This window comes from Pararoseomonas sp. SCSIO 73927, from assembly GCF_037040815.1.
Taxonomy (GTDB): Bacteria; Pseudomonadota; Alphaproteobacteria; order Acetobacterales; family Acetobacteraceae; genus Roseomonas.
This window is the reverse complement of record NZ_CP146232.1, coordinates 2,031,271-2,143,215: the sequence shown is the minus strand read 5'-3', so window position 1 is coordinate 2,143,215 and position 111,945 is coordinate 2,031,271. Positions and strand designations below refer to the sequence as shown.

At 72.8% G+C, this 111,945-nt stretch carries 101 protein-coding genes (2 of these 101 cut by a window edge); 49 read left to right on the top strand and 52 right to left on the bottom strand.

Going from position 1 to position 111,945, the window contains the following annotated elements; all coding sequences use genetic code 11:
- Positions 1-1,263, bottom strand: partial view of a hydantoinase/oxoprolinase family protein gene (locus tag VQH23_RS10140; RefSeq protein ID WP_338665520.1) — the 5' portion only. It extends 738 nt beyond the left edge of the window; only the first 1,263 of its 2,001 coding nucleotides appear in the window; the start codon lies at positions 1,261-1,263; its stop codon lies beyond the left edge, outside the window.
- Between the two features lie 91 nt (positions 1,264-1,354).
- On the opposite strand from VQH23_RS10140, the gene VQH23_RS10135 reads away from it, so the two are divergent.
- The gene (locus VQH23_RS10135) at positions 1,355-2,689 is read left to right on the top strand and encodes an FAD-binding oxidoreductase (RefSeq protein ID WP_338665519.1); all 1,335 of its coding nucleotides are present in this window, start codon (positions 1,355-1,357) and stop codon (positions 2,687-2,689) included.
- A gap of 249 nt (positions 2,690-2,938) precedes the next feature.
- On the opposite strand, the gene VQH23_RS10130 is transcribed toward VQH23_RS10135, so the two are convergent.
- A complete protein-coding gene (locus tag VQH23_RS10130; RefSeq protein WP_338665518.1) occupies positions 2,939-3,406 on the bottom strand; it encodes an Lrp/AsnC family transcriptional regulator in 468 nt (155 codons plus the stop codon).
- Between the two features lie 125 nt (positions 3,407-3,531).
- Here VQH23_RS10130 and VQH23_RS10125 point away from each other — a divergent pair, with 125 nt between their 5' ends.
- Entirely contained in the window at positions 3,532-3,774 is a 243-nt protein-coding gene (locus tag VQH23_RS10125) for a DUF6356 family protein (protein ID WP_338665517.1), read from the top strand.
- Between the two features lie 6 nt (positions 3,775-3,780).
- On the opposite strand, the gene VQH23_RS10120 is transcribed toward VQH23_RS10125, so the two are convergent.
- From VQH23_RS10120 to VQH23_RS10110, 3 genes are read right to left on the bottom strand one after another with little or no spacing between them, the layout of a single operon-like run.
- Positions 3,781-4,197 (bottom strand): nuclear transport factor 2 family protein, encoded by a 417-nt coding sequence (locus VQH23_RS10120; protein ID WP_338665516.1) that lies wholly within the window; start codon positions 4,195-4,197, stop codon positions 3,781-3,783.
- Between the two features lie 51 nt (positions 4,198-4,248).
- Positions 4,249-4,842, bottom strand: a complete 594-nt coding sequence (locus VQH23_RS10115) for a DinB family protein (protein ID WP_338665515.1) — start codon at positions 4,840-4,842, stop codon at positions 4,249-4,251.
- A 22-nt stretch (positions 4,843-4,864) separates the two neighbouring features.
- Complete coding sequence (locus tag VQH23_RS10110) at positions 4,865-6,748, bottom strand: ABC-F family ATP-binding cassette domain-containing protein (RefSeq protein WP_338665514.1); 1,884 nt, start codon at positions 6,746-6,748, stop codon at positions 4,865-4,867.
- A gap of 138 nt (positions 6,749-6,886) precedes the next feature.
- On the opposite strand from VQH23_RS10110, the gene nhaA reads away from it, so the two are divergent.
- Both nhaA and ndk read left to right on the top strand, forming a co-directional pair.
- Complete coding sequence (gene nhaA / locus VQH23_RS10105) at positions 6,887-8,080, top strand: Na+/H+ antiporter NhaA (protein ID WP_338665513.1); 1,194 nt, start codon at positions 6,887-6,889, stop codon at positions 8,078-8,080.
- 101 nt (positions 8,081-8,181) lie between these two features.
- A complete protein-coding gene (ndk, locus tag VQH23_RS10100; RefSeq protein WP_338665512.1) occupies positions 8,182-8,604 on the top strand; it encodes a nucleoside-diphosphate kinase in 423 nt (140 codons plus the stop codon).
- Positions 8,605-8,855: 251 nt separating this feature from the next.
- On the opposite strand, the gene VQH23_RS10095 is transcribed toward ndk, so the two are convergent.
- The 4 genes from VQH23_RS10095 to VQH23_RS10080 all read right to left on the bottom strand — a co-directional run bounded on the left by VQH23_RS10095 (position 8,856) and on the right by VQH23_RS10080 (position 14,686).
- Positions 8,856-9,818 carry a response regulator gene (locus tag VQH23_RS10095; RefSeq protein ID WP_338666084.1) on the bottom strand — a complete coding sequence of 321 codons (963 nt, stop codon included), beginning with the start codon at positions 9,816-9,818 and terminating at the stop codon, positions 8,856-8,858.
- Between the two features lie 9 nt (positions 9,819-9,827).
- Positions 9,828-12,278, bottom strand: a complete 2,451-nt coding sequence (locus tag VQH23_RS10090) for a PAS domain-containing protein (protein WP_338665511.1) — start codon at positions 12,276-12,278, stop codon at positions 9,828-9,830.
- A 393-nt stretch (positions 12,279-12,671) separates the two neighbouring features.
- Positions 12,672-14,171 carry a tripartite tricarboxylate transporter permease gene (locus VQH23_RS10085; protein ID WP_338665510.1) on the bottom strand — a complete coding sequence of 500 codons (1,500 nt, stop codon included), beginning with the start codon at positions 14,169-14,171 and terminating at the stop codon, positions 12,672-12,674.
- The gene (locus VQH23_RS10080; protein ID WP_338665509.1) at positions 14,171-14,686 is read right to left on the bottom strand and encodes a tripartite tricarboxylate transporter TctB family protein; all 516 of its coding nucleotides are present in this window, start codon (positions 14,684-14,686) and stop codon (positions 14,171-14,173) included. Before VQH23_RS10080 ends, VQH23_RS10085 begins: the two co-directional genes overlap by 1 nt.
- 207 nt (positions 14,687-14,893) lie before the next feature.
- Between VQH23_RS10080 and VQH23_RS10075 the strand changes: the two genes are divergently transcribed.
- Positions 14,894-15,760 carry a calcium-binding protein gene (locus VQH23_RS10075; RefSeq protein ID WP_338665508.1) on the top strand — a complete coding sequence of 289 codons (867 nt, stop codon included), beginning with the start codon at positions 14,894-14,896 and terminating at the stop codon, positions 15,758-15,760.
- Between the two features lie 114 nt (positions 15,761-15,874).
- On the opposite strand, the gene VQH23_RS10070 is transcribed toward VQH23_RS10075, so the two are convergent.
- Positions 15,875-16,861: a tripartite tricarboxylate transporter substrate-binding protein gene (locus tag VQH23_RS10070; protein WP_338665507.1), complete on the bottom strand. Its 987-nt coding sequence runs from the start codon at positions 16,859-16,861 to the stop codon at positions 15,875-15,877.
- 245 nt (positions 16,862-17,106) lie between these two features.
- Here VQH23_RS10070 and VQH23_RS10065 point away from each other — a divergent pair, with 245 nt between their 5' ends.
- Together VQH23_RS10065 and VQH23_RS10060 are read left to right on the top strand one after the other, a co-directional pair.
- Positions 17,107-18,594 carry a hypothetical protein gene (locus VQH23_RS10065; protein WP_338665506.1) on the top strand — a complete coding sequence of 496 codons (1,488 nt, stop codon included), beginning with the start codon at positions 17,107-17,109 and terminating at the stop codon, positions 18,592-18,594.
- Complete coding sequence (locus tag VQH23_RS10060) at positions 18,591-19,469, top strand: hypothetical protein (RefSeq protein WP_338665505.1); 879 nt, start codon at positions 18,591-18,593, stop codon at positions 19,467-19,469. Before VQH23_RS10065 ends, VQH23_RS10060 begins: the two co-directional genes overlap by 4 nt.
- A gap of 219 nt (positions 19,470-19,688) precedes the next feature.
- Here the strand turns inward: VQH23_RS10060 and VQH23_RS10055 are convergent, their stop codons facing one another.
- Positions 19,689-20,258 carry a GtrA family protein gene (locus VQH23_RS10055; protein ID WP_338665504.1) on the bottom strand — a complete coding sequence of 190 codons (570 nt, stop codon included), beginning with the start codon at positions 20,256-20,258 and terminating at the stop codon, positions 19,689-19,691.
- Here VQH23_RS10055 and VQH23_RS10050 point away from each other — a divergent pair.
- Positions 20,139-21,029: a glycosyltransferase family 2 protein gene (locus VQH23_RS10050; RefSeq protein WP_338665503.1), complete on the top strand. Its 891-nt coding sequence runs from the start codon at positions 20,139-20,141 to the stop codon at positions 21,027-21,029. The genes VQH23_RS10055 and VQH23_RS10050 overlap by 120 nt on opposite strands.
- A gap of 79 nt (positions 21,030-21,108) precedes the next feature.
- Here the strand turns inward: VQH23_RS10050 and VQH23_RS10045 are convergent, their stop codons facing one another.
- Positions 21,109-23,256 carry a DUF6311 domain-containing protein gene (locus tag VQH23_RS10045; RefSeq protein ID WP_338665502.1) on the bottom strand — a complete coding sequence of 716 codons (2,148 nt, stop codon included), beginning with the start codon at positions 23,254-23,256 and terminating at the stop codon, positions 21,109-21,111.
- A gap of 95 nt (positions 23,257-23,351) precedes the next feature.
- Positions 23,352-24,371, bottom strand: coding sequence for a tripartite tricarboxylate transporter substrate binding protein (locus VQH23_RS10040; RefSeq protein ID WP_338665501.1), 1,020 nt, complete (start codon positions 24,369-24,371; stop codon positions 23,352-23,354).
- Between the two features lie 119 nt (positions 24,372-24,490).
- Between VQH23_RS10040 and VQH23_RS10035 the strand changes: the two genes are divergently transcribed.
- From VQH23_RS10035 to VQH23_RS10025, 3 genes are read left to right on the top strand one after another with little or no spacing between them, the layout of a single operon-like run.
- Entirely contained in the window at positions 24,491-24,961 is a 471-nt protein-coding gene (locus VQH23_RS10035) for an Lrp/AsnC family transcriptional regulator (protein WP_338665500.1), read from the top strand.
- Positions 24,962-25,010: 49 nt separating this feature from the next.
- The gene (rpe, locus tag VQH23_RS10030) at positions 25,011-25,730 is read left to right on the top strand and encodes a ribulose-phosphate 3-epimerase (protein WP_338665499.1); all 720 of its coding nucleotides are present in this window, start codon (positions 25,011-25,013) and stop codon (positions 25,728-25,730) included.
- Positions 25,727-27,346: a heparinase II/III family protein gene (locus VQH23_RS10025; RefSeq protein WP_338665498.1), complete on the top strand. Its 1,620-nt coding sequence runs from the start codon at positions 25,727-25,729 to the stop codon at positions 27,344-27,346. Before rpe ends, VQH23_RS10025 begins: the two co-directional genes overlap by 4 nt.
- Before the next feature lie 55 nt (positions 27,347-27,401).
- Here the strand turns inward: VQH23_RS10025 and VQH23_RS10020 are convergent, their stop codons facing one another.
- Positions 27,402-27,809 carry a DUF1801 domain-containing protein gene (locus VQH23_RS10020; protein WP_338665497.1) on the bottom strand — a complete coding sequence of 136 codons (408 nt, stop codon included), beginning with the start codon at positions 27,807-27,809 and terminating at the stop codon, positions 27,402-27,404.
- 224 nt (positions 27,810-28,033) lie between these two features.
- Here VQH23_RS10020 and VQH23_RS10015 point away from each other — a divergent pair, with 224 nt between their 5' ends.
- From VQH23_RS10015 to VQH23_RS09995, 5 genes are all read left to right on the top strand, one after another.
- On the top strand, positions 28,034-28,270 hold the full coding sequence (locus VQH23_RS10015) for a CsbD family protein (RefSeq protein ID WP_338665496.1): 237 nt from the start codon (positions 28,034-28,036) through the stop codon (positions 28,268-28,270).
- A gap of 156 nt (positions 28,271-28,426) precedes the next feature.
- The gene (locus tag VQH23_RS10010) at positions 28,427-29,452 is read left to right on the top strand and encodes a serine hydrolase (protein WP_338665495.1); all 1,026 of its coding nucleotides are present in this window, start codon (positions 28,427-28,429) and stop codon (positions 29,450-29,452) included.
- A gap of 60 nt (positions 29,453-29,512) precedes the next feature.
- The gene (locus VQH23_RS10005; RefSeq protein ID WP_338665494.1) at positions 29,513-30,178 is read left to right on the top strand and encodes a glutathione S-transferase; all 666 of its coding nucleotides are present in this window, start codon (positions 29,513-29,515) and stop codon (positions 30,176-30,178) included.
- 85 nt (positions 30,179-30,263) lie between these two features.
- Positions 30,264-31,613, top strand: coding sequence for a diaminopimelate decarboxylase (gene lysA / locus VQH23_RS10000; RefSeq protein WP_338665493.1), 1,350 nt, complete (start codon positions 30,264-30,266; stop codon positions 31,611-31,613).
- Positions 31,614-31,678: 65 nt separating this feature from the next.
- A complete protein-coding gene (locus VQH23_RS09995; RefSeq protein WP_338665492.1) occupies positions 31,679-34,447 on the top strand; it encodes a DUF4175 family protein in 2,769 nt (922 codons plus the stop codon).
- 263 nt (positions 34,448-34,710) lie between these two features.
- Here the strand turns inward: VQH23_RS09995 and VQH23_RS09990 are convergent, their stop codons facing one another.
- Positions 34,711-35,406, bottom strand: coding sequence for a helix-turn-helix domain-containing protein (locus VQH23_RS09990; protein WP_338665491.1), 696 nt, complete (start codon positions 35,404-35,406; stop codon positions 34,711-34,713).
- 132 nt (positions 35,407-35,538) lie between these two features.
- Between VQH23_RS09990 and VQH23_RS09985 the strand changes: the two genes are divergently transcribed.
- The 3 genes from VQH23_RS09985 (at position 35,539) to ppk2 (ending at position 39,755) form a co-directional block, all read left to right on the top strand.
- Complete coding sequence (locus VQH23_RS09985; RefSeq protein ID WP_338665490.1) at positions 35,539-37,866, top strand: molybdopterin guanine dinucleotide-containing S/N-oxide reductase; 2,328 nt, start codon at positions 35,539-35,541, stop codon at positions 37,864-37,866.
- Entirely contained in the window at positions 37,863-38,717 is an 855-nt protein-coding gene (locus VQH23_RS09980; protein WP_338665489.1) for an alpha/beta hydrolase, read from the top strand. The genes VQH23_RS09985 and VQH23_RS09980 overlap by 4 nt, the downstream gene beginning before the upstream one ends.
- A 120-nt stretch (positions 38,718-38,837) precedes the next feature.
- Complete coding sequence (gene ppk2, locus VQH23_RS09975; protein ID WP_338665488.1) at positions 38,838-39,755, top strand: polyphosphate kinase 2; 918 nt, start codon at positions 38,838-38,840, stop codon at positions 39,753-39,755.
- A 329-nt stretch (positions 39,756-40,084) separates the two neighbouring features.
- Here ppk2 and VQH23_RS09970 read toward each other — a convergent pair whose 3' ends face one another.
- On the bottom strand, positions 40,085-41,470 hold the full coding sequence (locus VQH23_RS09970) for a carbohydrate porin (protein WP_338665487.1): 1,386 nt from the start codon (positions 41,468-41,470) through the stop codon (positions 40,085-40,087).
- Positions 41,471-41,724: 254 nt separating this feature from the next.
- Here VQH23_RS09970 and VQH23_RS09965 point away from each other — a divergent pair, with 254 nt between their 5' ends.
- Positions 41,725-41,994 (top strand): hypothetical protein, encoded by a 270-nt coding sequence (locus VQH23_RS09965; protein ID WP_338665486.1) that lies wholly within the window; start codon positions 41,725-41,727, stop codon positions 41,992-41,994.
- A 17-nt stretch (positions 41,995-42,011) separates the two neighbouring features.
- Here VQH23_RS09965 and VQH23_RS09960 read toward each other — a convergent pair whose 3' ends face one another.
- Entirely contained in the window at positions 42,012-42,359 is a 348-nt protein-coding gene (locus VQH23_RS09960) for a hypothetical protein (protein ID WP_338665485.1), read from the bottom strand.
- Positions 42,360-42,727: 368 nt separating this feature from the next.
- On the opposite strand from VQH23_RS09960, the gene VQH23_RS09955 reads away from it, so the two are divergent.
- Both VQH23_RS09955 and otnK read left to right on the top strand, forming a co-directional pair.
- Positions 42,728-43,849, top strand: a complete 1,122-nt coding sequence (locus VQH23_RS09955; protein WP_338665484.1) for a hypothetical protein — start codon at positions 42,728-42,730, stop codon at positions 43,847-43,849.
- A gap of 383 nt (positions 43,850-44,232) precedes the next feature.
- Positions 44,233-45,465 (top strand): 3-oxo-tetronate kinase, encoded by a 1,233-nt coding sequence (otnK, locus tag VQH23_RS09950; RefSeq protein ID WP_338665483.1) that lies wholly within the window; start codon positions 44,233-44,235, stop codon positions 45,463-45,465.
- 313 nt (positions 45,466-45,778) lie between these two features.
- Here the strand turns inward: otnK and corA are convergent, their stop codons facing one another.
- Positions 45,779-46,747, bottom strand: coding sequence for a magnesium/cobalt transporter CorA (gene corA, locus VQH23_RS09945; RefSeq protein WP_338665482.1), 969 nt, complete (start codon positions 46,745-46,747; stop codon positions 45,779-45,781).
- 74 nt (positions 46,748-46,821) lie between these two features.
- Positions 46,822-48,234, bottom strand: a complete 1,413-nt coding sequence (locus VQH23_RS09940) for a carbohydrate porin (protein WP_338665481.1) — start codon at positions 48,232-48,234, stop codon at positions 46,822-46,824.
- A 196-nt stretch (positions 48,235-48,430) separates the two neighbouring features.
- On the opposite strand from VQH23_RS09940, the gene VQH23_RS09935 reads away from it, so the two are divergent.
- From VQH23_RS09935 to VQH23_RS09925, 3 genes are all read left to right on the top strand, one after another.
- The gene (locus VQH23_RS09935) at positions 48,431-49,534 is read left to right on the top strand and encodes a trypsin-like peptidase domain-containing protein (RefSeq protein ID WP_338665480.1); all 1,104 of its coding nucleotides are present in this window, start codon (positions 48,431-48,433) and stop codon (positions 49,532-49,534) included.
- Positions 49,535-49,577: 43 nt separating this feature from the next.
- Positions 49,578-50,600, top strand: a complete 1,023-nt coding sequence (locus VQH23_RS09930; protein ID WP_338665479.1) for a trypsin-like peptidase domain-containing protein — start codon at positions 49,578-49,580, stop codon at positions 50,598-50,600.
- Between the two features lie 366 nt (positions 50,601-50,966).
- Positions 50,967-51,176 (top strand): hypothetical protein, encoded by a 210-nt coding sequence (locus VQH23_RS09925; protein WP_338665478.1) that lies wholly within the window; start codon positions 50,967-50,969, stop codon positions 51,174-51,176.
- A gap of 8 nt (positions 51,177-51,184) precedes the next feature.
- Here the strand turns inward: VQH23_RS09925 and polA are convergent, their stop codons facing one another.
- Entirely contained in the window at positions 51,185-53,953 is a 2,769-nt protein-coding gene (gene polA, locus VQH23_RS09920; protein WP_408904331.1) for a DNA polymerase I, read from the bottom strand.
- A 168-nt stretch (positions 53,954-54,121) separates the two neighbouring features.
- Positions 54,122-54,346, bottom strand: coding sequence for a zinc-finger domain-containing protein (locus VQH23_RS09915; RefSeq protein ID WP_338665476.1), 225 nt, complete (start codon positions 54,344-54,346; stop codon positions 54,122-54,124).
- Between the two features lie 145 nt (positions 54,347-54,491).
- Here VQH23_RS09915 and VQH23_RS09910 point away from each other — a divergent pair, with 145 nt between their 5' ends.
- From VQH23_RS09910 to VQH23_RS09875, 8 genes are all read left to right on the top strand, one after another.
- Positions 54,492-56,387, top strand: coding sequence for an AI-2E family transporter (locus VQH23_RS09910; protein WP_338665475.1), 1,896 nt, complete (start codon positions 54,492-54,494; stop codon positions 56,385-56,387).
- 65 nt (positions 56,388-56,452) lie between these two features.
- Positions 56,453-57,346, top strand: a complete 894-nt coding sequence (locus tag VQH23_RS09905) for an SMP-30/gluconolactonase/LRE family protein (protein WP_338665474.1) — start codon at positions 56,453-56,455, stop codon at positions 57,344-57,346.
- A gap of 659 nt (positions 57,347-58,005) precedes the next feature.
- Entirely contained in the window at positions 58,006-59,007 is a 1,002-nt protein-coding gene (locus VQH23_RS09900) for a hypothetical protein (RefSeq protein WP_338665473.1), read from the top strand.
- A gap of 25 nt (positions 59,008-59,032) precedes the next feature.
- Entirely contained in the window at positions 59,033-59,809 is a 777-nt protein-coding gene (gene rfbF / locus VQH23_RS09895; protein WP_338665472.1) for a glucose-1-phosphate cytidylyltransferase, read from the top strand.
- 29 nt (positions 59,810-59,838) lie between these two features.
- Positions 59,839-60,939 (top strand): CDP-glucose 4,6-dehydratase, encoded by a 1,101-nt coding sequence (gene rfbG / locus VQH23_RS09890; protein ID WP_338665471.1) that lies wholly within the window; start codon positions 59,839-59,841, stop codon positions 60,937-60,939.
- Positions 60,936-61,364: a dTDP-4-dehydrorhamnose 3,5-epimerase gene (locus tag VQH23_RS09885; RefSeq protein WP_338665470.1), complete on the top strand. Its 429-nt coding sequence runs from the start codon at positions 60,936-60,938 to the stop codon at positions 61,362-61,364. Before rfbG ends, VQH23_RS09885 begins: the two co-directional genes overlap by 4 nt.
- A gap of 2 nt (positions 61,365-61,366) precedes the next feature.
- Positions 61,367-62,218: an NAD(P)-dependent oxidoreductase gene (locus tag VQH23_RS09880; RefSeq protein WP_338665469.1), complete on the top strand. Its 852-nt coding sequence runs from the start codon at positions 61,367-61,369 to the stop codon at positions 62,216-62,218.
- Positions 62,215-63,504, top strand: a complete 1,290-nt coding sequence (locus VQH23_RS09875) for an FAD-dependent oxidoreductase (RefSeq protein ID WP_338665468.1) — start codon at positions 62,215-62,217, stop codon at positions 63,502-63,504. Before VQH23_RS09880 ends, VQH23_RS09875 begins: the two co-directional genes overlap by 4 nt.
- A 58-nt stretch (positions 63,505-63,562) precedes the next feature.
- On the opposite strand, the gene VQH23_RS09870 is transcribed toward VQH23_RS09875, so the two are convergent.
- From VQH23_RS09870 to purB, 5 genes are all read right to left on the bottom strand, one after another.
- Positions 63,563-64,996 (bottom strand): FAD-binding oxidoreductase, encoded by a 1,434-nt coding sequence (locus VQH23_RS09870; protein WP_338665467.1) that lies wholly within the window; start codon positions 64,994-64,996, stop codon positions 63,563-63,565.
- Positions 64,993-66,405 carry an MmgE/PrpD family protein gene (locus tag VQH23_RS09865; protein ID WP_338665466.1) on the bottom strand — a complete coding sequence of 471 codons (1,413 nt, stop codon included), beginning with the start codon at positions 66,403-66,405 and terminating at the stop codon, positions 64,993-64,995. The genes VQH23_RS09870 and VQH23_RS09865 overlap by 4 nt, the downstream gene beginning before the upstream one ends.
- Entirely contained in the window at positions 66,402-67,298 is an 897-nt protein-coding gene (locus tag VQH23_RS09860) for an MBL fold metallo-hydrolase (protein ID WP_338665465.1), read from the bottom strand. The genes VQH23_RS09865 and VQH23_RS09860 overlap by 4 nt, the downstream gene beginning before the upstream one ends.
- Positions 67,299-67,356: 58 nt before the next feature.
- A complete protein-coding gene (locus VQH23_RS09855) occupies positions 67,357-68,367 on the bottom strand; it encodes a tripartite tricarboxylate transporter substrate-binding protein (RefSeq protein ID WP_338665464.1) in 1,011 nt (336 codons plus the stop codon).
- Positions 68,368-68,494: 127 nt separating this feature from the next.
- Complete coding sequence (gene purB, locus VQH23_RS09850) at positions 68,495-69,856, bottom strand: adenylosuccinate lyase (protein WP_338665463.1); 1,362 nt, start codon at positions 69,854-69,856, stop codon at positions 68,495-68,497.
- Positions 69,857-70,223: 367 nt separating this feature from the next.
- On the opposite strand from purB, the gene VQH23_RS09845 reads away from it, so the two are divergent.
- The gene (locus VQH23_RS09845) at positions 70,224-70,544 is read left to right on the top strand and encodes a hypothetical protein (RefSeq protein WP_338665462.1); all 321 of its coding nucleotides are present in this window, start codon (positions 70,224-70,226) and stop codon (positions 70,542-70,544) included.
- Here VQH23_RS09845 and VQH23_RS09840 read toward each other — a convergent pair.
- Both VQH23_RS09840 and accD read right to left on the bottom strand, forming a co-directional pair.
- Positions 70,496-71,794: a folylpolyglutamate synthase/dihydrofolate synthase family protein gene (locus VQH23_RS09840; protein WP_338666083.1), complete on the bottom strand. Its 1,299-nt coding sequence runs from the start codon at positions 71,792-71,794 to the stop codon at positions 70,496-70,498. The genes VQH23_RS09845 and VQH23_RS09840 overlap by 49 nt on opposite strands.
- 87 nt (positions 71,795-71,881) lie before the next feature.
- Positions 71,882-72,781, bottom strand: coding sequence for an acetyl-CoA carboxylase, carboxyltransferase subunit beta (gene accD, locus VQH23_RS09835; protein WP_338665461.1), 900 nt, complete (start codon positions 72,779-72,781; stop codon positions 71,882-71,884).
- 236 nt (positions 72,782-73,017) lie between these two features.
- Here accD and VQH23_RS09830 point away from each other — a divergent pair, with 236 nt between their 5' ends.
- The 8 genes from VQH23_RS09830 to VQH23_RS09795 all read left to right on the top strand — a co-directional run bounded on the left by VQH23_RS09830 (position 73,018) and on the right by VQH23_RS09795 (position 80,359).
- Positions 73,018-74,007, top strand: a complete 990-nt coding sequence (locus VQH23_RS09830; protein ID WP_338665460.1) for a DnaJ C-terminal domain-containing protein — start codon at positions 73,018-73,020, stop codon at positions 74,005-74,007.
- Positions 74,004-74,324, top strand: a complete 321-nt coding sequence (locus tag VQH23_RS09825; RefSeq protein ID WP_338665459.1) for a chaperone modulator CbpM — start codon at positions 74,004-74,006, stop codon at positions 74,322-74,324. Before VQH23_RS09830 ends, VQH23_RS09825 begins: the two co-directional genes overlap by 4 nt.
- A 40-nt stretch (positions 74,325-74,364) precedes the next feature.
- The gene (locus VQH23_RS09820; protein ID WP_338665458.1) at positions 74,365-75,300 is read left to right on the top strand and encodes a PAS domain-containing protein; all 936 of its coding nucleotides are present in this window, start codon (positions 74,365-74,367) and stop codon (positions 75,298-75,300) included.
- 384 nt (positions 75,301-75,684) lie between these two features.
- The gene (locus VQH23_RS09815; RefSeq protein ID WP_338665457.1) at positions 75,685-76,872 is read left to right on the top strand and encodes an ABC transporter substrate-binding protein; all 1,188 of its coding nucleotides are present in this window, start codon (positions 75,685-75,687) and stop codon (positions 76,870-76,872) included.
- Positions 76,873-76,914: 42 nt separating this feature from the next.
- Positions 76,915-77,829: a branched-chain amino acid ABC transporter permease gene (locus tag VQH23_RS09810; protein WP_338665456.1), complete on the top strand. Its 915-nt coding sequence runs from the start codon at positions 76,915-76,917 to the stop codon at positions 77,827-77,829.
- Between the two features lie 16 nt (positions 77,830-77,845).
- A complete protein-coding gene (locus VQH23_RS09805; protein ID WP_338665455.1) occupies positions 77,846-78,904 on the top strand; it encodes a branched-chain amino acid ABC transporter permease in 1,059 nt (352 codons plus the stop codon).
- Positions 78,897-79,658, top strand: a complete 762-nt coding sequence (locus VQH23_RS09800; RefSeq protein WP_338665454.1) for an ABC transporter ATP-binding protein — start codon at positions 78,897-78,899, stop codon at positions 79,656-79,658. Before VQH23_RS09805 ends, VQH23_RS09800 begins: the two co-directional genes overlap by 8 nt.
- A complete protein-coding gene (locus VQH23_RS09795) occupies positions 79,658-80,359 on the top strand; it encodes an ABC transporter ATP-binding protein (protein WP_338665453.1) in 702 nt (233 codons plus the stop codon). Before VQH23_RS09800 ends, VQH23_RS09795 begins: the two co-directional genes overlap by 1 nt.
- A 5-nt stretch (positions 80,360-80,364) precedes the next feature.
- Here the strand turns inward: VQH23_RS09795 and VQH23_RS09790 are convergent, their stop codons facing one another.
- Genes VQH23_RS09790 through sppA form a run of 3 tightly spaced genes read right to left on the bottom strand, consistent with a single transcriptional unit; the run spans position 80,365 to position 82,222 of the window.
- Positions 80,365-80,724, bottom strand: coding sequence for a lipopolysaccharide assembly protein LapA domain-containing protein (locus tag VQH23_RS09790; protein WP_338665452.1), 360 nt, complete (start codon positions 80,722-80,724; stop codon positions 80,365-80,367).
- 19 nt (positions 80,725-80,743) lie between these two features.
- Positions 80,744-81,112: an integration host factor subunit beta gene (gene ihfB, locus VQH23_RS09785; RefSeq protein WP_338665450.1), complete on the bottom strand. Its 369-nt coding sequence runs from the start codon at positions 81,110-81,112 to the stop codon at positions 80,744-80,746.
- A 45-nt stretch (positions 81,113-81,157) separates the two neighbouring features.
- On the bottom strand, positions 81,158-82,222 hold the full coding sequence (gene sppA, locus VQH23_RS09780) for a signal peptide peptidase SppA (RefSeq protein WP_338665449.1): 1,065 nt from the start codon (positions 82,220-82,222) through the stop codon (positions 81,158-81,160).
- A gap of 202 nt (positions 82,223-82,424) precedes the next feature.
- Between sppA and VQH23_RS09775 the strand changes: the two genes are divergently transcribed.
- Complete coding sequence (locus VQH23_RS09775; protein ID WP_338665448.1) at positions 82,425-82,856, top strand: hypothetical protein; 432 nt, start codon at positions 82,425-82,427, stop codon at positions 82,854-82,856.
- A 267-nt stretch (positions 82,857-83,123) separates the two neighbouring features.
- On the opposite strand, the gene VQH23_RS09770 is transcribed toward VQH23_RS09775, so the two are convergent.
- The 8 genes from VQH23_RS09770 to aroA all read right to left on the bottom strand — a co-directional run bounded on the left by VQH23_RS09770 (position 83,124) and on the right by aroA (position 92,729).
- A complete protein-coding gene (locus tag VQH23_RS09770; RefSeq protein WP_338665447.1) occupies positions 83,124-83,657 on the bottom strand; it encodes a Smr/MutS family protein in 534 nt (177 codons plus the stop codon).
- Positions 83,657-84,475, bottom strand: coding sequence for a lactate utilization protein (locus VQH23_RS09765; RefSeq protein ID WP_338665446.1), 819 nt, complete (start codon positions 84,473-84,475; stop codon positions 83,657-83,659). The genes VQH23_RS09770 and VQH23_RS09765 overlap by 1 nt, the downstream gene beginning before the upstream one ends.
- A 107-nt stretch (positions 84,476-84,582) precedes the next feature.
- Positions 84,583-86,418 carry a translational GTPase TypA gene (gene typA, locus VQH23_RS09760; protein ID WP_338665445.1) on the bottom strand — a complete coding sequence of 612 codons (1,836 nt, stop codon included), beginning with the start codon at positions 86,416-86,418 and terminating at the stop codon, positions 84,583-84,585.
- A 548-nt stretch (positions 86,419-86,966) separates the two neighbouring features.
- The gene (locus VQH23_RS09755) at positions 86,967-87,581 is read right to left on the bottom strand and encodes a hypothetical protein (RefSeq protein ID WP_338665444.1); all 615 of its coding nucleotides are present in this window, start codon (positions 87,579-87,581) and stop codon (positions 86,967-86,969) included.
- 80 nt (positions 87,582-87,661) lie between these two features.
- Positions 87,662-90,001 (bottom strand): MMPL family transporter, encoded by a 2,340-nt coding sequence (locus VQH23_RS09750; RefSeq protein ID WP_338665443.1) that lies wholly within the window; start codon positions 89,999-90,001, stop codon positions 87,662-87,664.
- 123 nt (positions 90,002-90,124) lie between these two features.
- On the bottom strand, positions 90,125-90,517 hold the full coding sequence (locus VQH23_RS09745; RefSeq protein WP_338665442.1) for a DUF3592 domain-containing protein: 393 nt from the start codon (positions 90,515-90,517) through the stop codon (positions 90,125-90,127).
- Between the two features lie 158 nt (positions 90,518-90,675).
- Positions 90,676-91,311, bottom strand: coding sequence for a d(CMP) kinase (locus VQH23_RS09740; protein ID WP_338666082.1), 636 nt, complete (start codon positions 91,309-91,311; stop codon positions 90,676-90,678).
- Positions 91,312-91,346: 35 nt separating this feature from the next.
- On the bottom strand, positions 91,347-92,729 hold the full coding sequence (gene aroA / locus VQH23_RS09735; RefSeq protein WP_408904313.1) for a 3-phosphoshikimate 1-carboxyvinyltransferase: 1,383 nt from the start codon (positions 92,727-92,729) through the stop codon (positions 91,347-91,349).
- Between the two features lie 165 nt (positions 92,730-92,894).
- On the opposite strand from aroA, the gene VQH23_RS09730 reads away from it, so the two are divergent.
- Positions 92,895-93,215, top strand: coding sequence for a TIGR02300 family protein (locus VQH23_RS09730; protein ID WP_338665441.1), 321 nt, complete (start codon positions 92,895-92,897; stop codon positions 93,213-93,215).
- A gap of 30 nt (positions 93,216-93,245) precedes the next feature.
- Here VQH23_RS09730 and VQH23_RS09725 read toward each other — a convergent pair whose 3' ends face one another.
- The gene (locus tag VQH23_RS09725) at positions 93,246-93,845 is read right to left on the bottom strand and encodes a DUF2161 family putative PD-(D/E)XK-type phosphodiesterase (RefSeq protein ID WP_338665440.1); all 600 of its coding nucleotides are present in this window, start codon (positions 93,843-93,845) and stop codon (positions 93,246-93,248) included.
- A gap of 119 nt (positions 93,846-93,964) precedes the next feature.
- Complete coding sequence (locus VQH23_RS09720; RefSeq protein ID WP_209374176.1) at positions 93,965-94,285, bottom strand: HU family DNA-binding protein; 321 nt, start codon at positions 94,283-94,285, stop codon at positions 93,965-93,967.
- 197 nt (positions 94,286-94,482) lie between these two features.
- Here VQH23_RS09720 and VQH23_RS09715 point away from each other — a divergent pair, with 197 nt between their 5' ends.
- On the top strand, positions 94,483-95,439 hold the full coding sequence (locus VQH23_RS09715) for a L,D-transpeptidase family protein (protein ID WP_338665439.1): 957 nt from the start codon (positions 94,483-94,485) through the stop codon (positions 95,437-95,439).
- Positions 95,440-95,640: 201 nt separating this feature from the next.
- The gene (locus VQH23_RS09710) at positions 95,641-97,617 is read left to right on the top strand and encodes a hypothetical protein (RefSeq protein WP_338665438.1); all 1,977 of its coding nucleotides are present in this window, start codon (positions 95,641-95,643) and stop codon (positions 97,615-97,617) included.
- A gap of 93 nt (positions 97,618-97,710) precedes the next feature.
- Here VQH23_RS09710 and VQH23_RS09705 read toward each other — a convergent pair whose 3' ends face one another.
- Positions 97,711-99,111 (bottom strand): nitronate monooxygenase, encoded by a 1,401-nt coding sequence (locus VQH23_RS09705; protein ID WP_338665437.1) that lies wholly within the window; start codon positions 99,109-99,111, stop codon positions 97,711-97,713.
- A 137-nt stretch (positions 99,112-99,248) separates the two neighbouring features.
- Entirely contained in the window at positions 99,249-101,483 is a 2,235-nt protein-coding gene (pnp, locus tag VQH23_RS09700) for a polyribonucleotide nucleotidyltransferase (RefSeq protein ID WP_338665436.1), read from the bottom strand.
- A gap of 580 nt (positions 101,484-102,063) precedes the next feature.
- On the opposite strand from pnp, the gene VQH23_RS09695 reads away from it, so the two are divergent.
- A complete protein-coding gene (locus VQH23_RS09695; RefSeq protein WP_338665435.1) occupies positions 102,064-102,270 on the top strand; it encodes a cold-shock protein in 207 nt (68 codons plus the stop codon).
- Between the two features lie 270 nt (positions 102,271-102,540).
- A complete protein-coding gene (locus tag VQH23_RS09690) occupies positions 102,541-102,678 on the top strand; it encodes a hypothetical protein (RefSeq protein WP_338665434.1) in 138 nt (45 codons plus the stop codon).
- Positions 102,679-102,712: 34 nt separating this feature from the next.
- Here the strand turns inward: VQH23_RS09690 and VQH23_RS09685 are convergent, their stop codons facing one another.
- Positions 102,713-103,303 carry a YbhB/YbcL family Raf kinase inhibitor-like protein gene (locus VQH23_RS09685; protein ID WP_338665433.1) on the bottom strand — a complete coding sequence of 197 codons (591 nt, stop codon included), beginning with the start codon at positions 103,301-103,303 and terminating at the stop codon, positions 102,713-102,715.
- Positions 103,304-103,700: 397 nt separating this feature from the next.
- Between VQH23_RS09685 and VQH23_RS09680 the strand changes: the two genes are divergently transcribed.
- On the top strand, positions 103,701-104,576 hold the full coding sequence (locus VQH23_RS09680; protein ID WP_338665432.1) for an aldose 1-epimerase family protein: 876 nt from the start codon (positions 103,701-103,703) through the stop codon (positions 104,574-104,576).
- On the opposite strand, the gene VQH23_RS09675 is transcribed toward VQH23_RS09680, so the two are convergent.
- The 8 genes from VQH23_RS09675 to VQH23_RS09640 form a co-directional block, all read right to left on the bottom strand.
- Complete coding sequence (locus VQH23_RS09675; RefSeq protein WP_338665431.1) at positions 104,573-105,073, bottom strand: H-NS histone family protein; 501 nt, start codon at positions 105,071-105,073, stop codon at positions 104,573-104,575. The genes VQH23_RS09680 and VQH23_RS09675 overlap by 4 nt on opposite strands.
- A gap of 194 nt (positions 105,074-105,267) precedes the next feature.
- Complete coding sequence (locus VQH23_RS09670) at positions 105,268-106,116, bottom strand: DUF2272 domain-containing protein (protein ID WP_338665430.1); 849 nt, start codon at positions 106,114-106,116, stop codon at positions 105,268-105,270.
- Entirely contained in the window at positions 106,113-107,981 is a 1,869-nt protein-coding gene (locus VQH23_RS09665) for a hypothetical protein (protein ID WP_338665429.1), read from the bottom strand. Before VQH23_RS09665 ends, VQH23_RS09670 begins: the two co-directional genes overlap by 4 nt.
- Positions 107,982-108,381: 400 nt before the next feature.
- Positions 108,382-109,419 carry an SH3 domain-containing protein gene (locus VQH23_RS09660; protein ID WP_338665428.1) on the bottom strand — a complete coding sequence of 346 codons (1,038 nt, stop codon included), beginning with the start codon at positions 109,417-109,419 and terminating at the stop codon, positions 108,382-108,384.
- A gap of 66 nt (positions 109,420-109,485) precedes the next feature.
- On the bottom strand, positions 109,486-109,857 hold the full coding sequence (locus VQH23_RS09655; RefSeq protein WP_338665427.1) for a DsrE family protein: 372 nt from the start codon (positions 109,855-109,857) through the stop codon (positions 109,486-109,488).
- Positions 109,854-110,633, bottom strand: coding sequence for a molybdopterin-synthase adenylyltransferase MoeB (locus VQH23_RS09650; RefSeq protein WP_338665426.1), 780 nt, complete (start codon positions 110,631-110,633; stop codon positions 109,854-109,856). The genes VQH23_RS09655 and VQH23_RS09650 overlap by 4 nt, the downstream gene beginning before the upstream one ends.
- 42 nt (positions 110,634-110,675) lie before the next feature.
- A complete protein-coding gene (gene dut / locus VQH23_RS09645) occupies positions 110,676-111,140 on the bottom strand; it encodes a dUTP diphosphatase (RefSeq protein ID WP_338665425.1) in 465 nt (154 codons plus the stop codon).
- Positions 111,137-111,945 carry the 3' portion of a bifunctional phosphopantothenoylcysteine decarboxylase/phosphopantothenate synthase gene (locus VQH23_RS09640; RefSeq protein WP_338665424.1) on the bottom strand. The gene runs 658 nt beyond the window's last position, so 809 of the gene's 1,467 nt are visible here — the last part of the coding sequence; the start codon falls outside the window, past its right edge; its stop codon occupies positions 111,137-111,139. The genes dut and VQH23_RS09640 overlap by 4 nt, the downstream gene beginning before the upstream one ends.

The window sequence follows — 111,945 nt, the reverse complement described above, 5'->3', positions numbered from 1 at the left end:
CAGCGCCCGCGCCATGGCGGCGTTCGCCACGCGCAGGATGCCCAGCGCCGCCTGCTCCACGCCCATCCCCAGCGCCTCGCCGACCGGCGCCACAACCCGCCGCGCCGCCCCTATGTCGAGCTGGATCGTGTCGCCCAGCCGCGCCTCCGGATCGAGGTAGCCGAGCACCGCGTTGGCGTCCGTGATCGTCGCCTTCGTGCCCCCCCGCCCGTAGCAGGCCGGGCCGGGTTCCGATCCCGCGCTCTCCGGCCCCACGGAGAGCCCGCCCGGCCCGAGCCTCACGATGGAGCCGCCGCCCGCGCCGATGGAGTGCACCGCCAGCATCGGCTGCCGCATCGGCCGCCCGCCGATCATGCGCGTATCCGTCATCTCCGCCTGCCCGTCGACGACAAGGCAGACATCCGTGGTGGTGCCGCCCATGTCGAAGGTCAGCACGCGGTCCCGCCCCAGTTCCCGCGCCAGCCGCGCGGAGGCCGAGACGCCCGCCGCCGGGCCGGAGGCCGCCATGACCAGCGGCCGCCGCTTCGCCGCCGGCACCGGCACCATGGCGCCTGCCGAGTGGAACACCTGCAGACCCGCCCCGATCGGCAGCCGCCCCTCCAGCTCCGTCAGGTACTCCACCGCGATCGGCATCGCCGCCGCGTTGAAGGCGGTGGAGGAGGCGCGCTCATACTCCCGCGCCTCCGGATTCACCTCGTGCGAGACGCAGAGATGCGGCACCACCTCCCGCAGCCGCTCCGCCACCATCCGCTCGTGCACGGGATTGGCGTAGGCGTGCAGGAGCGAGACCGCCACGCTCTCCACGCCACTGCCCTTCAGCCAGGCCGCCAGCCGGTCCAGCTCCGCCCCGTCCAGCGGCCGCAGCACCTTGCCCGTGTGGTCCAGCCGCTCCCGCAGCCCGAAGCACAGGATCGCCGGCACCAGCGGCGGCGCCTTCGGCGGCACGTCCAGCCGGTACAGCTCCCGCCGCCGATAGCGCCCGATCTCCAGCACGTCCTCGAAGCCCTCGGTGGCCACCAGCGCCACCTTCGGCAGGCGCTCCTCCACCAGCGCGTTCGTCACGCGCGTGGTGCCGTGCACGAAGCGCCGCACATCGGCGGCGGAGAGCCCCACCGCCGCCAGCGCCTCCAGCATCGCCCGCACCGGCTCCGCGGGGCGGGACGGCACCTTGGCGATCCGCGTCTCCCCGCCATCCGGCCGAACCGCGATGATGTCGGTGAAGGTTCCGCCGATGTCGGTGCCGATGTCCCACCTGCCCCGCAATGCCCATCCCCCGGTTGCCGCAACGCAGCACGAAGCCTAGACCCGGGGAAACGGCAGGCACACCCCCGCCTAGAAGCCACAGGACGTCCCCATGCCCCCCATCGCCCGCGTGCAGAGCGACGCCGCCCTTCCGTCCCAGGTGGACGTGGCCGTGATCGGCGGCGGCATCGCCGGCACCATGGCGGCCTACTACCTTGCCGCCGCTGGCCGCTCCGTCGCGCTGATCGAGAAGGGCGTCGTCGCCGGGGAGCAGTCCAGCCGCAACTGGGGCTGGTGCCGCGTGCAGAACCGGGATGAGCGCGAGATCCCGCTGATGCAGCGCAGCCTCGAGCTCTGGGCCGACCTGCCCGCCAGGACCGGCGCCGATCTCGGCTTCCGCCGCGACGGCCTGACCTACGTCACCCGCAGCGAGGCGGAGCTGGCCAAGTGGGATCGCTGGGTGACGATGGCCCGCGGCTACCAGCAGCACAGCACGATGCTCTCCGCCGCCGAGGCCCGCGCCGCGACGCCCGGCAACGAAGGCGCCTGGATCGGTGGCGTCTCCTCCCCGCGCGACGGCATGGCTGAGCCCTTCGTCGCCGTCCCTCGCCTCGCTGAAGCTGCCCGCGCCCTCGGTGCCACCCTGCACCAGCGCTGCGCCGTGCGCGGGCTGGACATCACCGCCGGCCGCGTGGCCGGCGTGGTCACGGAGCATGGCCGCGTGAAGGCCGATGCCGTGCTGGTGGCTGGCGGCGCCTGGTCCGCCATGATGCTGCGGCGTCACGGGGTCTTCCTGCCCCAGGCCAGCGTCCTCTCCACCGTCTTCCTGACGAAGGCGGCGCCCGAGGTGACGAAGGGCGGTATCTACACGCCGGACATCACCATCAGCCGCCGCAGCAACGGCGGCTACATCGTGGCCGCCAACAACCGCGGCCGGATCGAGTTGACCCCGGCCGGCATCCGCCAGGCCCGCCTGTTCTGGCCCACCCTCCGCAGCCGCTGGAACAGCGTGGCCTTCGGCATCGGCTCCTCCTTCCTGCGCGGCCCGGACGCCTGGCACGGCAAGTGGTCCCTCGACCGCCCCTCCCCCTTCGAGGCGGAGGACATGCGCACCCTGGACCCCGCCCCCGCCAACGGCGTGGCCGAGCCCGCCCTCGCCCAGCTCGCGAAGTCCTGGCCCGCCCTCGCCGGCACGCAGGCCGACTCCACCTGGGCCGGCTGGATCGATTCCACCCCGGACGCGGTGCCGGTGATCGCTCCCATCGACGCCATCCCCGGCCTCTTCGTCTCCACCGGCTACAGCGGCCACGGCTTCGGCATCGGCCCTGGGGCGGGGCACCTGGCGGCCGACCTCATCCTCGGCCGCACGCCGCTCGTGGACCCCGCGCCCTTCCGGCTGGACCGGCTGGTGGACGGCTCGCCGATCCGCGAGCCCGGGATGATCTGAAGGCGGTCTGTCCCGAAGAGGGCTCTGCCCTCTCCGGACCTCTCCCGCCAAGGGCCTGAGGCCCTTGGAACCCCGTCTGGCTGCCGCTGCTCTTTTGCTGCCCTTGCAATCGCCTCGGCTCATGGAGCCGAGGTGCACCGTCGGCCGGACGACTTGAAGCCTAGAAGAAGATGATGGTGAGGGGTTCGGGGAGAGGAAGAATTCCTTCTTCCTCTCCCCGGGACAGACCGGAAGCGCAGAACCCGTCCGTTAGCCCGCGTATCCCGTCGGCAGGGCTGTTGTGTACTTGATCTGCTCCATCGAGAAGCTGGAGGACACGTCGAACAGGTCCGCCATCTCGATCAGCCGCTTGTACACGCCATCATAGGCCGCGATGTCCGGCACCACCACGCGCAGCAGGTAGTCCACGCTGCCGCTCATGCGGTGGAATTCCAGCACCTCCGGGATCTCGCTCACCGCGCGGCAGAAGCGCTCCGCCCAGTCCATGGAGTGGCGGTTGGTGCGGATGGTGACGAAGACCGTGACCCCCACCCGCATCTTCGCCGCGTCCAGCAGCGCCACGCGGCGGCGGATCACCCCTTCCTCCTCCAGCCGCCGGATGCGCCGCCAGCAGGGGGAGGGCGACAGCCCCACCCGCTCCGCGATCTCGGCGACGGGGAGGGTCGAATCCGCCTGGAGGAGGTCGAGGATCTTACGGTCGAAGCTGTCCAGGGGCATGGTATTCCAGAACTGGCCCGATCCCGGGCATGGCGTGCCGCTATCCTGGGAAACGGAGCACACGAACGCAAGAACTTACCCCGTTCGCGCCACTACGATGCCGCCGTCATTGCAGGGGATTGGACATGGCGCTGCCCTCCTTCACGGAACACCCGGCCGCCGTTGGCGAGAGCTACGGGGAGCACATGCACACGGCGGCCTGGTTCGGCTGGCGGATGCTGCTGGGGTCCATGGCCTGCTTCGTCCATGCCCTGCTGCCCTTCCTCTTCACGCGCACGGGTTCCGCCACGGTCACGCAGCTGCACGACCGGATGGTGGTGAACCGCGTGAGGGCGGAGAAGCTTGCCGGGTTGCGACAGGGCGCCTGAGCGCCCTCAGCCCAGGCGGAAGTCACGGCAGACCCGACCGGTGTCGTAGAATTCGCGGAAGTCCACCACACGGCCATCCACGATCCGCATGAAGTCGGCCTTGGCATAATCCCCGATCGTCCCGGTCGCGTGCGCGCGGCGACGGACCCTGGCGAGAATGGCGATCCACTCGCCCTGGGCGATCACCTGCTCCACCTCGTAGCCCACCGCCTCCGACTCCCTGTCGAGGCGCGCGAAATAGTCCCGGACGCCGTCATGGCCATGGCGGGTTCCGGCCCAGGGCACCGTCTCGTCGCCGGCCGAGGTCCAGTGGACCTCCGGCGAGAGGGCGTCGTAGAGCGCCTGCCGGTCGCCCCTGGCAAAGCGCTCGTACACGCCCTGCACCATCGCCACGTTGCGTGCGCCCGTCTCGTCCTCGGTCATGGCCCTACCCTCCCGGGAAGGACAGTGCCGCGGCGGCGCGTCAGGCCGCAATCATTCCGGAAGGGTGTCGGATCGGTCCCAGACGGTCCTCTCCGTCCAGCCCAGCGCCGAGAACTCGGCGGCGCGCAGGGGCGCCTCCTCGGCGGCGTAGAACTCGTCCAGCTGCGGCGGTGCCACGCGCGTGCCGCTGAGCATGGCGTGTGCCTGGCCGCGATGGTGGATGTCGTGCTGGAACAGGTGCAGCAGCAGCCGGTCCATCCGCTCGTGCTGGACCCGGCTGCCGCGGTGCACGGCCACGATCCGTGCCAGCCCCGCCGCGTCCAGCGCCTCGGCGATCGCGATCAGCCGCGCATCCACCGCCGCCTGCGCCGCCTTCAGCGCGGCCACGGTGGCGCAGGGCTCCGGGTCCGCCCAGGCGGCCGGCCCCAGCGTGCCGCCCTCCATCGCGTCCACGTAGAAGCGGTCGATGACCAGGATGTGGTTCAGCGTCGCCCGCAGGCTCGGGAAGAAGCCGGTTCGCGGCGCCACGAACTCCGCCTGCGACAGTCCCTCGCAGGCCGTCAGCAGGCGGTGGTTGGCCCAGGCGTTGTTTCGGGCCATGGCGCGATAGGGCAGGGCAGCATGGTGCAGAGACGGGGCGTCCATGCGCCCAGCCTGCCATGCCGGGTCAGGCGGCTTCCAGCTTCTCGCTCAACTCCAGCCACTCCTCCTCCAGCTTCGCCACCGTGGCGGCGATGGCGGCGCGGCGGGTATTGGCCCAGGCGATGTCGGAGGGCTTGAAGCGGGCATAGGTCCCGGTGTCGGAGAGCTTCCTCTCCAGCAGCCCGTCCTCCAGGCGCAGCTTCTCCATTCGCGCCTCGATCTCCTTCACCCGCTCCCGGATCGGGGCCAGGGCGGCGCGTGCCGCCGCCCGGCTCGCGGCGGTGGGCTTGGCCGGCGCGGCGGGGTCGCCCTTGGCGGCCCGCGCCTCGCGCCGGTCGTCCCGCGCGCGGTTCGCCAGCCAGGCCCGGTAGTCGTTCAGGTCTCCGTCGAAGGGCGAGACCTTGCCGTCTGCCACCAGCCAGAGCCGGTCGGCCGCCAGCTCCACCATGTGCGGGTCGTGGGTGATCAGCACCACGGCGCCCTTGTAGTCCGCCAGGGCCCGGACCATCGCCTCGCGCGCGTCGATGTCCAGGTGGTTCGTCGGCTCGTCCAGGATCAGCAGCTGCGGTGCGTCCCGCGTGGTGATGGCCAGCATTAGCCGCGCCTTCTCCCCGCCCGAGCAGTTGCGGATGAGGGTGGTGGCCCGGTCCTCGTCCAGCCCGAAGCGCGCCAGCTGGGACCGCGCCTGCGTCACCGTCGCCTGCGGTGGCATCGCCGCCTGCATGTGGGACAGCGGCGTGCCCTCCGGGTCCAGCGCCTCCGCCTGGTGCTGGTCGAAGTAGCCGATCTTCAGCCGCTGGGTGCGCTTCACCTCGCCGGAGCGCGCCTCCAGCTTCCCGGCGATGAGCTTCGCGAGAGTGGACTTGCCGTTGCCGTTGGCGCCGAGCAGCGCGATCCGGTCATCCTGGTCCAGCCGCAGCCCAAGGCCGGAGAGGATGGTGCGGTTCCCGTAGCCCACGCTCGCGTCGTACATCGTCAGGATCGGCGGCGGCACCTCCGGCGGGTCCGGGAACTCGAACCGCGTGGACCCGTCCTCCGCCACCTCGATCACCGGCGGCAGCTTCTCGATCGCCTTCAGACGGGACTGAGCCTGCCGCGCCTTCGTCGCCTTGGCGCGGAACCGGTCCACGAAGGCCTGCATGTGCGCGCGCTGGGCCAGCACCTTCTCGTTCAGCGCGGCCTGCTGCGCCATCCGCTCCCCGCGGATCCGCACGAACTCCGAGTACCCGCCGGGGTAGGTGGTGATCTTGCCCCGGTCCAGGTGCGCGATGCTGTCCACGCACTCGTCCAGCACCTCCCGGTCGTGGGAGATGATGATGGCCGCACCCGGGAAGCGGCGGAGCCACCCCTCCAGCCAGATCGTGGCCTCCAGGTCCAGGTGGTTCGTCGGCTCGTCCAGCAGCAGCAGGTCCGGCTCCAGGGACAGCGCGCAGGCCAGCGCCACGCGCATCCGCCAGCCGCCGGAGAACTCGCGCACGGTGCGCTGCTGCGCCTCCGCGTCGAACCCCAGCCCCGCGAGAACGGTGGCCGCCCGCGCCGGCGCCGCATCGGCCCCGATCGCGATCAACCGCTCCTGCACCTCCGCCAGCCGGGTGGGATCGCCGTTCTCCATCTCGTGCAGCAGTTCGGACCGCTCCGTGTCCGCCGCCAGCACCGTCTCCAGCAGCGACACCTCCGTCCCCGGCTGCTCCTGCGCCACATGCGCCATGCGGGCGCGGGCGGCGATCCGCACCTCACCGCCATCGGGCTGCAAGGTGCCGGTCACCACCCGGAACAGGGTGGATTTCCCCGTCCCGTTCCGCCCCACCAGCCCCAGCTTGCGCCCGGGGTCCAGCTGCAGGTTCGCGCCGTCGAGAAGGGTGCGCCCGGCCATGCGGATGGTCAGGTCGCGAAGGGCAAGCACCGTCATGCCCGGCTTCTACCGCGCCGCCCCCGGCAACGGAACGCTGATGATGCGCCGCATCATTTCAGGAGGAACCCTGGAATGTTCCTTCCCCCCGCCGCCGCCCGTGCTAGGGGCCATCCCCCGCCACGAAACGGAGTCCCGATGGTCCAGGCCGCCCACCACGATACCCGGCCCAGCGCCCTGCGCCGCTTCCTCGAAGGGCAGTCCTCCGCCGGGCTGGTGCTGATGGGGGCCGCCGCCCTCGCCCTGGTCATCGCGAACACCCCGCTCAACACCGCCTACCAGGGCGTGCTGCACGCCTATCTCGGCCCCCTCTCGGTCGAGCACTGGATCAATGATGGCCTGATGGCGGTCTTCTTCCTGCTCGTCGGCCTGGAGATCAAACGCGAAGCCCTGGACGGCCAGCTCTCCACCTGGCCCCGCCGCGCCCTGCCCGGCATCGCCGCGGCCGGCGGCATGGCCGTGCCCGCCCTGGTCTTCCTCGCCTTCAACCCCGGGGAATCCGCCCATGGCTGGGCCATCCCGGCCGCCACGGACATCGCCTTCGCGCTCGGCGTCATCTCGCTCCTCGGCAAGCGCGTCCCGGCGTCGCTCCGCGTCTTCCTCGCGGCGCTCGCCATCATCGACGACCTCGGCGCCGTGGTGATCATCGCGCTGTTCTACACCTCCGGCCTCTCCCTGCCGGACCTGGCCGGGGCGGCCTTGGTGCTCGCCCTGCTCTTCGGCCTCAACCGCATGGGCGTCCTGCGCCTGTGGCCCTACCTCCTCCTCGGCCTCGTCCTCTGGGTCCTCGTGCTCCGCTCCGGCGTCCACGCCACCCTCGCCGGCGTCTTCCTGGCGCTGGCCATCCCGCTGCGGGCCACCCCGGCCGCCCCCGACCACGAAGCCGCCAGCCCCCTCCACCAGGTGGAGCACGCCCTCCATCTCCCCGTCGGGTTCCTCATCGTGCCGATCTTCGGCCTGGCGAACGCCGGCGTGCCCTTCCTGGGTCTGCCCGCCGAGGCCTTCGCCGCCCCCGTCACCCTCGGCGTCGGCCTCGGCCTCCTCGTCGGGAAGGCCGTCGGCGTCTTCGGCGCCGCCATGCTCACCATCCGGCTCGGCCTCGCCGACCTCCCCGCCTATGCCAGCCGCACCCAGCTCTTCGGCACCGCCCTGCTCTGCGGCATCGGCTTCACCATGAGCCTCTTCATCACCCTTCTCGCCTTCCCGGGGGATCCGCTCCTCCAGTCAGAGGCGAAGATCGGCATCCTCGCCGGGTCCCTCGTCTCCGGCCTGCTGGGCTACGCCCTGCTCCGCGTGGCCCCGGGCGACTGGCCGGGCAGCCCCTCCCGCTAGGGCCGCCCGGTTACGTTTTGGCGCCCCCGCCGCCGTCCCCCTTGCCGAACGGCCCCGGCACGGCTACCCGGCCCCCGACTCGAAACAAGGAATCCGCCGCCATGGCCACCGAGCGCACCTTCTCCATCCTCAAGCCCGACGCGACCCGCCGGAACCTCACCGGCAAGATCAACGCCGTGTTCGAGGAGAAGGGCCTCCGCATCGTCGCCCAGAAGCGCATCCTGATGAGCCAGCACATGGCCGAGACCTTCTACGGCGTCCACAAGGAGCGCCCCTTCTTCAAGGACCTCGTCTCCTTCATGACCTCCGGCCCCGTGGTCGTGCAGGTGCTCGAGGGTGAGAACGCCGTGCTCGCCCACCGCGAGATCATGGGCGCCACCAACCCCGCCAACGCGGCCGAGGGCACGATCCGCAAGCTCTTCGCCGAGAGCATCGAGGCGAACTCCGTCCACGGCTCCGACAGCGCCGAGAACGCAGCGACCGAGATCGCCTTCTTCTTCGCCGGCTCCGAGATCGTCGGCTGAGACGGAACCAGGGGGCTCCGCCCCCTGGCCCCCCGCCAAGGGCCTGAGGCCCTTGGATCCCCATCGGGCTGCCGCCGAGCCTTCCTGACACGAGGTTTCTGCTCAGCGGGACTAGTCCTGCCCTTACAGTCGCCTCGGGTCGTGGACCCGAGGCGCACTATCAGCCGGGTAATTCCGAAGCCTAGAAAAAGATGATGGTGAGGGGTCCGGGGAGAGGCAGAATTACTTCTTCCTCTCCCCGGGACATCCCGTCAGCCGGCGCCCATCCCAGCCCGCCGCACCGCCTCCAGAAGCCCCGCCGCATCGTAGGGCTTCCGCAGCAGCAGCGCGTCGTCCGGCGCGTTCTCCGGCGCCCCGTCCTGCCCCGTGGCAAAGACGATCCCGACTCCTGGCCGCAGGGCGCGCGCCTGTCGGGCAAAGGCGTCACCTAACGTGCCGGGCAGGCCAAGGTCGGTGACGATCACCCCCACCTCCGCCTCGCGCAGCCGGGCCAGGGCCTCCTCCGCGCTCCCGGCCTCCGCCACCTCGTGCCCGGCGGTGCGCAGCATCTCCGCCGTGCTGGCGCGGATCAGCGGGTCGTCCTCCACCAGCAGCACGCGCGCCGGGGCGGCGGGCCCGGATGCGGCTCCCCGCACGGCGCCCGCCAGCACCTGGCGCAGCTTCCGCGCCATCGCTTCCCGCGTGTAGGGCTTGGAGAGAAGTTCCACTCCCTCGTCCAACCGGCCGCCATGGACAATGGAGTTCTCCGTGTAGCCGGAGGTGAAGAGCACCGCGAGGCCGGGCAGGCGTTCCCGCGCGCGCCGGGCGAGCTCCGTGCTCTTCATCGGCCCGGGCATCACCACATCGGTGAAGAGGAGATCGATGGGAACGCCGCTCTCCACCACGCTCAGCGCGCTGGCGGCGTCCCGCGCCTTCAGCACGCGGTAGCCGAGCTCGGTCAGCAGCTCCACCACGGTGGCGCGCACGGCGTCGTCGTCCTCGGCCACCAGCACCGTCTCGGTGCCGCCCGTCACGGGGCCGCCCTCGACGGAGACGACCACGTCCTCCGCCTTCCGCGCGCGGGGCAGGTAGAGCTTGACCGTCGTGCCCTGCCCGACCTCGGAGTAGATCTTCACGTGGCCGCCGGACTGCTTGACGAAGCCGTAGACCATGGAGAGGCCGAGGCCGGAGCCCTTCCCCTCCGCCTTGGTGGAGAAGAAGGGCTCGAAGACCATCTCCTGCACCTAGGGCGGCATGCCGCAGCCCGTGTCCGTCACGGCCAGCATGACGTACTGGCCGGGGTTCACCTCCGGGTGGGCGCGGGCATAGGCGTCGTCGATGAAGGCGTTGCCCACCTCGATCGTCAGCCGCCCCGTCCCGTCCATCGCGTCCCGCGCGTTGATGGCCAGGTTTAGCATGGCGTTCTCGATCTGCGCGGGATCGATCAGCGTGTTCCACAGCCCGCCGGAGACGACCGTCTCGATCTCCACCGCCTCTCCGATGGAGCGGCGCAGCAGGTCCTCCATCCCCGCCAGCAGGCGGCCGATGTTCACCACCTTCGGCTCCAGCGCCTGGCGCCGCCCGAAGGCCAGCAGCTGCGCCGCCAGCTTCGCCCCGCGCGTGACCCCCGCCATGGCGTTGGAGAGCCGCCGCTCCGCCTTCTCGTTCCCCGCCACGTCCCGCGTGAGGAGCTGGAGGTTGCCGGAGACGACCTGGAGCAGGTTGTTGAAGTCGTGCGCGACGCCGCCGGTGAGCTTGCCGATGGACTCCATCTTCTGGGCCTGGGCCAGCGCGGCCTCGGCCTGCCGCCGCTCCGCGATCTCGGTGACGACGCGGGCCTCCAGCGTCTCGTTCAGCTGGCGCAGCTGCTCCTCCGCGCGGCGGCGGTGGCGGATGTCGCGCTGGGCGGACTGGTAGAGGCGGGCGTTGTCGATCGCGATGGCGGCCTGGCCGGCGATGCCGCGCAGCAGCGCCTCGTGCTCCGGCTTGAAGCGCGCCGTCTCCGGGTGGCCGAAGAAGAGCCCGCCCAGCACCTCGCCGGAGCGCGAGGTGACGGGCACCGCCAGGTAGCTCCGCACGGGCAGGTGCCCCGGCGGCATTCCGCCATAGGGCACCGTTCTGCCATAGCGCGGGTCGGCCATGATGTCGTCCGAGCGGATGACACCCTCGCCCTTGAAGGTGGGCTGGAACACCGCCGTGGCCCGCGGCATGGGAAAGCTCTCGAAAGCCGAGCGCGGCACGCCGGAGAGGGCGTAGAGCATGTAGCTGCCGCCCTTGTCGTCCAGCACGTTGTAGAAGAACGCGCCGAACTTGGCGCCGGAGAGCTCCACCCCCGCATCCGTCACCATCTGCACCACGCGGTCCAGGTCCAGCTCGGCCGCGATGGCGGCGCCGGTGGCGTTCAGCACCTCCGGCACGCGCTTCTCCCGGCGCAGCGCGTCCTCCGCCTCCTGCATCTCGGTGATGTCCACGTTCACGCCGATCAGGCCGAGGAAGCCGCCATCGGGCGTGAAGCGCGGCTGCGCCTCCGTCCGGAGCGTGCGCCAGGCGCCATCATGCCGGCGGAAGCGGGTGATGGCCGTGAAGCCGGTCCGGTCGCGAAGCGAGAGGTCGTGCGCGGCGCGGAAGGCGGCGCGGTCCTCGGGGTGCACCATCTCGAACCAGTCGAACCCGGCCACCGCCTCCTCCGGCAGGCCCCAGAAGATGCGGTGCGCGCGGTTGAGATAGGCGAACGTCCCGTCCGGCCCGCTCATCCACAGCTTCACCGGCGCGCTGTCCGCCACCAGCCGGAAGCGGCCCTCGCTCTCGCGCAGCGCGTCCTCCGCGCGCTTCGTCTCCGTCACGTCGTGGCCCTGGACGAAGACGCCGGTCACGGCACCCTCCTCCAGAATCGGCTGGAAGATGAAGTCGATGAACCGCTCTTCCGGCTCCCCGCCTACGCTTTGCACCAGCCGCACGGGATACCCGCGGCCAACAAAGGGCTCCCGGCTCTCCCGCACCCGGTCCAGCAGCTCCACGAAGCCCTGCCCCACCACCTCCGGCAGCGCCTCGGCCACGGGCAGCCCCAGCACCTCGCGCCCGCCGACCAGCCCCTGATAGGCGGCGTTGGTCATGGCGAAGCGGTGCTCCGGCCCCTCCAGCACGGCCATGAAGCCCGGCGCCTGTTCGAACAGGCTCTCCAGCCAGCGCCGCTCCTCCTCCAGCGCGGAGTTCGCCTGCTGCACCGCCTCGGCCCGGCGGATCACGTCGCTCTCGATCCCGGCCGCCGGGCCCGCCACCCCGATCCGGCGCGCCATCTCCCGCAGCCGGTGCAGCTCGGTCACGTCCACCGTGTGCTGCAGGACGAAGGCAACCGCCCCATCCGGCCCGCGCAGCGGCGAGTGGGTAGCGCTCCAGAACCGCTGGTCCATCCCCCCGCCATCGGGCCGGGAGATGTCGTACCGGATCAGCGGCAGGTGGTCCCGCTCTCCCAGCCGCGTCGCCCGGTCCAGCGAGGCCCGCAGCAGGCGATGGCCCTCCGAGCCGGGATCGCTCGGGAAGGCCTCGAACATGTTCTGCCCGAGAAGCGACTCCCGGGTCCGCATGGTCACGCCGAGATAGGCCTCGTTCATGGCGACGATGACGAGACCCGGATCAAGCAGGACGTAAGGGTTGGGCGAGGCGCCGAACAGGGCCTCGAAATCAACCGGGATCAAGCGTCACCGCCGGGCCGACCGGCGCTCTCGGGAGGGAGTGAGGGCAAGGCAGCAACCAGGATGAGGACCGGGCCGATATAGGTCACCCCCCGCGCCTCCGCCACCAGCGGGCTCCATCGGATCTGTCCGGAACCAGGGGGCGCTGCCCCCTGGAACCCCCGCCAAGGGCCTGAGGCCCCTGGACCCCCGTCTGGCTGCCGCCACGCCGTCCTGCGACGGGGTCTCCGCGTGACGGGCCCCTTCCTGCCCTTGCAGTCGCCTCGGGTCATCGACCCGAGGCGCACCGTCAACCGAGAGAGACCAGCTACTAGAAGAAGAAGATGATGGTGAGGGGTCCGGGGAGAGGAAGAATTCCTTCTTCCTCTCCCTGGCCACGGACCGGACGCGGCAGGATCAGCCCGCCCGACGTGCCCGCCAAACGCCCCAGAGCCGCGGCCCGAGCAGCGCGAGCGCGGCGAGGACGAGGATGAAGAGGGAGATCGGCCGGGTGAGGAAGGTGGACCAGTCCCCCTGGCTGATCGTCAGCGCCTGCCGCAGGTTCTGCTCCGCCATCGGCCCGAGGATCATCCCGATCACCACCGGCGCGGTGGGGAAGTCGAAGCGCCGCATGAACATGGCGATGATCCCGATCCCGTAGAGCAGGACGAGGTCAATGACCGAGTTGCTGATCCCGTAGGTGCCGATCGTCGCGAAGACGAGGATGCCCGCGTAGAGCTGCGGCGTCGGGATCTTCAGGATGCGCGCCCAGAGGCCGACGAGCGGCAGGTTCAGCACCACCAGCATGACGTTGGCGATGTAGAGGCTGGCGATCAGCGTCCAGACCAGCGCGGCCTGCTGCGTGAACAGCATCGGCCCGGGCTGGATGCCGTAGGACTGGAAGGCGGAGAGCATGATCGCGGCCGTGGCCGATGTGGGCAGGCCCAGGGTCAGCATCGGCACCAGGATGCCGGCGGCCGCCGCGTTGTTCGCCGCCTCCGGCCCGGCCACGCCCTCGATGGCGCCGGTGGTGCCGAACTCCTCGCGGTGCTCCGGGCGGACCAGCTTGCGCTCGGCGTAGTAGCTCAGCATCGTCGGCATCTCCGTGCCGCCCGCCGGCAGCACGCCGAAGGGGAAGCCGAGGAAGGAGCCGCGGATCCAGGGCCCGATGCTGCGGCGCCAGTCGGACGCGCTCATCCAGAGCTTGCCGATGGGCCGCACCACCTGCCCGCCCTCCACGTGGCGCCAGGCCAGGTACATCGTCTCGCCCACCGCGAAGAGCGCGACGGCGACGAGCACGACGTTCACCCCGTCCAGCAGCTCCGGCACGCCGAAGGTCAGGCGCGGCTGCCCGGTCTGCAGGTCGATCCCCACCAGCCCGAGCATCAGCCCGAAGCCGAGCGAGGTCAGGCCGCGCAGCGCCGAACCGCCGAGCACGGCGGAGACGGTGACGAAGCAGAGCATCATCAGGGAGAAGTACTCGGCCGGCCCGAGCTTCAGGGCTACCTCCACCACCAGCGGCCCGACGAAGGAGATGCCGAGCGTGCCGACGGTGCCCGCCACGAAGGACCCCACGGCGGCGGTGACGAGGGCGGGCCCGGCGCGCCCGTTCCGCGCCATCTTCGCCCCTTCGAGCGCGGTGATGATCGACCCGCTCTCTCCCGGCGTGTTCAGCAGGATGGAGGTGGTCGATCCCCCGTACATCGCGCCGTAGAAGACGCCGCAGAACAGGATGAAGGCGCCCGTCGCCTCCACCTTGAAGGTCACGGGCAGCAGCAGCGCGATGGTCAGCGCCGGCCCGATCCCCGGCAGCACGCCGATGGCGGTGCCGAGAAAGCAGCCCAGCAGCGCCCAGGCCAGGTTGATCGGCGTCAGCGCATTGCCGAAGCCGGCGGCGAGGTTGGCGAAGGTTTCCATCAGAGAATTCCCTCCAGCACGCCCGCGCCGATGTTCACGCCCAGCAGCCGCGAGAAGCCGAGGAAGGCGCCGAGGGTGACGACGATGCCGATCGCCAGGTCCCGCAGCGGCTTTCGCGAACCGAAGGCGGCGCAGACCAGCACGTACTGGATGGTGGCCGCGATCACGAAGCCCAGCCAGTCGATGAGCGCGAGCTGGACCGCCAGCCCCGCCCCGAGCAGCCCGAGCGCCCGCCAGTTCGTCGGCGGGGCGGCCATCTCCTCCTCCAGCCCCCCGCTCCACCCGCCGCGCGAGGCGGAGACGCAGAGCGCGATCCCCAGCAGAACCAGCGCGGCGCCGACGAGGATGGGCACGGCCGTCGCGCCCACCTGCGCGTAGATCGGAGAGTCCGGAATGGCCCAGGCCGCGTAGAGCGTCAGCAGGCCGATCGCGACGACGAAGAGCCCGACGCCGAGATCGGCCCCCGGCGTGCCGGGGCGCGCGCGCAAGGGCTCCGCGGCCGGGGGTTCGATCATGGCCTTCCCACTCCCTCTTCCGCCGCGCCGTCCCACGGGGTACGACGCCCGGCGTTTCGCCGCCTGCATGGCATGGCCCCGCCGGAAGCGGAAGCGGCGCCCGCCCCTCTCCGGCCCGCGCGGTCCTTACCTTTCCTTCACCCGCCCCTGCCACCGTGCCGCTCGAAGGACCCGCACCCGGCGCCCGGGAAGACCGAGGAGCCGCGCGTGGCAGTCTACCTGAACCCGACCTCCGCGATCACCGGCACGCGCGGTACCGACCTCTTCCTGCTGCACGATGCGGCCGGCCTGGCCGCGGCCGGCGCCCTGGATGGCGGCCGCGGCCTGGACGCCGTGATCCTCCTCTCCGACGCCGCGCTGACGGACGCCCACTTCGCCGGGCTGCGGAACATGGAAGGCCTGATGCTCGGCGGCACGGGCGCGCAGAGCCTCGTCCTCGGCCCCCGCGCGGCGGCCGCCTTTACCGGGGGCACGATCGCCGTCCTCGCCGATGCCGCCCTCTCCGCCAGCATCGACGGGACGGCACTGGGCGCCGGCACCGCCCTCCTCGCCGCCACCGGCGCGGGCGCGGACACCCTCGCGGGCGGTGCCGGGAACGACATCCTTCACGCCGCCGGCGGGGAGGACAGGCTCCTCGGCGGTGCCGGAAACGACCGTCTCTGGGGCGGGGCGGGCGCGGATCTCCTCTACGGCGGCGCCGGAGACGACACCCTCTCCGGCGGCGAGGACGCGGACTGCATGACCGGCGGCGCGGGCGCCGACCGCTTCCGCTACGCCGCCCCCGCGGAGGGCGGCGACACGACCACCGATTTCGCGCCCGGCACCGACATCCTGGAGGTCTCGGCGGCGGGCTTCGGCGGCGGCCTCGTCGCAGGGGGCGACGCCACCGGCCACTTCACCGCCAACACCGCCGCGCGCGCCGATTCCTCCTCCGGCACCGGCCAGTTCATCTTCGAGACCGATGCGGCCCGGCTGTGGTGGGACGCGGATGGTGCCGGCGGCAGCGCGGCGGTCCTGATCGCCACCCTGCCCGGCGCCGCCCTCTCGGCCGGCGACATCCATATCCTGGGATGACGAGGTACGGGTGACCCTGCCCCGAGCCTCCCCCCTTGGCCGGATCGTTCCCGGGTCCGGAGGAGGACGGGTCCGGGGAGAGGACGAGCTCCCTCCCCTTCCCGGGGCGGACCGTCAGGCCAGGCCGATATCCTTCAGCACCGCCGTGGTGGCCTCCACGTCCCTCTTCAGGAACTCCTCGAAGGCCGGGCCATCCACATAGGCATCGGCCCAGTCGCGGGTCTTCAGCAACTCCTTCCAGGCCGGCAGGGCGTTCAGGTCGGCCGCGAAGCGCTGGTGCGTTTCCCGCACCTGCGCGCTGATGCCGGGCGGGGCGAAGAGGCCACGCCAGTTGCCCATCACCAGGTCGATCCCGCTCTCCTTCAGGGTCGGGATATTCGGGTCGATGCGCGCCTCGCTGCTGGTGGCCAGCGCGCGCATCCGCCCGGCCTTGATCTGCTCGGAGAACTCGGAGAGGCCGGAGATGCCCGCCCTCACCTGCCCGCCGAGGATGGCCGCCTGGGCCGGGCCGCCGCCGGCGAAGCCGACATAGGAGGCGTCGCGCGCGTTGCCGCCTACGGACTTGATCAGCAGCCCCAGCAGGATGTGGTCGATGCCGCCCGCCGAGCCGCCGCCTACGGAGACGGCCCGCGGGCCGGCCTTCAGCGCGTCCATCAGGCCCTTGATGTCGCGGATGTCCGAGCTGGCGGGCACCACGATCACGCTCGCCTCGTCCGTCAGCTTGGCGATCGGGGTCACGTCCCGCACGCCCACCGGGCTCTTGTTGGTGATGGTGGAGCCGACCATGACGGCCCCGGCCACCATCAGCGCGTCCGGCCGCCCGCGGCGCTGGCCGACGAAGCGCGGCAGGCCCACGGCGCCACCGGCGCCGCCCACGTTCTCGAACTGTATGGAGCCGACGAGGCCAGCGGCGCGCGCCACCTGCTCGATGGCGCGGCCCAGACCGTCCCAGCCGCCGCCGGGCGCGGCGGGGATGAACATGCTGAGGTTGCCGTAGCGCGGCGCGCCCTGGGCCCGCGCGCCCGCGGGCAGGGTTGCGGGCAGGGCCGCGAGGGCGGCGGCCCCGGCCAGAAGGCCGCGGCGGGTGGTCGTGTGGGTCATCGGTCGGTCCTCCCATGGACTCGTCCCCCCGATCCTAGCCCGACTTCGCGCCGCGCAGAATCCGCCTTGCCCGGGTATTCCGCCACGCGCCGCCCCGCTCGCGGCGGCTTGAAGCCAGGTTCCGCAGCACGGGCCAAGCGGCATGCCACCTGTGTCCTTCCTGCAATTGCGCCGTGGCTTTCCGGCGACGATCCTGGCGGCGCGGCGGAACGGGATCGGGGTTGCGGATGCGGGGGAACTTGGCGATGCCCGGGGTTCGGCTCGCGGCCGGGCTCTGGACGGGAGTGCTGACGGGGCTGGGAGTGGCGCCCTTCCTGCTCGCCTCGCCCGCCCTCGCCCAGACCCGCCCCGGAAGCGAGCGGGGGGGCGAACGGGAGGCGGTGGTTGCCAACGAGACCGGCCTCGCCGTGCGCGAGCTCTACCTGGCCCCGACGACGCAGACCGATCCCGGCCCGGACCGGCTGGGCGCGGACACGCTGCCCGCCGGCGGCAGCCTCCGCCTCCGCCTCGGCCGGAACCAGCCCTGCGCCTGGCAGCTCCGCGCCGTCCTTGCGGACGAGACAGTGGAGGAACGGCGCCTCGACCTCTGCCGCTCCTCGCGCGTCATGCTCGGCGACGCCTCCGCCCCGGCGCGGGAGATCACGGTCAACAACGACACCGACCTCGACCTGCGGGAGCTCTACGCCGCCCCGCCGGGCGCGGCCGCCCGCGGGCCGGACCGGCTGGGGGCGGAACTCGTCCCGGCCGGCCGCACCCACCGGCTGCGCCTGGGCCGGCGGCGGGACTGCGTCTTCGACGTCACGGCCGTGATGGCGGACGGCTCCACCGTCCTCCGCCCGCGCGTGGATGCCTGCCGCAACCCGCGCATCGCCCTCTCCGACCCCGGCCTGATCTGGCGCGACCTCACGGTGGCCAACCGCTCCGGCCGCGTGCTCCACGGGCTGCACGTCGTCCCCGCCGGGCGTGGCGGCGAGCTCGGGTCCGAGGAGGGCTGGGGCGTGGACCGCATGGGCACGGAGACGGCGCCGGACGGCAGCACCTTCCGCCTGCGCCTCCGCCTGCCGGGCTGCGAGGCCGACCTGCGCGCCACCTACGAGGACGGCGCGGCGGAGGCGAAGCGGGCCGCGAATATCTGCACGGGCCCCGTCACCTTCGATGGCAGCGGCATCCCCCGCCCGCCGGAGCGGCAGCTCACCCTGGTGAACCGCCACCTCGCCAAGATCGACGAGATCTACGTCTCCTCCTCCTCCGAGGGCGATTGGGGGCCGGAGCGCCTGCCGGACGGGCTGGACCGCGGGGATCGCCAGACCCTCTCCGTGCCCGTGGACTGCGTGGCGGACCTCCGCATGGTCTTCCCCACCGGCGGCGCGGAGGAGCGGCGCGAGGTGAACATCTGCGAGAACCCCACCGTCGTGGTCCGCCCGGGCTGGACGGTTGCGGCCCGGCTGGACGAGGGCGAGGACGAGGCGGACGCCGCCCCCCGCCCGGGCAGCGTGCGGCTGCGCAACACCGCCCGCCTGCCGATCGTGGAGCTCTACATCGACGCCCCCGGCGCCCCGCGCGGCGAGGACCGGCTGGGCGCCACCGTGCTCGGCGCCAACGAGACGCTGGACGTGGCCCCGCCCGAGGGCGAGGCCTGCCCCGCCCGCCTGACCGCCGTGTTCCGTGACGGGCGGGAGGTGACGCGCGACCCGCTGGACCTCTGCGCCGGGATCGAGGTGCCCCTGCCATGACCCCCCGCTCCCTTCTCTCCACCGGGTTCCTTGCCACCCTCCTGCTGCTGGGCGCTGCCATCCCGGCCGCGCGCGCGCAGGAGATTGCCCTGCCCGCCGCCCTGCGCGGCGCCTGGTTCCAGGGGGAGTGCGTCGCGCCAACGGCGATGCTCGCCCTCTCCGTCCGCGGCGCGGCCCGCATCCCGGCGGGCGGGGCCGGCCGGCTGCTGCGCTTCACGGAGACCCGTGCGCTGGAGTCCGGCTGGTCCGTGGCCACCGCCCGTGGCCCGGAGGCCCCGCGCCTGATGCTGCGGGCATCGGGTGGCGCGGCGGGCAACGGGCTGGAGACCGCCGAGCCCTCCAACAAGATCCGCGACGACCGCCTGCCCGGCGATGCCCCCGTCACCGCTTGGCGCCGCTGCCCCGGCACCCCCCTGGCCTTCGCGGCGCAGGGCGAGGGCCTGGCCTTCCTCGGTGCCATCGAGGTGCTGGAGGCCGCCTGCGGGCCCGGAACAGGGGGCGTGACGGATTGCGCCGCCGCCCTCGTCCGCGTCGGCGACGTCTCCGGCGACAGCCTCCTCGGCCCGGCGGAGCTGGCGCGGCTGTTCCGCGGCGCCTCCTGGCTCCTCTCCCTCCAGGCCGAGGTCTCGCCGGAGCTCTCGGGCCTCGCCGGCGCCGCGGGGACGCTCGGCGCCGTGGCCGGGGCGCGGCTGATGGTGGAGAGCCTGGACTATGACGGGGACGGCCGCCTCTCCGCCCGCGAGCTGGCGCAGGACCGCGCCGTGCTCGCGACCGGGGGCGAGGCGCGCGGCCGCCCGCTGGCGCTGGAACGCCTCTCCGAGGGCGTGGCGCTGCTGCGCGGGATCGTCGAGGGGCTGCTCGGAGGCGGGGAGTAGGCCCCGGCGGTTCCGGAGGCCCCGGCATCCGGTCGTCGGGCCCGGATCGGACCCGCGGCGCATCATCCGTCAGGGCCTGACGGTGTGCCCGGCACCTCTGTGGCGATGGTGACCGCGCTCACCGGCAGCAAGGGCGCCGTTCCGGGCGTTGCCTTCCACGCCTGCGAGTGCCGGTCAGGCGAAGGATCCGGCGGAACGGAGGCGCGGCGCATCGTCACCTCACCGGAAGGCCCAGAGGCGGAGGGCCACGAAGGAGACCATCGGCCACAGGACTGCGAAGGACAGGGCAATCACTTCGACCGGCAGGTCGGTCAGGTTGACGAGCATGGCCGCGTACACGGAATTGAGGACCAGACCCGCAACGACAACCGCCAGGAAGCGCCATGACGCGTCCGCGTGCGAGCGCTTCGTGTCGAACGACCAGTAGTAGTGCCCGAGGTAGTTGGCGACGGTTGCAACCGCGTAGCCAGCTGCATTAGCAAGCACCGGTTCGATGCTGAGGACACGATGCAGCAGACTCGAGACGGCCACGTAAAGGACCACGGAGGCGATGCCGACCACTCCGTAGCGGAGAGCCGTTCCGAGCCATTCCATTCGCCGGCGCATCGGACCATCGAGAAGATCACCGTCATCCTGCCTTTTCATAATGAGGCCGAGAACCTTCGCTTCGTGGTGGAGGAGCTCATTCGGGGACTGGCGTCCGAGGGGCTGCGGCCCGACGTTTTCCTCGTCAATGACGGCAGCACCGACAACTCGATGCAGGAGGTGCGGGCGCTTGTCGGCGATCATCCGGAGGTCCGCTACATATCCTTCTCCCGCAACTTCGGGAAGGAGACCGCCCTCATGGCGGGGCTCCTCGAGTGCGGCGACGATTTCGACGCGCTCGCCTACATGGACAGCGACGGACAGCACAGGTGCACCGACCTGGTGCGGATGATCGGGGTCGCACAGAGCCCCGAGGTGGACCTGGTCTGCGGCGTGCGCGACAGCCGGAACTACCAGACAGCGTCACAGCAGCGCATGGCGAGGCTCTTCTACGCCCTGTTCCGCAAGCTCAGCGATGCCCCCATCGACGAGGGAGCGGGCGACTTCAACGTGCTGAAGCCGCCCGTCGTGGCGGCGCTGCGCAGCCTGCGGGAGGAACACCCCTTCATGAAGGGGCTCGTCGGATGGGTGGGCTTCAGGAAGAGGCTGATTCCCATCAGCATCGCGGAACGGGCGGGCGGGCAGGCGAAATCCTCGACGCGGCGCATGCTGAAGCTCGCCTTCGGTGCCATCCTGTCCTTCAGCTCATGGCCGCTGCGGGCCTGGTCGGCCATCGGCATGGTCTCCGCGCTGCTCGCCGTCCTCTACCTCGCGCTCGTCGTCGTGCAGACGGCGGTGTTCGGCCGGAACATCCCGGGCTACGCCACGACCGTGGTGCTGCTGCTCGGCCTGGGCGGCCTGCAGCTGCTCTCGATCGGGATCGTCGGCGAGTACCTGGCGCGCGTCTACGACGCCTCCAAGCAGCGCCCGCGCTATCTCGTCGCCGAGCGGTCGGGGGCACTTCCCGGCCGCTGAACGCCGCGGGCCCGCGCGGCGCAGGGCCGGCTCTGGACCAGGGCCCGCCGCTCAGCGCGTGAACGAGATGAGGCCGGGTTCAGCGCGGCTCCGCCCGCAGGCCCCGCAGCCCCATCGCGTAGATGCGCGGATCCGCGCTCATGCCGATCTCGACGGGGGAGGACGGGCGCTCGAAGTGGAAGAGCAGGCGCAACGGCCCCGCGCCCGCCGGCACGTCCAGCACGGGCTGCGTGAAGGTCATGTGCGGCAGCTCCCACTCGCCCTGCACCGCCCCGTCCTCGGTCCGCACGGTGACGCGCTGACTGGCCCGCCCGGGCGGGGCGAAGCCGATCGCTTCGAACACGAGCCGGAGCGGCCCGGCGGCCCCGGCGTCCCGCCGCAGGAGCAGCGCGGCGTCCGAGCCGCCCGACCAGGTCCAGCCCTCTCCCAAGACGCGCCAGCCCGCCTCCATGGAGGAGGCGCCGTTGCCGTTCAGGCGGAAGTCCAGGCCGCCCGACAGCGGCGCGGACTCGACCCGGGGAAAGACCTCGTCGGGCCGGCGGCAGAAGACCACCCGCTCCACCTTCTCGCAGCGGTGCGGCCCCTCCGGGCGGAGCGTGATCCAGTCGCCGTCGCCGGGATTGGTGAAGATACGCACCTCGCCAGCCCTCAGCGGCGCGGTGGCCCTGGGGATGTCGTCGCTGCACGGCACGGGCCGCGGCAGGCGGGCGGGAAAGACGGTGTTCACCGGCAGCGCCCGTTCCGAGGCGAGGCCGAGGAACTCCATCATCATCGGGTGCGCCGTCGCGGTGACCTCCGAACTCCAGCAGAACCAGGAGGGGAGCATCGTGATCGCCGTGGCGGTGGGCAGGATCTGGCGCAACGCCCTCGTCTCCGGCGCCAGCGCGGGCACGTGCTCCACCGAGGCGATCAGGCGGTCGCGCACCGGGGCGACGTCCATCCACTGCACCGCCACCACGGCCGCCAGCGCCGCGGCCCGCAGCGCCACGGGCCGCAGCCGGGCGAGCAGGAGCACCCCGGCGAGGGCCAGCGCGTAGGCGACAGGCCAGAAGAGGCGCCCGCTGGCGCGGAAGCTCTCCAGCGCCTTCGGCGGATCGCCGAGGTCGAGCACCAGCCGGCTGCCCAGGCCGACCTTCGTGCTCACCGCCATGGCGGTGAGTCCGAGCAGGGCGAGGACAAGGCCGAGATGCCGCCGCATCCCCAGCGCCGCCGCCCTGGGATGCAGCAGCACCCCCAGGGGAACGGCCGCGATGACGCCGAGGCCCAGCCAATTGTAGCTCTCCCATCCCGCGGCGTTCGGAAGCTCCGCGAAGCTGCTGGGGTTCGGCAGCAGGCCCGACCAGAACGGCCAGACGGGCGAGAGCAGGTTCATGGCGTAGAGGCCGTATCCCCCACCGCCAATGGCCTGATCGTAGCCCAGCGCGCTGATCAGGAGCTGCGCCGCCACCACCGTGCCGATCCCGCCCGCGGCCGCCAGGAGGGCCGGCCGCCACGCCGCGAGGCGTCCGGCGGGGGCAGCAGCCCGCAAGGAGGAGAGGCCACGCCAGACCAGCGTGGCGGGCGCTGCCAGCACCAGCGCCATCGTCATCACCGCAAGATAGGGATGGGTGAGCAACGCCCCGAGGACGAGGGCCACCGCGCCCAGCCAGCGCCACAGCATGGTCCCGGCCGGGCGGGGCGACAGCAGGTGGAAGTAGGTGCCAAGGCCGAGCAGCAGGATGAAGTGCCCGCTCAGCGCCGCATGGCCGTAGCGCGCCCACCAGGCGGGCATGGCGACCGCCAGCATCATGAAGGCCAGGGCGGGGAGCAGCCGCTTCTCCCCTGCCGCACGAAGGCAGAACACGGCGGCCACGGGCTGCAGCACCCAGGCCAGGCCGTACCACAGCCCGACCCCGTGGAAGCCCTGCGGCAGGATGCCGCGCACCGCCTTCAACACCAGGGCGAGAATCGGGATGCCGTCCATGAAGCCCAGCGGCAGGCCATCGGGCGGGAGCAGCGTGCGGATCTGCAGCAGCGGCCAGCCCCACGGCTCCGCGATGAAGTAGCGCTGCCCCACGGCGTGCTGCGTGGCATCGCTCTCGTTCATCACGACTTCGCCGTGCGGGAAGAGGAAGGGCAACGGGAACACGTACAGCGCGAGGACCAAGCCGAGGGCCAGCGCGATGCCGTAGGTGAGGATGGCTGGCGCGCGAGACCCTGGCGCGTCGGTTTGGGCAGTGGTGTTCACGTCCGGCTCGGCTGTTTCGGCGGTCGCGACATATCAAATGCCGCGCGGCCGGGCCATGCGCCTTCCCCGCAACGCCCGCAAGCGTCGCCCGCCCGTCAGTCGATCCGCGCGCCGGACGCCCTCACGATGCCCGGCCAGCGGGCGGCCTCGGCCTTCACCAGCGCCGCGAACTCCGCCCGGCTGCCAGTGGCCAGGTCGAAGCCCTGGGCGCGCAGGTTGTCGGCGACCTCCGGGGTGGCCATAGCGCGGCGGGTCTCGGCGTGCAGCCGATCCAGCACCGGCTCCGGCGTGCCGGCGGGGGCGAGGAGGCCCTGCCAGGTCACCACCTCGAAGCCGGGAAAGCCGCTCTCGGCCACGGTCGGAACATCAGGAAGGGAGGCGGCGCGGGCGGAGCCGGTCACGGCCAGGGCCCGGATGCGGCCGCCGCGGATGTGCTCGATGGCGGCGGGAAGCGTGACGAGAAGGCTGTCGATGTGGCCGGCCACGAGGTCCACCACGGCGGGGCCGCCGCCGCGGTAGGGAACGTGGGTGGTGTTGAAGCCCAGGGTCTGGCCGAGGAGGATGCCGCCGAGGTGCCCGATGCTACCATTGCCCTGGCTGGCGAGGGTGAGCTTGCCCTCCGCCTCCTGCCCCAGGCGCCGGTAATCGGCGAGGGTCCTCGCCTCCAGCCCGTTCTTCACCACCAACACCTGGGGCGCGCGGACGAGCTCGGCGATCGGTGCGAAGTCGCGGACGGGGTCAAAGCTGATCCGGGGGTAGAGGGCGGGGTTGATCGCCAGCGGGTCGGAGCCGACGAGGATCGTCAGCCCGTCCGGCCTGGCGCGGGCCACGAGATCGAAGGCGATGTTGCTGCCGGCGCCGGTGTGGTTCTCCACCACCACGGGCTGGCCGAGCGGGCCGGTGAGGGCGCGGGCGACGCTGCGGCCGAGGATGTCCAGGCTGCCGCCGGGCGCGACGGGCACGACGATCCTCACGGGGCGGTCGGGCCAGGGCGCGGCCGGGGCCTCGCCGCCCTGGGCGAAGGCCGGGCGGGCGGCAGCGGGGCCGGAGAAGGCCAGAGGAGCAGGAATCGCCGCCGCCAGGGCGAGGAGGTTGCGGCGGGAGAGGTCACGCATCGGTCGTTGCACCAACAAGGTAGGGCATCAGAGATGGTTTTTCTCCGGTAAGGATGAAATACCGGCAACAAAAAGATTTCCTTGCTATCATAGCCCCGCTTTGAGAAAGGATTTGGCCTATGCCGTCTCCGCCGGAGTTGGACTCCACCGACCGCGCGATTCTCCGGCTGATCCAGCGGGACGCGGCACTCTCCCTCGCGGCCATCGCGGAGGCGGTGGGGCTCACCCCGACCCCGTGCTGGAAGCGCATCCGGCGGATGGAGGCGGCGGGAGTGATCACCGGCCGCGCCACCCTGCTGGACCCGGCCCGGGTGGGCCTGCCGCTCTCCGTCTTCGTCTCGCTGGAGATCGGGGACCATTCCGCCGGGTGGATCGAGGCCTTCGCGTGGAGGGTTTCCGCCATGCCGGAGGTGCTGGAGTGCTGGCGGATGGGCGGGGACGTGGACTACCTGCTGCGCGTGGCGGTGGCGGACATGGCGGCCTACGACGCCTTCTACCGCCGGCTGACGGCGGAGGTGCCGCAGCTGCGCAACGTCACCAGCCGCTTCGCCATGGAGCGGGTGAAATCCACCACCGCGCTGCCGGTGTAACGAAGCGTGCCGTGTTGATGCCCTGGGACGCCTGCCGCATAACGCCCCCGTGACACGCGCAGCCCCCCACCCCGTCCTGATCGCGCCCTCCCTCCTGGCCGCCGACTTCACGCGGCTCGCGGAGGAGGTGGCCGCCATCGAGGCCGCCGGCGCCGACTGGCTGCACCTGGACATCATGGACGGCCACTTCGTGCCGAACATCTCCTTCGGCCCCGCGGTCGTGAAGGCGCTCCGCCCCCTCACCCGCATGCCCTTCGACGTGCACCTGATGATCGCCCCGGCCGATCCCTACCTGGCCGCCTTCGCGGAGGCCGGGGCGGACCTGATCTCCCTCCACCCGGAGGCGGGGCCGCACCTGCACCGCTCCCTCCAGACCATCCGGGGGCTGGGGAAGAAGGCGGGGGTGGTGCTGAACCCCGGCACCCCGGTGGAGGCCGTGGCGCCGGTGCTGGACCTGCTGGACCTGATCCTCGTCATGTCCGTGAACCCCGGCTTCGGCGGGCAGTCCTTCATCGACAGTCAGCTGGCGAAGATCGCGGCGCTGCGGGCGACAATCGACCGCTCGGGCCGCGACATCCGGCTGCAGGTGGATGGCGGGGTGACGGCGAAGACCGCGTCGATGTGTATCGAGGCGGGGGCAGACGTGCTGGTGGCCGGCACCGCCGTGTTCGGGGCACCGGACCGCGCGGCCGCCATCGCCGCCCTTCGCGGCCCCGCCCGAAATATGTCTGCCGGCGCCGCCCGCAACATTGAGGACGCCCGGGCATGAGCGGCTGGCTGCGCGGCGCGCGCCGCACCCTCTCCGGCCTGAAGCCCATCCGCGTGCCGGAGGCTCCCTCCCGCGCCTTCCGCGACCTCTGGCCCGGCGACGTGGCCCGGGCGGGGAAGCTGATGGAGGGCGAGCTGGAGGTGGCGGGCACAGTACGGCCGCTGCCGGACGACCCCTCCGCCTTCGGGCCCGGCGCAGGCGGCCCGGCCTGGCGCGCGGCGCTGCACGGCTTTGCCTGGCTGCGCGACCTGCGGGCGCTGGGCACGGATGCGGCGCGGATGCACGCGCGGGACATCACCCGGCTCTGGCTGGAATCCGGCACCACGGACCCCGTGGCCATCGCGCCGGAGGTGGTGGGAGCGCGGCTCTCCGCCTGGCTCGGCCACTGGGACTTCCTGGCCGCCACGGCCGAGGACGGGCTGCGCCGGGCCCTGATGGCGCGGCTGGCCGCCGATGCGCGCGGGCTGGTGGCCGGGCTGCCGGCCGAGGCGCGGCACCGGGGGGCCCTCGTCGCTCTCAAGGGCGCCCTGGCGGCCGCGGTGGCGCTGGAGGAGGAGCCCTGGCTCACCCGCTGCCTGAAGCTTCTGCCCGCGGAGATCGATCGCCAGATCCTGCCCGACGGCGCCCAGGTGGAGCGCAGCCCGGGCATCCTGCTGCTGGCGCTGCAGGACCTGATCGAGATCCGCAACCTGCTGCACGGCGCGGGGATCGAGGCGCCGCCGCACCTCGCCCACGCCCTGGACCGCGCCGCCCCCGCGCTGCGGCTGTTCCGCCACGGCGACGGGGGACTGGCCGCCTTCAACGGCACGCGGGAGGAGGCGGCGAGCCTGCTGGACCTCGTCCTCACCCAGGCCCAGGCCCGCGGGCGGGCGCCGCTCATCCTCGGCGATGCCGGGTTCCAGCGCCTGCAGGCCGGGCGCACCCTGGTGATCGCGGATTGCGGCACGCCGCCCCCGCGCAACGGCGCCACGGCGCCGGGCGGCCTGCCGCGCGGGGCGGACCGGCTGCACCATGCCGGCACCCTCTCCTTCGAGATGTCGATCGGGCGGGACCGCCTGATCATCAACTGCGGCGCGGCGCCGGCGGCCGAGGGCGCCTGGCGCGACGCGCTGCGCGCCACCGCCGCCCACTCCACCCTCACCCTCGCCGACACCAACAGCAGCGAGCTGACGGAGGACGGGCTGGGACGCCGCCCCGAGCACGTGGAGGCCGAGCGCCACGAGGCGAGCGGCGCCCAGTGGCTGGAAGCCACCCATGACGGCTGGAAGAAGGGCTTCAACGCGATCCACCGCCGCCGCCTCTACCTCGCGGAGTCCGGGGACGACCTGCGCGGCGAGGACATCGTGGAGGCCGACGACCTGCCCGCCTTCACCGTGCGCTTCCACCTGCACCCCGCCGTGACGGCGACGCTCGCGGAGGATGGCGGCTCGGTGATGCTGCGCCTCCCCTCCGGCACGGCCTGGCGCCTGCGCGCGCGGGGCGGGAAAGTCTCCGTGGAGGACAGCGTGCAGGTCTTCGGCGAGGCGCGGGCGGCGACCCAGGTGGCGGTGGCCGCCGAGGCCGGGTCCGGGCAGGTGCAGTGGGCCATCGGGCGGGTGGCGGCGACGGAGGGGTGAGCGGCCGGGGGAAGGGCCTGGCCCCTTCCCCGCCCTGGTCCTCACACGGCCCGCCTCAGAGGCGCGCGCCCGGCAGGGCGCTGGCCTGCCGTACCCAGTCCGCGAGGCGGGCCTCGTCGACCCCGTCCTCCTCGCGGATGTCGAGGTAGCGGACCTCCGCCTGCTTCGACCGGCCGGGCGGCACCGGATCCAGCGAGGCTCCGCGGAAGAAGGTCACCTTCACCAAGCGGTCGAACCCGTGAAAGCCCAGGAACCAGGCCCCCTGCTCCATCCCGTAGAGCGGCGTGTTCCACTTGACGGCCTTGCGGACCCCCGGGACCGTGCGCCCGACCACCTCGTCGATCGCCGCACCGACCCGCCGCTTCCAGCCCGGCATGGCCGCGATATAGGCCTGGACCGGCGCGTCGCCCTCGCCTTTGGGGATCTGCGGGTTCCCGCCCGCGAGCAGCCTCGGCTCCGCCACCGTTCGAATCCTGTCCTGGGGTGCCCAGCCTCGGCCGGGTCCGTCCGCGAGGCCAGCGAAGGTTACAGGAAACAGCGGCCGGGGTGGGGTGCAGCGGCTTCTTTGCCGCCCGGGCGTCGTGCCCGCCTCTGCCGGGACAACCCGCGCCCCCTCGCCACGTTTCCACCCGCGCGGGCCGCTACGGGGCGCCGTGGCGGGTTCATCCCCGGATCGAGGAGAGAGACATGGACAGCGATCGGATCATCGGCGCCGGCAAGCAGGCGGCGGGCGAGGTGCAGGAAGGCGTGGGCAACCTGATCGGCGACAGCCGCACCCAGGCCCAGGGCCGGAAGAACCAGGCCCAGGGCGAGGCCCAGAACCAGATCGGGCAGCTGGAGGACTACATCCGCGACCAGCCGCTGACGGCCGCCGCCATCGCGGTGGGCTTCGGCTGGCTGCTGGGCCGCCTGCGCATCATCTGATCGCGGCGGGGCCTCGGCCTTCTGCGGCGCGCCGGTCCCCGTGGCCGGCGCGCCGTTTCGTCCTGCCATTTCGTTCTGCCGTTTCGATCTGGGTCCGGCACGTAACGGATCGTCGCTCCCCCTTCGGGCCTGGGCACGGGCCCCTATCTGCGGCGCATGATCCTTCTGCCGCGCCGGCCGCTGATCGGCCTCGCCCTGGGCGCCCTGGCGCACCCGGCCCTTGCCCAGTCCACCCTTGCCCAGTCGGCGGGGGACGCGCTCGGCGATGCGCTGCGGGAAGCGGCTTCGGGCCTGCCGCGCCTGCACAGCGTGACGGTGGCGCGGGAGGGGCGGCTGCTGGCCGAGATGCGGCTGCGCGGCCCGGCGCCGGACGCGCCGCAGAACATCAAGTCCGCCTCCAAGACCCTGCTCGCCGCGCTGGTGGGCATCGCGATCGACCGCGGCGTGCTGCGCGGGGTGGACCAGCCCGTGCTGCCGCTGCTCGGCCCGCGCCCGCCGGGGCTGGACCCGCGGGCGGAGGCGATCACGATCGGGCACCTGCTGACCATGCGGGCGGGGCTGGAGCGGACCTCCGGCGCGAATTACGGCGGCTGGGCTGCCGCGCGGGATCCCGTGGCCTACGCCCTGACCCGGCCCTTCGTGGACGAGCCGGGGGGTGGGATGCAGTACTCCACCGGCTCCACCCACATCCTCGGCGCGGCGCTGGCGCGCGCCGCGCGCCGGCCGCTGCTGGAGCTGGCGCGGGACTGGCTGGGGGAGCCGCTGGGCATTTCCGTGCCGCCCTGGCCGCGCGACCCGCAGGGCCGGTACTACGGCGGCAACGACATGCGGCTGACACCGCGCGCCCTGCTGCGCTTCGGGGAGTGCTGCCGCCTGGGCGGCGCCTGGAACGGGGCGCAGGTGATCCCCGCCGCCTGGCTGGCGGAGAGCTGGGTGCCCCGCACGCGGTCGGCCTGGAGCGGGCAGTCCTACGGCTACGGCTGGTGGATCGCGGCGGCGCGCGGGGTGCCCGTGTACTTCGCCTGGGGCTATGGCGGGCAGATGCTCTACCTCGTGCCCGCCCTGGGGCTGAGCGCGGTGATGCTGTCGGACCCGGCCGCGCCGCGGGACCCGGAGCACATGGCGGGGCTGCACGGGCTGCTGACGGAGACGATCATGCCGGCGCTGGGCGCCGCGGGCTGATGCCCTTGGCCGGTCCGGGCGGCTTGCCCCAGGATCGCGTGCCCCGGCCGGAGTCCGCGCATGATCACGATCCACCACCTGAACAATTCCCGCTCCCAGCGGGTGCTCTGGCTGCTGGAGGAGCTGGAAGTCCCCTACGAGATCCGGCGCTATCAGCGGGACCCGCAGACCATGCTGGCGCCGCCGGAGCTGCGGGCGGTGCACCCGCTGGGCAAGTCCCCGGTCCTGACGGAGGGCGGGCTGACGCTGGCCGAGACGGGCGCGATCGTGGAGTACGTGCTGGAGCGCCACGGCAACGGGCGCCTGGTGCCGGCGAAGGACGGGCCGCACCACTGGACCTACCGCCACTGGATGCACCACGCGGAGGGCTCGGCCATGCCGCCGCTGGTGATGGCGCTGCTGTTCAACGCCATGGGCCGGCGCGCCCCGCCGGAGGCGCAGCCGGTGGCGGAGAAGCTGGCCCAGGGCATGAAGGGCGCGATGGTGGAGCCGAACCTGGAGCGGCTGAAGGATTACTGGAACGCCGCCCTGGCGGGGACGGGCTGGTTCGCCGGGCCGGAGATGACGGCCGCCGACATCATGATGAGCTTCCCGCTGGAGGCCGCCTCCTCTCGCTCCCCCTTCGGAGACCGGCCGCACCCGGCGGCCTTCCTGGCGCGCATCCATGAGCGCCCGGCCTATCGGCGCGCGGTGGAGAAGGGCGGGGAGTACGCCTACGCCCGGTGACGCGCCGGGACGCGTGACCGGCTGCCTGACCGGGCAGGCGCAAGTAACGCTTCCCGCCCGGCCATGCCGACCCCAAAATAGGGGAATGGCCTCCCCTGTTCCCGTCCCGCACGACACGCCGGACCCCGATTTCGCCGACCTCCTCGCCCGGCGCCCGCAGCTGAAAGCGCACGCGCTGGACGGGCTGGTGATGGACGACGTGCCACTGGCGGAGATCGCGCGGCAGGTCGGCACGCCGACCTGGGTCTATTCCGCCGCCACGCTCCGACGCCGCCACGGCACCCTGCGGGACGCGCTGGCCGATGCCGGGCTGACGGCCTCCATCCACTTCGCGGCGAAGGCGAATGACAGCCTGGCCGTGCTGCGCGTGCTCGGCGCCGAGGGCGCGGGCGCGGACGTGGTGAGCGAGGGCGAGCTTCTCGCCGCCCGCGCCGCCGGCATCCCGGCGGGGCGCATCGTCTTCTCCGGCGTCGGCAAGACGGAGCGGGAGATTGCCCTCGCCCTGCGCGAGGGCATCCTGCAAATCAACGCGGAGAGCGCGGAGGAGATCGAGCGCATCTCCGCCGTCGCCGACGCGATGGGCGCCACCGCCCCGGTCTGCCTTCGCGTCAACCCGGACGTGGACGCGCGCACCCACGCGAAGATCTCCACGGGGCTGGCGGAGAACAAGTTCGGCATCCCCTACACGGACGCCCCCGCCCTCTACGCCCGCATGGCCGGGATGCCCGGCATCCGGCCGGTGGGGCTGGCCGTCCATATCGGCAGCCAGATCACCGAGGGCATGGCGGGCTTCCGCGCCGCCTATGCGCGCGTGGCGGAGATGGCGCAGGCGCTGATGGGCCGCGGCCTGCCGGTGGAGCGGCTGGATTGCGGCGGTGGCCTCGGCATCTCCTACCGCGACGAGGCGCCCCCTGCCCCCGCAGCGCTGGCAGGGGCCATCAGGGCCACCCTCGGCCCGCTCGGCCTGCCCGTGATGCTGGAGCCTGGGCGCTGGATCGCGGCACCGGCGGGCGTGCTGCTCGCCTCCGTCGTGCTGCAGAAGCGCGGGGCGAACCGGCGCTTCGTGATCCTGGACGCGGCGATGAACGACCTGGTGCGCCCGGCCATGTACGAGGCCTGGCACGGCATCCTGCCCGTGGCGCCCGATGCGCTGCACGCCCCCGCCTCCCCCGCCGACGTGGTGGGGCCGGTCTGCGAGACGGGGGACACCTTCGCGCGCGGCCGCGCCCTGCCGGACCTGCCGCCGGGGGCGCTGGTGGCCTTCCTCGACGCCGGGGCCTACGGCGCCACCATGTCCTCCACCTACAACGCCCGCCCCCTGGCGGCGGAGGTGCTGGTGGACGGGCACCGCTGGGCGGTGACGCGGCCGCGTCAGCCGCTGGAGGCGCTGCTGGCGCACCAGGTGGTGCCGGACTGGCTAGGGCCGACCGCTTGAGCGGGCCCGGACCCCGCCGGACCGAACCAACGGGCCCCGATCGCAAAGCAGGGGCGGGCAGCCCCGTGCTGCGCCGCCTCGGCCGCCTCCGCGCCAGGGCGCGGGCCGCCCTTCTCTGGGAATCCCTCTGGCCCCGCGCCTGGCCGGCGCTGGGCGTGGTGGGGGTGTTCCTCGTCCTCGCCCTCTCGGGCCTCTTCCTTTTCCTCTCGCCGCTGGCGCACCTCACCCTTCTCGCGGTGCTGATCGCGGCCCTGGTGCTGGCGCTGATTCGCGGGGCGCGCGGCTTCACCCGCCCCGGGAACGACGCGGCCGACCGTCGGCTGGAGCGCAGCTCCGGCCTTTCCCACCGTCCGCTCGCGACGCTGCTGGACCGCCCGGCCGGGGGCGACGCCGCGGCCCAGGCCCTCTGGCGCGCCCATCAGGCGCGGGAGGCGGCGCGGATCAAGGCCCTGCGCGTGGGAACCCCCCGCCCGGGGCTGGCCGCGCGCGATCCCCGCGCCCTTCGCACGGGGCTGGCCGTCGCTCTCGTCGCCGCGGGCGTCATGGCGGGCGGCGAGGCGCCGGAGCGGCTCCGCCGCGCCCTCTGGCCCGAGGGCCCCGCCGCCGTGCCGCCCCTGGCCGCGAAGCTGGAAGCCTGGGTGACCCCGCCCGCCTATACCGGTGCCCCGCCGGTCTTCCTCGACCCTGCCGGTGGGGGCGTGACGGTGCCGGCAGGCAGCCGGATGCGCGCCGTGCTCTCCGGCGGCCCCGCCGTGGGCACGGCGCCGGAGCTGCTGCGCGACGACGCGCCGCTGGCCGCCTTCCAGCCCCTCGGCTCCGGCAGCCACAGCGCGGAGGCGGTGCTGGATGCGGGCGGCCGCCTCCTCATCCGCCAGGGCGGGGCGGAGGTGGCGGGCTGGACGGTTACCGTACAGGCGGACGCCCCGCCGCGGATCGCCTTCGCCGAGCCCCCGGCCGGGGCGGCGCGCGGCCTCGCTACGCGCATTCCCTGGCGCGCCGAGGATGACTGGGGCGTGGCCTCCGCCCTCGCGGAGATCCGGTTGGCGGCCCGGCCCGAGGCGCCGGCCCTCTCCATCGACCTTCCCGTTCCGGCCGGCGCGCCGAAGGCGCCGCGCGGGGTGGCGCAGCCCGACCTCTCCGCCCATCCCTGGGCCGGGCTGCCCGTGCGGATGCGCCTGCTGGCGCGGGACGGCGCCGCGCAGGAGGGGCGGTCCGAGGAGGTGGCGCTCACCCTGCCGGAGCGGGGCTTCAACCACCCCGTGGCGCGCGGGCTGGTGCTGCTGCGGAAGGGCCTCTCACTCGATCCCGGCGCGCGCGGGCGGGCGATGGAGGGGCTGGACCGGCTCTCCGAGCAGCCCCAGGCCTTCGAGAACGACACGGCCACTGCCCTGGCCCTGCGCTCCGCCCGCGGGCGGCTGGAGGACCAGCGCCCCGAGGCGGTGGGCGAGGCGCAGCAGACCATGTGGGACACGGCGCTGGCCCTGGAGGAGGGCCGCGCCGACCGCACGGCCCGCGCCCTGGCCGAGACGCGCGAGCGCCTGCGCGAGGCCCTGCGCGAGCGGGAGCGGCAGGAGCGCGAGCGCGCCGAGGCCCAGCGGGAGAACCAGCGGGAGAGCCAGCGGCAGGAGGAGGCCCGGCGCGAGGCCGAGCGGCAGGAGACCCAGCGGCAGCAGGACGCCGCCCGCGACGAGAACCGCCAGCAGCCCCCGGGCGAGAACCGGGACAACGCGGCCCGCCAGCAGGAGAGGCAGCAGGCGCAACGCGAGGCCGAGCGCCGCGAGACCGAGCGCGATGCGCAGCGAGAGGAGACGGACCGCCGCATCCAGGAGCTGCGCGAGGCCGTGCGCCGCCACCTCGACGCCCTGGCCGAGCGACTGCAGCGCGAGAACGGCGAGGACCCCGCCGCCCCCCGCCCCCGCGCCCGCCAGCAGGAGCAGCGCGAGGCCGAGCGCCGCACCGACCGCATGCGCGAGCAGAACCGCCAGGACCGCCCCGAGGACGCCGAGCGCGAGTTGGCCGAGCTGGAGCGGATGCTGGAGGATCTGGAGAACGGCCGCATGGCCGAGAACCAGCGGGAGGAGCGCCGCCAGCGCCGCGAGCGCGGCCAGCAGCAGATGGGCGTGATCCAGGACATGGTGCGCCGCGAATCACGCCTGCTGGACGGCGCCCACCAGCGATCCGAATCCGACGCCACCCGGCGGGAGCAGGCGCGCCGCCCCAACTATCCCTGGAACCGCAACCCGCCGCCGCCCGAGCCCCCCTCCGCCGCACCGCCCCCCGCCGCCGACGCCCGCACCCAGCGCGCCCTGCGCCGTGCCCTGGGCGAGCTGATGCAGCAGCAGGGCGACCTGACCGGCGAGGTGCCCGCCCCGCTCGGCCGCGCCGACCAGGCCATGCGCGAGAGCGCCGAGGCCCTGGCCGGCGGCACCGATCCCCGCCCCCACCAGGAGCGCGCCATCCGCGAGCTCTCCGAGGGCGGCCGCCAAATGGCCCAGCGCATGCAGCGCCAGTTCGGCCGCCCCGACCAGGGCGAGCCCGGCGAGGGCCAGGAAGGCGAGGGCGAGGGCCAGGGCGACGCCATGGCCGAGGGCGGGGAGCAGGGTGGCCAGGGCCAGGACCAGATGGCCCAGAACGGCGAGGGCCGCGATCCCCTGGGCCGCCGCCTGCGCGAGGGCACGGGCACGGCCGAGGAGGGCGGCGACACCCGCGTGCCCGACGAGGCGGAAATCCTGCGCACCCGCCGCCTTCAGGAAGAGCTGCGCCGCCGGCTGGCGGAGCGGGAACGGCCGACGACCGAGCTGGACTACCTCGACCGCTTGCTGCGGCTGTTCTGATCGGTCCGGAACCAGGGGGCGCCGCCCCCTGGAACCCCCGCCAAGGGCCTGAGGCCCTTGGATTCCCATCGGGCTGCCGCCATGCCGTTCTACGATGGTGTCTCTGCGTATGGGGCCGATCCTGCCCTTGCAGTCGCCTCGGGTCATGGACCCGAGGCGCACCGTCAGCAGGGTTCTTCCCCAAAGCCGAGAAGAAGATGATGGTGAGGGGTCCGGGGAGAGGAAGAATTCCTTCTTCCTCTCCCTGGCCACGGACCGTCAGCTCAATCCCCGAATCCCTGTTCCCGCAGCAAGGCCGACGCGATCGCCCGCGCTTCGGCGAAGCCCTCCGCGCTCTGGCGGCTGATCGGGCCGCTGACGACGAGGGCGCCGAGGAAGGTGCCGTCGTTCTCCCGGACGGGGATGGCGATGGAGGCGAGGCCGGGGTCGCGCTCCCCGGCGGTGGAGAGCCAGCCCTGGTGTTGCAGTTCCCCGGCCAGGGGCGTGGCGCCTCCGGTCCCGGCGAGCAGCACGTGGGCGGCGGCGCCGCCGGCGGAGAGGGGCAGGCGCTCGCCGGTTTCGACCTGGTGGCGGAGCGAGCGGGGGGCGTTGACGCGGCAGAGGCAGAGGCGGTCGTCGCCGTCGCGCTCGTAGAAGGCGGCGCTCTCGCCGGTGCGCTCCATCACGGCCTGGAGGACGGGCATGAGGCGGGCGGTGATGTCGCGGGTGGCGGCGTAGAGCGCGGCCAGGCGCAGGGGGGCGGGGCCAGGGGCGTAGCGGCCGTCGGGTTCGCGCCGGAGATAGCCGTGGGCGATGTAGGTCCCGAGGATGCGGAGGAGCGTGGCCTTGTCCAGGCCGGTCAGGGCGGCGAGCTCGCGCAGGTGCAGGCGCGGCCGGTCGTTGGTGAGGCAGGCGAGGACGAGGAGGGCGCGGTCCAGCACGCCGGAAGGGGGCTTGGTGGCCGGTGCCGGGTTGGCCATGATGGCGGGGTTGTCCCTTTCGGTCTCCGCTTGACGTCGCGGAAGCGGTCCCGGAGAGTTCATTCAATAAAACGCATTTCATTCAATGAAGCAAGGCGGAGGGCTGCGCCCGTCGCCGGGAGAGGTAGCCCGATGAGCGAAGCGCCCGAGAGGACCGATCTGCGGAACCACAGCGCCCATTGGGGGGTGTTCCGCGCGGGCTGGGCGGATGGGCGGCTGGTGGTGCAGCCCCATCCTGGCGATCCCGACCCCTCCCCCATCCTCGGCAACTTCGCCGATGCGCTGCACCACCGGGCCCGGGTGGCGCGGCCGATGGTGCGGCGGGGCTGGCTGGAGAACGGGCCGGGGCCGGACCGCCGCCGCGGGCGCGATGAGTTCGTGGAGATGGGCTGGGACGAGGTGCTGGACCTGCTGGCCGGCGAGCTGCGCCGGGTGAAGGAGGCGCACGGGCCGGAGGCGGTGTTCGGCGGCTCCTACGGCTGGTCCTCGGCGGGGCGGTTCCATCACGCGCAGAGCCAGGTGCACCGGTTCCTGAACACGTCAATCGGCGGCTACGTGCGCTCGGTGAACTCCTACAGCGCGGGGGCCTCGGCGGTGATCCTGCCGCACTTCATCGGGCCCTTCGACGCGGTGGCGCGGCGGGGCGTGACCTGGACGCAGGTGGTGGCGCACACGGACACGGTGCTGGCCTTCGGCGGCATGGCGCTGAAGAACTCGGCGGTGGCGAGCGGCGGCGTGAGCAGGCACATCGAGCGGGATTCGATGCGGCGGGCGCGGGAACGTGGCGCGCGGTTCATCAACATCTCCCCGCTGCGGAGCGACCTGCCGGAGGAGGCTGGGGCGGAGTGGCTGCCGGTGGTGCCGGGCACCGACACGGCGATGATGCTGGGCATGGCGCACACGCTGGTGGCGGAGGGGCTGCACGACACGGCCTTCCTCGACCGCTTCTGCGTGGGCTTCCCGCAGTTCGAGCGCTACCTGATGGGCACGGAGGACGGGCAACCGAAGAGCGCGGATTGGGCGGCGCCGATCTGCGGCGTTCCCGCCGACACGATCGTGGAGCTGGCACGGCGCGCGGCGCAGGGGCGCACGCTGATTGCCATGGCGCACGCGCTGCAGCGGGCGGAGCACGGCGAGCAGCCCGTGTGGATGGGCGCGGTGCTGGCGGCGATGCTCGGGCAGATCGGGCTGCCGGGCGGGGGCTACGCCTACGCGCTCGGGGCGCTGGCGCATTATGGGCGGCAGCAGAACGCGGTGCCGATCCCGACCCTGCCGCAGGGCACCAACGGGGTGAAGAACTTCATCCCCGTGGCGCGGATCAGTGACATGCTGCTGAACCCCGGCGCGGCCTTCGACTACAACGGCAAGCGGATGCACTACGCCGACATCAAGCTCGTCTACTGGGCCGGCGGGAATCCCTTCCATCACCATCAGGACCTGAACCGGCTGCGCGAGGCCTTCGCGCGGGTAGAAACGCTGGTGGTGCACGAGACGGCCTGGACGGCCACCGCCCGCCACGCGGACATCGTGCTGCCCTGCACGATGACGCTGGAGCGCGAGGACATCGGCGCGGCCGCGACGGACCCGCTGATGGTGGCGATGCACCGTCTGGCCGAGCCCTTCGGCGAGGCGCGGGACGACTACGCGATCTTCGCCGGGCTGGCGCGGCGCCGGGGCGCCGAGGAGGCCTTCACGGAGGGGCGGGACGCGGCGGGCTGGCTGCGGCACCTGTACCTGCGGACGCAGGCAGCGCTGGAAGCCAAGGGGCTGCCCGCGCCGGATTTCGACACATTCTTCCGCGAGGGCGAGCTGACCCTGCCGCAGGAGGAGGATGATGGCGGCATCGTCGGGCGCTTCCGGCGCGATCCGGACGGCGCGCCTCTGCCGACGCCGAGCGGGAAGCTGGAGATCTTCTCCGAGACCGTCGCGGGCTTCGGCTACGACGACTGCCCCGGCCACCCCGCCTGGCTGCCGCCGGTGGAGGTGCCGGATGCGCGGCACGGGCTGCGGCTGGTGGCGAACCAGCCCTACACGAAGCTGCACAGCCAGCTCGACTTCGGCGGCTACAGTGCGGGGGAGAAGCGGCGCGGGCGCGAGGTGGCGCGGATGAACCCGGCGGACGCGGCCGCGCACGGCATCGCGGAGGGCGACATCGTGCGCCTGTTCAACGACCGCGGCGCCTGCCTGGCGAGCGCGGCGCTGACGGAGAGCGTGATGCCCGGCGTGGTGCAGCTGCCCACCGGCGCCTGGTACGACCCGGTGGATGCCGCCGAGGAGCGGCCGCTCTGCGTCCACGGCAACCCGAACGTGCTGACGCGGGACGTGGGCACCTCCCGCCTCGCCCAGGGCTGCACGGGGCAGCTGACGGTGGTGGAGGTGGAGCGCTTCGAGGGCAACCTGCCGCCGGTCCAGGCCTTCGAGCCGCCCGTTCCCGCCCCTGGGTCGGCGGCGCGCGCGTGAGCCTCTACCGCGGCATGGACGCCGCGGCGCTGGACGTGGAGTACAACGCCCGCGCCACGACGCCGGACATGCCGGCGATCGTGGCGGGCTACCGCACGCGCACGGAAGCGGCGAAGGCGGCGCTGAGCTGGTCCACCCACGCCTACGGCCCGACGGAGCCGGAGCGGCTGGACGTGTACCCGGCCGGGCCGGGTGCCCCCGTGCTCGTCTTCATCCATGGCGGTTACTGGCGGGCGCTGGATTCGGCGGATGGCGGCTCCATGGCGCCCGCCTTCGTGGCGGCGGGGGCCTGCGTGGTGTCGGTGAACTACACCCTCGCCCCGGCGGCCTCCCTGGACCGGATCGTGGACGAGTGCCGGCGCGCCCTGGCCTGGGTACACGCCAACATCGCGCGCTTCGGCGGCGATCCCGCGCGGGTCCACCTCTCCGGCAGCAGCGCGGGCGGGCACTTGGCGGGGATGCTGCTCGTCCGGGGATGGCAGGCGGGCTATGGCCTGCCGGAGCGCGCGGTGGCGGGCGCCACGCTGCTCTCCGGCCTCTTCGACCTGACGCCCCTGCCCCATACCCACATCAACGCCTGGATGAGCCTGGACGCGGCCTCCGCCGCGCGGAACAGCCCGGCTCTGCTGCCCCTGCCCTCCGGCCTGCCCGTGCTTCTGGCCTATGGCGACACGGAGACGGCGGAGTTCAAGCGGCAGACGACCGATTTCGCGGCGGCGCTGCGGGGTGCGGGCTGCGACGCCGCGCTGGTGCCGGCACGGCCGGGATCGAACCACTTCGACATCGTCTTCGACCTCGGCGAGCGGGGTAACCCGCTCTTCGAGGCGACACGGCGGGCGATGGGGCTCTGAGCCCTCCCCGGGAGAGAGAAGACCCTCTTCCGACCCCGCCGCCGTGTTGATGTCATCGTTCCGACATTGCACGCCGCCACGTTCCCCTTATCAAGGCGCCGCCAATCAACGGAGGCAGCCATGCCGGTGCAGGCCGAGGACGGGGAGTCGTCCTGGCTCAAGCTCGAGCTTGAGGACGACTTCGACGAGGAGCTGGAACAGGAGGTGGACGACGCCCGCCTGCCGCCCGAGCTGCGGGAGTTGCACCAGCACCGGAAGAAGGCCTCGATCGACCGCGGCCTCTACTTCCGCGAGCTGCTGCGCCTGCAGTCCGAGCTGGTGAAGCTGCAGGACTGGGTGGCCCACAAGGGGTTGAAGGTCGTCGTCCTGTTCGAGGGGCGCGACAGCGCGGGCAAGGGCGGCGTAATCAAGCGCATCACCCAGCGCGTGAACCCCCGCACTTGCCGCGTGGTGGCCCTGCCCGCCCCGTCCGACCGCGAGCGCACGCAGTGGTACTTCCAGCGCTACGTCTCCCACCTTCCGGCCGCCGGCGAGATCGTGCTGTTCGACCGCAGCTGGTACAACCGCGCGGGCGTGGAGCGCGTGATGGGCTTCGCCGACGACCGGCAGGTGGAGGACTTCTTCCGCGATGTGCCGGATTTCGAGCGGATGCTCGTCCGCTCCGGCATCCTCGTCGTCAAGTACTGGTTCTCCATCACCGATGAGGAGCAGCAGCTGCGCTTTCTGATGCGGATCCACGATCCCATCAAGCAGTGGAAGCTCTCCCCCATGGACCTGCAGTCCCGCGTCCGCTGGGAACGGTATACCCGCGCCAAGGAGGAGATGTTCGAGCGCACGAACATCCCGGAGGCGCCCTGGTACATCGTGGAGGGCAACGACAAGAAGCGGGCGCGGCTGAACTGCATCGCCCACCTCCTCTCCCTCATCCCCTACGAGGAGATCCCGCGCGAGCCGGTGCTGCTGCCGGAGCGCGTGTTCAACCCGGATTACGAGCGGCGCACCCTTCCGCCGGAACTCTACGTGCCCGAGGCGTACTGACGGAGCGCTCCTGGCGGTCAGGTGCGCCTGTGGCCCCAGGGGCGCCGCCCCTGGACCCCCAGGGCAAACGCGAAGCGTTTGTCCCGAGCCGGGGTGGCAGCGGCCACCCCGGACCCCGCGATCGGGCTGCCGCGGATGCGATGATTGAAGGGGAGCGCCGAGAGGCTCGCGACGCCGCGTCGGCCTGGGCTGCCCTGTCAGTCGCCTGAGGTCATCGACCTCAGGCGCATCCCCAACGCAGCCTTCCGCGGCAGCCCTCTAGAAGAAGATGAGTGGGGGTCCAGGGGGAGAGAATTCCTTCTCTCCCCCTGGGGCCGCCGGAGACACCGCTAGAAGGACAGGTTCGTCCGCAGGCTGAAGACCGAGGCCGGCCCGCGCGCGGCGTTGTGGCCGGGCGAGGCGATCAGCTGGTAGTCGAGGGTCACGGCCGCGCCCGGGGCGAGCTGCACGGAGTAGTAGGTTTCCAGCACCTTCTCCGGCCGGTAGTTCAGCCCGCCGTCACCGAGCAGGCCTCCGGTGCCGCCGGCGGCGAGGTAGCGGCGGTGGCCCGGCGAGAGGCCGGCGATGCCAATGCCGAGGCCGAGCGTGTCGTCGTACCGGCCCCAGGCGTTCCCCGCGATGGAGAGCCCGGCGGAGACGGACCAGTCGGCTTCCGTGAACATCCAGTTCCGGGTGCGCCCACCGGTCCAGGCCGCGCGGGCGAAGACGCCGATGGAATCCGTCAGCGCCTGTTCTGCGTTGATGGCGGCCAGGGGCTGGGTGCGGGTGCGCGCCGCGGGCTCCGGCGCGTCCTCCAGCACGGCGCGGGTCAGCGCGTCCCAGCGCGCGCTGCGGAGCCGGGTGAGGCCGCCGATGAGGCGGAGGGCGCCGGGGCGGCGGCCAGACCACCAGAAGCGGTCCACCTGCGCCACCACCTGCTGGTGTTTCAGCGGTTGCGGGTCGAGAGAACTCGCCTCGATGCTGCGGGAGACCTGGAAGGCGCCGAGGCGGACGGCCCAGCGCTGGTTCTCGTACTCCGCCACCACGCCGTTGGTGCCGCCGCGCGGGTCGGCGGCGTTGGGGAAGGCGGCGGAGGCGAAGAGGCCCCAGTTCAGGAACTGGGTGGAGGCGTCGACGGCGTAGCGGTTGGCATCAAAGAAATCGAGGACGGAGACGCGGCCGGCGGTGAGGGTGATGCGCTCCGCCGCCAGGGGGCCGGCGAAGCGGGTGGGGTCGCTGTCCTGGCCGAAGGCGTCGTAGGACAGGTCGATCGTCTGGCGGATGAAGGCGTGGCTGAGATAGCCGTCCCACACGCGGTCGCGGCCCGCGGCCAGGCCGTTCGGGTACTGCGCGACGCCGCGCACGCCGGACAGGCCGCGGCCGCGCAGCAGGGTGGGGATGACGATCAGCTCCGCCCCTTCCCACAGGCGACGGCCGAGGACGATATCCAGCGCCTCCGTGTCGGCCACGGCGGGGCCGGGGCGGAAGCTGTTGGGGCCGGTGTAGCGGGCGCGGAAGCCCGGGCTGGCCTGGACCACGGTGGTGAGGCTGCCGCGCAGGAGCCAGCCGGCCTGTTCCAGCTCGTCCAGGCCGAGGGTCAGGCCGCCGATCCCGGCGTCCAGGTTGTCCTGGTAGATCGGCGCGGCCGAGCCATAGACGCTGTTGGCGCGCTGGGCGGCGGCCCGGCCCGCCGGCAGCAGGGCGAGCAGGACGCCGAGCGCGGCGGCCACCGCCATGCGGGGCGGGGCGGCGCGGCCCGGCCAGGGCCCTGCGCCTCCAGGCCTCACCGGCCTGCGGAGTGCCGCGGCCGCGGGGCGGTCCTCTCCCGGCACTCCGTCATGCTTCGGCTCTAACCCATGCGTCGCCGCCCCTGTGTGAAGAGGGCGTGACGCGCCGGAGGAGCGAGGCAGGGGGGCGCAGCGCCGGGCCCGGCGGGGCGTTCCTTCCGGCGAGCCGCGCCCGACCGCACGGCAGCTTCGCGGAGGAGCCGATGATCCGGGTGCGTCTCGAGGCCCAGGCGCCGGAGGGCGGCGTGCCCCGTTCCGTGGGGACGGGGGAGGTGGACGAGGCGCTGCGGCAGCGCCTGCAAGGGACGCTGGAGGCACGCCGCAGGGAGGACCCGGCCGCCGCCGATGTCGCCTTCGAGACGGCGGAGGGCACCCACCTGGCGCTCTGGGAGGGCGGGACCCTGGCGGTGATCCGGCTGGCCACGCACCTGGCGGCGCTGAGCTGGCCGGGCTTCGAGCCTCTGGGGGAGTGAGCCCTCCCGCGCCGGGCCTAGGCCGCCGGCGCGGCGGCGGGGTTGCGCGCGCTCCACTCCGCGAAGATGCGCTCCAGCAGCTCCACCTTCTTGCAGTCCTGGGCGGCGGCAGCGCGCTTGAAGGCGCGGCGGAACTCCGGGGTGACGCGGAAGTTCAGCGGCTCGGTCCGCTCCTTGGCGGGCTTCGGCGCCTTCTCCTTCAGCTTCTCGGGAGCCTTCTCAACGGCCTTCCCGGATTCCTTCGCGGGCCCCTTCGGGGCCTTGGCGGGCGGCAGCGCCGCCTTGGCGGCCGGCTTCGGGGGGACGATCCGCGCGGAATCGGCCTTGGCGGCCTGCGGTTCCCTGACCTTGGCGGCGGCCGGCATCGCGGGCCTGGATGCCGCCGTCCTCGCGGCCTTGGCGACGGGCCTCGCGGCCTTGAACTCATCCGGCCTCGCGGCCTTGCCATTCTCCGGCCTCGCGGCCTTTGGTTCCGCCGCCTTCGCGCCGGCTGGCCGGGCTTCCGCGGCGGCCGGCCGGGGTCTGGCGGGCTTGCGGGCGATGGGCCTCGCGGCCTCGCGCCTGGTCGGACCCTGCATGTGTCGACGTCCTTGCGTGCCGGGCCCCGGGCCGTCCCGGCCGGGGGTGCGCCGGTGAAGTTTCAGTGTCAGGCGGAGGCTATGGGCCGGCCTTCTGGCGTGCAAGCGTGCAAACGTGCAGAAGGGTTTCCGTTGGCTGGGCGGGAGGCGGCGGCTTGACGGAAGCGGGATTGGTGGTCCGGTCGGGGCACGTCGCGGCCCTGCGCCTGTTCGACCTCGCCTACGAGATCGACCTGCGGCGGGCCGAGGAGCTCTGGGCGCAGCGCACGGCCGGCGCCGCCGCCCGCGCCCGGCTGGCCGGCACGCCATCCAAGGCCGTGTCCTTCGGCGTGCCGCCGCTCGCCCTCGCGCTCGGGCCCGTGCCGGTCGCCCTCGGCGGCGCCACGGTCCAGGCCGAGGCCAGCGTGCGGCTCTACGACTTCGGCATCGCGGCGCTGGCACTGCACCTGCCCGCGCAGGACCTCTCCTGGTCCGCCTTCACGGCGCTGGTGAACCGGACGGACGGGGCGGTGGGACCCGCCGCCGGCACAGAGGTGTGGGACGGGCTTCTGGCCCGGCTGCGCGAGGTGCTCGGCGAGGCGCTGGACCGCCCGACCGCGACGCCCCTGCAGGAGGACTACCTCATCGCCGTGGTGAACGCCTTCGGCGAGCCGATCACCGCGGAGACGCTGCAGCAGCGGGTGGACCTCGTGCCGCTGCTCTCGGGCGAGGAGCGGCCGCTGTCGGAGGGCGCACGGCGCGACCTGCTGGCGCAGCGCTTCTCCTACCACCCGGACGACCTGGCGGTGATCACCTGGGACCGCGCCTTCATCCTGGAGCCGCGGCGCGAGACGGACGTGGCCGACGTGCTGGAGATGGCCAACGCCCAGCTCCTGGAGCTGCGCAGCTACGACGAGATGCTGGACGACGAGCTGCCGCGCATGCGGGCCCTGGTGGAGGCGGCGCGCAGCCGCACCAACCTGCTGGCCTCCCGCCGCTACGCGCGCCTGGCCCGGCAGCTGCACACGCTGGTGGCGGAGGTGACGGAGCTGGCGGAGCGCGTGGACAACGCCCTGCAGGTGACGGAGGACGTCTACCTCGCCCGCGTCTACGCCGCCGCCATGGGGCTGTTCCGCGTGCCGCAGGTGAGCGCGGCGGTGGACCGCAAGCTGGAGATCATCCGCCAGACCTACACCGCCCTGCACGGGGAGGCGGCCGGGGGCCGCGCCGAGCTGCTGGAGACCGCCATCCTGCTGCTCATCGCCGTGGAGATCGTGCTCTCGCTGATCCGGCACTGATCCGCGGCCCCGCGGCCGGTTTTCTCCCTTGGCTGGCAGCGAGAATCGCTGTAGCCTTCCCGTCACCGTTCCTTCATTTCGGTTGTCCACAGAGTTCTCCACAGATCGCGTGGAGAGCTTTTTTCGGTCTGCCGTCGCCAGTTGCGGCGAACCCTTCATGTCGCGCATGAAGATTGTGCACACACAGGTTAGTCGCGCCGAGGCGCCGCCCGGCACCCGAAACGGCGGGGGCTTCCTACAGTTCCAGCATCGCGCCGGATCTCCGGACACTCCCTTCGCAGGGCAGCCCTGTTCCCGGGCGATGCCGTCCTCCGGCGATCCGATTTAGAGGGGCGTGTCCGGGAGATGTCCGCCCGGACCGCGCCACCGCCCAAGGAGACCTCATGCCACTGCTGGGCTGCATCGCCGACAGCATCGCCGGCGCCACGGAACTGGCCGGCGCCTTGTCCAGGGCCGGGATGGACACCGTGCAGATCATCGGCGCCCCGGTGACACCGCTGCCGCAGGCCGAGGCCGCCATCATCGCGCTCGACATCCGCACCGCCCCGGCCGCCGCGGCGGTGGCCGGGGCCCTGGCCGCCTGCGAGGCCCTGCAGGCGGCCGGTAGCCGGCAGATCCTGTTCCACCACGCCGCCACCTTCGATTCCACGCCGGCGGGCAACATCGGCCCGGTGGCGGACGCGCTGGTGCGCCGCCTCGGCACCGGCTTCGCGCCCGTGATCCCGGCGGACCCGGCGCGGGGCCGCACCGTGTACCAGGGCCACCTCTTCGTCGGCGCCGCCCTGCTGAACGAGAGCGGGATGGAGCGCCACCCGCTGACGCCGATGCGCGATGCCAGCCTGCCCCGCCTGCTCGGCGCACAGACGGACGGCGCCGTGGCCCTGGTCCCTGTCGCGGTGGCGGAGGCCGGGCCCGCCGCGATCCGCCGCGCCCTGACGGGGCTGAAGGAATCCGGCCGCCGCTACGCCGTGCTGGACGCCCTCACGGAAGCGCACCTGCTGGCGATCGCCGAGGCCGTCGCCGGCCAAGCGTTGATCCTCGGCAGCACGGGCATCGCGCCCGGCCTTGCCGCCAGGCTGCGCGGGGATGCTCCCCGCCTGCCCCCCGCCCCGCCCCCACAGGGCCGCGCCGCCGTGCTCTCCGGCGCCCTCACCCGCGCCACCCTGGCCCAGATCGGTTTCGCGCGGGACCGCATGCCGACGCTGGAGCTGGACCCGCTCGCCGCGCCCGACGCCGCCGCCCTGGCGCGCCAGGCCCTGGACTGGGCGGCGGAGCAGCCGCCGGAATGGCCCCTCCTCATCGCCGCCTCCGCCCCGCCGGACCGGGTTGCCGCCCTCCAGGCCCGCCTCGGCACGGCCGCCGGGGCGCTGGTGGAGAACGCCCTGGCCGAGACCGCGGCAGGGCTGGCCGCGGCCGGGGTGGGGCGGATGATGGTGGCCGGCAACGCCACCGCGGCCGCCGCGCTCGCCCGGCTGGAAGTCCGCGCCCTTCGCGTCGGCGCCGAGATCGACCCGGGCGTGCACTGGAGCTTCGCGGAAGCGCCGGGACTTCACCTGGCCCTCAAGCCGGGCTCCTCCGGCTCCCTCGACGTGTTCCTGAAGGCGTTCGACGACTGACGGTCTGTCCCGGGGAGAGGAAGCAAGGAATTCTTCCTCTCCCCGGACCCCTCACCATCATCTTCTTCTTCAGGTTGGAGTCACCCGGCTGACAGCGCGCCTCGGGGTCCCCGACCCGAGGCGACTGATAGGGCGAGACCGGGCCTATCGAGCAGCACCCCCATGTCGGGACGGGACCTTGGCAGCCGGATTGGGGTCCAGGGGCATCAGGTCCCTGGCTCCGGAGAGGTGGAATGCAGGAACGCCACCCGCGTTCGTCACCTCGACGGATCCGTTCAGAGGCGCTGGCACGCGGTCCCGGATGAGCCTCGGCCTAAAGCCACTTGGCCCGCCGGAAGCGGATGTAGAGGGTCACGCAGAGGGCGGCGATGACCGCGAGGACCACGAAATAGCCGTAGGTCGTCCTCAGCTCCGGCATGTTTTCGAAGTTCATGCCGTAGATCCCGGCAATGGCCGTGGGGACGGCCAGGATCGCCGCCCAGGCCGCCAGCTGCCGCGTGATCTCGCCCTGGCGCTGCTGCTCCAGCAGAGCGCTGACCTCGAAGACGGAGGTGAGGACCTCCCGCAGCCCGTCCACCATGGCCTGCACCCGCCGGACATGGTCCAGGACGTCGCTGAAGTAGGGCCGCGCCTCCACGTCCACGCAGGGCATGTCGAGCCGGGACAGCTTGCTGCAGACCTCGCTCATCGGCCCGAGGATGCGCTGGAAGCGGAGCATCTCGCGCCGGAGCCGGAAGATCCGTGCCACCTGGTCGCGCGCCAGGGAGGTGTTCAGCGCCTGCTGCTCCATGGCGAGCACCTCCTCCTCGATCGCCTCGACGATCGGCAGGTAGCCATCCACGACGAAGTCCAGCACCCCGTGGAGCACGTAGTCCACGCCCTGCGCCAGCAGGGCCGGGGAGGCTTCCAGCTGGCGGCGCAGCTCCTTGTGGGCGCGGGCCGAGCCGTGGCGGACGCTGATGATGTGGTGCTTGCCGACGAAGACCGCCGTCTCGCCGTACCGGATATGGTCCCCCTCGAGATGGGCCGTGCGGGCGACTACGAAGAGCTGGTCGCCGTAGACGTCCACCTTGGGAAGCTGGTGCGCCTTGAGCGCGTCCTCGACCGCGAGCGGGTGCAGGCCGTACTTGTCCTGCAGGACCAGCAGCTCCTGCTCGGTCGGGTCGAGAAGCCCGATCCAGACGAACTCGGACCGGTCGCCGATGCAGGGCGTCGGCTCGTCGATGGCCACGGCCCGCACCCGGCTTCCGTTCTGGTAGAGATAGGCGGCGACGACGCTCATCAGGGCCCCGGCAAAGCTTGCGCCAGGGTCTCAGCAAGTGGCGCCCAAGCCAAGCCCGGCCCGGTCCGGCCCCGTCAGAACGCCACCCGCGCCCGCAGCGCGAAGAGCGTCACCGGCCCGCGGTCCCGGTTGTAGGCGGGGTTGAAGACCTGCTGCACGTCGAAGCCCAGGTTCACGCCGGGGGCCACGGCGGCGTCGTAGTAGGCCTCGATCGCGTATTCCGGGCCGCCGCGCAGGGCGCCGTCGCCGGTGATGAAGCCGATGCCGCCGGAGGAGAGGTACTGGCGACGCCCGGCGGAGGCCCAGCCGATGTTGGCGCCGAGGCCCACCGTGTCCTCCTTCCGGCCCCAGCGGCCGCCCTTGAGGGAGAGGCCGCCGGAGACGGCGCGGTCCATCTCCGTGAACATCCAGTTCTGCGTGCGGCCGTCGTTCCAGGAGAGGCGGGCGAAGGCGCCGAGCTCGTCGGCGATCTCCTGCTCCAGGTTCAGGGCCAGCATGGCCTTGGTGCGGTAGCCGCGCGGGTTCAGCTCGAAGTCCACGGGGGAGACGGGGTCCAGCAGCTCGCCCCAGCTGGACTGCCGGGTGCGGGACAGGCCGGCGATGACGCGCACGGCGCCGGGGCGGCCACCGAGGCGAGTGAAGTGGTCCACCTCGCCCAGCACCTGCCAGGCGCGGGTGATGGAGGGATCGAGGAAAAGGCCGTTCACCCGGCGCGAGACCTGGAAGGCGCCGGCGCGCAGGCCCCAGGTCCCGTCCTCCCACTCCACGGCGGCGCCGATGGTCCAGCCGCGGGCGTCGGCGGCGTAGTCCACGGCGCCGGAGCCGACGAGCGCCCAGTTGAGGAACTGGGTGCGGGCATCGTGGGAGTAGCTGTTGCGGTCGAAGATGTCCCAGACCGACATCTTGCCGACCGTGATGGTGATGCGCTCCCGAGCCAGGGGGCCGTCGAAGCGCAGCGCGTCGTCCTCGCCCGGCACCGTGTCGGCGGAGAGGCCGATCGTCTGCCGGAAGAAGGCGCGGGGGACGAAGATGGTGGGCTCGGTGGAGCCGAGGCGGAAGGCCTCGTTGTTCGGGAAGGCCGCGACGCCCGTGGAGTTGGAGAGGCCGAAGCCGCGGGTGACGGAGACGTCCACCACCGCCTCCGCCCCGTGCCAGAGGCGGCGGCCGAGGATGAGGTCGGTGGAGAGGGTGTTCGCGGCCGAGGCTTCCGGCTTGAGGCTGCCCGGGCCCTGGTAGGGGGAGCGAAAGCGGGGATGGCCCTGCAGGACGAAGGTGGCCTGGCCGTGGATCAGCCAGCCCTCCTGCTGGAGCGCCCTCAACCCGGCCGACACCTCCGGGAAAAGGGAGGGCGCGTCCGTGTCGTCCGTACCGGGGGAGGCGCCCTGCTGCGCGGCGGCGGGCGCCACGAGACCCAGCAGCAGGCCGAGCAGGAGGGATGCGGCGCGCAGCGAGCGCCCCGGCGACGGGAAGGTGGGGCGGCTGGTCATGCGATGTTCCGATCGGTCCGGGCAAGATATGAAGAGGTGTTCATGTCATGACCTGTGCATCAATTGCTTAGTAAAATCAGCGACTTGAACTGTTACATCGCCGCTCGCGCCGTCGCAAGCCGGTCGGCGCCGGGAATGGGGACGGCCGCGATGGCGGATTGACGCCGCAGGCCCCGCCGCACACATCGCGGGTACCATGCGCGCCATCCCCCTCGTCTCGGCCCTTGCCCTGGCCCTCCTCCTGCCCCCCTCGCCCGCCGCGCGGGCACAAGGGACAGCCGAGGGAGCCGCCCCAGGAGCCGCCCCCGGCGCTCCGCCCACCGCCGCGCAGGCGGAGGAAGGGTTCCGCGTGGTCAACCGCACGGGGCAGGAGGCGCGGACGCTGAACGCCGTGCGCGCGGGGCGCCAGGACTGGGCGGGCAACCTGCTGCCCCGGCCGTTGGCGGATGGCGCAGCCTATCGCCTGCGCCCCAACGCCCAGGCCGGCTGCCGCTTCGACATCCGCCTGGTGCTGGCGGACGGGCGCGAGGCGGTGGCGCGGAACCAGGAGATCTGCGCCCAGCGGGAGATCACGCTGGACGCCTCCGCCGTGGCCGCGGCCGGCAGCGCCGCCCGCCCCTCCCCCGAGACGCCGACGCCGCCCCAGGCCATTCCCCGCCCGGGCGTGCGCGCGGCCACCGGCACCGGCTTCCTCGTCGCCGGGGAGCGGGTGCTGACGAACCGCCACGTGGTGGATGGCTGCAACCGGGTGCTGGTGCGCGGGCCCGATGGCCGCAACCACGCCGCCGTGCCGCCCGCGCGCACGGACGCCAATCTCGACCTCGCGCTGCTGGCGGTGCCCGGTCTCACCGGCCCCGTCCTCTCCTTCCGCCAGGACCCGCCGCTGCGGCGCGGCGAGGGGGTGGTGGCCTTCGGCTACCCGCTCTCCGGCCTTCTCTCCTCCGACGCCAAGCTGACGCGCGGCGAGATCAACGGGCTGGCGGGGCTGCGGGACAACGGGGACCAGATCCAGATCAGCGCCCCCGTGCAGCCCGGCAATTCCGGCGGGCCGCTGCTGGACATGCAGGGCAACGTGGTCGGCGTCGTCGTCTCTAAGCTGAACGCTCAGGCGGTGGCGGGGCGCACGGGCGACATCGCGCAAAACATCAACTTCGCGGTTCGGGGAGAGCGGGCGGCGGCCTTCCTGCGCGCCGCCGGCGTCACCCCCGCCGCCGCGCGCAGCAACGGCACGGACCGCAGCGCCGCCGATGTGGGCGAGATCGCGGAGCGGTCGACCATGTTCATCCGCTGCGAGCGGTAGCAGCCCCTTCCCACCGGGCGGGTCGCGGCCTCACACTGCCGTGATGCGCCGCCTGCTGCCCCTTCTTCTCCTGCTTGCCACCCCCGCCCTGTCCGCGGAGCGCGGCAGCGCCTGGCGCATCGTGAACCGCACGGGGCAGCCGGCGGTAGGGCTGGTGGCGACGGAGGCCGACGCCGCCGGGGCGCGCGGCCGCAACCGCCTGCGCGATCCCGTGGCGGACGGGGCGGAGAAGGGCTTCCGCCGCCGGGCCGACACCTCCTGCCGCCTGGACGTGCGCCTCACCCTGGCTGACGGGCGGGAGGCGGTGGCGCGGGGCCACGACGTCTGCGCCCAGCCCGTGCTGACCTTCGAGGCAGCCTCCGTAACAGCCGCTGCGCCGGCCCCGCCGGCCCGCGGCCGCGGCCGTGCGGGGGCACCCGATGGCAGGGAGGCGTCGGTCGTCACCGGCACCGGCTTCCTCGTCGCGTCCGAGCGGGTGATAACGAACCAGCACGTGGTGGATGGCTGCGCGCGGATCACCCTGCGCGCTCCCAGCGGCTTCCGCTACGAGGCCGTGCCGCCCGTGCAGGCCAACCGCGACATGGACCTGGCCGTGCTGCGCGTGCCCGGCATCCCCGGCCCCGCTCTCGCCTTCCGCGAGGCGCTTCCCCAGCGCGGCGAGGGGGTGGTGGCCTACGGCTTCCCTTTCACCGGCGTGCTCTCCTCCGACGCCAAGCTGACGCGCGGCGAGGTGAACGGGCTGGCCGGCATCCGCGACAACCCCACCCACATCCAGATCAGCGCGCCCCTGCAGCCCGGCAACTCCGGCGGCCCGCTGCTGGACATGCGCGGGCGGCTGGTGGGCATCAGCACCGCCGGCCTGCGGCCCCAGGGGCGGCTGACCCCGCAGAACGTGAACTTCGCCGTGCGCGCCGACCGCGCCGTGGCCTTCCTGCGCGCGGCCGGCGTGGCGCCGCGCCTGGCCGCGGAAGGACCGGAGCTGGGCGCGGTGGAGGTGGGGGAGATCGCCGGGCGGTCGGTGTTCCTGATCCGGTGCGAAAAGGGGGCAAGCGGCAACCCGGGGTGAATTTCTTGGGCGGTCCGGAACCAGGGGGCGCCGCCCCCTGGAACCCCCGCCAAGGGCCTGAGGCCCTTGGAACCCCTTCTGGCTGCTGCCGCGCCGTCCTGAGACGGTGTTTCGGCGTGACGGGCCCCTTCCTGCCCTTGCAGTCGCCTCGGGTCGTCGACCCGAGGCGCACTGTCAGCAGGGTAAAATCACCTACGAGAGAAAGATGATGGTGAGGGGTCCGGGGAGAGGAAGAATTCCTTCTTCCTCTCCCCGGGACAGACTGCCAGCAAGTGGGGAGGCCAGACCTTGTCAACCCGCCGGTGTTATCGCGACAGCATCACTGACTAATCTTAAACCCCTGCGCAACTGCAATGTTGAACTCGCATGTCGGACTCCGGTGACGCGTCGGGCGGCGGAAAAGCCTCGGAGGCCATCTCCCTGGTCGTCCGGGCCACGGCCGATGCCCTGAACAAGGCCATCGAGGACGCCGCGAAGCTCGGGCTGGAGGTGCATGTCGAGGTGGCCCGCGTCTCGGACGGGGTGGGCCGGCTGCCGCAGATCCGGGTCGAGGCGCAGGAGAAGGGCGAGGGGTAGCCTCGCCCTCAGTGAGCCTCCGCCCAGGAGTGGCCCGTGCCGACCTCCACGGCGAGGGGCACGGAAAGGGTCGCGACGCCCTCCATCACCGTCTTCACCACGGGCGTGGTGGCTTCCACCTCGGCCTCGGGCACCTCGAAGAGCAGTTCGTCGTGAACCTGCAGCAACATGCGGGCGGCAAGGCCCTCCGCCTTCAGGGCGGCGGGCAGGCGGACCATGGCGCGCTTGATGATCTCCGCGGCGCCGCCCTGGAAGGGGGCGTTGATCGCCGCGCGCTCCGCGTTGCCGCGCAGGCCCTGGTTCTTGGAGGCGATCTCGGGGATCCAGAGCTTCCGGCCGAAGGGGGTCTGGACGTAGCCGTTGGTACGGGCGTCCTCCTTGAAGCGCTCCATGGCGTCGCGGATGCCCGGGTACTGGGCGAAGTAGGCGTCGATGATGCCGCGCGCCTCCGCCGCACCGATGCCGAGGCGGCCGGCGAGGCCGAAGGCGGACATGCCGTAGATGATGCCGAAATTGATCGTCTTGGCGCGTCGGCGCGCCTCGCGGTCCACCTTGTCCAGCGGGATCTTGTATATGTCCGACGCCGTGCGGGCGTGGATATCCTGGCCCGTGGAGAAGGCTTCCAGCAGCGACGGCACCTGGGCCACGTGCGCCAGCAGCCGCAGCTCGATCTGGGAATAGTCGGCGGCGAGCAGCCGGTGCCCGTCCTCCGCCACGAAGGCGCGGCGGATGCGGGCGCCCTCCTCAGTGCGGATGGGGATGTTCTGCAGGTTCGGCTCGGTGGAGGACAGGCGGCCGGTGCTGGTGATGGCCATGGAGAAGTCCGTGTGGACGCGGCCGTCATGCGCGAGCTGGGCCTGGAGGCCCTCCACATAGGTGGAGTTCAGCTTCGAGAGCTGGCGCCAGTCCAGCACCTTGCGCGGCAGGGCGTGGCCGGTGCTGGCGGCCAGCTCTTCCAGCGTCGCGGCGTCGGTGGAGTAGGCGCCGGACTTGCCCTTCTTGCCACCCTGCATGCCCAGCTTGCCGAAGAGAATGTCGCCGAGCTGCTTCGGGGATCCCACCGCGAAGGGCTCGCCGGCGATCTCGTAGATCTCCTTCTCCAGCGCCGCCATGCGCTCTGTGAACTCGGCGCCGGTCTGCTTCAGGGCGGGGCCGTCCACCTTCACGCCCGCCACCTCCATGTCGTGCAGCACCTGGATCATGCGGCGCTCCACGTTCTCGTAGAGGGCGAGAGCTTTCTCCTCGCGCAGCTTCGGGCGCAGCGCGCGCCACAGGCGCAGGGTCACGTCCGCGTCCTCGGCGGCGTAGGCGGTGGCGGTGTCCAGCGGGATCTGCGCGAAGGGTTTGCGGCCGCGGCCGGTGCCGGTGATCTCGTCGTAGGTGACGGGCTGGTGGGAGAGGTGGCGGCGCGACAGCTCGTCCATGCCGTGCCCGTGGCGGCCGGCATCCATGCTGTAGGAGATCAGCATGGTGTCGTCGACGGGCGAGACCTGCAGGCCGCCGTTCACGTCGCGGCCCAGCACCTCCAGGTCGTACTTCGCGTTGTGCAGCACCTTCAGCACGGAAGGGTCGGCCAGCAGCGGCCGCAGCACCGCCATCGCCTGGTCGAAGGGCACCTGCTCCGGCGCGGGGGTGAGCATGTCCCCACCCTCGTGCCGCAGCGGCAGGTAGGCAGCCACGCCCGGCGCGTGCGCCATGCAGACGCCGACGAGGGAGGCGTTCAGCGCGTCGAGGCTGCTCGTCTCCGTGTCCAGCGCCATCACGCCGGCCGCGCGCGCGGCGTCCGCGAAGTCGCGCAGGGCGTCGAGGGTGGTGATGGTCTGGTAGGGGCCGAAGGGCGCGCCTTCCTCCGGCAAGGAAAGGGCGACGGGGGCGGGCGCCGGGCCGGCGGGGCGGGATTTCGGTACCTCGCCGGTCGCGTCCAGGCCCAGCCGGTGCTGCACGCTGCGGAAGCCGTGCAGCTTCAGGAAGGCCATCAGCTTCCCGGGCTCCGGCGCGCGGGTCGCCAGCTCCTCCACCGGGCAGGGCAGCGGGGCGTTGCGGTCCAGCTCCACCAGGCGGCGGGAGATGCGGGCCATCTCCGCGTTCTCCTCCAGCGCCTGGCGCCGCTTGGGCTGCTTGATCTCGTTCAACCGGGAAAGCAGCGTCTCCACGTCGCCGTACTGGTCGATCAGTCCGGCGGCCGTCTTAATGCCGATGCCCGGCACGCCCGGCACGTTGTCCGTGGAATCGCCGGCGAGCGCCTGCACCTCCACCACCTTGTCCGGCATCACGCCGAACTTCTCCATCACCTCGGCGGCGTGGATGGGCTTGTTCTTGATGGGGTCCAGCATGCGGACGCCGCCGCCCACCAGCTGCATCAGGTCCTTGTCGGAGGAGACGATCGTCACCTGCCCGCCCTCGGCCGCGAACCTTGTGGCGTAGGCGGCGATCAGGTCGTCGGCCTCGTAGCCGTCCAGCTCCACGCGGGCGACGCAGAAGGCGTCCGTCGCCTCCCGGATCAGGCCGAACTGGGGCTTCAGCTCCTCCGGCGCCTCCGGGCGCTGGGCCTTGTACCCATCGTAGATCTCGTTGCGGAAGGTGGCGCGGGAGGCGTCGAACACCACCGCAATGTGACTGCCCGCGTGCTTGGACAGGAAGTTCGCCAGCATCTGGGTGAAGCCGAACACGGCGTTCACCGGGACGCCGGCCGGGTTGGTCATCGGCGGCAGGGCGTGGAAGGCGCGGAAGATGTAGCCGGAGCCGTCCACCAGGATCAGGTGACGCTCCGTGTTCACCTCGTCCGTGACGGGATCGGACACGGGCGCCTTGTCCGCCGCCTCGTCCGCGTTCTCGCGCTCTGCCATGCCATGCCCCGGATCGGCGGCGCCGGGTGCCCGGCCGCCGCCCTGGTGAGGAGAGAAGGGGGCCGGGCGTCAGCCCGGCCAACCCTCAGCGGTGGGCCCTCAGTGGTGCCCGTCATCCCCCGCGCCGGGCGCGAGGTGGTAGGTGCGGGAGCAGTAGGGGCAGGTGATCTCCTCCCCCTCGATGTGCAGCCACACCCGCGGATGGCCCAGCGTGCCGCCGCCGCCGTCGCAGGGCACGTTGCGGGCGGTGACGGTGATCACCTCCTCCGGGGTCAGGCCGGGGACGCGGTTGGGGGCGTAGCCGGTGTATTCGGGATCGCGCATCGGGCTCCGTCGTCCTGAGGGGAAAGCTGGCGGATAGATAGGCGCGCAGGGGCGATCCGGCCAGCGCCCGCCCCCTTGCTGATCCAACCTTGTGACGAAGTGCGACGGCCCGCGTTCCCCCCCGGCCAGTTCCCGCAGGGAGACCATGTCCGAGCCCGCCCCCCGCCCCTCACCGGCCCGCGCCGGCCTCGCCGCCTCCAGCCTGTCCAACGGGGTGGCGGCCGCGGGCGCGCCGGAGGCGGGGCCCGGCGTCCTCTACGGCGGGATCGCCCTCGTCGCCGTGCTCTACTTCACCCGGGAGCTGCTGGTGCCGTTGGCGCTGGCGGTGCTGCTGGCCTTCGTGCTGGCCCCGGTGGTGCGGGCCTTCCGCAAGTTCGGCGTGCCCCGGGTGGGCGCCGAGCTGTCCGGGGTGCTGCTCGCGGTGGCCGTCATATCCGGCATGGGCGTGCTGCTGGGCCGGCAGCTGGCGGATCTGGCGAACGAGCTGCCCTACTACCAGGCCGTGGTGATGCAGAAGCTGAACGGGCTGCTGGGCGACCACGGCCTGATCGGCCGCGTGACGGAGATGATGCAGGACCTCGGCCGCAACCTGGCGCCGCGGCCGGAGGCCCCCTCCTCCCCCGCCGCAACGCCCCAGGCGGGGCTGCCGCCCATGCCGGTGGAGGTGCGGGAGCCGACGCCGGGCATCCTGACGGTGATGCAGCGCGTGGTCGGGCCGCTGCTGGGGCCGGTGGCCACCACGGGCATCGTGGTCGTCTTCGTCGTGTTCCTGCTGCTCTACCGGGAGGACCTGCGGGACCGGCTGATCAAGCTGATGGGCTCGCGCGATCTGCAGCGCACCACGGCGGCGCTGAACGAGGCCGCCTCCCGCCTCTCCCGCTACTTCCTGGCGCAGACGGCGCTGAACGCGGGCTTCGGCGTGCTGATCTCGCTCGGCCTCTGGGCCATCGGCATCCCCAACCCGCTGCTCTGGGGCGTGATCGCCGGGCTGATGCGCTTCGTGCCCTTCATCGGCGGCTTCATCGCGGCCGCTTTCCCCTTGCTGCTGGCGGTCGCGGTCGATCCCGGCTGGACGATGCTGATCTGGGTCGTCGTCCTGTTCGGCGTGTCGGAGCCGGTGATGGGGCAGGTGTTCGAGCCGCTGGTCTACGGCCACTCCACCGGCCTCTCCCCGGTGGCGGTGCTGCTCGCCACCGCCTTCTGGGCCTGGCTCTGGGGCCCGGTCGGCTTGCTGCTGGCCACGCCGCTGACGGTGGGGCTGGTGGTGCTGGGCCGCCACGTGGACCGGCTGGAGTTCCTGGACGTGCTGCTGGGCGACCGCGCCGCCCTGGCCCCGCCAGAAGCCTTCTACCAGCGGGCGCTCGCCGGGGACGGCGACGGGCTGGCGGAGCAGGCGGAGTTGCAGCTCCGCACCCTGCCGCTGCACGCCTACTACGACCGGGTGGCCCTGCCCGGCCTCACCCTCGCCCAGGGGGACGCGGCGCGCGGCGCCCTGGACAAGGCGCGGCTGGACCTGCTGCGCGCGCGGGTGGACGGGCTGCTGGACGACCTCTCCGAGCACGAGGAGGTGGAGGCGGCCGCGCTGGTCACGGACGGCCCCGTGGAGCGCGACGAGGCCGACGCCACCCCGCCCCCGCCCGCCCCGCCGGGCTGGGACGCGCCGGGCAGCGTGCTCTGCGTGGCCGGGCGCGGCCGGCTGGACGGGCAGGCCACCGCCATGCTCGCCCAGGTGCTGGAGCTGTCTGGCTACGGGGTGCGGACCCTCTCCACCGAGGCGCTGCGCGACGCCGCCCCGCCGCCGGAAGGCGTGCGCGCCGTGGTGCTCTCCGCGCTCGAGGGCGGCAGCGGCGCGGCCAGCGCCCGCTACGCCGTGCGGCGCCTGCGCCGGCGCTTCCCCGGGGCCCTGCTGGTGGCCGGCGTCTGGGGCGCGGAGCGCGACAGCTCCGTCCTCGCGGCCCTGCGGGAGGAGAGCGATGGAGCCTGCGAGGCCCGTTCCCTGCGCGACGCGCTGGCCTGCCTCGGCGCGCCCCGCGAGGGCTGAGCGGCGCATCCGGCCACCGCATTCTTACCGGCGCATCCCCGGGCTGGCGGCGGCGTTGCCGCGGCATGCCCGACATTGACATCCTGCCCGTGGACGCCGCCCTGAATGGCGAGAGCCCGGCCTGGTGCGCCCGCACCCGCCGCCTGCTCTGGATCGACTCGCGGGCGCCCGCCCTGCGCCGCTTCGACCCCGCGACGGGTGGGGATGAGCGCTGGGACACGCCCGCCCTCGTCGGCGCCTGCGCCCCGACCGCGCACGGGGTGCTCCTGGCCCTGCGGACGGGCCTCCACCATCTGGACCTCTCGGCCGGCGCGCTGGACTTCCTCGCCCCTGCCCCCTGCGACGCCCGGCGCTTCGTGCTGAACGATGGCCGCTGCGACCCCGCCGGGCGCTTCCTCGTCGGCGCGATGTACGAGCCCCTGCCGCCCGGCGAGCTCTCCGGCGCAATCCCTGGCGCGCCGAGGGCCGCGCCGCTGTGGCGATACGGCAACGGCGGCTGGACCGCGCTGACCGAGCCCGTGGTCACCAGCAACGGCCTGGCCTGGAGCCCGGACGGGCGGACCATGTACCACGCGGACACGCCCGCCCGGGTGATCCGCGCCTACGACTACGACCCCGCCACGGGGGACGCCTTCAACCCCCGCGTCTTCGCCCGCGTCGAGGAGGGCGAGGGGCCCGATGGTGCCTCGGTGGATCGGGACGGCTTCTACTGGTCCGCCATCTACGGCGCCGGCTGCCTGCTGCGCTTCGACCCGGACGGGAAGTTGGAGCGCCGCGTGGACCTGCCCGTGCGATGGCCGACCATGCCGGCCTTCGGGGGCGACGACCTCGGCACGATCTTCGTCACCTCGGCCAACAAGGACCTGCCGCCGGGCGAGCGCGCAGGGCGCCCGGACGGAAAGCTGCTCGCGCTCGCCGCTCCGGTTCCCGGGCTGCCGACGACCCCGTGCGCGCCGTAGGCGGCACAGCCGCCGATCACCTCGCGCCGCTCACCTCCTGCCCCGCAAACCCGGCCGAGATGACCGGCCAGCGATCCGGAACGTTCAGGTCTTCGACCCCGGTAGTCTTGCTCATGCCGCCCTCCCGCGCCGGGTTCCGGACACCCCTGGCCAGCTTGCCAGCGCGGCAATCGAAACGGCCCAGCACCATGTCGGCAGTCTCGAGGGGAGTGAGGCCGTCCGCCCTCAGGTTCTCTGAGACGGGGGCGATGTGACAGGAGCATGAAAATAAGAGGGCTGCAGGAGAGGAGCACCGCCGCGATCCTAACCCTCGCTCCATCGGAGAGCGGGCGGCCTGACCTGCGGTGCCGCCACGCCAGTCTCAACTTTACGGTCTACGTTCCCCGACCTGCCAATGGGTACCGCAGCACAATGCGTCGAAGCGGTGGAGGCGCCCCAAGCTTGACCGTCCTTGAGGCGCATGTCATGAAAATTCCGTCACTCTGTCTGACTTAAACGCTTAAAGAGCCTGCGGATCGGCTGCCTGCGGGCGACCCGAAGCTGGCACTCAAGTTCTCTTTGCGAGGCTCGGAAGGCGGATGAACGTACGGAATCTTGGCAATCTGCTCGAAGGTTCCGCATGGAAATTTTCAAGGCACGATGAAGCGGTCCTAGCGCCAGTGCTGCTTCTTCTCCCCGACGGCACTATCGGCGGCTACTCCAACCCCGCCGAACGACGCTGGGAGGATCGGAACGGTCTGTGCTTCCTAGATCAGCACGGCGTCGTCACGACAGCCTTCGACGACGTCACGTTCGAGAACGATCGCATTGTCCGTCTTTCCGGGCAGGCGCGCCATCGCCCCAGCATCTGGCACGTTCTGGAGCGGCGCGAGGTGCCCAGCGGAAAGGAGCTCGGCCAGAGTTCCGGAGGCGTGCTGCCGGATTTCATCGGCGATCCCCCGTCCGGGACGCGGCGGAACCTCGTGGTGCTCCGCGCCAATTCCGAATCGCTGCACAAGGCCTGGCCCCGCGAGATCAGCGATGCCGACCGCAACTGGGACCTCTGCGTCAGCTACTACGGCTCCGCGCTCGGGAGCGAGGCGATCGCGGCACTCGAGCCGTTCGAGTACCTCACGCACCAGCCCGCGGACCGCAAGTTCGGCGCGATCCATGCCCTGTTCACCGAGAGCAGCCCGCTCTGGAATTACCAGAGGGTCTGGTTCCCGGATGACGACCTGGCGACATCCTGGAAGGACATCAACCGCCTTTTCGAGATCTGCGAGCGCCATCAGCTGCTGCTGGCGCAGCCAGCGCTTCGCGAGGGATCCTACGCCACCCACTCCATCACGAGGCAGAACCCGGACTACGCCATGCGCTTCACGAACTTCGTGGAGGTCATGTGCCCGGTCTTCTCGATCGAGGCGCTGAGGACCTGCGTCGGGAGCTTCTACGGCTCCATCAGCGGCTTTGGGCTGGATCGCGTCTGGCCGCGCATGCTCGGCAGCGTCCACAGCCGCATCGCCATCATCGACGAGATCGCCGTGACCCACACCCGCCCGGTTGCCGGAAACTACGACCTGCGGGCGGCCGGGAGGGAGGGCACCGCCCTGCAGGCCCTGTACGCCTCGCAGGAACCCATCCGCACCGTGGGAGGCCTGCTCCGGCAGGCCTCCACGCTCTGAAACGCGACCGACCGAGGATCCCGACATGAAGGCCATGATTTTGGCGGGCGGACTTGGAACCCGCCTCGCCGAGGAAACCACGACCAAGCCGAAGCCGATGGTCGAGATCGGGGGGCGGCCGATCCTCTGGCACATCATGAAGACGTACAGCGCGCACGGCGTGAACGACTTCATCATCTGCCTGGGCTACAAGGGGTATGTCATCAAGGAGTACTTCTCCAACTACTTCCTTCACATGTCCGACGTGACCTTCCACCTCGCCGAGAACCGCATGGACATCCACAACGGGAAGTCGGAGCCCTGGCGGGTCACGCTGATCGACACCGGCGAGTCCACCCTGACCGGCGGGCGCATCAAGCGGGTCATCCCCTACGTGCAGGACGACGAGATGTTCTGCATGACCTACGGCGACGGCGTGGGGGACGTGGACATCACCGCCCTGATCGCCGCGCACAAGGCGTCCGGCCTGCTCGCGACCGTCACGGGAACGCAGCCCCCCGGCCGCTTCGGCGCGCTGAGCACGAAGGACGACCTCGTGACGGGCTTCCACGAGAAGCCGGTCGGCGATGGCGGCTGGATCAACGGCGGCTTCTTCGTGCTCTCGCCGAAGATCGCGTCGTACATCGAGGGCGACCAGACCACCTGGGAACAGGAGCCGATGGAGACCCTCGCGCATGAAGGGCAGCTCGGCCTGTTCCGGCATCACGGGTTCTGGCAGCCGATGGATTCGCTGCGCGACAAGATCCAGCTCGAGGGGCACTGGGCATCCGGCAAGGCGCCCTGGAAAATCTGGAACGGCTGACCGCCGGTCGGCATGGAGCGCAGCAGATCATGGCTTTTCGCGACGTCTACCGCGGCCGGCGAGTCCTCGTCACCGGCCACACCGGCTTCAAGGGGAGCTGGCTCTCCGCCTGGCTGCTGCACATGGGCGCCGAGGTGTGCGGCTTCTCGGACGGCATCCCGACCTCGCCCTCCCTGTTCGAGATGGCCGCGCTGTCCAACCGCATGGAGCACCGTCTCGGGGATGTGCGGGATCTTGACGCGGTGCGCGACGCCGTCGCGTCGTTCAGGCCGGACTTCGTCTTCCACATGGCCGCGCAGCCGATCGTCCGGACCTCCTACACCGATCCGGTGGGGACGATCACGAGCAACGTCGTCGGGACGACCCACGTGCTGGAGGCGCTGCGGCAGGTGGAGCATCCCTGCGTCGCGATCGTGATCACCAGCGACAAGTGCTACGACAACGTCGAGTGGGTCTGGGGCTACCGTGAGACGGACCCGCTCGGCGGCAAGGACGTGTACAGCGGCTCCAAGGCGGCGGCCGAGATCGTCTTCAAGTCCTACTGGCACTCCTTCTTCGGCCGGCCGGACAGCCCCGTGAAGCTCGCCACCGCGCGCGCCGGGAACGTCATCGGCGGCGGCGACTGGGCGGCCGACCGCATCGTGGCGGATTGCGTGCGGGCCTGGGGCCGGGGCGATCGGGTCGAGATCCGCAGCCCCACCGCCACGCGACCCTGGCAGCACGTCCTCGAGCCGCTGAGCGGCTACCTTGCCCTCGGCGAGCACGTCGCGCGCACCGGGAAGGCCGACGGGGAGAGCTACAACTTCGGCCCGCGCGCGGAGCAGAACCGGACCGTGGTCGAGCTGCTCGGCGATCTCGGGCTCATCTGGGGCTTCGAGCGGGCCGATCAGGCCTACGAGGTGACGGGGAACGTGCCGTTCCACGAGGCCGGCCTCCTCAAGCTCAACTGCGACAAGGCGCTTCTCGAGCTCGGCTGGGAGCCGAACCTCTCCTACCGCGAGTGCATGAACATGACGGGCAACTGGTACCGCAGCGTCCTGAAGGACGGGGCGCCGGCCGGCGATCTCACGCTCGAGCACGTGGCGGAGTACGAGCGCATCGCGGCGGAGCGGGGGCGGGTCTGGGCGTGAGCGCGCCCCTGCTCACCCCGCTGCGGCGCATCCACACCCCGAACGGGGACGTGCTGCACGGCATGAAGGCGAGCGATGCCGGCTATGCGGGCTTCGGCGAGGCGTACTTCTCAATGGTCGCCGGCGGCGCCACGAAGGGCTGGAAGCGGCACTTCCGCATGACCCTGAACCTCGTCTGCATCGCAGGCGCGGTGCGCTTCGTGGTGTACGGGGAGGCGGAGCAGCTGCTCGACGTCACGCTCTCCCCCTCCTCGCCGGAGCGCTACCGGCGGCTGACCGTGCCGCCGATGCTCTGGGTCGGGTTCCGCGGCGAGACGGCCGGGGACAACGTCATCCTCAACGTCGCGAGCATCCCGCACGACCCGGCCGAGGCGGAGACGATCGACCTGTCCCGCTTCCCCTGGCCCGATGGAGAGGGGGGCTGACGATGGCCCGCGTGGTCCTGGCTGGTGCCGGCGGCATGCTTGGCAGCGCCTTCCGCAAGCGCCTGGCCGGGGCGGACCTCGTCTGCCTCGGGCGCGAGGGGCTGGACGTGTCGCGCCCCCGGGAACTGCGCGAGCACATCGCCTCGCTGTCGCCCGCGCTGGTGATCAACTGCGCGGCCGACACGAATGTCGAGGCGGCGGAGGACGATCCCCGGCAGGCCTATGCCGTCAACGCCCTGCTGCCGGAACTTCTCGCCGGGACCTGCGGAAGGGCCGGCGCGCGCTTCCTTCACTTCTCCTCTACGGGCTGCTACGGCGACTGGAAGCGCGCGCCCTACGGCGACTACGACCCCCTCCGGCCCACCACCGTGCACCACGCCGCCAAGGCCGCCGGGGAGGAGGCGGTGCGCCGCGCCCTCCCGGAAAGCCTCATCCTGCGCCTCGGCTGGCTCTACGGCGGGGACGCGCAGCACCGGAAGAACTTCGTCTGGGCCCGGATCGCCGAGGCGCGCGGGGCCGAGACCGTCTTCTCGGACCCGCACCAGACCGGCACCCCGACCCATGTCGAGGACGTGGTGACCCAGAGCCTGCGGCTGCTGGAGGAGGAGATCTCGGGGACACTGAACTGCGTCGCCGGGGGGGCGGCCTCGCGCTTCGACTACGTGCTGCGGATCCTGCAATCGGCCGGGCTCTCCACCCGCCTGCTGCCGCGGCGCTTCGAGCGCAGGGCGCCGGTCTCGGCGAACGAGGCCGCGTCGAACGACAAGCTGAGCCTGCTGGGCCTGAACGTCATGCCGGGTTGGGAGGATGCGTTGGAACGCTACGTCGCCTCGTTGCTGGCCGCCCAACCGTGAGCGGCCATGTTGTGCTCGGCGCGGGGGTCGCCGGCCTGGCCGTAGCCCATCGCGCGCGGGAGCTGGGGACGGAGGTGACGCTCTACGAGGCTTCCGCCACGGCAGGCGGGCTGCTCGACAGCTTCACCGTGGATGGCTGGCGCTTCGACAACGGCGTCCACCTCTCCTTCGCCAGCGAGCCGGAGGTGCGCGCGGTGTTCGACCGCACGCCCTACGCGGAGCACGAGGCCGCGTCGCTGAACTGGGATGACGGGCGCTGGCTCAAGCACCCCGTGCAGAACAACATGTTCCCGCTCCCGGCCGAGGAGAGGACGGCGCTCATCGCCGATTTCGTGGCACGGCCGGAGCTCGAGGTCCGGACCTATCGCGACTGGCTGATCCACCAGTACGGCCATGCGATCGCGGAGCGCTGGCCGCTCGTCTACACGCGCAAGTACTGGACGGTCGATGCGGGGGAGCTCGGGCTCGACTGGATCGGGAACCGCATGCGGCGCGCCGACGTGCGGGAGGTGCTGTTCGGCGCGATGAGCCCGGAGGCCCCGAGCACCTACTACATCAGCCGGATGCGCTACCCCGTCCGGGGCGGCTACCGGGCCTTCATCGAGCCGCTGATCGAGGGGGCCGACATCCGGACGGGCCATCGCGCGACGGCGCTGGACTGGCGCGCGCGGCGCATCCGCTTCGCGAACGGCGAGGAGGTAGCCTACGACGGGCTGGTGAGCACTATTCCCCTGCCGGTGCTCATCGACATCATGACGGAGGTGCCCGACGAGGTCCGCGCCGCCGCGGCGAGCCTCTTCGCCAGCCAGGTGGACCTGATCTCCATCGGTATCGCCCGGCCCGACGTGTCGCCGAGCCTGTGGTTCTACATCTACGACACGGACATCATGGCGGCCCGCGTCTACTCGCCGAGCTGGAAGTCGGCGGCGAACGCGCCCGCCGGGCACAGCTCGCTCCAGTTCGAGATCTACTCCTCCCCTCGCAACCCGCAGACCGCGACGCCGGAGGAGATGAAGGAGAACTGCCTGGCCGCGCTGGAGACGATGGGGCTCGCCCGGCGCGACGAGGTGGTGCTGCTCCATCACAAGACGCTTCCCTACGGCAACGTCGTCTTCGATCTCGGCATGGAGGCGCGGCGCGACCTGGTCGTGGACTGGGTGCGCGGGTGCGGGATCGAGCTCGCGGGGCGCTTCGGGGAATGGGCGTATCTCTGGAGCAACCAGAGCTTCATGTCCGGCCGGCGTGCCGCGGAAGCGATGCTGCGCGCTTCGGACGCCTCGTCCTGAACGGGATGGACTGCCAACGGCCGGGGCCCGAAGGCGGGGGTGGCACCCCCTGTCCCTCTCACCCCAGCATCTTCCCGGGATTGAGCAGCCGCGCCGGATCCAGCGCGTCGCGCATGCGCCGCATCAGGTCCATTTCCACCGGGTCCTTGTAGCGGCGCAGCTCGCCGGCCTTGAGCAGGCCGATGCCGTGCTCGGCGGAGATGGAGCCGCCGAGCTCCACCACGATGTCGTGGACGATCGCGTTCATCTGCTCCCACTCGGCCATGAAAGCGGCCTTCTCCATGCCGATGGGCTGGGTGAGGTTGTAGTGGATGTTGCCGTCGCCGAGGTGGCCGAAGGCGCAGACGCGCACGCCCGGCAGGGCTTCCGCCGCCGCCTCGCCCGCCCGGCGCAGGAAGGCGGGAACGCGGGAGACGGGCACGGAAACGTCGTGCTTGATGCTGCCGCCCTCCTTCTTCTGCGCCTCCGGGATGCCCTCGCGCAGGCGCCACAGGGCGGCGTACTGGGCACCGCTCTCCGCCACCACGGCATCGGCCAGGGTGCCGCGCTCGAAGGCCTCCTCCAGGATCCCTTCCAGCACGGGGCGCAGGGAGCCGTCATGGCCGGAGCCGGCGAGCTCGATCAGCGCGTACCAGGGGTGGCGCTCCTGCATCGGGTCCTGGCCGCCGGCGTGGCGGGCCACGATCTCGACGCTGAGTTCCGACATCAGCTCGAAAGCCGTCACGGCCTCCCCGGCGCGGTCGCGGGCGAGGGAGAGGAGCGTTAGCGCATCGGCCGGGTCGCGCAGGGCGCAGAAGGCCACCGTGCGGTCGGTCAGCCGGGGAAAGAGCTTCAGCACGGCGCGGGTGATGATCCCCAGCGTGCCCTCGCTGCCCACGAACAGGTGCTTCAGCGCGTAGCCTGTGTTGTCCTTGTGCAAGGCGCGCAACCCGTTCCACACGCGGCCATCGGCCAGCACCACCTCCAGCCCCAGCACGAGGTCGCGGGCGTTGCCGTAGCGCAGCACGTTAATGCCGCCGGCGTTGCTGGCGAGGTTGCCGCCGATCTGTGCGCTGCCCTGCGCGCCGAGGGAGAGGGGGAAGAGGCGGCCGGCGCGCTCCGCCGCTTCCTGGATGCTGGCCAGGACGCAGCCGGCCTCGACCGTCATGGTGAAGTTCACCGGATCGACCTCCTCGATCCCGTTCATGCGCCCGAGGGAGAGCAGCACCTCGTGCGCGGCGGTGACGGTGCCGCCGACGAGGCCGGTATTGCCGCCCTGCGGCACCACCGGCACGCCCGCCTCGGCGCAGAGGCGGACGGCCGTCGCCACCTCCTCCGTGCTGCGAGGGCGCAGCACGATCGGCGCCTGTCCGCGGTAGAGGCTGCGCTCCTCCAGCAGGTAGGCCTCGCGGTCGGTGTCCGCGGTCAGCACCGTGCCCTCCGGCAGGGCGGCGCGCAGGCGCTCGGCCAGATCGGTGGGAAGGGCGCGGGCGGGGGGGCGGATTTCGTTCATGCCGCGCGCTCCAGCACCGGGTCCACGCGGAAGAAGGGGGCAGCGGCGCGGTCCAGCGTCTCATCGCCGGCCCCGAAGCCGCGGCACCACTCCACCACGGCCCGCCGCGCCGCCGCGTCCCGCATCGCCAGCCCGGCGATGCCGTGGAAGCGTTCCACCAGGGGTTCCCACTCCCAGGGCGCCTCCGGGTCGCCGCGGCGGAAGCTGCGCTCCTCCGTCAGCACCTGCCCGTCCCGCGTCGTCGCGGTGATGCGGGCCGGGCGCTCCTTCGGGTAGCGGGCGGAGAACTCCGGCGGGGCAAGCACCTCGATCCGGTCCGCCAGGGCCTGCACCGCCTCATCCCGCACCGCGCTTCCGTCGAACCCGGTGAAGGAGAGGTCGCCGCCGGAGAGCATCAGTGCCACGCAGAAGGCGGTGGAGAACTTCGCATCCCCGGCGTTCGTCGGACGGCGCAGGCCGGCCACGTCCAGCAGCGCCTGCGGCCCCTCCGCCGTCACGGAGGCGATCTCCTCCACCCGCAGCCCGGCCTTCCGCATCAGGTCCTGCGTCGCGTCCAGCAGGCTGTGCATCTGGCCGCACACAGGCCAGCCCTTGATCGTGGCCGTCAGGATCATCGGCGCGCCTTCCGGGACGAGGGAGGCGGAGGGTTCCGGCGCGATCTTCCACGCCGCCAGCATCCCGCGCCCTCCCTCCAGCACGCGGGCGGCGCCGGGGATGCCGGCCTCCGCCAGCAGCGCCGCCGTCACGCCGTTGCGCACGGCGATGGCGGGATGCACGGCCTTTGCCTCCATCGCCCCGTCCTCCAGGAACTGCCACAGCCCGGCCGCCTGCGTTCCGGCATGGCCGAGGGCGGAGAGGGTGGCGGCGGCGTCCAGCCGCAGCAGCCGTGCGGCGGCTGCGGCGGCGCCGAAGGTGCCGGCAGTGGCGGTGACGTGGTTGGTTGCCGCGTGCGCCTTGCCGAGATGGGCGCCCATGCGAAGCCCGGCCTCGTAGCCCGCCAGCACGGCCGCGCGCATGTCCGCCACCGTCACGCCCGGCCGCGCCTGGGCCAGCGCCACCACGGCGGGCCAGACGGTGATGCCGGGGTGCATCATCGCGGCGCGGTGGCTGTCGTCGAACTCCCAGAAATGGCTAATGGCGGCGTTGGCGGCAGCCGCCTCCACCGGCGACCAGCCGCGCGCGTCGCCGGCCACGGCGCAGCCCCCAGCGCAGCCCGGGGCGCCTGGCGCCGCCAGCGCCGCGAAGGCGGCGAGGTAGCGCGGGTAGAGATCGTGCGCGGTGCCGGCGATCAGCGCCCCCGCCCAGTCCAGCGCGTAGCAGGCCAGGGCGGAATCCACCGCCGCATCGCCCGCCGCGCCCTCCGTCGCGGCCACCCAGGTGGCCAGCTCCTGCAAGGCGGGTCCGGTCATCCCTTGCTCTCCTCCTGCGCGATCACGCCGCGCCCGGCCACGGGGATGCGGAGGAAGGTCACGCCCCTCCCCTCCCCCGCCGGGAAGCGCCCCGCACGGATGTTCACCTGGATGGAGGGCAGCAGCAGCGCGGGGGCGGAAAGCGTCGCGTCCCGCTTCGTGCGGAGCGCGACGAAAGACTCCTCGTCCCGGCCCTCGCCCACGTGGATGTTGCGCGCGCGCTGCTCCGCCACCGTGGTCTCCCAGGCGAAGCGGTCGCGGCCCGGCGCCTTGTAGTCGTGGCAGATGAAGACCCGCGTCTCCGGCGGCAGGGCCAGGATGCGCCCGATGGAGCGGTAGAGCTGACGCGCGTCCCCGCCCGGGAAGTCCGCCCGCGCCGTGCCGGAATCCGGCATGAACAGCGTGTCGCCGACGAAGACGGCGTCGCCGATCCGGTAGGCCACGTCCGCCGGGGTGTGGCCGGGCACGTGCAGCACCTCCACGCTCAGCCCGCCAAGGGCGAAGGTCTCGCCGTCCTCGAACAGCCGGTCGAAGTCGCCGCCGCCCGGCAGCAGGTCCCGCGCGTCGAAGACCGGGCGGAAGATGGCCTGCACCTCCGTGATCCGCGCGCCGATCCCCACCGGCGCGCCGGTCCGCTGCTTCACGTAGGGGGCGGCGGTCAGGTGGTCGGCATGGGCGTGGGTCTCCAGCACCCACTCCAGCCGCAGGCCCTTCCCCTCCGCCGCGGCCAGGAGGGCGTCGGCGGAGCGCGTGTCCGCCTCCCCCGCCGCGTTGTTCCAGTCCAGCACGGGGTCGATCACGGCCGCCGCCCGCGTCGCCTCGTCCCAGACAAGGTAGGAGACGGTGTTCGTGGCCTCGTCGAAGAAGGCCTGGACGGCCGGTGCATCCTTCATGGCGAACCTCTCTCGCTCCGATCGGCGCCCGCCCGGGAATCACACGGGGGCGGCGCCGCTACCCGACGTCGATGCGGACCTTGCTCTTCAGCTCCATCCAGCCCCGGATCTCCTTGTCCAGGATCTCCGCCAGGGCCTGGCGCGGGCCGGGCACGAAGGTGACGCCATCCGCCCGGAAGCGCTCGCGCAGCGCCTCGTTGGAGATGGCCTTGTTCAGCCCGGCGTTCAGCTCCTCCAGCACTGGCACAGGGGTGGCGGCGGGGGCGAAGAGGCCGTTCCAGCTGTACACGTCGAAGCCCGGGATCGTCTCCGCGATGGCCGGCACGTCCGGCAGCAGCGGCGCGCGGTCCTTCGCGCTCACGGCCAGCAGCTTCGCGCCCTGGTTCAGCAGCGCCAGCGCGTCCGAGAGCTGGGCGAAGATGCCGTGCACGCGGCCGGAGAGGAGATCGGTGGCGACCACGCCGCTGCCGCGGTAGGGCACGGGCGTGATCTCCGTGCCGAGCTGCAGGGCCAGCAGCTCCCCGGCCAGGCGGGTGGCCGTCATCTGGCCGGTGTTCGCCAGCAGGAACTCGCCCCGGCGCGCCTTCACCCAGGCCACGAGGCCCGCGAAGTCGTCCGCCGGGAAGCCCTTCGTCACGGTTAGCACGTAGGTCTGCGTTGCCAGCCGGCCTACCGGGGCCAGGAACTGCCGGGGATCGCCGGGCAGGAGCTGCGGCTGGAAGGCGGCGGTGATGGAGGTGCCGGGGGTGGCGATGAACAGCGTGCTGCCATCCGGCTCCGCCCGCGCGACGGAGGCGGCGGCGATGGCGCCGGAGGCACCCGGGCGGTTGTCCACCACCACCGGGCGGCCGAGCGCGGCCGACATCGGCTCCGCCACAGCGCGGGCGATGATGTCCACGGCGCCGCCGGGCGCGAAGGGAACGGCCAGCAGCAGGGGGCGCCCCCCTGATCCTTGGGCTGATCCCTGGGCGCGCGCGAGGTGCGGCGCGGCGAGCGCGGCGGCGCCCCCGGCGAGTCCTGACAGCAGGAGGCGCCGCGTGGAAGCGGGGCGAAGGTGAGCGTCGGCCACGGTGTGTTCCTCCAAGGGCGCCGTTCCCTGCCGGTTCGGCCGGCTTATGTCCAGTTCGGCGCGTGAATTGCAAAATTCACCCTTATCGCATGGTTGATTGATCGTATGTTCAAGGGCCGGGCGGCCGTTACGCCTCCAGCCAGGCAGCGCTGCGGGCCAGCACCCGGTCCACCGAGGCGCCGGCCTCGCCGAGGTAGCCGTGCGGGTCGGTCATGCCGGTGATCTCGGCCTCGGTGGAGACCTTGGAGATTTCGGGGTGGCGGCGCATGGCCTCGGCGAAGTCCAGCCGGTTCTCGATGCCGTGCATGGAGGCCTCGTAGATCCACTCATGGGCGTTCTGCTTGCCCACCTTCTCCCCGAGTTCCAGCATCACCCGCTCGGAGAGGAGATAGCCGCGCATCCGGTCCAGGTTCTCCATCATGCGCTGCCTGTCCACACGCAGGCCCTTGAGGAGGGAGGCGCACTGGAACAGCAGGGCGCCAGCCATGAGGCAGCACTCCGGCATCGCCTTCCACTCGGTCTTCCAGCCGATGCCGTCGCGCTCCCCCTCTGCCACCATCGCCTCCATCATGAGGCCGGCGGAGGCGCGCAGGCCGCGGGCGACGCAGGGCAGGTTCTCCGCGAAGACCGGGTTGCGCTTGTGCGGCATGGTGGAGGAGCCGAGCTTGCCCTCGGTGAAGCCCTCCTCCACCTCGGCGAACTCGTTGCGCTGCATGTTGAACAGCTCGTTGCCGATCTTGCCGATCGTGCCGCCGATCATGTTCAGGATCGAGGCGTACTCCGCGAAGCGGTCCCGCGCCGGCGCCCAGGAGATGTCGGGCACGCCGAGGCCGAGCACGGCCATCGTCCCCTCCTCCACCTGCCGCGCCTTCGGCCCGAGCGAGGCCTGGGTGCCGACCGCGCCCACCAGCTCGCCGACGAAGAGGCGGGGCTCGCACTCGCGGAGGCGCTGGTGGTGGCGCCCGATCTCATCCAGCCAGATGGCGCATTTGTGCCCAAAGGTAATGGGCAGGGCGAGCACGCCGTGGGTGCGCCCGGCCATGACCGTGTCCCGATGCTCCCGCGCCAGCCGGGCCAGTTCGCGTCCCACGGCCTTGATGTCCCGCAGGAACAGAGCGTGGCAGTCGCGGATCTGCAGCACCATCCCCGTGTCGATCACGTCCTGGGTGGTGGCGCCGTAGTGGACCCACTGCCCGGCCTCGGGCGAGCAGGCGGCCTGGAGCTGCTTGATGGCCGGGACCAGCGCGTGCTTCACGCGGCGGATCTCGGCGGCCATCCTCGGGATGTCGATCGTGTCTCCCCTGGCATGGGCCACGATGTCGTCGGCCGCGGCCTGGGGAATGATGCCGAGCCGGGCTTGGGCCGTGGCGAGGGCCGCCTCAACCTCCATCCACTTCTGCACGCGCATGGGCTCGTCGAAGATCGCCCGTGTCTCCTCCGTGCTCCAGTTGTGCTGGAGCGCCTGCATGTCGAAGACCGAGATGCCCATGGGTCCCTCACCGCCGGACGAACGTCCGTTTCAATGAATGAAAGATGTTTTGCTGATTGAAACCTAATCGGGAACGCGCCTCTGCCGCAAGACATGCTCTGCAGGTTGCCTCCAGCGCGATCATCCGTTGCCGACATCCATCAAGATTCAGTGATGCAATCGGTTACGCCGGGTTCACGGATCATCCACACCCGGTTAGGATTTCCAGAGAGTCAACAACTTAGGGTTGATTTTAGAGAAGTTGCGAAACCTGAGAGTCAAAGAAGGGGACTGTTAACTATCTTCACTTGTGGCGTTTGATTTGTGTCTCATTTCCGGACGCGGCCTCCAAGGGTGGAGCCGCTCCGCAAAGCGCAGAGGGGGATAGATGCCGTCTCACGTCGCTGTCGAAGCTGTCGAGGATCTTGCCCGCTACGCACGGGCGCACGCGCTGGAAGACGCGGAGTCGGTCCTCATGGAGATCATGGCCCTGCTGATGCGGCCCTCCCGACGCCGGGCGGGAATCCGAATCAGCTACCGCCACCCGGTCGGCGCCCGGGTCGCCCCCGGCGCCCCGGACGCGATCCGGGTCTCCATCCAGCGCCTGCGTCGCCGCCGGCAGGAGGAGGAGGCGCGAACGGGGCTGCAGCCCGGCAGGGTTCAGTCCGGCAGGGTCCCGTCGGACTTCAGCACCTCGCCCGCCAAGTAGAGGCTGCCGCAGACCAGCACGCGGGCCGGCGCCGCCCCGGCCCGCGCCAGGGCGGCCAGCGCGTCGGCCACGCGGGGCCCGGGGCGCGCGATGCCGCCCGAGGCGGCCACGATCTCCCCCGGTGGCACGGCAAGGTGCTGGCCGGGCTCCGCCACGGCCCAGGCCGTGGCGGCCAGCGGCAGGAGCGGCGCGAGGAACTCCGCCACTGCCTTCGACTTCTTCATCCCAACCACGAGGTGCAGCGGCCGGTCCTGCCACGTCCGCAACTGCGCGGCCAGCGCCAAGCCGGCGCCGGGGTTGTGCCCGCCGTCCAGCCACAACTCCCAACCCGGCGGGAGCGCGGCGGCGAGCGCGCCGTGCAGGCGCTGCAGCCGCGCCGGCCAGCGCGCCGTCTCCAGCCCGCGCGCGATCGCCGCCTCCGTCAGCCAGGGCGGGTTCCAGGCGCGCAGGGCGGCGACGGCGATGCCGGCATTCTCCGCCTGGTGCGGGCCGGGAAGCGCTGGGCGGGGCAGGTCCAGCGCGCCGGCGGCGTCGCGGAAGCGCAGCCCCTCCCCCGCCGCTTCCACCCACCAGTCCCGGTCCCGCGCCAGCAGGGGGGCGCCGCGCGCGGCGGCCTCGGCCTCCAGCACCGCCATGGCCTCAGGCGGCTGGCGGCCGGTGGCGGCGGGGATGCCGGGCTTGATGATGCCGGCCTTCTCCCCGGCGATCCGCGCCAGCGTGTCGCCCAGGAAGTCCGTGTGGTCCATGGAGATGGAGGCGATGCAGCAGGCCGCCGGGCGGTCCACCACGTTCGTCGCGTCGTAGCGGCCGCCGAGGCCCACCTCCAGCACCAGCAGCTCCGCCGGCACGCGGCTGAACAGCAGGATGGCTGCGGCGGTGGTGATCTCGAAGACGGTGATGGGGCGCCCGGCATTCGCCGCCTCCACCTCCTCCAGCGCCGCGGCGAAATCCTCGTCCGTCACCAGCGTGCCGGCCAGCCGGATGCGCTCGTGGAACCGCACGAGGTGGGGGGAGGTGTAGACATGGACCCGCTTCCCCGCCGCCTCCGCAATCGCGCGCAGGAAGGCGCAGGTGCTGCCCTTGCCGTTGGTGCCGGCCACGTGGACCACCGGCGGCAGGCGCCGCTCCGGGTGGCCCAGCGCGGCGAGGCAGACCTCCAGCCGGTCCAAGCTGAGGTCGATGAGCTTCGGGTGCAGCGCGTGCAGCCGGTCGATGATCCGTTCGGACCGCCCGGCCTCGGCGCCCGGCATCAGGCGCAGCCCGGCGGGCGCGCCCGGCAAGGGATCGGGCAAGGGATCGGGCAAGGGATTGGGCGGGGCGGAAGCGGTCATCGCGCCCTACTCCGCCGGGGCGGGCACCACCGGCTCCGAAGGCGGCACCTCGGCCGGGGCGGCCGGGCGCAGGAAGCCGATGAGGCGCGCCAGCGTCGCCTTCATCGCCCCGCGGGGCACGACCATGTCGAGGATCCCGTGCTCCAGCAGGTACTCCGCCCGCTGGAAGCCCTCCGGCAGCTTCTCCCGCACGGTCTGCTCGATCACGCGGGCGCCGGCGAAGCCGATCAGGGCGTTGGGCTCGGCGATCTGGATGTCGCCGAGCATGGCGAAGCTCGCCGTCACGCCGCCCGTGGTGGGATCGCAGAGCACGACGATGAAGGGCAGCCCCGCCTCCTTCACCATCCGCGTCGCGATGATGGTGCGCGGCATCTGCATGAGGGAGACGGCCCCCTCCTGCATCCGGGCCCCGCCGGAGGCGGTGAAGACGATCAGCGGCGCGTCCTGCAGCACGGCCAGCCGGGCGGCGGTCACGATCCCCTCGCCGACCCCGGCGCCCATGGAGCCGCCCATGAAGGAGAACTCGAAGGCCGCGGCGACCGCCGGGCGGCCCTCGATCGTGCCGTGGGCCACCGCGATGGCGTCGTCCATCCCGGCCTTCTGCTGGGCCTCGCGCAGGCGGTCGCCGTAGCGGCGGCTGTCGCGGAAGCGCAGCGGATCGGCGGGCGCCCGGGGCAGCTCGATCCGCTGCCAGCCGGCGTCGAAGGTGTAATCCAGGCGGCGCGCGGCGGAGATCCGCATGTGGTGCCCGCATTTCGGGCAGACGTGCAGGCCCCGCTCCAGGTCCTGGTGGAAGACCATCTCCCCGCAATGCGGGCACTTGATCCAGAGGTTCTCCGGCACGTCGCGCTTGGTGCCGAAGAGCGTCTGTATCTTGGGCAGCGCCCAGTCGGAGATCCAGTTCATCGCCGCCTCAATCCGGGCCGACGCCCCTCGCCACGGGATCGTGGGGCGGGAGGACCGGCGGGGGGAGGTAGTCGCGCCGGGGTGTGCGGCGCAAGAGGCCGGCCGCCTCGGGGTCCGCCTCAGGGTTCGCCTGCGGGGTCGCCTCCGGGGCCGCGCCCGGCCGCGTTTCCCACCGCGGCCCCCGCCACCGCACCGGTTATGGACCGATCGCGCCGCTTCGGCGTTAAGCTGCCGCCATGCCCCCGGACGATTCCCGCACCGCCGATCCCTACACGGTCCTGGGCGTCGGCCGCACGGCCGGCCCGGACGAGATCCGCAAGGCGTTCCGCAAGGTCGCCAAGGCGAACCACCCCGACCTCAACCCCGGCGACCGCACCGCGGAGGAGCGGTTCAAGGCCGCCAACGCCGCGCACGACCTCCTCTCGGACCCTGCGCGCCGCGCCCGCTACGACCGCGGCGAGATCGACGCCGCCGGGCAGGAGGTGCCCCCGCGCGGCTACTACCGCGACCACGCGGAGGGGGCGGCGGGCGCCCGCTACGCCGGCCGCGGGCCCGAGCGCAACCCCGAGAGGGGCGACCCCTTCGCAGGTATGGGCATGGGCGGCGGCAACCTCGACCCGGACGACCTGGAGAGCATCCTCGGGATGTTCCGGAGCGGCGACGCGGGTTTCCGCGCCGGCCCGCGCCGGGGGCGCGACGCGAGCTACCGGCTCTCCGTGGATTTCCTGGAGGCGGTGAACGGCGCCACCACCCGCCTGACCCTGCCCGATGGCGGGGCGCTGGACGTGCGCATCCCCCCGGGCCTGGAGGATGGCGGCGTGCTGCGGCTGCGCGGCAAGGGCGCGCCGGGCGCGGAGGGCGGGGCGGCCGGGGACGCGCTGATCGAGGTCTCCATCCGCCCCCACCCCTTCTTCACGCGGGAGGGCCGGGATCTGCGGATGCACTTACCTGTGACAATGCGGGAGGTGGTGCTCGGCGGAAAGGTGGCGGTGCCGACGCCGCGGGGAGAGGTGATGCTGACGGTGCCGCCCCGTTCCGATACCGGCGCCCAGCTCCGGCTGCGCGGCCGCGGCGTGGCCGAGGGCGGCGGGAAGCCCGCCGGCGACCTGCTGGTGACCCTGCGCCTCGTGCTCGGCCCCGTCGATTCCCGGCTGGAGGAGTTCCTGCGCGACTGGACGCCGGAGGCCCCCTTCGACCCGCGCGAGGAGATGAGGAGGAAGGCATGATCGCCTTCGAGAGCGTGGTGGCGCAGCTTTCCGGGCTGGACCCCGCCCGGCTGGAGGCCTGGATCGCCGAGGGCTGGGTCCGGCCCGCCCACAGGGAGGGGCGCCCGGTCTTCGAGGAGATCGACCTGGCCCGCTGCCGCCTCATCCTCGAGTTGCAGGAGGAGATGGAGGTGGGCGATTCCGCCATGCCCGTCGTCCTCGGCCTGCTGGACCGCCTGCACCGCACCCGGCGCCAGCTGCGCATCCTGGCGGAGGCGCTGGAGCGCGGCCGGCACGGGGCGAACCCCGCCATCGACCCCGGGAACACCCATGCCTGAGCAGGACTTTTCGGGCCCAGACCTGTCGAGCCCAGACCTATTGGGCCCCGACCTATCGGGCAGCGTCGGCGCGCTCAGCGCCGCGGTCCTCGGCGCTGCGCTGGACATGGCGGGCCTGGCCGTCATCATCACCGAGGCACCGCTGGACCGGCCCGGCCCGGTGATCCGCTACGTCAACGCCCATACCGAGGCGGTAACGGGCTACTCCGCCGCGGAGCTGATCGGCCGCTCCCCCCGCCTCCTTCAGGGGGCGGAGACCAGCCGCGCGGAGCTGGACCGCCTGCGCCGCTCCCTCGAGGCGGAGCGCCACTTCATCGGCTCGACCGTCAACTACCGCAAGGACGGGACCCGATACCTCAACGAGTGGGTGGTCACCGCCATCCTGGGCGCGGGCGGCGAGGTGACGCACTGGCTCTCCATCCAGCGCGACGTCACCACCGGGGGCCGCAACCACCCCGGCGCGGAGGAGCTGCGCCGGCGCACGGAATCCATCCTCTCCACCCTTCGCAGCATCGCCGCCCGCAACCCCGCCCCGGCCAGGGAACCGGCCCTGGAGAACCGCCTCGCCGCCCTCGGCCGCGCGCAGCGCGAGGCCGACCTGGGCTCCCTGCTCCGCGCCGAGCTGGCCCCCTGGCCGGACCGCACGGTGCTCGAGGGCCCGCCCGTCACCCTGCGCCCCGGCCTCGCCGGCCCCCTCGCGCTGGCCCTGCACGAGTTGGCGGCCCATGCCGCCCGCCGCGGCGCCCTGGCCACCCCCGCCGGCCGCCTGGCCGTGCGCTGGCGCACGGAGGCCGGCCGCCTCGTCCTTGACTGGCAGGAGAGCGGCGTCCCTGCCCCGGACGATGGCGCGCTGCGCAGCGGCTACGCCCGGCAGGTGCTGGACGAGGCCCTGGCTTTCGCGCTCGGCGGCGAGACACGGCTGGAACTGCGGGCGGACGGGCTGGCCTGCACCATCTCGGTGCCGTTCGAGGGGTAACGTCGGGGGAGGCGTCGCCCCCCCGGGGCCCCACCACCGGGGAGAAGGAATTCTCCCCGGCCCCTCATCTTTTTCTCTCGGGCTGCCGCGGAACTGACGGGAGGGTCGGTCCTCCACGATCGCTGCGTGTCCTGCCCCTGCAGTCGCCTCGGCTCGCGGAGCCGAGGCGCACCGTCAGCCCGGGGCTTCCAACTTGCAAAAGAAGATGATGGTGAGGGGACGGGGGAGAGGAAGAATTCCTTCTTCCTCTCCCCGGGACATCCCGCCACGTCCGGCCTGGAACCTGCATAGGCGCCCAGAGATGGCCGGACCGACGCTCACGCCAATGTGGACGGCCCGCGAGAAAGTATTTTAGGCTTCAACGAAACGACACGGAGGCTTCCAATGAACCTGAACCGACGCGGCCTGCTGGCCACGGGCGCCGCCCTCGGGCTCGGCGCCTCCTCCCTCGCGCGGCCGTCGCTGGCGCAGGGTGCGCCGCTGAAGATCGGCATGATCACCACCCTCTCCGGCGCGGGTGGCTATATCGGGCAGGACATCCGCGACGCCTTCCAGCTGGCGATGGAGATGGAGGGCGGGAAGCTCGGCGGCACGCCGGTCCAGCTGCTGGTCGAGGATGACGGCTTCCGCCCCGGCCAGGGCAAGCAGGTGGCCGAGCGGTTCATGAAGAACGAGCGCGTGCGGCTGCTGACGGGGATCATCTTCTCCAACATCCTCGGCGCCGTGGTGGGCGACGTGCTGGATGCAGGCGGGATCTACGTCTCGCCGAACGCCTCGCCGTCGAACCTCGCGGGCCGGGAGTGCCACAAGAACTTCTGGTCCGTGGCCTGGCAGAACGACAGCCTGCACGAGAGCGCGGGGCAGCTGGCCAACAATCTCGGCCAGAAGAAGATGTTCATTCTGGCGCCGAACTACCAGGCCGGGCGCGACGCGCTGACGGGGTTCAAGCGGCTCTACAAGGGGCAGGTCGCGGGCGAGGTCTACACGCGGCTGGACCAGACGGACTACGCGGCGGAGATGGCGCAGATCCGCGCGGCGGCGCCGGACGGCGTGTACCAGTTCCACCCCGGCGGGCTGGGGATCACCTTCCTGCGGCAGTACGTGCAGGCCGGGCTTCTCGCCAACATTCCGATGACGCTCGCCTCCCCTTCCATGGACGCGACGACGCTTTCGGCGGTGGGCGATGCGGCGGTGGGCATCAATCTCACCAGCCAGTGGAACAGCGATCTCGACGTGCCGGCGAGCAAGCGCTTCGTCGCGGCCTTCCAGGCGAAGTACAACCGCATCCCGACCTTCTACGCGCAGCAGAGCTTCGACACGGCGCTGGCGATCGGCGCGGCGCTGAAGGGCACGGGGGGCAAGGTGGACGACACGGAGACCTTCTACCGCGCGATGAAGCCGGCGAGCTTCGAGAGCACGCGCGGCAAGTTCTCCTTCGGCGCCAACAACCACCCCGTGCAGGACTGGTGGGCGATCCGGGTGGAGAACGTCGCCGGCAAGCCGGCGCTGGTGACGAAGGATCGGGTGCTGACGGACCACGGCGACGTCTACGCGGCCCAGTGCAAGTTCTGATCGGCAAGTTCTGATCGGCAAGTTCTGACTTAGGAGAGTGGCGTGGCGCTTCTGCTGGAGCAGTTGCTGAACGGGGTCCAGCTGGGCGTCACGCTCTTCCTGCTGGCGGCAGGGCTGACGCTGGTCTTCGGGATCATGGGCGTGATCAACCTCGCCCACGGCTCCCTCTACATGGTCGGTGCCTACGCGGCGGCGGTGGCGGCCTCCTCCACCGGTTCCGCGGTCGTCGCGCTGCTGGCGGGGCTGGCGGCGGCGGCGGCCGTGGGGATGGTGGTGGAGTACGCCGTGCTGCGAAGGCTCTACGCACGGGACCACCTGGACCAGGTGCTGGCCACCTTCGGGCTGATCCTGTTCTTCAACGAGGGAATGGTGCTGCTGTTCGGCCGCCAACCCCTTTTCGTGAACGTGCCGGAGGCGCTGCGGGGCACGGTCCGCGTGCTGCCGGGCGTGGACTACCCGATTTACCGCCTGGCGATCATCGCGGTGGGGCTACTGGTGGCGCTCGGCCTCTATGTCCTGATCCAGCGGACGCGGGTGGGGATGCTGGTGCGCGCGGGCGCGACGCACCGGGAGATGGTGCGGGCGCTCGGGGTGGATGTCCGGCTGCTCTACACGCTCGTCTTCGGGCTGGGCGCCTTCCTGGCGGGGCTGGCGGGGGTGATGACGGGGCCGATCCTCTCCGTGCAGGTGGGGATGGGGGAGCAGATCCTGATCCTCACCTTCGTCGTCGTCGTCATCGGCGGGATCGGCTCCGTGCGGGGCGCGCTGTTCGGGGCGGTGCTGGTCGGGCTGGTGGACACGGTGCTGCGGGCCTACGTGCCGGGGCTGTTGCGGCAGGTGATGGAAGGGTCTGAGGCGGACGCGCTGGGCGCGGGCCTCGCCTCGATGGGGGTGTACCTGCTGATGGCGCTGGTGCTTCTGGTGAAGCCGCGCGGGCTGTTTCCGGCTCATGCTTGAAGGGGCCATGCATAAGATGATCCGGGACGAACGGGCCTGGGTGGTGGCGCTGCTGGTGCTGGCCGCCTTCATCCCCGTGCTGGCGCCGATGCTGGACAGCCCCGCCACGGTGGGGCTGGCCACGCGCATCGTGATCTACGCGATCGCCGCCTCCTCGCTGAACCTCATCCTCGGCCATGCCGGGCTCGTCTCCTTTGGACACGCGGCCTATTTCGGGCTGGGCGGATACGCGGTGGGGATCCTCTACGCGCATTACAGCTCGGGGGAGCCTTTCCTGGGCCTCATCCCCGGCTCGAACAGCCTGCTGGTGACGATGCCCGCCGCGATCCTCGTCGGCGGCGTGGGGGCGGCGATCATCGGCGCGCTCTCGCTCCGCACGGCGGGGGTGCAATTCATCATGATCACCCTCGCCTTCGCGCAGATGCTCTTCTTCCTCTTCGTCTCGCTGAAGGCCTATGGCGGCGATGACGGGCTGGCGATCCGGCGCGTGGCGCCGGTGCTGGGGCTGAACCTCCGGGACGCGGCGACGCTGTTCTGGATCTGCCTCGGGCTGCTCGCCGCGTGGCTGTTCCTGATGGACCGCATCGCGCGATCCCGCTTCGGGCGGGTGCTGGCCGGCGTGCGGCAGGGGGAGCGGCGGATGGCCGCGCTCGGCGTGCGGACCTACTTCTACAAGCTCGTCGCTTTCGTCATCGCCGGCATGGGCGCGGCGATGGCGGGGGCGCTGATGGTGAACTACCTGCGCTTCGTCTCGCCGGACATGATGGCCTGGACCAAGTCCGGCGAGATGATGATCATGGTGATTCTCGGCGGGCTGGGCACGCTGCTGGGGCCGGTGATCGGCGCCGCGGCGCTGGTGACGCTGGAGTACAGCCTCTCCGGCATGACGGAGCACTGGCAGTTCGTGCTGGGGCCGATCCTGCTGCTGGTCGTGCTCTTCGCGCGCGGCGGGCTGATGGGCGTGGTGCGGCGCCTGGCCGGGCGGCGCGCGCCGGAGGCGGAACCGCCCCAGGCCCTGCCGGCGGGCGAACTGACACCAAGCCAGGCGCTTCCGGAGACCGCGCGACATGGCTGAGCCGCCCGTCCTCTCCGTCCAGAACCTGGTCAAGCGCTTCGGCGGCCTGACCGCGACGGACAAGCTGAGCCTGGAGGTGCTGCCGGGCGAGCTGCACGCGCTGATCGGGCCGAACGGCGCGGGCAAGACCACCGCGATCGGCCAGATCATGGGCGAGATCACGCCCGACAAGGGCCGCATCCTCTTCATGGGGGAGGAGGTCACGCGCCTCTCCGCCCCGGCGCGGGTGGCGCGCGGGCTGGCCCGCACCTTCCAGATCACGCAGTTGCTGGAGGACGACACGGCGGAATCCAACGTCGCGCTGTCCGTGCAGGCGCGGGCCGGGCACTCCTTCCGCTTCTGGCGCGATGCCTCCCGCGATCCGCGGCTGCTGGAGCCGGCGCGGGCGGCGCTGGAGGAGGTGGGGCTCTCCCGCGCGCGCTGGGCGCTGCCGGTGGCCGATCTTTCCCACGGGGAGCGCAAGCAGCTGGAGCTGGCCGTGGCCCTGGCGAGCCGCCCGCGCATGCTGCTGCTGGACGAGCCGATGGCGGGGCTGGGGGCCAGCGAATCCCTGCGGATGACGGAGGTGCTGCGCCGCTTGAAGGGCCGCATCCCCATGCTGCTGGTGGAGCACGACATGGACGCCGTGTTCAGCCTCGCCGACCGCCTCTCCGTGCTGGTCTACGGCCACTGCATCGCCTGCGGCGCGCCAGAGGCGATTCGGCAGGATCCGCAGGTGCGCGCGGCCTACCTCTCCGAGGAGGAGGCGGTCTGATGCTGGAGGTGGAGGGGCTGCGCGCCGGCTATGGCAGCGCGGAGGTGCTGTTCGACGTGAACCTGCGCGTGGGCCAGGGTGAGGTAGTGACGCTGCTCGGCCGCAACGGCATGGGCAAGACGACCACGGTGCGCGCCATCATGGGCCTGAACCCGCCGCGCGGCGGGCGGGTGAGGTTCCGGGGCGCCGTGGTCTCCGGCCTGCCGCCGGAGGGCGTGGCGCGGCGCGGCATCGGGCTGGTGCCGGAAGGGCGACAGGTCTTCCCGACGCTGACGGTGCGGGAGAACCTCGTCGCCACCGCCGCAGATCGGGAGAAGGCGCGCCATCCCTGGACGCTGGAGCGGGTCTTCACCCTGTTCCCGCGCCTGCGGGAGCGCGCGGGGCAGTCGGCCCGCACTCTCTCGGGCGGGGAGCAGCAGATGCTGGCCATCGGCCGCGCGCTGATGACCAACCCGCACCTGCTCATCCTGGACGAGGCGACGGAGGGGCTGGCGCCGGTGATCCGGGCGGAGATCTGGACGACGCTGGCCGAGCTCAAGGCGGAGGGCCAGGCGATCCTGCTGATCGACAAGACCCTGGCGGCGCTGCGGCGGCTGGCGGATCGGCACACGGTGCTGGAGAAGGGCCGCACCGTGTGGGAGGGCAGCGGGGCGGAGCTGGACCGCGACTTCGCCCGGGTGAAGGCCTGGATCGGGGTCTAGCCGCCCTACCCGATGACGCGCACGGCCCTGGAGCCCGTGCCGGAATACATCGCCTGGTCGCGGGCGGTGGTCTCGGCCTCCACCCGCTTGGCCTCCCTTGCGCGCAGCTCGTTCAGCTCCGCCTGCGCGGCCTCTCCGGCGCGGATGCGGGCGCGGGCGCGGCGGCGGGAGGGACCGGCGGCCGCCCAGGCGACAAGGGCGCCGAGCAGGAAGGCGAGCGCCGCGATCAGCAGCACCGCCAGCGCCAGCGGGGTCTGCCAGGTCAGGTCGAAGGGCCAGAGGCCGACCTGCACGGGCTGCATGTTTGAGACGGCGAACAGCACGATGACGAGGAGGAGGGGCAGGAACAGCAACGCGCGCCACATCGGCGGAACTCCTGTGGTGTCAGCCTTCCGCGGCCTTCGAGGGGGCCTTGGCCGAGGGGGCCTTCGAGGCGGCGGTGGAGGCGGCAGTCTGGCGCGGGCTCTGCAGCGGGCCGCCATTGACCCTCTCGCGCAGCTCCTTGCCGGGCTTGAAGTAGGGAACGGCCTTGCCGGAGACCGCAACGGACTCGCCCGTGCGGGGGTTGCGGCCGGTCCGGGCATCCCGCTTCTTGGCGGAGAAGGCACCGAAGCCCCGCAACTCCACCCGGTCCCCGCGGGAGAGCGCGGCGGTGATCTCCTCGAAGATCGTGGCCACGATCAGCTCCACGTCCGGCTGGCGCAGATGGGGGTTGGCCGCCGCCAGGGCCGCGATAAGTTCCGACTTCGTCATGCCGACGGGGTCGTCGATGATGTCACTGCGCGCATCCCGGTCCGATCAACGCGGAGGCTGCCAAAGCGTCCCCGCGCCGTCAACGTGCAGCGGCGCGCCAAGCCCTTCTGAAATCAGGGTTTTCACCATGGGCGGCAGAGCGGCGGCCAGGGTCTCGCCCAGCGCCGTGCCAATGGATGCGCCGAAGGTGCGCTCCCGCAGGTCGCGGGCGCGCAGGTCGCGCACCGGCAGGTCCTCGGCGATGCTGTGGGCCGTGGCGAGGTGGGCGCGGGCCTCCCTCTCCCCGCCGATGGCGTCCACCAGCCCGGCGGAGAGCGCCTGGCGGCCGGTCATGATGCGGCCATCGGCCAGCGCCCGCACCCGGTCCTCCGGCATGCGGCGGCCCTCCGCCACGCGGCGGACGAACTGGTCGTAGAGGTCCTGCACCACGGCGCGCAGCGCGGCGCGGCCCTCCTCCGTCAGCGGCCGGAAGGGGCTGGGCTGGTCCTTCAGCGCGCCGGAGGTGATGGCCTCCGCCCGCAGCCCGAGGCTGCGCATGGCGCCCTCCGCGTCGAAGGACTGCAGCAGCACGCCGATGGAGCCGGTCACGCTGCCTTCCCTGGCGAAGATGCGCTCGGCGGGCATGGCGATCATGTAGCCGGCCGAGGCGGCGGTGCCGCCGAAGGTGGCCACCAGCGGTTTGGCGGCGCGGAAGCGGGCCAGGGCGGCGTGCAGGGCCTCCCCGCCCGCCACGGTGCCGCCGGGGCTGTCCACCGCCAGGATCATGCCGCGGACCGAATCGGATTTCGCGGCCCGCTCGATCGCCTCCACCAGCCGGCGGTCATCCGTGATGGTGCCGGACACGGTGAGGCGGAGAACATGCGGGCCGGCGGCGAAGCCGGCGAGGGACGACGGCCCGTCCTCGTCCAGCGCCGCGGCGGCCAGCCCGAGCCCGCCGATCACGGCCAGGACGGCGAGAAGGCGCCACAGCCCGCGGCTGCGCTTCAGGCGCCGGCGGTCCAGCAGCAGGTCGGCCTCCAGCCCGCCCTGGATCCCGGGCAAGGGGGCCGCGGAGACCGGGGGCGCGGCGGCCGGGGGCTGGGGCGCGGGCCAGGGAGAGGGCGTTGCCATGCCGCGTCTATGCACGGCCCGCGCGGGCCGCGCTAGAAGAAGCGCGCAAGAAGAAGCGCGCCAGACGAAGCCGGACCACGGCGGTGGGCGCGACGCAAAACCCGCGCCCCGTCGCGTGACACGGGACCGCGGCCCGGGTTAGAGAGAAGGGGTTCTCAAGGCCCGGCCGCCGGGTGCGGGCCACTCCAACGGGACAACGCCCATGCGCCTCGCGCTCCTTGCCGTGCCGGCCCTCCTCCTCGCTGTGCCGGCCCTGACCGCACCGGCCGCCGCGCAGACCCAGCTGCGCTCCCGCGCCGTCGCCAATGCCGTCACGCCGCCCTCCACAGGGGATGCAACCTGCGACGACGCGGTGGCGGCCTGGCGGGCCTGCATCGCCGCCTCCCCCAAGGCGCCGGCGGACAAGGTCCAGGCGAACACCGAGGTGGACAAGTTCGTGCGCGACGTCTTCGACGCCCGCGGCCCCCACCGCGACGACCTGATCCGCGCCTGCGGGCCCACCGCCTCCGGCTACCGGCTGATGGTCGAGAACGGGACCTGCGCCGGCAACATCACCGGCGCCCGGGACGACCAGGCGACCCGCGTGGGCACGCCACCCTCCGCTGTCGCGGCGCAGCGGCGGGCGCAGCGGTAGGTCTTCGCCTCCAGTCTGTCCCGGGGAGAGGAAGAAGGAGTTCTTCCTCTCCCCGAACCCCTCACCATCATCTTCTTCTAGGCTTTGGGAATACCCGGCTGCCGGTGCGCCTCGGGTCGATGACCCGAGGCGACTGCAAGGGCAGGAAGAGGCCCCTCACGCGGGGCCCCGTCGCAGGACGGCGCCGCAGCAGCCAGACGGGGGTCCAGGGGCCTCCGGCCCTTGGCGGGTGAGGTGTGGAGAGGGCGGCGCCCTCTCCACGGCCTTTCAGCGCCGCCGCCGGAGAAGCAGGTGGACCGCCCCCGTATTGGCCCGGTGCGGGTGCGCCGCGCCCAGGATCAGCGGCCGCAGCGAGGGCAGGTTGAGCCAGTGGGGCAGTTCGCGGCGGAGGATCCCGCCCTCCCCGCTGCCTTTGCCGGTGACGATCGCCACGCAGCGCACGCCGTCCGCATGGGAATCCCGGATGAAGGAGAGGGTGGCGCCGTAGGCCTCCTCGGCGCGGCGGCCGTGGAGGTCCAGGGTGCGCTCCGGGCGGATCTTGCCGCGGCGGAGGTCGCGCCAGCGGCGGTCGTCCATGCCGGCGCCGGGCTGGCCGACGGCGATGGCGGGCACGCGGGCGGGGGCGGCCGGGTGGGCCGGCGGGATCGGGGCTTCGGCGGGCTGGGGCGGCGGGGCAGGCGGCTCGGGCACGGGGGGCGGCGGGGCGTCGCGGCCGGGCAGCGCCGCGACGCCGTTCAGGGCGAGGTAGGCGTGCCACAGGGCCCGCTCGGCCTGCGAGACAGGGCGCGGACGTCTGGCCATCAGTCGGCGGGGTTGGCGATCTCGCCGGGGCGGGCGATCGGCTCGCGCGCGGCGGCCGGGCGGGGGTCGGCGGCCTCGGACAGGGCGGTACGGGCGGCGGGCGCGTCCTCGATCAGGATGACGTGCAGGCGGCGCGGGCCGTGGGCGCCGAGCTCCAGCGTCTGCTCGATGTCGGCGGAGCGGGAGGGGCCGGTGACGAGCATGACGTTGCGGGGCATGAAGCCGCCCGATGGGTTCGGATTGGGCTCGGCACCGCCGCGCTCGGCGCGCAGGCGGTCCCAGGCCTCCTCATAGGCGCCGAGGATGTCGGAGGCGCGGAGGATCGCGATCTCCGTCTCCGGCAGGATGTTGAGGGTGGTCGGGCGCTCGGGCCCGGAGGGGAAGACGAGGGTGCCCGTCTCCGCCACCCCGGCCCAGGCGTGCTGGACGGAAACGGCGTCGCTGGGCAGGGCGCGGCGCGTCTCGAAGGCCAGCATGGGGCGGTCCGCCCAGGGCAGTGCCGCAAGCGCCGGGTGCGGGGCGAGGACGAAACGCGGCTCGAGGTTCTGCGCGGCCAGGTAGTCCGCCACGGCGGCGGGGACGGAAGCGGCATCCTCCACCCGCTCCACCGTGCCGAACTCTTTCTCCACGTTCTTCACGAAGAGGGCGATCTGCTCCGGGCCGCCGATGCGGGCGCGGGCGGGGATGAGGTGGCGGGGATGGGTGGCCAGCCGCCCGTCCAGCATCGCCGCCTGGTCGCCCGGCAATGCACCGCGGCGCAGCCCGCGCCGGACGGCGCCGAGGATCGCTTCCCTGGATTCGTCGGAACCTGAGGCCATGCGCGCTTGTAGCACAGTCTTCACGGGCTGGCCCGCGATGCGGGGCCTGGAAAGAGGAAGGGGCCAGGGGATTGCTCCCCTGGCCCCTTCCATTCAGCCCCTTCGGCTCACGCCGCCTCGCTCTCCGAGCGGCGGGCGTGCTTCTTGCGCTCGTTCGGGTCGAGGTAGCGCTTGCGGAGCCGCACCGCGGTCGGCGTCACCTCCACCAGCTCGTCGTCCTCGATGTAGGCGATCGCCTGCTCCAGCGACATGCGGCGCGGCGGAACCAGGAGAAGCGCCTCATCCTTGCCGGCGGCCCGGATGTTGGTGAGCTTCTTCTCCTTGATCGGGTTCACGTCGAGGTCGTTCTCGCGCGAGTGCTCGCCGAGGATGAGGCCGACATAGACCTTCACGCCAGGATCGACGAAGAGCGCGCCGCGCTCCTGCAGGGCGAACAGCGCGTACTGCACCGCCTCGCCGTCCGAGTTGGAGATCAGGGAGCCCTTGACGCGCCCCTCGATGGAGCCGGCCCAGGGGCGGTAGCCGATGAACAGGCGGTTCATCATGCCCGTGCCGCGCGTGTCCGTCATGAACTCGCCGTGGTAGCCGATCAGGCCGCGCGACGGGATCTCGAAGGTCAGGCGCACCTTGCCGCCGCCGGAGGGCCGCATGTCCTGCATCATGCCCTTGCGCAGCGCCATCTTCTCGACGACCACGCCGGAGTAGCTCTCGTCCACGTCGACGAGAACCTCCTCGTAGGGCTCCTCCTTCTCGCCGGTCTCCGGGTTCACCTGCGTCAGCACGCGGGGGCGCCCGATGGTCAGCTCGAAGCCCTCGCGCCGCATCGTCTCGATCAGCACGCCGAGCTGCAGCTCGCCGCGGCCCGCCACCTCGAAGGCGTCCACTTCCTCGGACACCTTCACCTTGATGGCGACGTTGCCCTCGATCTCCTTGAACAGGCGATCACGGATCTGGCGCGACGTGACCTTCTTGCCCTCGCGGCCGCCGAGCGGACCGTCGTTGATGCGGAAGGTCATGGTGAGCGTCGGCGGATCGACCGGGATGGCCGGCAGCGGCTCCGTCACCTCAGGGGAGGCGATGGTGTCGGGGATCGTCGCGTCGGACAGGCCGGCGATGGCGATGATGTCGCCCGCCTGCACCTCGTCCACCGGCACGCGGTCCAGGCCGGAGAAGGTCATCAGCTTCGTCAGCCGCCCCGTCTCCACCACCGTGCCGTCCTGGCGCAGCACGCGCACGGGCATGTTCACCCGCGCCGTGCCCTGCTCCACGCGGCCCGTCAGGATGCGGCCGAGAAAGTTGTCCGCCTCAAGGATGGAGGCGTTCATGGCGAAGGGGGCGTTCACGTCCACCTTCGGGGCCGGCACGTGGCTCAGGATCAGGTCGAACATCGGGGACAGGTCCTTGCGCGGCCCGTCCATCGACATGTCGGCCCAGCCCTGGCGGCCGGAGGCGAACATGGTGTGGAAGTCCAGCTGCTCGTCCGTCGCGCCCAAGGCGGCGAAGAGGTCGAACACCTCGTTCAGCACCTCGTCGGCGCGCGCGTCCTGGCGGTCCACCTTGTTGATGACCACAATCGGCTTCAGGCCGCGGGCCAGCGCCTTGGTCAGCACGAACTTCGTCTGCGGCAGCGGGCCCTCGGCCGCGTCGCAGAGCACGATGGCGCCGTCCACCATGGACAGGATGCGCTCCACCTCGCCGCCGAAATCGGCGTGGCCAGGGGTGTCGACGATGTTGATCTTCGTCCCCTTCCAGTCCACCGCGGTGGACTTGGCGAGGATGGTGATGCCGCGCTCGCGCTCCAGGTCGTTGCGGTCCATGGCCCGCTCGGCGACCTGCTGGTTCGCGCGGAAGGCGCCGGCCTGCTTCAGGAGATTGTCGACGAGCGTGGTCTTGCCATGGTCGACGTGGGCGATGATCGCCACGTTGCGGATGTTCTGCGTCACCGCGCGATATTCCTCTGTGCGCGATGCGGGCCCAATCCCCGTGGCCGGGTTCCCGGGCCCATCGCGCCGTTTCGCCGGCCCGTGCGGTCCGGCGGCCTCCGCCCGAAGATCCAACCCATATGGAAGGCCCCGCGCGCATCGGCGGCGGGGCCTTTCTTCGGCGGTTCGGCGTGTTGCGCCGCACAGATAGCGCGCCGCACACCGGATTGCGAGGGTTTCCGGCGATGATGCCGCGCCGCCCGCCCATGCGGGGGAAGCGGGCCTGGAGAAGACGCGTCCTCGGCCCCAAGGGGCTCCGCCCCCTGGACGCCCGCCAAGGGCCTGAGGCCCTTGGGACACCATCTGGCTGCCGCCGCCCCGACCTGACACGGGGTCTCGGCGCGGTCGGCGTTATACTGCCCTTGCAGTCGCCTCGGGTCATGGACCCGAGGCGCACCGGCAGCAGGGTAAGACCAACTCGAAGAAGAAGAAGATGGTGAGGGGTCCGGGGAGAGGAAGAATTCCTTCTTCCTCTCCCCGGGACAGACCAGCAGCCGAAAGACCTGGACCTACCCCCGCGGCATCGTCTCCGCCGGCACGCCGGAGGGCGCCGCCGGCGGCACGGCCGGGCGCGGGCCCTGGCGCGGGGTGCCGCGGCGGCCCTCGGCCGGCGGGCGGGGCGCATCCACGGAGGTCGGAACGTCCTCCGGCAAGGGGCGGGCGCCGGGGCCGGTCGGGGAGGCGGGCAGGGCAGCCTCGGCACGGTCCAGGGCCTGCAGGGCGGAGCGGGTATCGCCCTGCGCGGCCAGGCGCCGCGCCTCAGTGATCTGGCTCAGCGCCGCGCTGGACTGGGGCCGGTCCGCCTCGCTCGCCAGCACGGAGTTGGTCAGGAGCCGCGTCTCCATCCGCTCCAGCGCCTCCACGGCGCGGCCGGCCTGGCGGCGGATCAGAAGGGCGCGGGCCTCGGCCATCTGGCCGCGGGCGGTCTCCACGCCGCCGGCATCCGCCAGGGCGGCGTTGCGGTTCTGCGCGGGAACGGAGGGGATGGCGCCGGGGTTGGAGCGCTCCCGCCGCATCTCCCGCACGGCCGGGTCCGCCGGGGCGGTCTGGGCCTGGGCCAGGGCGGGGACCAGGGAGGGGGCGGCGAGCAGGGCCGCGGCAAGCAGGACGGGGGTGCGAATCATGGCGCTCTCCTTATCAGGTGTTGCCCCCGCTATGGGGCCGCGCCCGGGGCGCGGGGAAGGCGTCCCCTTCCGCTTTCCGATCACGCTCCCTCGAACGGGTCCTCCGCGCGGCCGCCCGGGCGCGGGGAGAGCGCGAGGGCCAGCCCGAAGGCGGCGGCCACGCCGACGGAAACGGTCAGGCCAATGCCGCGCAGCACGGGCGTCTCGCAAAGCGCCAGCAGCCCGAAGGTGAGCAGCGTGGCCACCGCGCAGCTCAGCACGGCGGCCCGGCTCCGCGCCGCCTCCTCCGCCGCCTCGCGCCGGGCGAGGAACAGCGCGTAGTCCAGCCCGACGCCGGCCATCAGCAGCAGCGCGGCGAGATGGAAGGGCGTCAGCCGCTCCCCGGCGGCGGAGAGGACGGCCAGCACGATCGTTACCGCCCCGGCCATAGGGGCCAGGTGCCACAGCGCCGCCGCCACCCCGCGCAGCCCGGCGCCGAGCAGCGCCAGCACCGCCAGCGCGCCCACGCCGCACCAGAGCAGCGCGCCGCGCGTGGTGGCGGCGATCATGCCCTCCGTCTCGGCCTTCACGTCCACCAGCAGCACGCCGGGATCGTTCAGCCCCGCCACCGCCGCGCGCAGGGCGGCCGTGTCCGCGACCCCGGCCAGCAGGCCGAGACCGCGCCACTCCTCGCCGCGCCGCGACAGCAGGGGCGAGAGGCGGGTGGCGATCAGGGGCGCCTCGGCCAGCCCCTCGGGCGTCAGCAAGGGCAGGCCGCGGCTCTCCTCCACCCCGTCCAGGAAGGGCACGAAAGCCGGGAGGCGGAAGGGAAGGCCGGAGGCGGCCTCGGCCAGCCGGGCGGAGAGATCGTCCCGCGCCGGCAGGCCCGCCCGGCGCGCCGCCTGGGTGGCCCCGCTGGGAAGGTAGCGGCTGGGCAGGTCGGCCCCGGCCAGGCGCCCATCCGCCACCAGCGGCGCCAGGGCGGCCGCCGCTCGCTCCGAGGCGCGGAGCACCGCCTCCGCATCCCCGCCCCGCAGCGCCAGCAGGGTGCGGACATCCGGCGCGCCGAGCTGGCGGCGCAGCTCCGTATCCAGGTTGCGGTCCGCCTCGGGCACAGGGCTGAGGCGGGCGATGTCGTCCTCCCAGCGCGGCGCCCCGGCCCCCACGATCCAGCCCAGCGCCAGCACCACCGCCCCTGCCGCCAGGACGGGCCGGCCCGAGAGCCGCGCGAGGGCGCGCCCGGCCCAGCCCGGCAGGGGGTGCGCGGTGAGCGCCGCACCCGGCAGCAGCGCGGGCAGGCCCCAGCGCGTGACCGCCACCGCCGCCAGCAGCCCGGCCGCCCCGAAGAGCCCGAGTTGCGCCAGGCCGGGGAAGCCGGAGGCCATCATTGCCACCAGGCCAAGCGCCGCGGCGCCCGCCGCGAGCCGCAGGGTCGGCCAGATCCGCCGCGCGGCCTCCCCCAACGCCTCCCCCGGGCGCCGCCCGGTGAGGAGGAGGATGGGGTAGTCCACCGCGACCCCCAGCATCGTCACCCCGAAGCCCAGCGCCGCCCCCTGCACCCGCCCGAAGACGAGCGCGACCGCCAGCGCCCCCGCCAGCGTGCCCGCCAGCAGCGGCACCGCCATGGCGAGGATCATCACGGGCGAGCGGTAGCGCCAGACGAGGAAGGCCAGCAGCAGCGCGCCCGAGAGGATCGAGACCCGCTCCACATCCGCCCGCACGGAGGCGGCGGCGGCGGCGGCGAAGACGCCGGGGCCGGAGAGCAGCAGCCGCGCGCCCTTCGGATCGGCCGCCGCGAAGGCCGCGCGCACCGCCTCCGCCGCCTGCGCCTGGGCCTCCGTATCCGTGCCCGCGGCCCGGCTGCGCGCCACCATCAGCGCGCGCGGAGGTCCCTCCCCGCCCGCGAACCACGCCCCGTGCCGGACCTGCACGGAGGAGCCGCCGAGCCAGCCCTTCAGCGTCTCCAGGAACACCCCCGTGGGATCGGCGAAGCCCAGCCGGGAGAAGAGGCCGGAGAGAGAGGAGCGCAGCCCGTCCAGCACCGCCTCCAGCCCCCGCCGCAGCGCCAGCGGCTCGAAGCGCCCTTCCGAGTTGCCGAGCAGGTAGCGGTAGCGGAACAGCAGGGCCTGCTCCCCCTCCGTGAGGTCCGCCGTGCCGTTGCCGACGAAGGCGAAGCGGCCCGTGGCCCTCATCGCCTCCCCCATGCCGCGGGAGATGCGCGCCAGTTCCGCCTCCTCCGCGCCCTCAATCCCCGCCAGCAGCAGGGTGGTCGCCGCGCCCTCCCGCAGCTCCTCCAGCAGGAAGGCGGCCTCGGGCGTCGCGGCGGGGGGCAGGAAGTCCGCCATGTCCGTGCGGATCTCGATCACGCGGAACAGCAGCAGGCCGAGAAGGGCCAGCGCCAGGAGGGCGAGCACCAGACGGGCGGCGGCGTGGCGAATCATGCGGCGCCTTGTCCCCGAAAATGCGGGGAATGGCGATTCGGGTGGCCGGCAAGGGGTCCGCTTCCAGGCGGGTACGGCGCGCCTCCCCCAGGCCGAGCAATCATCTCTCCCGAGAGAGATGGCCTAGACCAGAAAGCCCGCCTCGCGGAGCGATCGCCGCAGGACCGCCACCAGGACGGCCAGCAGAAGGGTAAGGACGAGAGCGAGAAGAGGAACGGCCGAGGCCCATTCCACGCGCTCGGGATCGTCGGGATGGTGCCGAATCTGCAGCCGCGCGCCGACCCGCGGCAGGTTGCCCCGGCCGTAGTTGCGCAGAGCGGCACGCACCTCCGTCCCGTCCGGGAGCCGGAAAAGGATCGGCATGGGCTGCCCCGTGTAGGATCCACCCTGACGGCGCGGCTCCGCGATGCCGAGGAACGTCGCCTCGCACCGAACCCATCGCAGCATCTGGCGCAATCGGAGCAGCGCGAGCCCGGCGACGCCGAGGATGGCCGCTGCCAGCCACAGGTTCTCCATACCGCACGACGCTACATCGCACGGCGCAGGGCCTCAAACCGTCGGAGATCAAGGGGGCTAGGCCGCCCCGGGAAAGCAACACCCCATTTCGGCGGACAATCCGTGAGGGGATTCCAGAAAAAGGAGATCCCTTTCCCTCCGGTTCCGCCCGGCCACCCTCAGGCGTCCAGCCGCGCCCGCACCAGCCGCAGCGCGGCCTCGTAGGCGGCATCCGCGTCCAGCCCCGTCGTGTCCAGCACCAGCGCGTCCTCTGCCGCGCGCATGGGCGCCACGTCGCGGGCGGCGTCGCGGGCGTCGCGCACCGCCATCTCGGCCGCAACCTCTTCCAGGGGGATGGCTTCGCCCTTGGCCCGGCGCTCCAGCCAGCGGCGCTCCGCCCGGGCCTCGGGAGAGGCGGTGACGAAGATCTTCACGCGGGCATCGGGGCAGACCACGGTGCCGATGTCGCGCCCGTCCATCACCGCGCCGTTGCGGGCGGCGAAGACCCGCTGGAACTCCAGCAGCAGGGCGCGGACGGGGGGCTGGGCGGCCACCTGGCTCGCGCCCTGGTCCGTGTCCGGGGCGCGCAGGTCGGGGCGCCGCAGGTCCTCGGGCGTCAGGGCGGCGGCGGCGGCCTCGGCCGCGGCCGGGTCGGTCGGCAGGCCGCCGGAGAGGAGCACGCGGCGCGCGACGGCGCGGTAGAGCAGGCCGGTGTCGAGGTAGGGCAGGCCCAGCTCGGCGGCCAGGCGCCGGGCCAGCGTGCCCTTGCCGGCGGCGGCGGGGCCGTCCACCGCGATCACCACCGGCGCCGTCATCGCCTCCGGCGGCGCGCCTCCCGGGGCCGTCCCGCTCATGCCGTCCTCCCGGTGGCGGTGATCGCGGCGCCGCCCGCCAGCCCGTTCATCAGGCCGATGAAGCCGGGGAAGGAGGTGTCGATGAAGGCCGAGTCGTCCACCGCCACCGGGCGGGAGGAAGCGAGGCCCATGACGAGGGCGGACATGGCGATGCGGTGGTCCATATGCGTCTCCACCACCCCGCCGCCGGGGGCCGGGGCACCATCCCGAGCGATGATCAGGTCGTCGCCCTCCACCTCGGACCGCACGCCGTTGGCGGCCAGCAGCGCGACGGTGGCGGCCAGCCGGTCGCTCTCCTTCACTCGCAGCTCGCCCAGGCCCCGGAAGCGGCTGGTGCCGCGCGCGAAGGCGGCGGCCACGGCAAGGACGGGGTACTCGTCGATCATGGAAGGGGCGCGCGCGGCCGGCACGTCCACCCCGCGCAGCTCGGAGAAGGCGGCGGTGATGTCGCCCACGGGCTCCCCGCCCTCCACCCGCGCGTTCGAGACGACGAGCTCCGCGCCCATCTCGCGCAGCGTGTCGAAGAGGCCGGTGCGCAGCGGGTTCAGCCCCACGCCCTCCACCGTCACGCGGGATCCCGGCACCAGCAGCGCCGCCACCAGCGGGAAGGCGGCGGAGGAGGGGTCGGCGGGCACCACCACGGGCGCGGCGCGCAGCTCCGGCTGGCCGTCCAGCTCGATCACGCGGCGGTTGCCCTCCGCCTCCACCCGCACGGCGGCGCCGAAGTGGCGGAGCATGTTCTCCGTGTGGTCGCGGGTCGCCTCCCGCTCCTCCACCCGCGTGGTGCCGCGGGCGCAGAGGCCGGCGAGCAGCACCGCGGACTTCACCTGGGCGGAGGGCACGGGCACGGCGTAGTCCAGCGGCAGGGGGTCGGCCGCCCCCTCCACCGCCAGCGGCAGGCGCCCGCCCTCCCGCCCCGTGAAGCGCGCCCCGCAGGCGGAGAGCGGATCCGTCACCCGCCGCATCGGGCGCTTGCGGAGCGAGGCGTCGCCCGTCAGCACCGCAAAGACCGGGTGGCCTGCCAGCAGCCCGCAGATCAGCCGCGCGGCGGTGCCGGAATTGCCCATGTCCAGCACGTCGGCCGGCTCCACTAGCCCGCCCACGCCGCGGCCGGCCACGCGCCAGTGGCCGGGGCCCGCCTGCTCCACCTCCGCCCCCAGGGCGCGCATGGCGGCGGCGGTGCGGAGCACGTCCTCCCCTTCCAGCAGGCCGGTGATCTCCGTGGTGCCCACGGCGAGCGCGCCGAACATCAGGGCACGGTGGGAGACGGACTTGTCGCCCGGCACAGCGACGGTTCCGCGCAGCCCGCCCCCGCCCGGACCTGTCGCGGGGGGCGCCGAGGCCTGCATCGGCGCCGTCGGCGCAGGGGGATGGGACATCGGCGGCACCCAGGACAAGGCGTGGCGGGTAAGGCGGGGCGGGCAGGAATCGGGGCGGAAATGAACGCGGGCGTTTGACACGCCCCTGCCCCCATGGCAATGCGCGCCGCCCTTCCGAACCCCCCGGTCCGCGGCCCCCTCCCGGACCCATCCGAGGCTTCCCTGATGGCCCTTGCCGAACTCGGCCTCAAGCGGACCTGCGTCGCCTGCGGTGCCCGCTTCTACGACCTGACGAAGACCCCCGCCGTCTGCCCGAAGTGCGGGACGGAGCAGCCGGCGGAGCAGCCCCGCGCGCGCCGCGCCGCCAACCCGCTGCCCGAGGAGAAGGTGCGCAAGCGCGCCGCCGCCACGGAGGGGACGGACGGCGACGAGATCGAGGTGGATGACGCCGACGCCGACGTGGCGGAGGATGCGGAGGACCTCGACGAGGACGAGGACATCGCCGAGGACATCGGCGTCGAGAGCAGCGACGACGAGGAGAGCTGAGGGGCCGGGAGGGGTCTTCCCCTCCCCTCCTCAGGGACGGCCGCCCTCCGCCGCCCCGACCACCGCCGCGACGGCCGCTTCCCCGGCGGGGGTCAGCCGGTAGGTCCCGCGCTCCACCCGCTCGAACCAGCCGTACACGTTCCGCAGCAGCACGCGGGCGGCACCCGGCGCCAGGCCGGCCAGCTCGCGCGGGCGCCTCGGCCCGTCCCGCAGGGCCCCGGCCAGGGCCAGCGCCCCCTGGCGATACGCCGTCATGACGGGTCGCCGCACGCTGCCGCCGGGGCTGGGATCACCCCGCCGCCGCGTATGCTCGCCCAGCAGCCCTTCCCGCCGCGCCGCGTTCGGGCGCGGGCGGTAGGGGGTGGGTTCCGCCAGCACCTCCACCGCGCCGCGCGCCGGGTCCACCGCCAGCAGCCCGAATCCGAGCAGGCGGCACAGCTTCCAGGCCCGGCGGTCCCGGTCCCGCCCGCGGCGGGAGGCGCGGACGGCAAGGTACACCGCGTCCGCCGCCGGCATCCGGTCCACGCCCTGCAGCAGAAGCTCCAGCGTGAAGCCGCCCTTCATCTCGGCGATGACGAGGGTGGGCGGCCCGCCGTCGCGGCGCACGGCCACCACGTCGCAGCCGCACACCTCGCCTTTCGCCTCGTAGCCCAGCCCCTCCAGATAGGCCTTTACCGTCGCGTAGAGCGACGTCTCCGGCGCGCGGGACCGGGGCAGGGCCTTCTCCCTCAGGCCTTTGGCCCTGTCCCTCAGGCCTTCGTGGCCTTGGCGGCCTTGCGCTTTGCCTTCTTCGCGCCGGCGAAGGCCGCTTCCTTGAGGGAGGGGCTGGCCTTGAACTTCACCGTCGCGCCGGCCTTCACGGCGACCTTCTCGCCGGTGCGGGGGTTCAGCGCCGTGCGCTTGGGCGTCTCGCGCACCGAGAAGGAACCGAAATCCGGCAGGGAGAAGCGGCCGTTCTCGATGATCTCCGCCTTGATCGCCGCGACGATGTCCGCGGCCAGGCGCCCCGCCGCCACCCCGGTCATCTCGGTGGACTGCTGGATCACACCGGTCAGGAACCTCTTCGACATGCGCGTCGTCTCCGTGCTTGAAATCATTGCCGTCCCACGCCCGGATACCGCGGCCGCTGACGGCCGCGCTCTTACGGCCTTCCCACAGGGGATGAAAAGGTGCCCGCCCCCCTCACGGGCGATGTAAAGCGGATGTTTGGGGGAAGCCGCGGAACGAAAAATGTTCTAGGATGGATGGACTCCCCTCCAGGCCGCTCATGCCCAGCACCCGCCGCTCCCTTGCCCGAGGCCTCCTCGGCGCCGCTCTCGCCCCTGCCGCCCTCGCCCCTGTCGCACTGGGTGCCATGGCCCGCCCGGCCGCCGCCCAGGCAGGTGCCGCCGCCAGCGCCGCGGCCGGCGGTGCCGCCGCCATCGCCGATATCCGCGGCCACCTCCGCCGCGCCCGCGCCGCCGTCCCGGCGGGCCGGGTCCGTGCCCGCATCGCCCTGGACCGCACGCTGGAGCGGCTGGACGACCTGGCGATCGAGCCCTCCGCCGGGCGGCTGATCCTCGTCAACATCCCTGCCGCGGAGCTGATCGCCTACGACAACGGGCGGGAGGTGATGCGCTCCCGCGTCGTCGTCGGCGCCAACAGGACCCGCACGCCCCAGCTCGCCACCTTCGTCACCGCGGCGCGCTGCAACCCGCCCTGGTACGTGCCTGCCAGCATCGTGCCGGAGGTGCGGGCCGCCGGCCTCACCGGCTTCCGCTGGATCAACGGCAAGCTCGTCCAGCCGCCCGGCCCCACCAACCCACTGGGCGTCCTCCGCATCGGCCTGCTGGATTCGGACGGCATCTTCCTGCACGGCACCAACAGCCCCGCGGCCTTCTCCCGCGCCTCCCGCGCCCTCTCCCACGGCTGCGTGCGGGTGGAGCGAATCCGGGAGGTCGCGGCCTGGCTGCTGGACCGGACCACCACCTCCCTCCAGGCGACGCTGGACACCGGCCGCACCTACGAGCTGCCGCCCACCCAGGAGGTGCAGGTCGCCCTGGCCTACCTCTCGGCCTGGCCCGACAGCGCCGGCCGGGTGGTGACCTACGCCGATCCCTACGGGCTGGACGAGCCCGGCACCCGCCGCGCGCCCTATCGCCGCGTGTCGCGCCCCGTCCTTCAGACGCCGGAAGAGGCGGAGACCACGGCGCGGCCGCCGCCGCAGGAGGACAACCCGCTCTAGGGAGGCGGGCGGAGCGCCCCCGGCCACTGTCCCGGCACGGCGTTCCCGGCAGGCCGGGCCGCCGCGCGGCGCCTGTGACACGGGGATGACCGGACTTTGACATCGGGCCCGCCGAGGTCACGAGGGCGGGAGGCAGGGTTCCAATCCGGCCGCACCTTTTCCAGCCTTTGGGACAGACGGAGACCCCTGGAGGCGCGGCGCATGTCCGGCAGCATCGGCAACCTGTCCAACACCTTCTTCGCGGCGGGGCCGAACCTGCCGAGCAACAATCTCGCCGCGGGGCCGAGTTCTCCCGGCAGCAACTTCGGGAGCGCGCTGAACACCGCGGCGGGGAGCCTCTCGGTCACCCTGCCGGAGATCAGCGTCACGGCGGGCTCGGATCTGCCCTCGCCCTCCTCCGGCGCGCCCGTGGGCTCGCCCGCCTACAACGCCGCGGCGAACCAGCGCTTCATGCACCTGCAGGCCGAGAACTCGCGGCTGCTGCAGCAGGCGGCGGACCGGAACGCGGAGTTGCAGCGGGCGGTGAACACCCCGATCCCGCAGTTCACGCCCATCGCGCCGCCGCCCCCGCTGCCGCCCCTGCCCCAGCTGCCTCCGGCCCCCGGACCCTTCATCCTGCCCCCGTCGGCCTTCGCGCCCCCTGCCCTGGCCACGCCCCCCGCCCCCGCCCCCGGGCCGTTCCCCATGGGTGAGGTGCCCCTGGCACCGGAGGCGCCGGTTCCCGAGGCGCCGATCTCCGGGCCGCCGCCCCTCCCTGTCGCCGAGGCCGCCCCGCTGCCCCTGCCCGCCCCCGCGGTGGCAGCGGTGCCGCCCGGCCCGGCCGGGGGAATGCCCTTCGGGCCCCTGCCCGCCTTCGCCGCCAACGGCTTCAACACCGGCCTTAACCCGGGCTTCGGCGGGATGTCCTTCGGGACGATCGTGCCCTCTGCCGCCGGCCTCGGCGCGCTCGGGGCCTTCGGCGCCGCCCTGGCCCCGGCGGGGCCACCTGGCACCACCGTGCTCCCCGGCGCGCCCACCATCCCGGATCCCTTCGCGACCCTCGGCGGCGCGGCGGGCTGGATCGGGCGCCAGGTCGGGGTTCCCGCCCTGAGCGGCGCCCTCGGCGCCTTCTTCGGCTCCACCACCGGCGCCATGCCGGGGCCGGTGACGGGGACCGTGCCCGGGCGGCCGGAGATCGGCTACCGCGCGAACCGCGACGAGGGGACGATCGCCCTGTTCAGCCAGAACGAGGCGGGCGAGATGACGGCCCCGCTCCGCCTGCTCCGCATGGCGCCCGAGGGCGCCCTGGTGGACGAGGCCGGGGCGGCGATGGGCCGCACCCTGCCGGACGGCAATTTCGAGCTGAACGACGCCGCCTTCGTCCCCGCCGCCCCCGTGGCGCCCCTGCCCGGGACCGACGCGGCGCCGGTGCTGCCGCCCCTGCCCGGCTTGGCGCCCGCTCCCGCCCTGCCGCCCCTGCCCGGCCTCGGCATCGCCCCGCCGGTCCCCGCCCTGCCGCCGCTGACCGTGCCGGTCCTGCCGCCGGTGGACGAGGGCATGGACATTGCCGGCGACCCCGGGCTGGTGGTGGAAAATCGCGGCGTGCCCGTGCCGCACGGGCCGGAGGCGCAGGCCGCCATCAACGAGGAACTCAGGCGCTACCAGGAGCAGCGCGACATCCGCGACGATTTCGGCGCCTTCGCCCAGCCCACGCCGGAGCAGGTCATCGGCGTGTGGCAGAGCCGCCCGGCGATCAACCGGCTGGCGGAGAGCATCGGGGAGCGCGGGCTGGACGACGCGGTGCGGCAGCTCTACCCGGACTACTCGCCCACCTACACGGGCTCCGGCAGCGGTACCGTGGACAAAATCTACGTGCGCCCCACCGCCGACCCGCTGCGGCCGGACGTGATCGTGGGCGAGGCGAAGGGCAACACCTCCCGCCTCGGCACCGCCACCACGATGACGGGGGAATCCGTGCGCCAGGGCACGGAGCGCTACCTGCAGCGCACGATCGACGCGATGCTGGTGAGCGAGGACCCGGCGCGGCGCGCGGCGGGGCAACTAATGAAGGACGCCTACTGGAACGGCCAGCTGCGCTACGTCGGCGGCAACACGCCCTTCACCACGGGGGCGGACGGCGCGCTGCAGGCCGGGGCGACGAAGGTGCAGGAGTTCCCGATCGGCAAGCCCCCCTTCTGAGGACGGCTGCCTGGGCAAGCCGCCCTCAGAAGGACGGCTGCCGGGGCAAGCCGCCCTCAGAAGGGCGGCTGCCGGGGAAGGGTGACGGAGCGCTCAGCGCCCCGTCATGATCCGCCCCACCAGCTCCTTCACCGTCGGGATGAACCCGTTGGAGTAGAAGGGGTCCTGGGCGAAGCGGTAGGCGTTGTGGCCCGCGAACATCAGGTTCTGGTCGGGGTCGGCGCCGTGGCCGATGTCCTGCAGGGTCTTCTGAATGCAGAAGCTGCGCGGATCGGCCTTCTTGCCGTTGGAGTGGTCGTCCGTGTGCTGCGCCCAGTTGGAGAAGCGGCACTGGGAGAGGCAGCCCATGCAGGCCACCTGGTCCGCCAGGATCTGGCGGCTGGCCTCCGGCGTCTCGAAGACGAGCGTGTCGTCGGGGGTGCGGAGCGCCTCGGTGAAGCCCTGCGACTCCCAGCCGAGCACGCGCTGCAGGTCGCCCGGCACGAGGTAGACGGGGCGCTTGCGCGGGCCCACGCCGTACACCGCGGAGTGCTCGCCGATCGGCTCGCCGGTATAGGCCACCTGACGGGCGGAGCGCTCCTCCAGCTCGCGCAGGAAGGGGTTCCGCACCGCGCTGCTGTAGAAGCCGGTGGGGGAAAAGTTCTGGAGCGAGACGTCGCCGGGCTTCAGCGTGAGGAGCTTCTGCTTCCAGGCGTCGGGGATCGGGCTCTCGCGCGTCACCAGGGGGCGGGTGCCGAACTGGAAGGCGATCGGGCCCAGCTCCGGGTTGTCGATCCAGTCCTGCCACTCCTCCAGCCACCACACGCCGCCGGCCATGATGATCGGCACGTCGCCGAGGCCGAGCTCGCGCATCTGCTGGCGCAGCTTCAGCACGCGGGCGTAGGGGGCCTCCGGATTGCGCGGGTCCTCGGAGTTGGAGAGGCCGTTATGGCCGCCCGCCAGCCAGGGATCCTCGTAGACCACGCCGCCCAGCCACTCGCTGGCCTTGGAGTAGGCGCGCTTCCACAGCGCGTTGAAGGCGCGGGCGGAGGAGACGATGGGGTAGATATGCACGCGGTACTCGCGCGCGATGTCGGCCAGGCGATAGGGCATGCCGGCGCCGCAGGTGATGCCGTGGATCAGGCCCTTGGCCCCCTCCAGCATCCCGCGCGCCACGCGCTCCGCCCCGCCCATCTCCCAGAGGATATTGGCGTGGACCCGGCCCTTGCCGTTAGACCGCTCATAGGCCTCGCGCGCCTGGGCGATGCCGCCGGCGATGCCATAGGCCACCAGCTCCTCGTGGCGCTCCCGCCGCGTCTTGCCGTGGTACTCCTGGGGGATGATCCGCCCCTCGGCGTCGTAGCTGTCCGCGTTCACGGCGGAGAAGGTGCCCACCCCGCCCTCCGCGGCCCAGTTGCCGGCGGAGGCTCCGTTGGAGGCGGAGACACCCTTCCCGCCCTCGACGAGAGGCAGGACGTCGGCACCGCCCATGCGGATGGTGTTGATCGCCTTCAAGGCCGGATTCTTCCCTGGAACAGGGCAGCCAAGGGGGCCGCCGTGAGCGCCGCATATGGTCCGGGCCGGGGGGTTCAAACAGCCCCCCGGCCCGCTTTTAGGATGTTTTCGCGGGGCCGCGATCGACCCCGCGAGGATCAGTCGTTGTAGCGGCGGGGACGGTCGCCCCCACGGTCGCCGCGGTCGCGGCGGGGGCCGCGATCACCACGATCGGAGCGCTCGCCGCCCTCCTCGCCCTCGGGCCGCGGGCGCTTGGCGCCGACCTGCTCGGAGATGTCCGCGCCCGTCTGCTGGTCCACGACCCGCATGGAGAGCTTCACCTTACCGCGGTCGTCGAAGCCGATGACCTTGACCTTCACCTTGTCGCCGACCGAGACGACGTCGGAGGTCTTGCTCACCCGCTCCTGGCCGAGCTCGGAGATGTGGACGAGGCCGTCCTTGGCGCCGAGGAAGTTCACGAAGGCGCCGAAATCGGCGACCTTCACGACGGTGCCCGTGTAGATCGCGCCCACCTCGGCCTCGGCCGTGATGCCGCGGATGCGGTCGATCGCGGCCTGGGTCGCCTCGGTGCTGCTCGACGCGATCTTGATCGTGCCGTCATCCTCGATGTCGATCTTCGTGCCGGTCTGCTCGACGATCTCACGGATCACCTTGCCGCCCGTGCCGATCACTTCGCGGATCTTGTCCTTCGGCACGTTGATGACCGTGATGCGCGGCGCGGTGGCCGCCACCTCGTTGCGGGAGCCGGACAGGCCCTTCGCCATCTCGCCGAGGATGTGGACGCGGCCGTCCTTCGCCTGCTCCAGCGCGGTCTTCATGATGTCGAAGGTGATGGACGTGATCTTGATGTCCATCTGGAGCGCGGTGATGCCCTGCTCCGTGCCGGCCACCTTGAAGTCCATGTCGCCGAGGTGATCCTCGTCGCCCAGGATGTCGGAGAGCACGGCGAAGCCGCGATCCTCCTTGATCAGGCCCATGGCGATGCCCGCCACCGGCCGCTTCAGGGGAACGCCGGCATCCATCAGGGAGAGGGAGGTGCCGCAGACGGTGGCCATGGAGGAGGAACCGTTGGACTCCGTGATCTCCGACACCACGCGGATGGTGTAGGGGAACTTCTCCTTCTCCGGCAGCAGCGGGTGCACGGCGCGCCAGGCCAGCTTGCCGTGCCCGACCTCGCGGCGGCCCGGGGAGCCCATGCGGCCCGTCTCACCGACCGAGTAGGGCGGGAAGTTGTAGTGCAGCATGAAGTCCTCGCGGTACTCGCCCGCGAGGGCGTCGATGATCTGCTCGTCCTGGCCGGTGCCCAGCGTCGCCACGCAGAGCGCCTGCGTCTCGCCGCGGGTGAACAGGGCGGAGCCGTGGCTGCGCGGCAGGATGCCGACCTCGGCCACGATCGGGCGCACGGTCTTCGTGTCGCGCCCGTCGATGCGCATGCCCGTGTCGAGGATCGCGTTGCGGACCACGTCCGCCTCGAGCTCCTTCAGCATGCCCTTCGCCGCGGCCGTATCCAGGCCCTCGGCCTCGAGCTGGGCGACGATCTTCTTCTTGACCTCGCCGACCTTGCCGTAGCGGACCTGCTTCTGCGTCTCCTTGTAGGCCTCGGCCATGTCGGCGCGGCCCAGCTCGGAGATGCGCGCCTTCAGCGCCGTCTCGGCCTCGGTCTTCTCGACGAGGGCCCAGGGCTCCTTCGCCGCGCGCTCGGCCAGCTCGATGATGCCGGCGATCACGGGCTGGAAGGCCTTGTGGCCAAACTCCACGGCGCCGAGCATCACCTCCTCGGTGAGCTCCTTCGCCTCGGACTCCACCATCAGCACGCCCTCGGCCGTGCCGGCGACCACCAGCTCCAGCTCGCTGGTCTTCGTCTGCTCCAGCGTCGGGTTCAGGATGTACTCGCCGGCGGCGTAGCCGACGCGGGCGGCGGCGATCGGGCCGAAGAAGGGGATGCCGGAGATCGTCAGGGCGGCGGAGCAGCCGACCATCGCCACGATGTCCGGGCTGTTCTCCATGTCGTGGGAGAGCACGGTCGCCACCACCTGCACCTCGTTCCGGAAGCCCTCCGGGAAGAGCGGGCGGATCGGGCGGTCGATCAGGCGGGAGGTGAGGGTCTCGAACTCGGAGGGACGGCCCTCGCGCTTGAAGAAGCCGCCGGGGATCTTGCCCGCGGCGAAGGCCTTCTCCTGGTAGTTCACGGTCAGCGGGAAGAAGTCCTGGCCCGGCTTCACGGAGCGGGCGCCGACGGCGGTGCAGAGGACGATGGTGTCGCCCAGGCGGGCGAGAACGGCGCCGTCGGCCTGGCGGGCGATCTTGCCCGTCTCCAGCGTCAGGGTCTTGCCGCCCCAGTCAATGTCCTTGCGGTAGTAGCTGTCGAACATGCGTGCATCCTGTCGGCCCCGATCCGGCCGGATTGCCGGGCGGGGCGCCCCTTCGGGCAATGGTTGCGACATGGATGGGATGAAGGGTCTCTGCGCCCCCGCCCCGGTCGCTCCCGGGATGGCGGGGTGCCCGGCGTCTCGGGCGGCATGGGGTCCGCCGCGGGGTCGCCGCGCACGGGGTTCCATGTGGCCGGAAACGCCGCGGCGCGGCCGTTCCTGTCAGCCCACCGCATGCGCGGAGGGCGGGTGAACCCTGCGGCGCACCCGGCGGGCGGCTATATGGCGGCTCCCGCCGGCAAAGGCCAGGAAAAATGGCACCCCGGGCATGGCGCCCGCCCCCGCCCGCTCCGCCGTGGGGCACGAGCCCGGCCGTGCCAGAGGCCGGGGGCGGGTTGCAATCCCGTCATCTGCTTCCCAGATAAACTCTGCCAGTGCTGGCCCAAACCGTCCGCCGATCCACCAGGACGCCGGGCCGCCAGTTCCGGTAATTCGCCCTCGTGGGCCGGAGGATGTCCGGCCCTTGGGGGCACCCCCAAGGGGGTTCCCCGAGCGGCGCCCCCAGACGAAAGATACGCGATCGATGGCTACCGGAACCGTGAAGTGGTTCAACGCGACCAAGGGCTACGGCTTCATCCAGCCGGATGATGGGTCCAAGGACGTGTTCGTCCACATCTCGGATGTTCAGCGCGCCGGCCTGCGCGGCCTGAACGAGGGTGACAAGCTCTCCTTCGACGTCCAGAAGGACCCGAAGGGCAAGATGTCTGCCTCCAACCTTCAGATGGGCTGAGAGGCGGGGCGGCACCGCCCCCCTTGACCATCGGCAGGAACCACGGACGGGCGCCACGGCCGCAAGGCCGCCGGCGCCCGTTCCGCATCCGGCTGCAGTCCCTAGCCCTCAACCGGCTGTTTACCGACATGCCGCTAATCCGGGATCACGCAACATCATGATCCCGTCACGGGCCCGTCCCGCCTTCGTCCCATTCCCGGACGAAAGCTGGAGGGCTCAGGAACCGCCCCGGCGACCGGACGTTGCCGCCGGGATCAACGAGAGAAAACCATGAATATCCAGAGCATCAACCACAGCATCAACCACCGGCCGGCCCCGAGCCTGCCGCACACCACCCCCCGCCCGGCCGAGGCTGGCACGCTTAGCGCGGCGGAGATCCGCCAGATCGTCCGCGAGGTGCTGGGTTAGGGACGAAGCGCCCCTCGCCGGAGGGATCGGGGCCTCAGCCCCGCCTCTCATAGGTGCCGATAAGGCACCCTTTCGCCAGGACGCCCGGGCCGAGAATCTTCTTCAGCGCCCCCCGCCCCGGCGAGCCCGACAGCGGCGCCCCCGGTCCGGCAGCAGGCCGCCCGTGCAGGGCGAAGATCTGGAAGGCGTAGCGGTGCGGCCCGTGCCCCGGCGGCGGATCCGGCGGCAGCCAGGCCTTTCCGAAGTACGAGTTCCGCCCCACCCCCAGCCCCGGCAGGCCAGGCCGCCCCGGGCCCGGCAGGTCCCCCGCCGCCAGCCCGCCATCCGCCGCCGGCAACCCGGTGACGATGGCGTGGACCAGAGGCCGCGGTGTCGGGCTGTCCGCATCCTCCACCACCAGCAGCAGCGCCCCCGCCGCGGCCGGCACCCCCGCCCAGGCGAGCGGCGGCGAGAGCCCTGCCCCGTCGGCCGTGTGCAGCGCCGGGATCGCGCCGCCCCCCGCGAAGGCCGGGCTGCTCACCTCGATCACCGCCGGCACGTTCACCCAGGCGAAGAGCAGCGCGTTGATGCCGGGCCGCATCCCCGACAGGGCCCGGCCCAGCCCGGCGGGCAGGACTTGCAGCATGTGAACGCCTCCTGACTACCCGGGAGGGACGCGCGCCGCGCCGCCGGGTTGCGGGGAGGACGGCGGGGATGTGCGATCCGGCGATGGTGGTCCGTGGCCAGGGAGAGGAAGAAGGAATTCTTCCTCTCCCCGGACCCCTCACCATCATCTTTCTCTAGGCTTTGGTTTCTCTCGGCTGACGGTGCGCCTCGGGTCGATGACCCGAGGCGACTGCCAGGGCAGGAAGGGGCCTGTCCCGCAGAAATACCGTCTCAGGACGGCGCGGCAGCAGCCAAACGGGGGTCCAGGGGCCTCAGGCCCCTGGCGGGGGATGCAAGGGGGCGGCGCCCCCTTGCGGAGGGGGGGGCCGCACGCCGCGATGGCTTGCCCAGCCCGCCGGAACGCTTCATCCAGGCCCATGCCCGACGACACGCACCGCTTCGGCGACGACCGCCTGACCGTCACCGTCAGTGCCCACGGGGCGGAGTTGTGCGGGCTGCGCGACGCCGGTGGCGGGGAATGGCTCTGGCATGCCGGGCCGGAATGGCCGCGCCACGCCCCGATCCTGTTTCCGATCGTCGGCCGCCTGCCGGGCGATGTTCTGCGCCATGCCGGCCGGGCGCACCGGCTCACCCAGCACGGTTTCGCGCGGGACCGCCGCTTCACCTGGGTCCGGCGGAATGGGACGGGCTGCGCCCTGCGGCTGGGGGACGACGAGGCGACGCGGGCGGCCTACCCATTCGCCTTCGCGCTGGAGGTGGAGTGGGCCGTGGCGGGGGGCGCCCTCTCCTGCACGGTCACCGTCCTCAATCCTGGACGGGAAGTTCTACCCTTTCTCCTCGGGGGTCATCCCGCCTTCGCCTGGCCCCTGCCCGGCACGGCCTCGGCCGAGGGCCATAGCATCGCCTTTCCCGGCGTGGAGGCCTTGTCAGCGCGTCGCCTTACCGGGGGGCTGCTGGATGGCGTGGAGACCATCCCGTTGCGAAACGGGGTCCTCCCGCTTGAGCCCTCTCTTTTTGAGAAAGATGCGATCGTCCTGCAGGATTTCCGCCCACGTGAACTCCGCTACATCGCTCCGGGCGCGGCATTGGAAATGAGGTGGGAGGGCTATTCCGATTTCGGCCTCTGGTCGAAACCGGGCGCCAGTTTTCTCTGCCTGGAACCCTGGTGCGGCACTGCGGCGCCGCTGGGCTGGGACGGCGAATTCCTGGAACGGCCGGGCCTGACAATCCTGGCGCCGGGACATTCCCGCCGCTTTCGCTGGGAGGTCCGGCCCGAGAGAAGCCTGTATTAGATCCGGAACTCGTCCTTCTTGCGTCCGGACGCTTCCATGGCGGAAAGCCATTTCGGCATGCGGCCGCGCCCGCTCCAGGTCTCGCCGTTCGGGCCGCGGTAGCGCGGGGCGACGGAACCGCCGGCATCGCGCCGCGTACGGCGGCCGGACGGTGCCACCCCCTGCGATGCGCTGCCGGGCATGAGGGATTCCAGCTGCAGGCCGAGCTGCGCGGCCTTGCCGCGGAACTCCTCGATCAGCGCGGTCCGTGCCTCATCCTGCTTCTCGGCGCGCTTCGCCTCCGCGGCCTCGATCAGCGCAGTCAGTTCCTGGGCGCTCATTCCATCCAGGTCGATTCCTGTCTTTTGCTTGGTGTCGGCCACGGCGATCTCCTGGAAAACGGTTCTACAAGCCCGATCGCGAATCGGGCCGTCTTCCGGGTTATCGTTATCTCCGAAGATAATGTCGAGCTTTTCCCGCCTGACGGGGAATGTACCGGCAATGACGCGACGCATCATTGCCCGAACCAATTACGGTGACGACACATTATCCTGCGTGCCGTTTCTTCATTTCCGGTTCGTCGCAGAGAGAAGGAACGAGTTCATACTATCGCGACCTCGTTCGAGGCGGGACGGCAAAGCCGATAACATTTTAAGCTTCTGCGGTCAGCCCATCCGGCAGCGCGAAGGCGGCCGGATGGGAGTTCCGGGCTTCAGTCCCGCCCGCGCTCGCTCACGGCGAGGGAGGAGATCACCGGCCCAGTCCGAAAGGGCGGCAGGCGGCCCAGCCGGTTCTCGATCACCGCGAAGACAACCGGCTGCCCCGGCCTGCGCGGGCGCAGCAGGCCGTCCGCGCCCGTCTCGTAGAGGGTCAGCGTCACCGCGTCCGCGATGTTGCCGCCCACGGCCTCCGCCGCGCCCGGCCCGGTGCGGATCACCAGGTCGCAGTGCATGGGCCGGAACTGTCCCGCTTCCGGCAGGCGGGCCCGCCAGCCCGGGAGCGGGCGGCGGGAGCGGTCGGCGCAGATCAGGTCGCCCGGCTCCGGCGCGCGCTCCGCCGCGTCGTGGGGCAGGAAGGGGGCCTGGGCCGGGAACTCCGCCGCGTCCCGCAGGATGGCGTCCAGGTAGAAGGCGTGGGAGGCGGAGGCGTGGAACTCACGCTCGTCGACCCCCGCGGCGCGCATGAGCCAGGAGACGAAGGCGGCGGACCAGGCGGGCTCCGACCACACGCCTTCCGCCGGGCGGCCAGCCAATTGCGCGGTCCAGCGGGCGCGGTTGCGGGCGATGGCGGCGGCGGCCTCCGCGTCCGGCACGGCGCGCCAGTAGGCGAGCACGCGGGGGAAGGCGTCCGTCGCGCCCTCGGTTCCCGCCGGGGGGCGGGGCAGGCCGGGGCCGACGGTGATCCGGCCCCATTCCTCCCACTCGGCGGCCGCAATCCGCAGCAGGCGCTCGCGGATGGAGGGCGGGTAGGCGATCGGCGCCTCCCGCGCGGGCGGGGGCGGCGCCACGGCGCAGCCGGAAACCGCCAGCAGGGCCAGCAGGCCCCCGAGGAGACGCCTCAAGCCGCCACCCCGCCCGTGGCGAGCGCCACCTCGTCCGGGGAGAGCACGGCGAGGAGAAGGGCGGCGATGCTCGCCGCGTCCGGCTCCCCGGCGCCGCCGGGCAGGACCTCGAGCCGGTCCTCCCGCGCGCGCAGCCGGGCGGAAAGCGTGCCGAGCAGGGTGTCGCGCACGGCCACCAGCCGCTCCGTCGCGGCCGGCCCGGGTGAGATGGCGCCGGCGCCCGCCAGCAGCTCCGTCGTCCTCAGGCCCCGCAGCAGCATCGACAGCGCCGGGGTGGAGGCCGGGCCGGAGGTATCCACCCCCGCCAGTCCCGGCCCGTCCGGGGACAGGGCGAGGATGGCCTTCCGCAGCGCCTCCTCCACCCAGGGCTCGCGGATCAGGGTGGCGGCGCGGGCCAGGGCCAGGATCGCCGCGCCATGCGTCATCAGCCCGTTGCCGATAGCGCCCTCCGGGGAGGCGGCGGCGGTGAGCCCGCCGAGGAGGCTTCGCAGACGCCGCCTCTCCCGCGGCAGGCCGCCGGCGCGCAGCAGGGCGTCCAGCGCCAGCACCAGCGGCGCGAGCTCGTCCGGCGGCAAGGCGGCGCCGTCCTCCGCCTCCTCGGGCAGGGCGGCCAGATGCCGGTCCAGCGTGTCGCGCAGGCGCGACAGGCGGTCCCGGGGCAGGGGCGGATGAAAGGCCGGGGCGTTCAGCAGCACGGAGGCCATGGCCACCAGCGCGGGGCCGGCCGCGGTCTGGCCGGGGTCGCGCCCGGCCAGGCTGTCCGGCGCGCGCATCAGCCGCAGCCCCGCCTCCGGCGTGCCGCGCACCACGCCGCGGGCCAGCAGCCGGTCCTCGCGCAGCGTCGCCGTGCCGCCGCGCGGCACGTCCGGCAGGGTGTGCCGCAGCACGAGCCAGTGGGGCACGCCGCCGCGCGCGCTGACGCGCAGGCTGAACACCGATTCCGCCGCGCGCGGGCGGATGTGCAGCACCGAGGCGGCCTCCTCCGGCCCGGCCTGCCAGAGGTGGATGGAATCCAGCGCCCCCTCGGCGATCTTCTCCTCCCCGAACGGGCCGTCCGGCCGCCGGGTCTGGGCGCCGCCGCGCCCGAAGGAGATCCGGGGAAAGGGCACCGCACCCTCCGACAGCGCGTCCAGCGCCGTGGTCAGGCGGACGGCGGAGAGCCCGGCCTTCGGGCCTGCCTTCAGGATCACGGTCAGCCGCAGCACCGGATCCACGGCGGAGGCGCGGTACTCGTAGCGCACCGTGCCGGCCAGCAGGCGCAGCCCGGGCGCGGGGGAGAGGTGCAGCGCGCTCTCGTGCCACATCAACACCCCGGAACCCTCGGCCTGGATGCCCTGGCCGGTGACGGCGTCCTCCACGTCCAGCGTGCGGGGGCGGAGCGAGAGGCGGCCGAGCAGCCCGGGCACGCCACCGTGCAGCCGCAGCCGCACCATGTTGCCGGTGTGCAGCACGTCCCGCTCCCGCGGATCGCCGCGCAGGCGCTGGCGCAGCACGCCGTGGGTCAGGTCCCCCGTGAACTCGTGCCACGGCGTCAGCACCCGCAGGTCGCGCGGGTCCGCGCGCAGGATCTCCGCGTAGGGCGCCCGGGGCGGCAGGGCGCCCCGCGGCAAGGGCCCCGGCTCCTCGGCCATCACGGCGGTGAAGCCCAGCGCGGCATCGGCCAGGCCGGGATCGACGGCGCGCAGGGCGGGAACCGCCATCAGCTCCGCCGCCAGCGCGTTGTCCCGCGTCAGCAGCGGCGCGCCCGGCTCCTCGGTCTGCGCCAGCCCCGCCATCGGCTCGCCATCCACGCTCACCTGGCGCAGCAGCCGCCGCAGCGAGGCAAGAAGGCGGTCGCGCTCCTGGGCGTGCAGCAGGTCAGGCATGCGGCCGCGTCCTCTTCCATCGTCCGGGAATGCGGGGGCGATGGTAGGACAGAACGGGCGCGACGAAAATCCACGCAGGATGCTGAAGGGGGCTCATTCTGATCGGGCGCGCCCATGGCCCCGTGGAGGCGCTGCCTCCCCGGACCCCTCCGCCGGGGTGGCAACGGCCACCCCGGACCCCGCGATCGGGCTGCCGCGGACGCAGTGATCAAAGGGCGGTGCCGAAGGCTTTTCAACACCGTGTCGGCCCGGGCCGCCGCGTCCGTCGCCTGAGGTCATCGACCTCAGGCGCACCTCCAACGCAGCCTTCCGCGGCAGCCCCCTAGAAGAAGATGAGAGGGGGTCCAGGGGGAGAGAATTCTTTCTCTCCCCCTGGGGCCGCCCGCGGGGGAGCCCGCCGCTACTTGATCTCCTCCTCCGGCATGGCGCCGAAGAACTCGTTCCGCCGCATCCAGCCGCGATAATCCGCCACCTGGACTTCGCACCAGACCTGCCCGGCCTCGCAGAGGCGGATACGGCCGAGGACGCCTGGCTTGATCCGGGCCACGACATGGGCGCCCTCCTCCGGCCGCCGGCGCAGCACGCGCTCCTCCCCGGTCACGACGAAGGTGCGGCGGCCCGTGAGGTTGGACTGGTGGACCCAGCCTTCCGTGCCCTCCAGGTCGCGGATGCGCCGCCACAGCTCGAACTCCCGCACGATCTGCACGGGCAGGTCACGGCGCTGGTAGGTCCACTCGATCGGGTAGCGGGTGCCGGGGCCGGCCCGCATGTTCACCTCCTCGGCGCGCAGGGCGGCGAAGCGCGGCAGGGGCAGCCTGGTGACGGAGCCCTCCGTGGGCTGCGGCTCGGGCGCGGGCTCCGGGGCCGGGGGGGACGGCGCGGCGGAGGCAGCCGCCCCGGCCGCACCGGCCGCGGCGCCCGCGGCCGCAGTCCCGGCGCGACGCCGGTTCGGCTGGGTTCGCGATGGGGCGACGGTGCGCGGGGCGGGGGTGGCCGAGGCGGGCGGACGGCGCGGCGTGCCCTGGGCCGCCCCGGCCGGAGGGGCGCTGCCGGACGAGGCAGTGCCGGGGGGCTGGGTTGCCGGGGCGAAGGGCGTGCCCGACGGCCGGGACGGCGCGGCGGGCCGCGCAGGGCTGGCAGGCGGTGCGGCCTGGGACGGACGAGGCCGCGCCGGGGCGCCTCCGGTCGCGGGTGGGGCGCCCCCGCTTGCGGGTGGGGATGCGGGTGCCGCCTGGGGGGTGGCGGGGGCCGTGGGCGGCGCAGCGCTGCGCGGCACGGGCGGCGGCAGGCTCTGTGCCATGGCGGCCGGCGCCGTGGCAGCAAAGGCCAGGACGGCGGAGGCCAGCACAGGGGGGGCCACCACAGGGGGGGCCACCACAGGGGGGACCAGCACAGAGGGGGCGAGCAGCAGCGGCAGGAGGAGGAGCGGGCGTTTCATCGCACCGCGATCAGCGCGGAACCGCCCGGCGGGGTCAAGACGCCCCGCCCGCATTCCCGGCCGGCATCACAGGGAAAGCAGCTGTCCCGTGCCCACGGCCCCGAGAAAAGTGACCACCCCCGCCACCTCCACCCCTTTCGCCAGCTCGGGCGCGGCGATGCCCTCCGCCCGCATCCCGGCCTCGCAGGCGATGCGGCGGATGCCGAGCTCCTCGGCCGCCTCCGCCAGGGTGGCGATCCCCGCGACCGCGCGGGCCTCCAGCAACGCCTCGCGCGGGTCGGCCAGCAACGGGGCGTCCCGGCGGAACAGGGCTAGGCCGGCATTGGTGGCGAAAAGGGTGACGGGCCGCCCCACCGCCGCCGCGGCGGTGGCCAGCACGAGGGCGTAGTGCGCGGGCTCGTGCCCCGCCCCGCGCAGGAGGATGCCGAGCGGGGTCATCCCCCGGCGCAGACCGGACAAGCCGGGTCGCGCTTCAGGCGGATGGTGCGGAAGCGGGTGTCCAGCGCGTCCCACAGCAGCAGGCGACCGGACATGGATTCGCCGATGCCGAGGATCTCCTTCAGCACCTCCGTGGCCTGCAGCGTGCCCATCACCCCGGTGACGGCGCCCAGCACCCCCGCCTCTCCGCAGGAGGGGACGAGGCCGTCGGGCGGCATCTCCGGGTGCAGGCAGCGATGGCAGGGGTGCGGCGCGCCGAGATGCGACTTGAAGGTGGAGAGCTGGCCCTCGAAGCGGAGCACCGCGGCCGAGACGAGGGTGCGGCCGAGCTGGTGGCAGAGGTCGCCCAGCAGGAAGCGGGTGGGGAAGTTGTCCGTGCCGTCGCAGACCAGGTCGTAGCGGGGGATCAGGTCGCGGGCCGCGGCCTCGTCCAGGCGGCGCAGGTGGGTCTCGACCTTCGTCAACGGGTTCAGGGCGGCGAGGGTGATGGCCATGCTCTCCACCTTCGGGCGGCCCACCCGGCCCGTGGTGTGCGCCACCTGACGCTGTAGGTTCGAGAGCTCGAGCGTGTCGTGGTCGATCAGGCCGATCGTGCCGACGCCCGCCGCCGCGAGATAGAGCGCGAGGGGAGATCCCAGGCCGCCGGCGCCGACCACCAGCACGCGGGCCTCGCGCAGCCTCGCCTGGCCGACCGCCCCGACCTCCCCGAGGAGGATGTGGCGGGAGTAGCGGTGGAGTTCGTCCTCGGTGAAGTCGAGATCGGGGAGCGCGTCCATGGGGGGGATGTCGGCGGTCCGGGGTCGCGGGGCAAGGCGCGGCTAGTGCGTGCCAGTGCTGCTGAAACCCGTGCTGCCGAAACCGCCGGCCCCGCGCGCCGTCCCCTCCAGGCTCTCCGCCTCCTCGAACACCGCCCGCGTCACCGGCGCCAGCACGGCCTGGGCGATGCGCATGCCGCGCTCCACCGTGAAGCTCTCCTGCCCGGCGTTCAGGACAATCACCCCCACCTCGCCGCGATAGTCCTCGTCGATCGTGCCGGGAGAGTTCGCCAGGACGATCCCGTTCTTCAGGGCCAGGCCGGAGCGGGGGCGGATCTGCCACTCGTGGCCGGGCGGCAGGGCCACGGTCAGGCCGGTCGGCACCAGCGCGCGCTCGCCCGGAGGGATCGTCAGCGGGGCCTCCACCGCCGCCAGCAGGTCCATCGCCGCCGCGCCATCGGTGGCGTAGGCGGGCAGCGGCAGGTCGGCGGCGTGGGGCAGGCGCACCACGCGAATGGTCGCGGTCATGCCCGCAGCGCCTCCGCGATGCGGTCCGCCAGCCGCGCGGCCACCTCGGCCTTCGGCAGGCGCGGCCAGTCCTCCACGGCGGCGGCGGTGACGAGGTGGACGAGGTTTTCCGCGCCGCCCATCACGTCGCCGGAGACGTCGTTCGCCACGATCCAGTCGCAGCCCTTGCGCGCCAGCTTCGCCCGCGCGTGCTCCACCACCCGCTCCGTCTCCGCGGCGAACCCCACCACCAGCCCCGGGCGCCGGGGGTGGCGGGACAGGGTGGCGAGGATGTCGGGGTTCGGCACCAGGGCCAGGGGCGGGGCGGCGTCGTCGGCGGGCTTCTTCATCTTCTGCCCGGCCACTTCCGCCGGGCGCCAATCCGCCACGGCGGCGGCGAAGACCGCGGCATCGGCGGGCAGCGCCGCCTCGCAGGCCGCCAGCATCTCCCGCGCCGTCTCCACATGGCGCACCGTGACGCCCGCGGGGTCGGCCAGGGTCACGGGGCCGGAGACGAGCGTGACCCGCGCGCCCAGCGCCGCCAGCGCCGCCGCGATGGCGTGGCCCTGCTTCCCGGAGGAGCGGTTGGCGATGTAGCGCACGGGGTCCAGCGGCTCGTGCGTGGGTCCGGAGGTGACGAGGACGTGCCGGCCGGAGAGCGGCAGCGCCCCCGGCTCCGTGCCGCGCAGGCTGTGCGAGGCCACATCGGCCGCGGGGGCCTGGGAGGCGGAGAAGCTGGAGGGCGCGGCCTCGTCCGGGTCCGCATGGTGGTCGGCAGCGTGGGGCTTGCCGTTGCTGAAGCTGGAGCCGCCCTCGGCCGCTGCGG

What these genes read in the sequence shown, in the direction of transcription:
- VQH23_RS10135 (WP_338665519.1), top strand. Translation starts at nt 1,355, where the DNA reads ATGCCCCCCATCGCCCGCGTGCAGAGCGACGCCGCCCTTCCGTCCCAG.
- VQH23_RS10130 (WP_338665518.1), bottom strand. Translation starts at nt 3,406, where the DNA reads ATGCCCCTGGACAGCTTCGACCGTAAGATCCTCGACCTCCTCCAGGCG.
- VQH23_RS10125 (WP_338665517.1), top strand. Translation starts at nt 3,532, where the DNA reads ATGGCGCTGCCCTCCTTCACGGAACACCCGGCCGCCGTTGGCGAGAGC.
- VQH23_RS10120 (WP_338665516.1), bottom strand. Translation starts at nt 4,197, where the DNA reads ATGACCGAGGACGAGACGGGCGCACGCAACGTGGCGATGGTGCAGGGC.
- VQH23_RS10115 (WP_338665515.1), bottom strand. Translation starts at nt 4,842, where the DNA reads ATGGACGCCCCGTCTCTGCACCATGCTGCCCTGCCCTATCGCGCCATG.
- VQH23_RS10110 (WP_338665514.1), bottom strand. Translation starts at nt 6,748, where the DNA reads ATGACGGTGCTTGCCCTTCGCGACCTGACCATCCGCATGGCCGGGCGC.
- nhaA (WP_338665513.1), top strand. Translation starts at nt 6,887, where the DNA reads ATGGTCCAGGCCGCCCACCACGATACCCGGCCCAGCGCCCTGCGCCGC.
- ndk (WP_338665512.1), top strand. Translation starts at nt 8,182, where the DNA reads ATGGCCACCGAGCGCACCTTCTCCATCCTCAAGCCCGACGCGACCCGC.
- VQH23_RS10095 (WP_338666084.1), bottom strand. Translation starts at nt 9,818, where the DNA reads ATGGTCTTCGAGCCCTTCTTCTCCACCAAGGCGGAGGGGAAGGGCTCC.
- VQH23_RS10085 (WP_338665510.1), bottom strand. Translation starts at nt 14,171, where the DNA reads ATGGAAACCTTCGCCAACCTCGCCGCCGGCTTCGGCAATGCGCTGACG.
- VQH23_RS10080 (WP_338665509.1), bottom strand. Translation starts at nt 14,686, where the DNA reads ATGATCGAACCCCCGGCCGCGGAGCCCTTGCGCGCGCGCCCCGGCACG.
- VQH23_RS10070 (WP_338665507.1), bottom strand. Translation starts at nt 16,861, where the DNA reads ATGACCCACACGACCACCCGCCGCGGCCTTCTGGCCGGGGCCGCCGCC.
- VQH23_RS10065 (WP_338665506.1), top strand. Translation starts at nt 17,107, where the DNA reads ATGCCCGGGGTTCGGCTCGCGGCCGGGCTCTGGACGGGAGTGCTGACG.
- VQH23_RS10060 (WP_338665505.1), top strand. Translation starts at nt 18,591, where the DNA reads ATGACCCCCCGCTCCCTTCTCTCCACCGGGTTCCTTGCCACCCTCCTG.
- VQH23_RS10055 (WP_338665504.1), bottom strand. Translation starts at nt 20,258, where the DNA reads ATGATCGCCGACAAGCGCCCGCACCTCCTGCATCGAGTTGTCGGTGCT.
- VQH23_RS10040 (WP_338665501.1), bottom strand. Translation starts at nt 24,371, where the DNA reads ATGCGTGACCTCTCCCGCCGCAACCTCCTCGCCCTGGCGGCGGCGATT.
- VQH23_RS10035 (WP_338665500.1), top strand. Translation starts at nt 24,491, where the DNA reads ATGCCGTCTCCGCCGGAGTTGGACTCCACCGACCGCGCGATTCTCCGG.
- VQH23_RS10025 (WP_338665498.1), top strand. Translation starts at nt 25,727, where the DNA reads ATGAGCGGCTGGCTGCGCGGCGCGCGCCGCACCCTCTCCGGCCTGAAG.
- VQH23_RS10015 (WP_338665496.1), top strand. Translation starts at nt 28,034, where the DNA reads ATGGACAGCGATCGGATCATCGGCGCCGGCAAGCAGGCGGCGGGCGAG.
- VQH23_RS10010 (WP_338665495.1), top strand. Translation starts at nt 28,427, where the DNA reads ATGATCCTTCTGCCGCGCCGGCCGCTGATCGGCCTCGCCCTGGGCGCC.
- VQH23_RS10005 (WP_338665494.1), top strand. Translation starts at nt 29,513, where the DNA reads ATGATCACGATCCACCACCTGAACAATTCCCGCTCCCAGCGGGTGCTC.
- lysA (WP_338665493.1), top strand. Translation starts at nt 30,264, where the DNA reads ATGGCCTCCCCTGTTCCCGTCCCGCACGACACGCCGGACCCCGATTTC.
- VQH23_RS09990 (WP_338665491.1), bottom strand. Translation starts at nt 35,406, where the DNA reads ATGGCCAACCCGGCACCGGCCACCAAGCCCCCTTCCGGCGTGCTGGAC.
- VQH23_RS09985 (WP_338665490.1), top strand. Translation starts at nt 35,539, where the DNA reads ATGAGCGAAGCGCCCGAGAGGACCGATCTGCGGAACCACAGCGCCCAT.
- ppk2 (WP_338665488.1), top strand. Translation starts at nt 38,838, where the DNA reads ATGCCGGTGCAGGCCGAGGACGGGGAGTCGTCCTGGCTCAAGCTCGAG.
- VQH23_RS09970 (WP_338665487.1), bottom strand. Translation starts at nt 41,470, where the DNA reads ATGGCGGTGGCCGCCGCGCTCGGCGTCCTGCTCGCCCTGCTGCCGGCG.
- VQH23_RS09965 (WP_338665486.1), top strand. Translation starts at nt 41,725, where the DNA reads ATGATCCGGGTGCGTCTCGAGGCCCAGGCGCCGGAGGGCGGCGTGCCC.
- VQH23_RS09960 (WP_338665485.1), bottom strand. Translation starts at nt 42,359, where the DNA reads ATGCCGGCCGCCGCCAAGGTCAGGGAACCGCAGGCCGCCAAGGCCGAT.
- otnK (WP_338665483.1), top strand. Translation starts at nt 44,233, where the DNA reads ATGCCACTGCTGGGCTGCATCGCCGACAGCATCGCCGGCGCCACGGAA.
- corA (WP_338665482.1), bottom strand. Translation starts at nt 46,747, where the DNA reads ATGAGCGTCGTCGCCGCCTATCTCTACCAGAACGGAAGCCGGGTGCGG.
- VQH23_RS09940 (WP_338665481.1), bottom strand. Translation starts at nt 48,234, where the DNA reads ATGACCAGCCGCCCCACCTTCCCGTCGCCGGGGCGCTCGCTGCGCGCC.
- VQH23_RS09935 (WP_338665480.1), top strand. Translation starts at nt 48,431, where the DNA reads ATGCGCGCCATCCCCCTCGTCTCGGCCCTTGCCCTGGCCCTCCTCCTG.
- VQH23_RS09930 (WP_338665479.1), top strand. Translation starts at nt 49,578, where the DNA reads ATGCGCCGCCTGCTGCCCCTTCTTCTCCTGCTTGCCACCCCCGCCCTG.
- VQH23_RS09925 (WP_338665478.1), top strand. Translation starts at nt 50,967, where the DNA reads ATGTCGGACTCCGGTGACGCGTCGGGCGGCGGAAAAGCCTCGGAGGCC.
- VQH23_RS09915 (WP_338665476.1), bottom strand. Translation starts at nt 54,346, where the DNA reads ATGCGCGATCCCGAATACACCGGCTACGCCCCCAACCGCGTCCCCGGC.
- VQH23_RS09910 (WP_338665475.1), top strand. Translation starts at nt 54,492, where the DNA reads ATGTCCGAGCCCGCCCCCCGCCCCTCACCGGCCCGCGCCGGCCTCGCC.
- VQH23_RS09905 (WP_338665474.1), top strand. Translation starts at nt 56,453, where the DNA reads ATGCCCGACATTGACATCCTGCCCGTGGACGCCGCCCTGAATGGCGAG.
- rfbF (WP_338665472.1), top strand. Translation starts at nt 59,033, where the DNA reads ATGAAGGCCATGATTTTGGCGGGCGGACTTGGAACCCGCCTCGCCGAG.
- rfbG (WP_338665471.1), top strand. Translation starts at nt 59,839, where the DNA reads ATGGCTTTTCGCGACGTCTACCGCGGCCGGCGAGTCCTCGTCACCGGC.
- VQH23_RS09880 (WP_338665469.1), top strand. Translation starts at nt 61,367, where the DNA reads ATGGCCCGCGTGGTCCTGGCTGGTGCCGGCGGCATGCTTGGCAGCGCC.
- VQH23_RS09870 (WP_338665467.1), bottom strand. Translation starts at nt 64,996, where the DNA reads ATGAACGAAATCCGCCCCCCCGCCCGCGCCCTTCCCACCGATCTGGCC.
- VQH23_RS09865 (WP_338665466.1), bottom strand. Translation starts at nt 66,405, where the DNA reads ATGACCGGACCCGCCTTGCAGGAGCTGGCCACCTGGGTGGCCGCGACG.
- VQH23_RS09860 (WP_338665465.1), bottom strand. Translation starts at nt 67,298, where the DNA reads ATGAAGGATGCACCGGCCGTCCAGGCCTTCTTCGACGAGGCCACGAAC.
- purB (WP_338665463.1), bottom strand. Translation starts at nt 69,856, where the DNA reads ATGGGCATCTCGGTCTTCGACATGCAGGCGCTCCAGCACAACTGGAGC.
- VQH23_RS09845 (WP_338665462.1), top strand. Translation starts at nt 70,224, where the DNA reads ATGCCGTCTCACGTCGCTGTCGAAGCTGTCGAGGATCTTGCCCGCTAC.
- VQH23_RS09840 (WP_338666083.1), bottom strand. Translation starts at nt 71,794, where the DNA reads ATGCCGGGCGCCGAGGCCGGGCGGTCCGAACGGATCATCGACCGGCTG.
- accD (WP_338665461.1), bottom strand. Translation starts at nt 72,781, where the DNA reads ATGAACTGGATCTCCGACTGGGCGCTGCCCAAGATACAGACGCTCTTC.
- VQH23_RS09830 (WP_338665460.1), top strand. Translation starts at nt 73,018, where the DNA reads ATGCCCCCGGACGATTCCCGCACCGCCGATCCCTACACGGTCCTGGGC.
- VQH23_RS09825 (WP_338665459.1), top strand. Translation starts at nt 74,004, where the DNA reads ATGATCGCCTTCGAGAGCGTGGTGGCGCAGCTTTCCGGGCTGGACCCC.
- VQH23_RS09815 (WP_338665457.1), top strand. Translation starts at nt 75,685, where the DNA reads ATGAACCTGAACCGACGCGGCCTGCTGGCCACGGGCGCCGCCCTCGGG.
- VQH23_RS09805 (WP_338665455.1), top strand. Translation starts at nt 77,846, where the DNA reads ATGATCCGGGACGAACGGGCCTGGGTGGTGGCGCTGCTGGTGCTGGCC.
- VQH23_RS09800 (WP_338665454.1), top strand. Translation starts at nt 78,897, where the DNA reads ATGGCTGAGCCGCCCGTCCTCTCCGTCCAGAACCTGGTCAAGCGCTTC.
- VQH23_RS09795 (WP_338665453.1), top strand. Translation starts at nt 79,658, where the DNA reads ATGCTGGAGGTGGAGGGGCTGCGCGCCGGCTATGGCAGCGCGGAGGTG.
- VQH23_RS09790 (WP_338665452.1), bottom strand. Translation starts at nt 80,724, where the DNA reads ATGTGGCGCGCGTTGCTGTTCCTGCCCCTCCTCCTCGTCATCGTGCTG.
- ihfB (WP_338665450.1), bottom strand. Translation starts at nt 81,112, where the DNA reads ATGACGAAGTCGGAACTTATCGCGGCCCTGGCGGCGGCCAACCCCCAT.
- sppA (WP_338665449.1), bottom strand. Translation starts at nt 82,222, where the DNA reads ATGGCAACGCCCTCTCCCTGGCCCGCGCCCCAGCCCCCGGCCGCCGCG.
- VQH23_RS09775 (WP_338665448.1), top strand. Translation starts at nt 82,425, where the DNA reads ATGCGCCTCGCGCTCCTTGCCGTGCCGGCCCTCCTCCTCGCTGTGCCG.
- VQH23_RS09770 (WP_338665447.1), bottom strand. Translation starts at nt 83,657, where the DNA reads ATGGCCAGACGTCCGCGCCCTGTCTCGCAGGCCGAGCGGGCCCTGTGG.
- VQH23_RS09765 (WP_338665446.1), bottom strand. Translation starts at nt 84,475, where the DNA reads ATGGCCTCAGGTTCCGACGAATCCAGGGAAGCGATCCTCGGCGCCGTC.
- VQH23_RS09755 (WP_338665444.1), bottom strand. Translation starts at nt 87,581, where the DNA reads ATGATTCGCACCCCCGTCCTGCTTGCCGCGGCCCTGCTCGCCGCCCCC.
- VQH23_RS09750 (WP_338665443.1), bottom strand. Translation starts at nt 90,001, where the DNA reads ATGATTCGCCACGCCGCCGCCCGTCTGGTGCTCGCCCTCCTGGCGCTG.
- VQH23_RS09745 (WP_338665442.1), bottom strand. Translation starts at nt 90,517, where the DNA reads ATGGAGAACCTGTGGCTGGCAGCGGCCATCCTCGGCGTCGCCGGGCTC.
- VQH23_RS09740 (WP_338666082.1), bottom strand. Translation starts at nt 91,311, where the DNA reads ATGACGGCGCCGGTGGTGATCGCGGTGGACGGCCCCGCCGCCGCCGGC.
- aroA (WP_408904313.1), bottom strand. Translation starts at nt 92,729, where the DNA reads ATGTCCCATCCCCCTGCGCCGACGGCGCCGATGCAGGCCTCGGCGCCC.
- VQH23_RS09730 (WP_338665441.1), top strand. Translation starts at nt 92,895, where the DNA reads ATGGCCCTTGCCGAACTCGGCCTCAAGCGGACCTGCGTCGCCTGCGGT.
- VQH23_RS09720 (WP_209374176.1), bottom strand. Translation starts at nt 94,285, where the DNA reads ATGTCGAAGAGGTTCCTGACCGGTGTGATCCAGCAGTCCACCGAGATG.
- VQH23_RS09715 (WP_338665439.1), top strand. Translation starts at nt 94,483, where the DNA reads ATGCCCAGCACCCGCCGCTCCCTTGCCCGAGGCCTCCTCGGCGCCGCT.
- VQH23_RS09710 (WP_338665438.1), top strand. Translation starts at nt 95,641, where the DNA reads ATGTCCGGCAGCATCGGCAACCTGTCCAACACCTTCTTCGCGGCGGGG.
- pnp (WP_338665436.1), bottom strand. Translation starts at nt 101,483, where the DNA reads ATGTTCGACAGCTACTACCGCAAGGACATTGACTGGGGCGGCAAGACC.
- VQH23_RS09695 (WP_338665435.1), top strand. Translation starts at nt 102,064, where the DNA reads ATGGCTACCGGAACCGTGAAGTGGTTCAACGCGACCAAGGGCTACGGC.
- VQH23_RS09690 (WP_338665434.1), top strand. Translation starts at nt 102,541, where the DNA reads ATGAATATCCAGAGCATCAACCACAGCATCAACCACCGGCCGGCCCCG.
- VQH23_RS09685 (WP_338665433.1), bottom strand. Translation starts at nt 103,303, where the DNA reads ATGCTGCAAGTCCTGCCCGCCGGGCTGGGCCGGGCCCTGTCGGGGATG.
- VQH23_RS09680 (WP_338665432.1), top strand. Translation starts at nt 103,701, where the DNA reads ATGCCCGACGACACGCACCGCTTCGGCGACGACCGCCTGACCGTCACC.
- VQH23_RS09675 (WP_338665431.1), bottom strand. Translation starts at nt 105,073, where the DNA reads ATGATGCGTCGCGTCATTGCCGGTACATTCCCCGTCAGGCGGGAAAAG.
- VQH23_RS09665 (WP_338665429.1), bottom strand. Translation starts at nt 107,981, where the DNA reads ATGCCTGACCTGCTGCACGCCCAGGAGCGCGACCGCCTTCTTGCCTCG.
- VQH23_RS09660 (WP_338665428.1), bottom strand. Translation starts at nt 109,419, where the DNA reads ATGAAACGCCCGCTCCTCCTCCTGCCGCTGCTGCTCGCCCCCTCTGTG.
- VQH23_RS09655 (WP_338665427.1), bottom strand. Translation starts at nt 109,857, where the DNA reads ATGACCCCGCTCGGCATCCTCCTGCGCGGGGCGGGGCACGAGCCCGCG.
- VQH23_RS09650 (WP_338665426.1), bottom strand. Translation starts at nt 110,633, where the DNA reads ATGGACGCGCTCCCCGATCTCGACTTCACCGAGGACGAACTCCACCGC.
- dut (WP_338665425.1), bottom strand. Translation starts at nt 111,140, where the DNA reads ATGACCGCGACCATTCGCGTGGTGCGCCTGCCCCACGCCGCCGACCTG.